This window comes from Ornithinimicrobium sp. F0845 (assembly GCF_023015765.1).
Classification (GTDB): domain Bacteria; phylum Actinomycetota; class Actinomycetes; order Actinomycetales; family Dermatophilaceae; genus Ornithinicoccus.
The window spans coordinates 57161-145481 of sequence record NZ_JALKAL010000009.1; the positions used below are offsets into that span (position 1 = coordinate 57161).

General features: G+C 71.1%; 90 protein-coding genes (1 of these 90 only partly in view). 36 read left to right on the forward strand and 54 right to left on the reverse strand.

Annotated features, from left to right (window positions below):
- Positions 1-547, forward strand: partial view of a glutaminase A gene (gene glsA, locus MWU75_RS13690; protein ID WP_247091712.1) — the 3' portion only. It extends 419 nt beyond the left edge of the window; 547 of the gene's 966 nt are visible here — the last part of the coding sequence; its start codon lies off the left edge, out of view; it ends in the stop codon at positions 545-547.
- 48 nt (positions 548-595) lie between these two features.
- Here the strand turns inward: glsA and MWU75_RS13695 are convergent, their stop codons facing one another.
- The gene (locus MWU75_RS13695; RefSeq protein WP_247091715.1) at positions 596-2404 is read right to left on the reverse strand and encodes an alpha/beta-hydrolase family protein; all 1809 of its coding nucleotides are present in this window, start codon (positions 2402-2404) and stop codon (positions 596-598) included.
- A 137-nt stretch (positions 2405-2541) separates the two neighbouring features.
- Here MWU75_RS13695 and MWU75_RS13700 point away from each other — a divergent pair, with 137 nt between their 5' ends.
- From MWU75_RS13700 to MWU75_RS13715, 4 genes are all read left to right on the forward strand, one after another.
- Positions 2542-3390: a hypothetical protein gene (locus MWU75_RS13700; protein WP_247091718.1), complete on the forward strand. Its 849-nt coding sequence runs from the start codon at positions 2542-2544 to the stop codon at positions 3388-3390.
- Positions 3387-4130: a CoA pyrophosphatase gene (locus tag MWU75_RS13705; RefSeq protein WP_247091721.1), complete on the forward strand. Its 744-nt coding sequence runs from the start codon at positions 3387-3389 to the stop codon at positions 4128-4130. The genes MWU75_RS13700 and MWU75_RS13705 overlap by 4 nt, the downstream gene beginning before the upstream one ends.
- A gap of 59 nt (positions 4131-4189) precedes the next feature.
- On the forward strand, positions 4190-4552 hold the full coding sequence (locus MWU75_RS13710) for a hypothetical protein (RefSeq protein ID WP_247091724.1): 363 nt from the start codon (positions 4190-4192) through the stop codon (positions 4550-4552).
- A gap of 87 nt (positions 4553-4639) precedes the next feature.
- Positions 4640-5503 (forward strand): alpha/beta fold hydrolase, encoded by an 864-nt coding sequence (locus MWU75_RS13715; RefSeq protein ID WP_247091727.1) that lies wholly within the window; start codon positions 4640-4642, stop codon positions 5501-5503.
- Positions 5504-5720: 217 nt separating this feature from the next.
- On the opposite strand, the gene MWU75_RS13720 is transcribed toward MWU75_RS13715, so the two are convergent.
- Positions 5721-6179, reverse strand: coding sequence for a hypothetical protein (locus MWU75_RS13720; RefSeq protein WP_247091729.1), 459 nt, complete (start codon positions 6177-6179; stop codon positions 5721-5723).
- Entirely contained in the window at positions 6176-6709 is a 534-nt protein-coding gene (locus tag MWU75_RS13725; protein ID WP_247091732.1) for a barstar family protein, read from the reverse strand. Before MWU75_RS13725 ends, MWU75_RS13720 begins: the two co-directional genes overlap by 4 nt.
- Before the next feature lie 139 nt (positions 6710-6848).
- Between MWU75_RS13725 and MWU75_RS13730 the strand changes: the two genes are divergently transcribed.
- A complete protein-coding gene (locus MWU75_RS13730; RefSeq protein ID WP_247091734.1) occupies positions 6849-7496 on the forward strand; it encodes a hemerythrin domain-containing protein in 648 nt (215 codons plus the stop codon).
- Positions 7497-7628: 132 nt separating this feature from the next.
- Positions 7629-8168 (forward strand): rhomboid family intramembrane serine protease, encoded by a 540-nt coding sequence (locus MWU75_RS13735; RefSeq protein ID WP_247091736.1) that lies wholly within the window; start codon positions 7629-7631, stop codon positions 8166-8168.
- A gap of 4 nt (positions 8169-8172) precedes the next feature.
- On the opposite strand, the gene MWU75_RS13740 is transcribed toward MWU75_RS13735, so the two are convergent.
- Complete coding sequence (locus MWU75_RS13740) at positions 8173-8688, reverse strand: putative immunity protein (RefSeq protein WP_247091738.1); 516 nt, start codon at positions 8686-8688, stop codon at positions 8173-8175.
- The gene (locus MWU75_RS13745) at positions 8685-9065 is read right to left on the reverse strand and encodes an MmcQ/YjbR family DNA-binding protein (protein WP_247091740.1); all 381 of its coding nucleotides are present in this window, start codon (positions 9063-9065) and stop codon (positions 8685-8687) included. The genes MWU75_RS13740 and MWU75_RS13745 overlap by 4 nt, the downstream gene beginning before the upstream one ends.
- Positions 9066-9191: 126 nt before the next feature.
- Between MWU75_RS13745 and MWU75_RS13750 the strand changes: the two genes are divergently transcribed.
- From MWU75_RS13750 to MWU75_RS13770, 5 genes are all read left to right on the forward strand, one after another.
- On the forward strand, positions 9192-11720 hold the full coding sequence (locus MWU75_RS13750; RefSeq protein ID WP_247091742.1) for a hybrid sensor histidine kinase/response regulator: 2529 nt from the start codon (positions 9192-9194) through the stop codon (positions 11718-11720).
- 13 nt (positions 11721-11733) lie between these two features.
- On the forward strand, positions 11734-13191 hold the full coding sequence (locus MWU75_RS13755; RefSeq protein ID WP_247091744.1) for an ATP-binding protein: 1458 nt from the start codon (positions 11734-11736) through the stop codon (positions 13189-13191).
- A gap of 22 nt (positions 13192-13213) precedes the next feature.
- Positions 13214-14698, forward strand: a complete 1485-nt coding sequence (locus MWU75_RS13760; RefSeq protein WP_348647774.1) for a DHA2 family efflux MFS transporter permease subunit — start codon at positions 13214-13216, stop codon at positions 14696-14698.
- 49 nt (positions 14699-14747) lie between these two features.
- Positions 14748-15638: a patatin family protein gene (locus MWU75_RS13765; RefSeq protein ID WP_348647775.1), complete on the forward strand. Its 891-nt coding sequence runs from the start codon at positions 14748-14750 to the stop codon at positions 15636-15638.
- Positions 15639-15731: 93 nt separating this feature from the next.
- Positions 15732-16988: a multidrug effflux MFS transporter gene (locus tag MWU75_RS13770; protein WP_247091746.1), complete on the forward strand. Its 1257-nt coding sequence runs from the start codon at positions 15732-15734 to the stop codon at positions 16986-16988.
- On the opposite strand, the gene MWU75_RS13775 is transcribed toward MWU75_RS13770, so the two are convergent.
- Positions 16960-17394 carry a hypothetical protein gene (locus tag MWU75_RS13775; protein WP_247091748.1) on the reverse strand — a complete coding sequence of 145 codons (435 nt, stop codon included), beginning with the start codon at positions 17392-17394 and terminating at the stop codon, positions 16960-16962. The genes MWU75_RS13770 and MWU75_RS13775 overlap by 29 nt on opposite strands.
- Before the next feature lie 3 nt (positions 17395-17397).
- Complete coding sequence (locus MWU75_RS13780; RefSeq protein ID WP_247091749.1) at positions 17398-18084, reverse strand: hypothetical protein; 687 nt, start codon at positions 18082-18084, stop codon at positions 17398-17400.
- 148 nt (positions 18085-18232) lie between these two features.
- On the opposite strand from MWU75_RS13780, the gene MWU75_RS13785 reads away from it, so the two are divergent.
- Positions 18233-19069: a D-hexose-6-phosphate mutarotase gene (locus tag MWU75_RS13785; RefSeq protein ID WP_247091751.1), complete on the forward strand. Its 837-nt coding sequence runs from the start codon at positions 18233-18235 to the stop codon at positions 19067-19069.
- Positions 19069-20436 (forward strand): AI-2E family transporter, encoded by a 1368-nt coding sequence (locus MWU75_RS13790; RefSeq protein WP_247091753.1) that lies wholly within the window; start codon positions 19069-19071, stop codon positions 20434-20436. The genes MWU75_RS13785 and MWU75_RS13790 overlap by 1 nt, the downstream gene beginning before the upstream one ends.
- A 164-nt stretch (positions 20437-20600) precedes the next feature.
- Here MWU75_RS13790 and MWU75_RS13795 read toward each other — a convergent pair whose 3' ends face one another.
- Complete coding sequence (locus MWU75_RS13795) at positions 20601-20786, reverse strand: CsbD family protein (protein WP_247091755.1); 186 nt, start codon at positions 20784-20786, stop codon at positions 20601-20603.
- A gap of 314 nt (positions 20787-21100) precedes the next feature.
- On the opposite strand from MWU75_RS13795, the gene MWU75_RS13800 reads away from it, so the two are divergent.
- Positions 21101-21460, forward strand: coding sequence for an RNA polymerase-binding protein RbpA (locus MWU75_RS13800; protein ID WP_247091757.1), 360 nt, complete (start codon positions 21101-21103; stop codon positions 21458-21460).
- 105 nt (positions 21461-21565) lie between these two features.
- On the opposite strand, the gene MWU75_RS13805 is transcribed toward MWU75_RS13800, so the two are convergent.
- From MWU75_RS13805 to MWU75_RS13825, 5 genes are all read right to left on the reverse strand, one after another.
- Positions 21566-22243, reverse strand: coding sequence for an FxsA family protein (locus tag MWU75_RS13805; RefSeq protein WP_247091759.1), 678 nt, complete (start codon positions 22241-22243; stop codon positions 21566-21568).
- On the reverse strand, positions 22222-23016 hold the full coding sequence (locus MWU75_RS13810; protein WP_247091761.1) for a polyprenol monophosphomannose synthase: 795 nt from the start codon (positions 23014-23016) through the stop codon (positions 22222-22224). Before MWU75_RS13810 ends, MWU75_RS13805 begins: the two co-directional genes overlap by 22 nt.
- A 65-nt stretch (positions 23017-23081) precedes the next feature.
- Positions 23082-24626 (reverse strand): apolipoprotein N-acyltransferase, encoded by a 1545-nt coding sequence (gene lnt / locus MWU75_RS13815; RefSeq protein ID WP_247091763.1) that lies wholly within the window; start codon positions 24624-24626, stop codon positions 23082-23084.
- 72 nt (positions 24627-24698) lie between these two features.
- Positions 24699-25784 carry a 3-deoxy-7-phosphoheptulonate synthase gene (locus MWU75_RS13820; RefSeq protein ID WP_247091765.1) on the reverse strand — a complete coding sequence of 362 codons (1086 nt, stop codon included), beginning with the start codon at positions 25782-25784 and terminating at the stop codon, positions 24699-24701.
- Positions 25785-26442: 658 nt separating this feature from the next.
- The gene (locus tag MWU75_RS13825; RefSeq protein ID WP_247091767.1) at positions 26443-28038 is read right to left on the reverse strand and encodes an amidohydrolase family protein; all 1596 of its coding nucleotides are present in this window, start codon (positions 28036-28038) and stop codon (positions 26443-26445) included.
- 163 nt (positions 28039-28201) lie between these two features.
- On the opposite strand from MWU75_RS13825, the gene MWU75_RS13830 reads away from it, so the two are divergent.
- From MWU75_RS13830 to MWU75_RS13840, 3 genes are all read left to right on the forward strand, one after another.
- Positions 28202-29656 carry a lysine 2,3-aminomutase gene (locus MWU75_RS13830; RefSeq protein WP_247091769.1) on the forward strand — a complete coding sequence of 485 codons (1455 nt, stop codon included), beginning with the start codon at positions 28202-28204 and terminating at the stop codon, positions 29654-29656.
- Between the two features lie 33 nt (positions 29657-29689).
- Positions 29690-30172 (forward strand): Cys-tRNA(Pro) deacylase, encoded by a 483-nt coding sequence (gene ybaK / locus MWU75_RS13835; RefSeq protein ID WP_247091771.1) that lies wholly within the window; start codon positions 29690-29692, stop codon positions 30170-30172.
- 130 nt (positions 30173-30302) lie between these two features.
- Positions 30303-30878, forward strand: coding sequence for an RDD family protein (locus MWU75_RS13840; protein ID WP_247091773.1), 576 nt, complete (start codon positions 30303-30305; stop codon positions 30876-30878).
- A gap of 61 nt (positions 30879-30939) precedes the next feature.
- Here the strand turns inward: MWU75_RS13840 and MWU75_RS13845 are convergent, their stop codons facing one another.
- Positions 30940-31392 (reverse strand): Lrp/AsnC family transcriptional regulator, encoded by a 453-nt coding sequence (locus tag MWU75_RS13845; protein WP_247091775.1) that lies wholly within the window; start codon positions 31390-31392, stop codon positions 30940-30942.
- A gap of 20 nt (positions 31393-31412) precedes the next feature.
- Here MWU75_RS13845 and MWU75_RS13850 point away from each other — a divergent pair, with 20 nt between their 5' ends.
- Positions 31413-32360 carry a 5'-3' exonuclease H3TH domain-containing protein gene (locus MWU75_RS13850; protein ID WP_247091777.1) on the forward strand — a complete coding sequence of 316 codons (948 nt, stop codon included), beginning with the start codon at positions 31413-31415 and terminating at the stop codon, positions 32358-32360.
- 1 nt (position 32361) lies between these two features.
- On the opposite strand, the gene MWU75_RS13855 is transcribed toward MWU75_RS13850, so the two are convergent.
- From MWU75_RS13855 to MWU75_RS13940, 18 genes are all read right to left on the reverse strand, one after another.
- Positions 32362-32910 (reverse strand): PH domain-containing protein, encoded by a 549-nt coding sequence (locus MWU75_RS13855; protein ID WP_247091779.1) that lies wholly within the window; start codon positions 32908-32910, stop codon positions 32362-32364.
- A gap of 44 nt (positions 32911-32954) precedes the next feature.
- Positions 32955-35864, reverse strand: coding sequence for a DEAD/DEAH box helicase (locus tag MWU75_RS13860; protein ID WP_247091781.1), 2910 nt, complete (start codon positions 35862-35864; stop codon positions 32955-32957).
- Positions 35865-35955: 91 nt separating this feature from the next.
- On the reverse strand, positions 35956-36837 hold the full coding sequence (locus MWU75_RS13865) for a diacylglycerol kinase family protein (protein WP_247091784.1): 882 nt from the start codon (positions 36835-36837) through the stop codon (positions 35956-35958).
- Positions 36838-36877: 40 nt separating this feature from the next.
- Entirely contained in the window at positions 36878-37657 is a 780-nt protein-coding gene (tatC, locus tag MWU75_RS13870; RefSeq protein ID WP_247091786.1) for a twin-arginine translocase subunit TatC, read from the reverse strand.
- A gap of 59 nt (positions 37658-37716) precedes the next feature.
- A complete protein-coding gene (locus MWU75_RS13875; RefSeq protein WP_247091788.1) occupies positions 37717-38073 on the reverse strand; it encodes a twin-arginine translocase TatA/TatE family subunit in 357 nt (118 codons plus the stop codon).
- Between the two features lie 59 nt (positions 38074-38132).
- The gene (locus MWU75_RS13880; RefSeq protein WP_247091790.1) at positions 38133-39098 is read right to left on the reverse strand and encodes a WYL domain-containing protein; all 966 of its coding nucleotides are present in this window, start codon (positions 39096-39098) and stop codon (positions 38133-38135) included.
- A complete protein-coding gene (locus tag MWU75_RS13885) occupies positions 39098-40147 on the reverse strand; it encodes a WYL domain-containing protein (protein ID WP_247091791.1) in 1050 nt (349 codons plus the stop codon). Before MWU75_RS13885 ends, MWU75_RS13880 begins: the two co-directional genes overlap by 1 nt.
- 49 nt (positions 40148-40196) lie before the next feature.
- Positions 40197-41378, reverse strand: a complete 1182-nt coding sequence (locus MWU75_RS13890) for a DUF3866 family protein (protein ID WP_247091793.1) — start codon at positions 41376-41378, stop codon at positions 40197-40199.
- 35 nt (positions 41379-41413) lie between these two features.
- Positions 41414-41911 (reverse strand): hypothetical protein, encoded by a 498-nt coding sequence (locus tag MWU75_RS13895; RefSeq protein ID WP_247091795.1) that lies wholly within the window; start codon positions 41909-41911, stop codon positions 41414-41416.
- A 137-nt stretch (positions 41912-42048) separates the two neighbouring features.
- Positions 42049-42426 (reverse strand): FKBP-type peptidyl-prolyl cis-trans isomerase, encoded by a 378-nt coding sequence (locus MWU75_RS13900; protein WP_247091797.1) that lies wholly within the window; start codon positions 42424-42426, stop codon positions 42049-42051.
- A gap of 74 nt (positions 42427-42500) precedes the next feature.
- On the reverse strand, positions 42501-43505 hold the full coding sequence (locus MWU75_RS13905; protein WP_247091799.1) for an FKBP-type peptidyl-prolyl cis-trans isomerase: 1005 nt from the start codon (positions 43503-43505) through the stop codon (positions 42501-42503).
- Between the two features lie 157 nt (positions 43506-43662).
- Positions 43663-45039 (reverse strand): Pup--protein ligase, encoded by a 1377-nt coding sequence (gene pafA / locus MWU75_RS13910; protein ID WP_247091800.1) that lies wholly within the window; start codon positions 45037-45039, stop codon positions 43663-43665.
- 2 nt (positions 45040-45041) lie between these two features.
- Positions 45042-45881 (reverse strand): proteasome subunit alpha, encoded by an 840-nt coding sequence (gene prcA, locus MWU75_RS13915; RefSeq protein ID WP_247091801.1) that lies wholly within the window; start codon positions 45879-45881, stop codon positions 45042-45044.
- A complete protein-coding gene (gene prcB, locus MWU75_RS13920; RefSeq protein WP_247091802.1) occupies positions 45878-46705 on the reverse strand; it encodes a proteasome subunit beta in 828 nt (275 codons plus the stop codon). Before prcB ends, prcA begins: the two co-directional genes overlap by 4 nt.
- The gene (locus MWU75_RS13925; RefSeq protein ID WP_247091803.1) at positions 46702-46896 is read right to left on the reverse strand and encodes a ubiquitin-like protein Pup; all 195 of its coding nucleotides are present in this window, start codon (positions 46894-46896) and stop codon (positions 46702-46704) included. The genes prcB and MWU75_RS13925 overlap by 4 nt, the downstream gene beginning before the upstream one ends.
- A gap of 41 nt (positions 46897-46937) precedes the next feature.
- The gene (gene dop, locus MWU75_RS13930; protein WP_281497245.1) at positions 46938-48452 is read right to left on the reverse strand and encodes a depupylase/deamidase Dop; all 1515 of its coding nucleotides are present in this window, start codon (positions 48450-48452) and stop codon (positions 46938-46940) included.
- Between the two features lie 9 nt (positions 48453-48461).
- Positions 48462-49043 carry a TetR/AcrR family transcriptional regulator gene (locus MWU75_RS13935; RefSeq protein ID WP_247091804.1) on the reverse strand — a complete coding sequence of 194 codons (582 nt, stop codon included), beginning with the start codon at positions 49041-49043 and terminating at the stop codon, positions 48462-48464.
- The gene (locus tag MWU75_RS13940; protein ID WP_247091805.1) at positions 49040-51082 is read right to left on the reverse strand and encodes an MFS transporter; all 2043 of its coding nucleotides are present in this window, start codon (positions 51080-51082) and stop codon (positions 49040-49042) included. The genes MWU75_RS13935 and MWU75_RS13940 overlap by 4 nt, the downstream gene beginning before the upstream one ends.
- A gap of 137 nt (positions 51083-51219) precedes the next feature.
- On the opposite strand from MWU75_RS13940, the gene MWU75_RS13945 reads away from it, so the two are divergent.
- From MWU75_RS13945 to MWU75_RS13980, 8 genes are all read left to right on the forward strand, one after another.
- A complete protein-coding gene (locus MWU75_RS13945; RefSeq protein WP_247091806.1) occupies positions 51220-51582 on the forward strand; it encodes a DUF3054 domain-containing protein in 363 nt (120 codons plus the stop codon).
- An 11-nt stretch (positions 51583-51593) separates the two neighbouring features.
- Complete coding sequence (locus MWU75_RS13950; RefSeq protein WP_247091807.1) at positions 51594-52775, forward strand: histidine kinase; 1182 nt, start codon at positions 51594-51596, stop codon at positions 52773-52775.
- Positions 52776-52827: 52 nt separating this feature from the next.
- Entirely contained in the window at positions 52828-53553 is a 726-nt protein-coding gene (locus tag MWU75_RS13955; RefSeq protein WP_247091808.1) for a LytTR family DNA-binding domain-containing protein, read from the forward strand.
- A complete protein-coding gene (locus MWU75_RS13960; RefSeq protein WP_247091809.1) occupies positions 53550-53933 on the forward strand; it encodes a hypothetical protein in 384 nt (127 codons plus the stop codon). Before MWU75_RS13955 ends, MWU75_RS13960 begins: the two co-directional genes overlap by 4 nt.
- Positions 53930-55687, forward strand: a complete 1758-nt coding sequence (locus MWU75_RS13965) for a cation acetate symporter (protein ID WP_247091811.1) — start codon at positions 53930-53932, stop codon at positions 55685-55687. The genes MWU75_RS13960 and MWU75_RS13965 overlap by 4 nt, the downstream gene beginning before the upstream one ends.
- A gap of 249 nt (positions 55688-55936) precedes the next feature.
- Positions 55937-56215 (forward strand): DUF4212 domain-containing protein, encoded by a 279-nt coding sequence (locus MWU75_RS13970; protein WP_247091813.1) that lies wholly within the window; start codon positions 55937-55939, stop codon positions 56213-56215.
- Positions 56212-57942, forward strand: coding sequence for a sodium:solute symporter family protein (locus MWU75_RS13975; RefSeq protein WP_247091815.1), 1731 nt, complete (start codon positions 56212-56214; stop codon positions 57940-57942). The genes MWU75_RS13970 and MWU75_RS13975 overlap by 4 nt, the downstream gene beginning before the upstream one ends.
- A gap of 5 nt (positions 57943-57947) precedes the next feature.
- Complete coding sequence (locus MWU75_RS13980) at positions 57948-58370, forward strand: hypothetical protein (protein WP_247091817.1); 423 nt, start codon at positions 57948-57950, stop codon at positions 58368-58370.
- A gap of 86 nt (positions 58371-58456) precedes the next feature.
- Here the strand turns inward: MWU75_RS13980 and arc are convergent, their stop codons facing one another.
- The 3 genes from arc to MWU75_RS13995 all read right to left on the reverse strand — a co-directional run bounded on the left by arc (position 58457) and on the right by MWU75_RS13995 (position 61764).
- Positions 58457-60073, reverse strand: a complete 1617-nt coding sequence (arc, locus tag MWU75_RS13985; RefSeq protein WP_247091899.1) for a proteasome ATPase — start codon at positions 60071-60073, stop codon at positions 58457-58459.
- Positions 60074-60157: 84 nt separating this feature from the next.
- Positions 60158-61228, reverse strand: coding sequence for a tRNA (adenine-N1)-methyltransferase (locus tag MWU75_RS13990; RefSeq protein WP_247091819.1), 1071 nt, complete (start codon positions 61226-61228; stop codon positions 60158-60160).
- A gap of 53 nt (positions 61229-61281) precedes the next feature.
- Positions 61282-61764 carry a hypothetical protein gene (locus tag MWU75_RS13995; RefSeq protein ID WP_247091821.1) on the reverse strand — a complete coding sequence of 161 codons (483 nt, stop codon included), beginning with the start codon at positions 61762-61764 and terminating at the stop codon, positions 61282-61284.
- 158 nt (positions 61765-61922) lie between these two features.
- Here MWU75_RS13995 and MWU75_RS14000 point away from each other — a divergent pair, with 158 nt between their 5' ends.
- On the forward strand, positions 61923-62693 hold the full coding sequence (locus tag MWU75_RS14000; protein ID WP_247091823.1) for a helix-turn-helix transcriptional regulator: 771 nt from the start codon (positions 61923-61925) through the stop codon (positions 62691-62693).
- A gap of 24 nt (positions 62694-62717) precedes the next feature.
- Here MWU75_RS14000 and MWU75_RS14005 read toward each other — a convergent pair whose 3' ends face one another.
- Positions 62718-63809: a site-2 protease family protein gene (locus MWU75_RS14005; RefSeq protein ID WP_247091825.1), complete on the reverse strand. Its 1092-nt coding sequence runs from the start codon at positions 63807-63809 to the stop codon at positions 62718-62720.
- Between the two features lie 94 nt (positions 63810-63903).
- On the opposite strand from MWU75_RS14005, the gene MWU75_RS14010 reads away from it, so the two are divergent.
- On the forward strand, positions 63904-64803 hold the full coding sequence (locus MWU75_RS14010) for a PD-(D/E)XK nuclease family protein (protein ID WP_247091827.1): 900 nt from the start codon (positions 63904-63906) through the stop codon (positions 64801-64803).
- A gap of 64 nt (positions 64804-64867) precedes the next feature.
- Here the strand turns inward: MWU75_RS14010 and MWU75_RS14015 are convergent, their stop codons facing one another.
- Complete coding sequence (locus MWU75_RS14015; protein ID WP_247091829.1) at positions 64868-65560, reverse strand: HAD family phosphatase; 693 nt, start codon at positions 65558-65560, stop codon at positions 64868-64870.
- 116 nt (positions 65561-65676) lie between these two features.
- Here MWU75_RS14015 and MWU75_RS14020 point away from each other — a divergent pair, with 116 nt between their 5' ends.
- Entirely contained in the window at positions 65677-66528 is an 852-nt protein-coding gene (locus MWU75_RS14020; RefSeq protein ID WP_247091831.1) for a PAC2 family protein, read from the forward strand.
- Positions 66529-66588: 60 nt separating this feature from the next.
- On the opposite strand, the gene MWU75_RS14025 is transcribed toward MWU75_RS14020, so the two are convergent.
- From MWU75_RS14025 to MWU75_RS14065, 9 genes are all read right to left on the reverse strand, one after another.
- Positions 66589-67131, reverse strand: a complete 543-nt coding sequence (locus tag MWU75_RS14025; protein WP_247091833.1) for a TetR family transcriptional regulator — start codon at positions 67129-67131, stop codon at positions 66589-66591.
- Positions 67132-67184: 53 nt separating this feature from the next.
- Positions 67185-68321 (reverse strand): glycosyltransferase family 4 protein, encoded by a 1137-nt coding sequence (locus MWU75_RS14030; RefSeq protein WP_247091835.1) that lies wholly within the window; start codon positions 68319-68321, stop codon positions 67185-67187.
- A 5-nt stretch (positions 68322-68326) separates the two neighbouring features.
- A complete protein-coding gene (gene mshC / locus MWU75_RS14035) occupies positions 68327-69586 on the reverse strand; it encodes a cysteine--1-D-myo-inosityl 2-amino-2-deoxy-alpha-D-glucopyranoside ligase (protein WP_247091837.1) in 1260 nt (419 codons plus the stop codon).
- Positions 69587-69661: 75 nt separating this feature from the next.
- Positions 69662-70240, reverse strand: a complete 579-nt coding sequence (locus MWU75_RS14040) for a hypothetical protein (protein WP_247091839.1) — start codon at positions 70238-70240, stop codon at positions 69662-69664.
- Between the two features lie 191 nt (positions 70241-70431).
- A complete protein-coding gene (locus tag MWU75_RS14045) occupies positions 70432-71286 on the reverse strand; it encodes an SCO1664 family protein (protein WP_247091840.1) in 855 nt (284 codons plus the stop codon).
- Complete coding sequence (locus MWU75_RS14050) at positions 71283-71825, reverse strand: DUF3090 domain-containing protein (protein WP_247091842.1); 543 nt, start codon at positions 71823-71825, stop codon at positions 71283-71285. Before MWU75_RS14050 ends, MWU75_RS14045 begins: the two co-directional genes overlap by 4 nt.
- 10 nt (positions 71826-71835) lie before the next feature.
- Positions 71836-72570 (reverse strand): MSMEG_4193 family putative phosphomutase, encoded by a 735-nt coding sequence (locus MWU75_RS14055; protein WP_247091844.1) that lies wholly within the window; start codon positions 72568-72570, stop codon positions 71836-71838.
- Positions 72570-73619, reverse strand: coding sequence for an LLM class F420-dependent oxidoreductase (locus tag MWU75_RS14060; protein ID WP_247091846.1), 1050 nt, complete (start codon positions 73617-73619; stop codon positions 72570-72572). Before MWU75_RS14060 ends, MWU75_RS14055 begins: the two co-directional genes overlap by 1 nt.
- 4 nt (positions 73620-73623) lie before the next feature.
- A complete protein-coding gene (locus MWU75_RS14065; protein ID WP_247091849.1) occupies positions 73624-74100 on the reverse strand; it encodes a hypothetical protein in 477 nt (158 codons plus the stop codon).
- Between the two features lie 111 nt (positions 74101-74211).
- Between MWU75_RS14065 and MWU75_RS14070 the strand changes: the two genes are divergently transcribed.
- A complete protein-coding gene (locus MWU75_RS14070) occupies positions 74212-74397 on the forward strand; it encodes a DUF5703 family protein (RefSeq protein WP_247091851.1) in 186 nt (61 codons plus the stop codon).
- A 266-nt stretch (positions 74398-74663) separates the two neighbouring features.
- On the opposite strand, the gene MWU75_RS14075 is transcribed toward MWU75_RS14070, so the two are convergent.
- From MWU75_RS14075 to MWU75_RS14095, 5 genes are all read right to left on the reverse strand, one after another.
- Entirely contained in the window at positions 74664-76001 is a 1338-nt protein-coding gene (locus MWU75_RS14075) for a M20/M25/M40 family metallo-hydrolase (protein WP_247091853.1), read from the reverse strand.
- Positions 76002-76030: 29 nt separating this feature from the next.
- Positions 76031-76927 (reverse strand): carboxylating nicotinate-nucleotide diphosphorylase, encoded by an 897-nt coding sequence (gene nadC, locus MWU75_RS14080; RefSeq protein ID WP_247091855.1) that lies wholly within the window; start codon positions 76925-76927, stop codon positions 76031-76033.
- On the reverse strand, positions 76924-78576 hold the full coding sequence (locus MWU75_RS14085; protein ID WP_247091857.1) for an L-aspartate oxidase: 1653 nt from the start codon (positions 78574-78576) through the stop codon (positions 76924-76926). The genes nadC and MWU75_RS14085 overlap by 4 nt, the downstream gene beginning before the upstream one ends.
- The gene (gene nadA / locus MWU75_RS14090) at positions 78573-79565 is read right to left on the reverse strand and encodes a quinolinate synthase NadA (RefSeq protein ID WP_247091859.1); all 993 of its coding nucleotides are present in this window, start codon (positions 79563-79565) and stop codon (positions 78573-78575) included. The genes MWU75_RS14085 and nadA overlap by 4 nt, the downstream gene beginning before the upstream one ends.
- A gap of 177 nt (positions 79566-79742) precedes the next feature.
- The gene (locus MWU75_RS14095; RefSeq protein ID WP_247091861.1) at positions 79743-80651 is read right to left on the reverse strand and encodes a hypothetical protein; all 909 of its coding nucleotides are present in this window, start codon (positions 80649-80651) and stop codon (positions 79743-79745) included.
- Between the two features lie 53 nt (positions 80652-80704).
- On the opposite strand from MWU75_RS14095, the gene MWU75_RS14100 reads away from it, so the two are divergent.
- Genes MWU75_RS14100 through MWU75_RS14110 form a run of 3 tightly spaced genes read left to right on the forward strand, consistent with a single transcriptional unit; the run spans position 80705 to position 84133 of the window.
- Positions 80705-81304, forward strand: a complete 600-nt coding sequence (locus MWU75_RS14100) for a TetR family transcriptional regulator (protein ID WP_247091863.1) — start codon at positions 80705-80707, stop codon at positions 81302-81304.
- Positions 81301-82887 (forward strand): MDR family MFS transporter, encoded by a 1587-nt coding sequence (locus MWU75_RS14105; RefSeq protein WP_247091865.1) that lies wholly within the window; start codon positions 81301-81303, stop codon positions 82885-82887. The genes MWU75_RS14100 and MWU75_RS14105 overlap by 4 nt, the downstream gene beginning before the upstream one ends.
- A 52-nt stretch (positions 82888-82939) precedes the next feature.
- On the forward strand, positions 82940-84133 hold the full coding sequence (locus MWU75_RS14110) for a cytochrome P450 (RefSeq protein WP_247091867.1): 1194 nt from the start codon (positions 82940-82942) through the stop codon (positions 84131-84133).
- Positions 84134-84318: 185 nt separating this feature from the next.
- Here the strand turns inward: MWU75_RS14110 and MWU75_RS14115 are convergent, their stop codons facing one another.
- Together MWU75_RS14115 and MWU75_RS14120 are read right to left on the reverse strand one after the other, a co-directional pair.
- A complete protein-coding gene (locus MWU75_RS14115; RefSeq protein ID WP_247091869.1) occupies positions 84319-85629 on the reverse strand; it encodes a ferredoxin reductase family protein in 1311 nt (436 codons plus the stop codon).
- Between the two features lie 19 nt (positions 85630-85648).
- Positions 85649-86089: an alpha/beta hydrolase gene (locus MWU75_RS14120; protein ID WP_247091871.1), complete on the reverse strand. Its 441-nt coding sequence runs from the start codon at positions 86087-86089 to the stop codon at positions 85649-85651.
- A gap of 170 nt (positions 86090-86259) precedes the next feature.
- On the opposite strand from MWU75_RS14120, the gene MWU75_RS14125 reads away from it, so the two are divergent.
- Positions 86260-86490, forward strand: a complete 231-nt coding sequence (locus tag MWU75_RS14125) for a DUF433 domain-containing protein (protein WP_247091873.1) — start codon at positions 86260-86262, stop codon at positions 86488-86490.
- 890 nt (positions 86491-87380) lie between these two features.
- Here MWU75_RS14125 and MWU75_RS14130 read toward each other — a convergent pair.
- Positions 87381-87575: a hypothetical protein gene (locus MWU75_RS14130; RefSeq protein WP_247091875.1), complete on the reverse strand. Its 195-nt coding sequence runs from the start codon at positions 87573-87575 to the stop codon at positions 87381-87383.
- A 132-nt stretch (positions 87576-87707) separates the two neighbouring features.
- Here MWU75_RS14130 and MWU75_RS14135 point away from each other — a divergent pair, with 132 nt between their 5' ends.
- Positions 87708-88079, forward strand: a complete 372-nt coding sequence (locus MWU75_RS14135) for a hypothetical protein (RefSeq protein WP_247091883.1) — start codon at positions 87708-87710, stop codon at positions 88077-88079.
- Positions 88080-88321 lie beyond the last annotated feature (242 nt).

The window sequence follows — 88321 nt, forward strand, 5'->3', positions numbered from 1 at the left end:
CTCGGCCCTGGCGTGCGCGCAGCTGGAGGTGAACGAGGAGGTGCTGCGAGCCGAGCAGGTGCGTGGAGACCGCAACTTCGCGCTGGCGCACATGCTGGCCTCCTCGGGCATGCTCACCCATGACCCGCACGAGGTGGTCCAGGGCTATCTGCGCCAGTGCTCGGTCGAGGTGACCACCACCCAGCTGGCCGTCATGGGCGCCACCTTCGCCGGTGGCGGGCGCAACCCGGTCACCGGCGAGCGCATCTTCGACGAGCGTGTCGTGCAGCAGACGCTGTCGGTCATGCTGACCTGCGGGATGTATGACGCGAGCGGGCGTTGGGTCGCCCAGGTCGGCATCCCCGCCAAGAGCGGGGTGTCCGGCGCCATGCTCGGCGTGGTCCCCGGGGCCCTGGGGCTGGCGAGCTGGTCACCGCGGCTGGACGGCCATGGCAACTCCATTCGCGGCGTCGAGATCTTCCGGCGGCTGAGCGACCGGTGGGACCTGCACGTGCTTCGACACCGGGACCCGCTGGGTCACCCGGGGGAGCCGAACGAGCCGGCCTGACCGGGCTTTGATTTCGCTGGCTCCCTGCCCCCCGGCGGTCCCCAACGTTCAGTCGAGCACGAAGGTGTCGATCGCGGCGATGATCTCGGAGTAGTCGTCCATCGGGTCCATGCCCAGCACCCCGGCCCACAGCGCGACCATCTCGTCCTTGTACTCATGGCCGTGGCCCGGTGGGACGTCGACCGACAAAGGCATGTCGCTGGCGATCTGCCAGAACGTCACGTAGGGCGTGTAGCTGAGGTCGGGGGAGACGTCCCGGCCGACCCGCTCCCGCAGCCAGTCGGGCTCGCGCCACAGCAGGTCCCAGGACCACCAGACCACCGGATCGGACGCGTGCTGGCCGTAGACGATGCGCGGCTCCTCCCACTCCACGAACGGGCCGCCGTAGAAGTCCTCGGTCAGCTCCAGTGGGCGGGTGGCGAACCGGATGTGACGACCGTTGTCGATCACGGGGGCGATCTCCGGGCTGCCCTGACGCCGGGACTCCGTCAGCGAGCTCCACAGCGGTGTGAAGCGTGGCGTGCCGGTCCACACGGCCCCGTCGACCCGCTCCAGCAGATCGTCGGCGTCGGCGAAGGCACCCTGGCTGCCGTAGGAGCCGAGCGACTCACCGCTGACGTAGAGCAGCGGCCGCTCATCCTCGGGGAGGGCCTCGATCCGCCGCTCGACCTCCTCGAAGAGCAGCCGCCCGGCCAGGGGCGGGGTCTCCAGGTCGGAGATGTAGGCCAGCCCGCTGGGGAAGAAGCTGTACTGCATCGAGACGGTCGCGACGTCGCCGCCGGTGAGGAACTCCAGGGCCTGCACGGACCACTGCTGCACCCACCCGGTGCCGGTCGTGGTCGTCACGAGCACCGCCGAGCGCTCGAGCCCACCGGCCCGGACCAGCTCGTCGACCGCGGCCCTGGCGGCATCCTCCACCTCGGCGTGCTCGGTCAGGCCCGCGTAGGTGCGGATCGGCTCCAGCGCCGGCACGCCGGTGACCCGTTCGATGTCCACGGCACGAGGGCCGTCGGAGACGAACTTCTGCCCCTCGTGGCCGAGGGTGTCCCAGGGCTCGTATGACGTGGGGCTGCCGGTGCGCTCCGGCTCGCTCGGTGCGACGCGCCCGTCCGGGGGTCGCTGGTTGAGCTGGGTGGCGTTGCCGAGCGCCCAGTTCATGCCGCGCTGGTAGAGCACCTGGTTGCTCACGAAGACCACGATCAGGACGACGATGATGGTGGCCGCGACGGGCGCCAGGTAGCGGGGGAGGACCGGCCGGACCATGCGTCCCACGCCGCGGCGCAACCGGGCCAGACCACGTCCCAGCAGCAGGAGCAGCCCGAAGAGGACAACCCCCGCCAGCACGCCGAAGAACTGGTTGAGGGCGCCGCCGCGGCTCACCCCGGCCATGAGCGAGATCTGCTCCTGCTGGTGCAGGCTCTGGATCCACACCACCCCGCTCACCACGACGAGCAGCACCACCCACAGGGTGCGGACCCCCCAGTCCGACCTGGCGCTGAGCTCGACGCGCAGCTCGGTGCGGCGGGCCAGCCAGGAGGCAAACCGTCCGAGCAGGTCACCGATGACGTAGCCGTAGGCCATGCTGACGCCCACGTTGACGGCGGTCATCCACCACGCGCGCGGGAGCAGGCTCGGGGACAGGGCGACCCACAGCAGCACGAGGGCGACCGTCAGCCCCGGGACCGACATGTGGCGCAGCACGCCCTCCGAGCGCTGCTCGGCCCGCACCGGATAGACCGAGTGCGGGGTCCCACGCGGCGGCATCCGCAGGATGTTGTGCGGTGAGGGTGCCCGCGTCGTCCGCGACGGACGTGGGTGCACGGCCGTGGCGCCCGCCCGCTGCCCCTGCTCCGTCACCTGCCGAGGATACCCTCCGTGCCTGACCGACCGACTGACCGACCTGAGAGGCTTGCGCCCATGAGCGATCGACGCCCGGCCACCCTGCGGGGGACCGTCGGACGATCCGTGCGGTCGCCGCGCTGGCGCTCGCGGAGGTGCAGCCCGTCGCGTCCCGGGACTGGCTCCTGCACCTGCACTGGCTGCTGCGGGACCGCCGGGCGGCCCTGCGCGAGCTGCGTCAGGCGGGACACGGCGCCCGGTCCCGTGACCTCGCGACCCGGGGTGAGCGCTACGGCCTGGCCGGGACCATCTGGTGGATCGGGATGTCCGTGACGCTGCTCCTGGTCATCGCCGGCGCAGCACTGCTCCTGCCGACCCGCCGGAGCTCCGCCCGCACCGTCGAGGACGGGATGTGGGAGGCGCCGCCGCTGCTCATCGCCGGAGCGGTGCTCCTCTGCCTCCTCGCCGTGCTGCCCGTGCCCGCGGTGGTGCGCGAGAGTCCCCTCGGCTTCGGGGCGGCGCTGATGGCGGGCGCCTTCGCCCTCGTGACGCTCGCCTACAACGCGACCAGGATCGAGGAGCTCCTGGCCACCGAGCACGGCGGGCGCACCGGAGCCTACTTCTCCGCGGCGGGCGTGGCCCTCCTGGCCTCGGCGGTCCTCGCCGTCCGGTCCCGCGAGAAGCCCCCGCACCACCGGGTCCACTGGCGGCAGACGGCGCGTGAGGTGCGCCGGCACGTCCGCTGGCTGCAGCGCTACACCCCGGTTCCTGAGGCGCCACCTCCCGGTGGCCCGGCCTGGGGCGATGCACTCTCCCGTCTCGGCCCGGAGGCCGACGCCACGGTCATCGCCCAGGCGCGGGCGCTCGGGCCCTGGCACTTCCTCGTCGCCGCGTGCTACGACGGCGAGAAGGAGGTCCCCACGATCCGCGTCCCGCCGGTGGAGGTCGACCGCCCGACGGCCGTACGCCATCCTGGGGAGGAGGAGACAGGAGCTGGCAGGTGACGCACCAGGAGCAGGAGGCGCCCGGCATACTGCCGCCGATCACGTATGACGAGGGGTTGCGCGAGCGGATCGCCGCCAACCTGGCGGCGCACCAGCCGCGGGCCGTGGACCTGGCCGGTCGGCGGCACGCCGCGGTCGCTCTGGTGCTGGTCGACTCCTCGCCACAGGATCCCGTGGTCCGTGCCCGGCTCGAGGACGGCACTGTCGTCCAGGATCCGCGGCGCCGACCCGAGGGCCTGCTGAGCGCGGCCGGGGGAGCGGCCTTCCTGCTGTGCCGTCGCCCCGTGACGATGCGGCGGCACGCCGGGCAGTTCGCGCTGCCCGGGGGGCGGCTCGAGCCGGGGGAGAGCGTGGTCGACGCGGCACTGCGGGAGACCCATGAGGAGGTGGGTGTCGATCTGGGACGGGAGCGCGTCCTCGGGCGGCTCGACGACTACGTGACCCGGTCCGGCTTCGTCATGTCGCCGGTCGTCGTCTGGGGCGGGGAGGCCCGACTGCGGCCGGACCCCGGAGAGGTGATGGCCGTCTACCGCGTCGGCCTGCACGAGCTGCAACGGGACGACTCGCCGCGCTTCGAGTCGATCCCGGAGAGCGACCGCCCGGTCGTGTCGGTGCCGCTGGGGTCGACCATCGTGCACGCCCCGACGGCTGCGGTCCTCGTGCAGCTCAACTGGCTGGGGCTGCTGGGGCGCTCTGACCCGGTGCACGACTTCGACCAGCCGGTGTTCGCATGGCGCTGACGCCCCGTGCATCCCGAGATGCTGGCGAGCGCGTTGTTCGTCGGGCTAGGGTCGACGTTATGTCAAGTCCGGTCCGCAGCAGACGAGCGCGGGGGAGCGGGGTGCTCGGCATCGCAGCCTGCGCGGCGCTGCTGGCCGGGTGCTTCGGCGACCCACCACCGGACCCGGCCACCGCACCCCTGGAAGTCGTGCTCGAGGGGTGTCTGCTGAACCGCGCGGAGGTCGGTGCCGGGCCGCACGACGTGGCGCTGGTCGGTGACGGTCGGCTGGTGGTGGAGGACGAGCGCGGTGCCGAGGTGCTGGCCCTGCCGGGCGGCTCCGCCACCCTGGTGACTTCCGCGGGCAGCTACACCGTCACCTGCACCGTGGGCTCCGACGAGTCCACCTCTGTGCTGACTTCGGTGCCATCGAGCGATGGTTAGCGGCCGCTGCACACGATCTCCGGCATGCCGGAGGCCGCAGTAGCCCCTCGGCTCGTCAGCCAGAGCGAGCCTCGATAGCGTCGCACCATGCACACGCTCGCCCATGACGGACTCGTCCTCGACGTCCTGGACGGTGGGCCGACCGACGGCGAGCTGGTGGTCCTGCTCCACGGCTTCCCGCAGGACGCCACCGCCTGGGGGAGAGTGGCCCCGCACCTGCACCGGGCCGGATTGCGGACCCTCGCCCTGCACCAGCGGGGGTACTCTCGCGGCGCGCGGCCCCGGCGAGTCTCGGCATACTCCCTGCGCGAGCTGGTCGGCGACGTGCTCGCCCTGCTCGACGCTGCCGGCGCGGAGCGAGCCCACATCGTCGGGCACGACTGGGGCGGCGCCGTCGCCTGGACGCTGGCACAGCGGCACCCCGAGCGCGTGTCGAGCCTCGTGGTCCTGTCGACGCCTCACCCGGCTGCCTTGTGGTGGGCCATCCGGCACTCCGACCAGCTGGGCCACAGCTGGTACATGCTCGTCTTCCAACTCCCGGTCGTGCCTGAGTTGCTCCTGGCACGGCTGCTGCGCTCCGGCGCCCTCCACCGGTGGGGGGTCCCGGGTGGTGACAGCCGCCGATATGCCCTCCGGCTGGGCCGGTCACGAGCGCTTCGCGGACCGATCAACTGGTATCGAGCAGCGCTGCGGCAGGCGCTTCGCCGACCCGCTGAGCTGGAGACCGCGGTGACGGTGCCGACGACGTATGTCTGGGGCGCCCGGGACCCGTTCCTCGGTCGTGTCGCGGCCGAGCGCACGGCACGGCACGTCGCCGGTGACTACCGCTTCGTCGAGGTCGACGCCGGCCACTGGTTGCCGGAGCGGGAGCCGGTGCTCGTGGCTCAGGAGGTCCTGGCGCGTATCGCCGCCGTGAGTCACGGGGTCGGCGCGCCAGGGCATGAGGACTGAGACGCACAGGGGAGTGGCTGAAGAACGCGCGCGTCACTGCAGGTCCGGAGGTCGTCCCTCTGCACGGCTACCGAGCCAGCCCGAGAAGCGCCATCAGGGCCCGCTCGACCTCCACGAGAGTCTCTGGGGACAGTCGGCCGACTCTGATGCAATACGCATAGCGTTACTTGACATAATGTGTCTTATCGGCGTTTACGAATGGTCGTCAACCCTGCGCTCACTGGTCAAGCATCTCGTCGAGCTCGGCGTCGGTGAACTCGAAGTCGTCTCCGATCCAGACTTCCCTCGCCAGCGAGCCGCGCGCCGCGAGGAACCGGCCACCTGACTTCACCTGTTCGAGTCTGTCGTGGTCGCTCGCGTGCCCTGCGGCACGGTGCAGCACGGCGTGCGTCGGAGTGAGCTCGAGCGCGCCGTCGTCGCGGATCCTCGCGTCACCGTCGATGATCAGCGTGTGGCCACCGGCGTCCTGCGGCGGGAGCATCACCGTGACCTCCGGCAGTTCGGGAACGGTCCGCCGCGCCGTGCGGCCCGGTTCGACGATCACCAGGACGTTGCCCACGAGCTGTGGGAACACCTGTGCGACATGCGGACGCCCGTTGCGTCCGGACAGCAGGTACGCCGTGTGGTGGCGACCGAGCGCCTCGCCGAGTTCCGCCAGGTTGACCGGGATGCTCATGCCCCCATCATGCCCGGATCGCTGTCGTCGCGCGGAGTGTCTAGCAAATTCCATAGAGGACGCTGACTGGGCTCGGGGCGGTCGAAGTCCGGGCCGTCGCCCACGGCGAAGACCACGAGCTCGATCCGGGTCCTGTTGGCCGGGTTCTGCGCGGGCATGTCGCCGATCTGCACCTCCAGCAGCCCCCAGCCGACCTCCGCCACCGTGGCCGGAGCGGCACGCGCCGCAACGTCCAGGTGACGCCAGATGACGGCCACCCGCTCGCCGTCGTGGTCCACGACATACTGCCCGATGCAGTCGTTGAAGGCGTCCCAGCCGGCGCCGTACCAGTCCGGGAAGCCGAAGACCTCCCCGAGGTGCCGGTGGGCGGCGGCCCGGGAGGTCATCCGCCGCCCGTCCAGCTCCACGCGCAGATAGCCCCAGCGGTCCAGGTGGGCGTCCAGCAGCGGCCACGCGTCCACGTGGACGTGGGACAACGGACCGGACCGCAGGAAGGGCAGGTCGCGCCGGGCGTTCGGCCGATCGCTCACCCCACGACCCTAACCTCGCAGAGTCGTGGCCGTGCCGGGCCAAATTTTCGTTGTGCGCGGTGGCGGTCCGGTTCTACCGTGACAGACGACCGTGATCAGCCAGTGTGGGACGGTTCGCCGCCCGCTTGAGGAGGTAGTGATGCCCTGTGACGCCAGCGGCATGGCCGAGATCCACCGCCTGTACAAGTCGGGGTTCGGCGAGGGCCCCAGCCTGGTCGAGGGGGTGCGCGACGGCGACACCGCGCACGCCTCCCTGGTCGCCGACCACCTGGCGACGCTCTCGGCCTCGCTGCACGCCCACCACGAGTTCGAGGACGGCAAGTTCTGGGACCCGCTGACCGAGCGGGCTCCCGGCTGCGCGCTGCACGTGGACCGGATGAAGCGCCAGCACGCCGAGATGCTGGTGCACCTGGAAGCCATGGACCAGGCGCTCACGGTCTGGCGCACGACCGGCCGGTCGGCCGACGCCGAGCCCATCAGGCAGGCGCTGGCCGGCATCAATGCGGCGCTCGCTGAGCACCTGCCGGACGAGGAGCAGAACATCGTGCCCGTCATGGAGTCGGTGCTGACCCAGAAGGAGGTCGACGCCGCGAGCGCGCACGGCCGCAAGGCGACCCCGAAGGGCCAGGCGTTCCCGATGCTCGGCGAGATCCTGGCCGCCCAGCCCGACGGTGGCACGGAGTGGTTGCACAAGCACCTGCCGCCCCCTGTGCGCCTCATCTGGAGAGTGCTCGGACAGAGGAAGTACGAAGCACACCGACGAGCACTCGTGCAGGGACCGAACTGAGTCAACCCCTCGCCGGCCCCCGGGCCGTGGCACGCTGTCGGGGTGGCCTCCCCCTCCCCACTCCCCCACGGGCTCTCTGGGTCGCGTGCTGCCGGTAGGAGGAGGCCTGTCTGGCTGGACCGCGTCCTGCCAGTGCTCGTCCTCGTCGGTCTGCTCTGGGTTCTTGAGCTGGTCGACCTGCTCACCTCGCTCGACCTGGACGCCTACGGCATCCGGCCTCGCGAGCTTGCCGGCCTGCCCGGCATCGTGCTCGCGCCGTTCCTGCACCTCGGCTTCGTCCATCTGATCGCCAACACCTCCGCCCTGCTGGTGCTCGGCGCGCTGCTGGCCTGGAGCACGCGTCACCTGTGGGTGGTGACTGTCGGCGTCGTCCTCCTGGGCGGCGTAGGCGTGTGGCTGTTCGGTGGCTCCCACACCGTGGTCGTCGGGGCCAGCGGCGTGGTCTACGGGTATGCCGCGTTCCTCACGGTCTACGGCTTCGCCGCGCGACGGTTCGGCCAGGTCCTGATCGGACTTCTGGTGGTCGCGCTCTACGGCGGGCTGTTGTGGGGAGTCCTGCCGTTGCGTCCTGGCGTGTCCTGGCAGGGGCACCTGTTCGGAGCGCTCGCCGGGGTGGTGCTGGCGCTCTGGCTCGGTCGCCGGGACCGCGCGACGCGGGCGGCCGCCCGCTGACTGCTCAGACGTCGAAGACCGACCAGCAGATCTCGTTGCGGCGCCGTTGGTCCTCCAGCACCAGCTGCCGGATCGCGTCCGGCAGCTGGTCGTGCTGCCAGCGACACTCCAGACGTCCCGCGACCTCGGCGTCCGCCTCGGCGACGCTGGCCCTGACCGCCTTGATCGCGTAGGCCGCCGCTCCCAGGTCGTGCTCGGCGACGTGGGCCACGCACGCTGCCTGACCAGCGGAGTATGCCGCGTGGCGGGCTGCGTCGGTCAGGTCCCGGGCCGCACCCATCGCGTGCCCGCCAGCAGCCCGGGCTGCCATCATCGGCAGGTCGCCCGCCACCCACGCCCGGGCCGCGGCGACCGCCTCCCGCGGCCGCGCGTCCTCGGCTCGGACGGCCTCGAACAGGGGCAGGACGTGCTCGGCGCAGGTGGCCGCCCAGAGCGCGAGACGGTGGTGGTCCTCGGTGGTCAGGGTGCCCCCACGCCGGATGGTGACCAACCGCGGGTCCCGGACGGCGGGCAGGATCACGGCGGCACCACCGGGAGGTCGGTCAGCTGGGCCACGAGCCTGGCCGGCGCCTGGGTGCAGTAGGAGTCGACGAGCATCTCGCGGAGGTCCTCCCAGTCGGTGTCGTCGCCGAGGATGGCGCCCACCACGTTGCGGCCCCAACCGGCCCGGAAGAACGACGGGCCGAGGTGCTCGAAGGCCATGACCTCCGAGTCGGGGGCACGGAAGACGATCCGGAACTGCTGGTCCTCCCCGCCGAAGACGTGCGCGACGGTGGCCTGGCCGACCCGCCACCGCTCCCCCACCCAGGCCGCCTCGCGGTCGCACTCCGGCAGCTCCGCGAACACACGGTCGAGCCGCTGGATCAGGGCGTCGGGCACCTCGGGACGTTCCACCACGGCAGCAAGTCTGCACCCCACCGCCGACACCGTCCGTTCAGGTCCTCCTCCTCAATGTCGATCACTGCTAACTTCGTTCCCGGAGAGGACTACCGTGCCACCGACCCACCGCGGCGACGAGGGTGGGTGCAGCGCGCCGTGACCTCGATCACCGGCGAGGCGCAGGGACCCGGGCGGTCGGGCTGGCGAGAGGGCGTCCGGTCGGACCTGATCGCCGCCATGGCCGTGGCCGGCGTGATCTGGGGCGCGCTCTACGCGGTGCAGGGCAACTGGCTCGCCGCCCTGTGGCCGTGGGGATACTCGTTCCTCTCCGCGGTGAACCTGGTGCTCTACCGTCGCTGGCACCTGACGCGCGCGCTCGACCTGCAGCTGGTCATCAGCCTGCTCATCCCGTTCGGGCTGATGATCCACCTCGGCGGGTTCCAGGCGTCCGGCGGCGTGATCCTCTGGTCGTTGCTGCCGTCCATTGCCGCGCTGCTCGGCTACGGCCTGCGGGCGGCGGTCGGTTGGTTCCTCGGGTATGCCGTCCTGCTCGCCACGGGCGTGTTCCTCGAGCCCTGGCTGGAGCCGTGGTCGGGCCGGATGCCGGAGCCGTGGGTCACCGGCTTCTACTTCGGCAACATGGTCGGGGTGACCCTGGCGGCCTGGCTGGTCATCGCGCGCTACACCCGGCAGAACGCCGAGCTGATCGAGACCGAGCGCGAGGCCCGCCTGACGGCCGAGGAGGCCACCCGCGCCAAGGGCGAGTTCCTGGCAAACATGAGCCACGAGCTGCGCACCCCGCTGAACTCGGTGATCGGCAACGGCCAGCTCATCGCCGGCACCGAGCTCGACCCCGAGCAGAGCGAGTACGTCGACGCGATCCGGAGCAGTGCGGAGCTGTTGCTGGCCACGATCAACGACGTGCTCGACTACTCCAAGATGGAGGCGGGTCAGTTCCGGATCGACCCGCAGCCGATGGACCTGCGGGCCGTGGTGGAGACCACGCTGGACGTCATCGCTCCCCTGGCCTCACAGAAGAGGATCGACCTGACGTATCAGCTCGCGGAGGACCTGCCGGGCACCATCGTCACCGACGGGCACCGGCTGCGCCAGGTCCTGGTGAACCTGATGACCAACGCGGTGAAGTTCACCGACGAGGGCGAGGTGTCCCTGAGGGTCAGCACGCAGGAGGCGGGAGCGGGGCTGACGGTAGTGTTCGCGGTCCGGGACACCGGCATCGGCATCCCGCAGGGCGCCCAGGAACGCCTCTTCGAGTCCTTCCAGCAGGGTGACGCCTCGACGAGCCGGCGCTACGGCGGCACCGGCCTCGGCCTGGCGATCACCCGCACCATCGTCACCCTGCTCGGCGGGACGGTGAGCGTCGAGAGTGAGGTCGGCGTGGGATCGACCTTCACCGTGCGGATCCCCGCCACCGACCACTCCCCCGCTCCCCCGACGGCTGGGTCGGAGGACCCGCTCACCGGCCGGTCCCTGCTCCTCGTCAACGACAACCCCACCGACCGAGCCCTCGTGGAGGGCTTCGGTCGCGGCTGGAGTATGACGGTGCGCACGGTGGCCACGATGCGCGAGGCCGTGGAGCTCACCGACTCCCACGAGATCGTCGACGTGGTCCTGATCGACCACCAGCACATGGGCGGGGACGCCACGGCCCTCGCCCGGCGCATCGCCTCCACACCGTGGACCGCGGCGGTGCCACTCGTCCTCATCTCCACCCTGGGCTCGCGCGCAGCGCTGGAGGGCACGCCCTTCGTCGATCTCATCACCCGCCCGCTCAAGCAGTCCTCGGTGCACGACGTGCTCGTCGGCCTGCTGGCGAAGGAGCCGGGGCCGGACAGGGCCCGCGCCAGGACCCCGGTCCTGGACACCGATCTCGGGCGACGACACCCGTTGCGGGTGCTGGTCGCCGAGGACAACGCCACGAACCAGCGCCTGATCCAACGACTGCTCCAACGACTCGGCTACGAGCCGACCGTGGTCGGGGACGGCGTGGAGGCCGTGGCTGCCGTGGCTGAGATCGACTACGACGTCGTCCTGATGGACCTCCAGATGCCGCGCATGGACGGGCTGGAGGCCACCAGCCGCATCCGGGCACAGGACGGGCACCAACCCTGGATCGTCGCGGTGACCGCCAACGCCTCCGAGCAGGACCGCCGCGACACCGTGGAGGCCGGGATGCAGGACTACGTCACCAAGCCCCTTCGGGTCGAGGAGCTCACCGCCGCTCTGGTGCGCGCGTGGGAGGGGACCACCCACCCGTCGACCGTGGCCACACCGGGACCGCCCGACGAGCGCCCGGCCTCCCCGGGCCCCACGACGACCATCGACCAGGCCGCCATCGACCAGCTGGTCGCCCTCACCGGTGACGCCGCCTTCCTGACCACCCTGCTGTCCGAGTTCCTCACGGAGAGCCGGACCCTGGTGGATGCCGTTCGCGGCGCCACGGGACCGCCCATCGACCCCGAGCCGCTGCGCCGGCACGCGCACAGCCTGAAGTCCAGCGCCGCGAGCGTGGGTGCCACGGAGCTGTCGGCGTGTGCGGCGCGGATCGAGGCTGCCGCGCTCGCCGGGGAGTATGCCGAGCTGCCGGCCCTGGTGGAGAAGCTCGCCCAGGTGCACGCGGCCACCGAGCAGGCGCTGCAGGAGCGGGTGTGAGGACGATCGACCCGTGAGCCAGGACGCCACCCCGCCCGGGTCCACCCGCCCCCGTGACGGGGCCGGGGACGGCCCCGCGTGCGTGCTCGTCGTCGAGGACACGCTCGTCAACCGGCTGGCGCTCGCCCAGGGGTTGAGCCACCTGGGGCACCGGGTGCTGCAGGCCGCCGAGGGAGAGGCAGCGCTGCGCACCCTCGGCGAACACCGGGTGGACATGGTCCTGCTCGACCTGCTCATGCCCGGCACGGACGGGTTCGCCGTCCTGGAGCGCATGTCTGTCGACCCGGAGCTGCGACCGATCCCGGTGCTCGTGATCTCCGCCGTGGAGCGCAGCGAGGACATCGCCCGGGCCATCGAGCTGGGAGCCATCGACGTCCTGCCCAAGCCCGTGGACCCGGTGCTCCTCCGGGTCCGGGTGCAGGTGGCCCTGGAGCAGTCCCGCCTGCGCCGGCTGGAGCAGCAGTACCTCCGCCAGGAGCTGGCGCTGCGCAGGCAGGAGCGACTGGCCACCCTCGGCAGGCTCAGCGCCGGCCTGGCCCACGAGCTCAACAACCCCGCCGCCGCGGCGCTCGGTGCGGCCCGCCAGCTGGCGTCGGCGCTGCGCGAGACGGAGGAGGCGCTGCCCGAGCTGATCGTCCGCGCGGACGGGACCGCCGTGATCGGCGCCGTGAACGAGCTCCTCGACACGGCCCGCGACCCCGCCCCCGACGCGGACCGCGCGATGGGGGATCTGGCGCTGGAGGAGGAGTTGGCGCTGGAGGAGGTCCTTGAGTCCGCGGGCATCGACGAGTTCTGGAACGTGGCCCCGGAGCTGGCTTCCCACGGGCTGACGGCCGACGTGCTCTCGGCGCACCTCGCGGCCCTCGGCGACGGGGGTGCCGCAGCGGTCTCCTGGTTCCGGTCACGGGCCGGCGTGCGCCGGCTTGTCGCCGAGATCGGCACCAGTGTCGGCCGCATGTCGGAGCTGATCGGCGTGCTGCGGGACTACAGCGCGGTGGACCGTGCCCCCACGCAGGATGTCGACGTGCGGGCTGGCCTCGACGAGACCCTGCAGATCCTGGACCACCGGATCCCGTCCGGGATCACCGTCGCGCGCGACTTCGCTCCAGACGTGCCGACCATCGTCGCCTACGGCGGCGAGCTCAACCAGGTGTGGACGAACCTGATCGACAACGCGACCCAGGCGATGGATGAGGCCGGACTCCTGCGGGTGCGCGCACACGCCAGCGGGACGGGCGTGCGGGTCGAGGTGGAGGATGACGGCCCCGGCATCCCAGCCTCCCTGCTGGGCCAGGTGTTCGACCCGTTCGTCACCAGCAAGCCACCGGGTCAGGGCATCGGCCTGGGGTTGAGCATCGCGCACCAGATCGTGGTCGAGCATCACGGCGGCAGCCTGACGGTCCGCTCCGCACCGGGTCGCACGGTCTTCACCGTCGAGCTCCCCGACCAGCCACCAGGAGCGCCCGCCTGACCCGGGCATAGAGTGTCACGCCGTGACCTCTCCCGGTGCCGCCGAGCAGCGCAGCCCCTGGCCGGCGCTGTGGGCGCTGGTCATCGGCTTCTTCATGATCCTGGTCGACTCGACCATCGTCTCCGTGGCGACGCCGACGCTGATGCAGGCCTTCGAGACCGACGTCAACGGGGTCCTGTGGGTCACCTCGGCCTACCTGCTGGCGTATGCCGTGCCGCTCCTGGTCACCGGCCGCCTGGGTGACCGGCTGGGCCCCCGACCCGTCTACCTCACCGGTCTGGCCGTGTTCACGGTCGCGTCCCTGTGGTGCGGTCTCTCCGGCGAGCTCGGCCTGGGCCTGGGCGGACTGGTCGCGGCGCGCGTCGTCCAGGGCCTCGGCGCGTCGATGATGACCCCACAGACGATGACGGTCATCACCCGCACTTTCCCGGCCACCCGGCGCGGCACCGCGATGGCGCTGTGGGGAGCCACGGCAGGCATCGCCACCCTGGCCGGTCCGCTGCTGGGTGGTCTGCTGCTGGACACCCTGGGCTGGGAGTGGATCTTCTTCGTGAATGTGCCCGTCGGCCTCATCGGCTGGCTGCTGGCCTGGCGGCTGGTCCCCCGCCTGGAGACGCACGCGCACCGCTTTGACGGGCTCGGCGTGGCGCTCAGCGCGGTGGGCCTGTTCTGCCTCGTCTTCGGCATCCAGGAGGGCCAGACCTACGACTGGGGCCGGATCTGGGGGTGGATCTCGGTGCCGTTGCTGATCGCCACGGGGCTGGTGATGCTCGCCGTGTTCGTCTGGTGGCAGGCCCGGCAGCGCGGTGAGCCCCTCGTGCCGCTGCGGCTGTTCGCCGACCGCAACTTCTCGCTCGCCAACGTCGGCATCACCACGATGGGGTTCACCATCACGGCGATGATCTTCCCGTTCTACATCTGGGCCCAGTCGGTCCGGGACCTCTCCCCCACCCAGGCGGCGCTGGTGATGGCGCCGTCGTCGGTGCTGTCCTTCCTGCTCGCCCGGCCGGCGGGTCAGCTCACCGACCGGGTCCACCCACGGGCCCTGATCACCACCGGCACCGTGCTCCTGGCGGTCGGGCTCTGGCTCCTGACGCAGGCCATGACGCCCACTGCCCCCTTGTGGCAGGCCCTCGTCGCCGCCGGGGTCCTCGGCGTCGCCAACCCCCTCATCTGGGGACCGCTGTCGACGACCGCCACCCGGAACCTGCCGATGGCCGATGCGGGCGCCGGAGCCGGGGTCTACAACACGACGCGCCAGCTGGGAGCCGTGCTGGGCAGCGCCGCGATCGCCGTGCTGATGCAGGCGCGCATCACCGCCCACCTGGGGGCCGCCGGGCCGGAGGCGGGCACGAGCATGACGGGAGGAGCCGCGCTGCCGCCCGCGGTGGCCGAGGGCCTGGCCCGCGCCATGGCCGAGGCGATCTACCTGCCGATGGGGGTCATCCTGCTCGGAGCCCTGGCCGCGCTCTTCTTCGAGCGACCGACCCACCTGCTGCGCCGCTGAGCCACCCCGGACCGGCGGGGTGTCCGCGCACCGGACTACCGTATGCCGCGTGGCTGACCTGACCTCCAACGTCACCGACACCGCCCTGCTCTTCGAGGGCGGCGGGATGCGTGCCAGCTATACCTCCGGGCTGGTGGTCGCCCTCCTGGAGGCCGGCATCCACCTGGACTGGGTGGGCGGGATCTCCGCGGGGTCCAGCAACGCGTGCAACTACCTGTCGCGTGACGCCGACAGGGCGCGCCGCTCGTTCACCGACTTCGCCGCCGACCCGAGGTTCGGCGACGTGCGCACCTTCGTGCGCGGTGACGGCCTCTTCAACGCCAAGTACATCTACCAGGAGGCCGGGCTGCCCGGCCAGGCGCTCGCCTTCGACTGGGACACCTTCGCCGCGAACCCGGCGCAGCTGCGCATCGGCGGTTTCAACGCCACCACGGGTGAGCAGGTGCACTGGGGACGGCCCGACTATGCCGACATCCACGACCTGATGATCCGGGTCCAGGCCTCCTCCACGATGCCCGTGCTGATGCCCCCGGTCACCATCGACGGTGAGGTCTTCGTCGACGGCGCCCTCGGGCCGGCAGGTGGCATCCCGCTGGACGCGGCTCGCGCCGACGGATACGACCGGTTCCTGGCCGTCCTGACCCGGGAACGCGGCTACGTCAAGCCCCCGCAGGGTGCCGAGTGGTTCTTCCGTCGCCACTTCCGCAAGCTCCCGGCCGTCGCGGACGCCCTGATGGCACGCGCCGAGCACTACAACGCCACACGCCAGGAGCTGTTCGAGCTGGAGCGGGCGGGACGGGCCTACCTCTTCGTGCCCGAGCAGATGCCGGTCGGCAACGGGGAGCGCAAGGTCGGCAAGCTGCACGCCAGTCATGCGGCCGGCCTGGCGCAGGCACGGCGTGAGATCCCCGCCATCCGGGAGTTCCTCGGGCTCGGCTGATCACAGCGGACGAGACGCGCGGGAGTGACACCGGACCCATGCCGTGAGGATGCCGGCCGTCCGGTCCCGAGGGGCGACGGCTAGCCTGCCCGGGTGACCACCGGCCCCACTCCCCCGTCCCCCCGCGAGGCGCGTGCCGGCATACTCCTGACGATCGTGCTCGCTGGCCTGGCGATGATCGGGCCGTTCACCATCGACACGGTCTTCCCCGGCTTTGAGGCGATGGGGCGCGACTTCGGCGCCAACGAGGCCGCGATGCAGCAGGTCACCAGCGTCTACCTGCTCGCGTTCGCGGTGATGAGCGTGTTCCACGGCCCCATCTCGGACACGCTGGGTCGCAAGCCGGTGATGCTGACGGGCCTGTCGTTCTACGTGCTGGCGACCATCGGGTGCGCCCTGGCACCAGACCTCACCATCATGCTCGTGTGCCGCGCGCTGCAGGGTGCCTCGGCGGGTGCCGCCACGATCGTGAGTCGGGCGGTGATCCGCGACCTCTACAGCGGGCCGGAGGCGCACCGGCTGATGAGCCAGGTGATGATGATCTTCAGCATCGCCCCGGCCGTCGCCCCCGTCGCGGGCGGACTGCTGCTGGCGTGGGGACCGTGGCCCGTCATCTTCTGGGCGATCGCGGGCTACGGCGTCGCGATCGCGCTCCTCACCGCGGGCGTGCTGCCCGAGACACTCCCGGCCGAGGACCGGCACCCCCTGCGTCTGGGGCCCGTCCTGGCGGGCCTGTTCGAGGTGGCCCGGCACGCCGGCTTCGCCCGGATGGCGATTGCCACCACGTTCATCTTCGCCGCGCAGTTCGTCTACATCGTCGCTGCACCGATCATCGTGGTCGACCTCCTGGGCAAGGGCGAGCAGGACTTCTGGATGCTGTTCGTGCCGATGATCGGCGGCATGGTGATCGGTGCCTGGTTGTCCGGGCGGCTGGCCGGGCGGGTCGACACCTCACGGTTGATCGACCGGGCGGTCGCCCTCGCCCTGGTGGCCGCCGGCCTCAACCTCACCCTGATGTCGACCGTGCCGCAGCTGCCGTATGCCGTGCTGGCCCCCGGCCTGATCGCCGTCGCGATCGCCATCGCGTTCCCGGTGCTGCAGCTGGCGATGCTCGACCTCTTCCCGCACCACCGGGGGTCCGCCGCGTCCCTGGCCAGCTTCGCCAGCCTGGTCTTCAACGCGCTCCTGGCGGGCGTCATCTCGCCGTTCGTGACCAGCTCACTGCTGGTCCTGGCCACCGCGAGCACGGTCTTCGCGGTGATTGGTGCCGGCTTCTGGATCGTGCACCGGCAGCTGGAAGTCAGGCAGCAGCAGCTGGAGGTCAGGCAGCAGCCGGCGGTCGCGGACTGAGCGCGGCATAGATCAGCAGCAGGGCGGCCGCGCACGCCGCGATCTGCCCACCCAGGGCCGTGAGTCCGGCGAGCAGGACGGCGACGGCCAGTCCCGCGCCGGCCAGGCCCAGCCACCGGTGCTCGCGGCGGACCCACGCGACGACGATCAGCACGAGGGCGCCCACGAGGAAGACCCGGGCCACGCTCCCTGCGCCGCTCAGCGCGGCGGAGCCGGTCATGAAGCCCGGTGAGAGGAAGCTGCCGCTGCACCAGATCGTGCCGTCCGCGGTCGGGATGCACATCGAGGGTGCCATCCAGCCCGGGACGTAGGTCTGCGACGACGTCGTCCACGGCAGTCCCAGCGACAGCACGACCAGCAGTCCGGCGACCACCACCGCGGCACGCTGGCGCGCCGTGGCGGGCACCACTCAGACCTTCCGGTCGGGGCTGAGCAGGACCGCGGCGACGGCGCACGCGGTGCCCAGCGTCACCAGGAAGGCCATGTTGGTGCTGATCATCGGCAGCATCAGCAGGGTCCAGAACAGGAGCAGACCTCCGGCACCGATCGCCCCGAGGGTCCAGCCGGCGCCGGACAGTGCGGTCCGGGGCAGCATGGCGCCTCCCTGGAGCACGGCCATCAGCGTGGCGAAGCCCGCCCAGGTCCACGTGTCGCCCCACAGCACGCTGCCCCGGTTGTCCAGGTCGAGGGAGATGCCGAGCACGACCAGCAGCAGCGCCGCGATGTGCAGCACCAGGCGCACCACGTCGGCCGTGCTCATCGCGCTGCTGCCGGACACCGGCGCGGCAGCCGTAGCCGCGGCGGCCGTGGCGGTGCCGGCCTGCGGTGGCCCGCCCTCCGGATGGCCGTAGCCACCCTGTGGTGGGTAGCCGCTCGGTTGTCCAGGTGCGCCCTGTGGTCCAGGTGCGCCGTGTGGTCCAGGGCCACCCTGGTCAGGTGCCCCCGCACCCTGGGGGTAACCGCCCTGCGGACCCCACGGACCGGGCTGCTGCCCCGGTGCGCCGGAGGGACGACCCTGTTGATCGGCATACTGCCCCGGCTGTTGCGGCCCCCACGGGTGCCCCTGCCCAGGCTGCGGTCCGGTCGGATTGCTCACGTTCTCCCCTTTGCTGTGCTGACGTCCCGGGCAGCCTATCGGCAGGCTCGGCCAGCCGGACCCTCGCGTCCCTCGCGCTGTCAACCGGTGTCGGGCACTAGGTTTGTCCCATGCACCCGACCGCGGCCACCCATCGACGGAGGCTGCGATGAGACGCGCCTACCGGACCACGGGCGGCTCACTCGTCGCTCACGACCAGGGAGCGCACCTGACCGAGTGGGTGGTCGGCGACACCGCGGTGATCTGGGCGAGCCAGGCCTCTGAGTATGCCGAGGGCCGGGCCATCCGTGGTGGTGTCCCGGTGTGCTGGCCCTGGTTCGCGGCCGGCCGGTCCGGGGACGTCTCCCCCGCGCACGGCTTTGCCCGGGTCGCCCCGTGGCGCCTCGTCGAGGAAGCTGTGGACCAGCACTCCGTGGTCTTGGCGTGGGAGCTCACCGGTCAGGATGTGAGGGGCCTGGACGGCAGCGACCTCTTCCCGCACGAGTTCCGGGCACGGCTGCAGGTGCAGGTCGCGGAGGCCGCCACCATCTCCCTCACGGTCCGCAACGAGGACCGGGCACCGTTCAGCTACGAGGCCGCGCTGCACACCTACCTGCACGTGGGCGACATCCGTGAGGCACGCGTGGTCGGCCTCGACGGGGCCGACTACTACGACAAGGTCGACCAGCAGGAGCGGACGCAGACCGGGGACATCCGGTTCGTCGGCGAGACGGACCGGGTCTACACCGCTGACGGGCCGGTCCGGGTGCAGGACCCGGTGCTGGAACGTACGCTGCTGATCGAGAAGTCCGGCTCTCCGAACACCGTGGTGTGGAACCCCTGGGTCGACAAGGGTGCGGCCATGTCGGACTTCGGTGACGACGAGTGGCCGCTGATGGTGTGTGTCGAGGCCGCCAGCGTCGGCGACCGGGCGGTGGTCCTGGAGCCGGGCGCCGAGCACACGCTGTCCACCCGTGTCCGAGTCCTTGACGAGAGTGGGTCCTGATGGCTGCTGACCGTGACGCCCCGGAGATCTCCGGCGAGGTGCCCCCTGGCGGGTTCGGCGCCGAGACGCCGGCCGAGAACGAGGGGCTGGACCGCGGCCAGGTCATCGGCGCCGCGATGCTGCAGTGCTCCCGCTGGGCGGGACGCTTCATCATCGTCGCGGTCGCCACGGCGATCGTCTTCTGGCTGCTCTCCAAGCTGTGGGTCGGCCTGCTGCCCGTGCTCCTGGCCCTCATCGTCTCGACCGTGCTTGCCCCCGCCGTGAGCTGGCTGCGCGGCAAGCGGTGGCCTCCCGCCCTGGCCGCGGCGGTCACCCTGGTGACGGCCGTCCTCCTCGTCCTCGGGCTGCTCGCGGCGATCGCCCCCTCGATCATCTCCCAGACCGGCGACGTGGTCAGCCAGGCCAGCAAGGGCATCGGCGAGGTGCGCACGTGGCTCGAGGGGCCGCCCATCAACCTCGACAACGAACAGTTCGACGCAGCCGTGCAGGAGGCGACGGCCTGGCTCCAGGACCGAGCCGCCGACATCGCCTCGGGCGTCTTCACGGGAGTGTCCGCGGTCACCTCCGTCCTGGTGACGATGGGTCTGGTCGCCGTGCTGACCTTCTTCTTCATCAAGGACGGGCCGGCCTTCCTGCCCTGGCTCCAGCGAGCCACCGGCCGGACCGCCGGCCGCCACCTCACCGAGATGCTGACCCGCGTCTGGCTGACCCTCGGCGGGTTCATCCGCACCCAGGCCATCGTCAGCGCGGTGGACGCCTTCTTCATCGGCCTCGGCCTGGTGCTCCTGGGCGTGCCGCTGGCGCCGGCGCTGGCCGTGCTGACGTTCATGGCCGGATTCATCCCGCTCGTCGGTGCCTTCGTCGCGGGTGCGCTCGCGGTGCTCGTGGCGCTGGTCTCCAACGGGTGGGTCACGGCGGTGTGGGTGCTGGTCATCGTGCTCGGCGTGCAGCAGGTCGAGGGCAACGTGCTCCAGCCTCTGCTGCAGAGCCGCAGCATGAAGATGCACCCGGGCATCATCCTGCTCGCCGTGGCCGCCGGTGGCACGCTGTTCGGCATCCCGGGGGCCTTCCTGGCCGTGCCCGTCGCGGCCTCGGTCGTGGTCGCCCTGCGCTACTTCTCTGAGCAGGTCGACCTGCGCACCGGCGACCTCAGACCGGAGGACCTGCAGCTGGCCACCCCGGAGGGTGCGATCACCGCCCGAGAGGCCGAGCTGGCCGGTGCGCGCACCCGCAGCGATCTGGCCCGCCGAAGCGCTGAGGAACTCGCGGCTGACACCTCTCAGCCGTCGGGCAGAGGTGCCGAGGCCGGCCGCCAGACCGGGTCCGCCCCACGGGGAGGACTCCGGCGCCGCCTGCGTCGACGGTGAACGGGTCGTCGGGCTGAACGAGTCGGTGCGGCTGAACGGGTCGTCGGACTGAACGGGGCGGTGCGGCTGAACGGGTAGGTAACCGCACACGGCGAGGGCCGCACCGGATGTGCTCCGGTGCGGCCCTCGGATCGTCTCGTGCGCGGGTCCTGGACCCGGGAGGCTCAGCCGTCCGTGGCGTCCTTCCAGGCGTCCTTGAGATCCTCCCCGGTCTTGCGGACGTCAGCCTCGGCCTGGTCCATCTTGCCCTCGGCCTGCTGACCCTCGTCGTCCCTCAGGTCGCCCATGGCCTCCTTGGCCTTGCCCTTGGCGTCAATCGCCTCGTTCTTGATCTTGTCGCCCATGCCCATCTCGCATCCTCCTCGTGTGATCGCTTCCGGACGCCTCCACCGTCTCCCCGGGTGGGCAGCACCGCAACTCGGACCGGCACCTACCCGTTTAGACTCGTCCTGACCAGCGGATTGGCCCTGCACGGCGCATGTTCGCTAACATGTAGGGCTATCCCCACCGAAGGTGTCCCTGCGAGGCCCGCACTGCCGGACCGCGCCGCACATTCGCGCGCTCGACCGGCACCCGCCGTGGGAACACAGCGCCCGCTCAGAGCGTTGTCACCAACAGTCCGTTTGCATGTAAGACCGTGTTCACAACACGATGGGAGTTCGACATGGCCGAGAGGTCCCTCCGAGGCACCAACCTGTCCTGGCTGTCCTTCGAGAGCGATGAGGGCGTCACCTTCTCCGAGCGCCAGATGGTGGCCTACACCTGCCCCGACGGGCACGTGACCGAGCTGCCGTTCTCCGTCGAGGCCGAGATCCCGCCGCTGTGGGAGTGCCGCTGCGGCAAGGACGGCAAGCTCAATGACGGCCCCGAGCCCGAGCTCAAGCCGACCAAGGCTCCGCGCACCCACTGGGACATGCTCCTGGAGCGGCGCACCGTCCCCGAGCTCGAGGAGCTCCTGGAGGAGCGCCTGGCGCTCCTGCGCGAGAAGCGCGGCGAGAAGCCGCGCCGTCAGCGCACCGCCTGAGACGTCACGCGTCCCATTGGGGCGCACAACAAAGGGGCCCACCCGGTTCGTCCGGGTGGGCCCCTAGCTGTGCGCCGGCGCTGCATCAGCCGGCGCATCGGTGGGTCAGCGGCCCGGCGGCGGGTCCTCGTCGATGATCTCCCCCTCGATGATGTCGCCCGAGGCATCGCCGGACGGTGACCTGGGGCTGGCGGGCCCCGGGCGTCGACCGGGGCTGAAGGCACCGGGTCCGAACGCGCCGGGTACGACTGCGACCCGGGCGCCGATGAGCGTCGCGAGCAGCTTGCGGCTCACCGACCGCGTGAACGGCAGGATGAGGAAGATCCCCAGCGCATCGCTGATGAACCCCGGCAGCAACAACAGCAGGCCGCCCACGAGCACGAGGCTGGCGTCAGCGAGCTCTCGGCCGGGCATCCGGCCCGTGTCGACCGCCCCGCGCATGGCCTTCCACGCCCGGCCGCTCTCCCGCTTGACCAGGAAGGCGCCGAGGACCGCCGTGGCGAGGAGGAGGAGCAGGACCCAGCCCGGGCCGATGGCCCGTCCGACGGTGATCAGGACCACGATCTCCAGCAGCAGGAGCAGCAGGACGCCGGCGAAGATCAGCCGGAGCCGGTAGGGCGCACGTCGTCGCGGGCCGGGTCGGCCACCCGTCCCGCCGCGGCCCCGGCCGTCAGCACCTTCGCGGCCCCGGCCGTCAGCACCTTCGCGGCCCCGGCCGTCAGCACCTCCGTGGCCCTGACCGTCCGGCTGGAGCGGCCCGCTCAGTCCGTCAGCTCGTGCCATGTCGCACCGGGATTCGCCGAGCGGACCGCCCTGCGGGTCAGGGACGCCACCTGGGCCGACCGCCGCTGGAGCCCCCAGAGGGTCACTCTGCCCAGGGCCTCACGGACGATGGTGCCGTCCATCTTGGACGAGCCGATCTCGCGCTCCACGAAGTCTATTGGCACCTCGACGACCCGCAGCCCGCGGTCGACGGCCCGGAGCGTGAGATCCACCTGGAAGCAGTAGCCCTGTGAGGCGACCCCGTCGAGGTCCATCGCCTGGAGGGCCGAGGTGCGGTAGACGCGGTAGCCGGCCGTCGCATCCCGCACAGGGACGCCCAGGGCGGCGCGGGCATAGAGGTTCGCGCCACGGCTGAGGGCATTGCGGGTGTGTGGCCAGTTGTGCGTGGCTCCGCCGGGCACCCACCGCGACCCGATCACCAGGTCGGCGTGCTCCGCCGCGGCGAGCAGCCCGCCGAGCTGCTCGGGTTGGTGGGAGCCGTCCGCATCCATCTCCACGACAGCGTCGTAGCCGCGCTCCTGCGCCCAGCCGAACCCGGCCAGGTAGGCCCGACCGAGGCCCTCCTTGTCCGCCCGGTGCAGCACGTGCACCTGCGGGTCGGTCGCGGACAGACGCTCGGCGATGACGCCGGTCCCATCCGGGCTGTTGTCATCGAGCACCAGGACATCGACCCGAGGCTGGCTCTGCCGAACCCGGGCGATGACGCCGGGCAGGGAGTCCTTCTCGTTGTAGGTCGGGATCAGCACGAGGACCCGTCCAAGGGTGTCGGTCATGGTGCGGTGGGCCTGCCTCTGGTCGTCCGGTCGGTGGGCTCCGTGGGCGCACCTTCCCCAGAAGACTAACCCCGTCGCCGCACGAGAACCGCACTCACCAGCGCCACCACGAGCCCGGCGACCGCGAGCCGCTCCGGCCACCAGCCGAGACGTGCCGCGAGGGTGAGGTCGGTGCGGCGGGGCACCTCCCCGGAGATGATGTCCCGGGTGAACAGCTCGGTCTTCTCGTGGACGCTGCCGTCGGGCATCACCAGACCGCTGACCCCCACCGTGCTCACGTGCACCACGGGGCGTCCCAGCTCGACGGCCTTCACCCGCGAGGCGGCCAGCTGCTGCTCGGACTCGTCGGTGAAGCCGAAGGTGGCGTTGTTGGTCGGCACGAAGAGCACCTCGGCACCGCGCAGCACGTTGTCCCGCATGAGGTCGTCCACCACGACCTCGAAGCAGATGGCGATGCCGAGCACGACCTCTCCCCCGTCGACGGGCACGCTCATCACGCCCGGCTCGTCCCCGGCCACGAAGTCCCGCGCGACCAGGTCGACCTTGTCGCTGAAGATGCGGAAGAAGTCACGGAACGGGATGTACTCGGCGAAGGGCACCGGCCGTTGCTTGACATAACGATCGACGAACCCCTCCCCCGGCAGGTAGAGCAGGCTGGCGTTCGTGGAGCGGTCCTCGGGCTCACGCAGCACCGCCCCGACCACGAGGGGCACCCCGACCGCGTCGGCGGCCCGGCTGATCACGGCCGCCGCGTCGGCGTTGCGCAGCGGGTCGATGTCGGAGGCGTTCTCCGGCCACAGCACGAGGTCTGGAGCAGGCAGGTCCCCGCTGCCGATGAGCTCGGCAGCCGCCAGCGTCGTGGCCACGTGGTTGTCCAGCACGGCGCGCCGCTGGGCGTTGAACTCCAGGGTCATCTCGGGGACGTTGCCCTGGACGCCGAGCACCTGGAGGGGCTCCCCGTCCACGGGACGCGGGATCAGGAGCGGCCCGAGCAGGAGGGCAGCAGCGCACAGGGCGGCCCCCGGAGCCACCCACCGACCGCGCCCCGGTGGTGCCGCGGTCGCCTCCGCTCCCGCGCCGCCCTGGCCTCTCACCGGGCGCACCAGTCGCTCCACCGCGAGGGCAGCGAGGGCGCCGACCAGCGCAGCGGTGAACGTCACGCCCGGAGTGCCGAGCCACGACGCGACACCGAGCAGGGGCGCATCTGCCTGGCTGAAGGCCACCCGTCCCCACGGGAACCCTCCGAAGGGTGTGGTCGCCCGGGCCAGTTCGGCGACCACCCAGCCCAGGGCGACCACCAGCGGCCGCACCCCGTCCCGCTGCAGGTAGCCGCAGAGCGCCCCGAGGCCGGCGACGTAGAGCGACTCCAGGACGGCCAGCGCGAGCCAGGGCAGGGACCCGACGAAGATCCCCGTCCACGACAACAGGGGCACGAAGTAGGCCAGGCCAGCGGCGAACCCCAGACCCAGTCCGCGCCTGGCGCCGGCTCCCGCCGTCGCCAGGGCGAGCGCCCCGATGCCGACATAGGCCATCCACCACAGGTCGTTCGTCGGGAACGCCAGCCAGAGGCAGAGGCCCGCGGCGACGGACAGAACCAGGCGGACGAGCACGGCCTCAGCCTAGGTGACCGAACCCCCAGTTCCTGACCGTCGCCTCAGGTGGTCCGCCGGCGCCGGACCGCCTCAGGTGGTCCGGCGCCGCCGGACCGCCCCGGCAAGGTCACGCAGGACGTCCGCAGTGGTCTCCCACGACATACAGGCGTCCGTGACCGACTGGCCGTAGGTGAGACCGGACGGAGCCGGCTCCTGACGACCGGCCACCAGGAAGCTCTCCAGCATCACCCCCACGACCGATCGGTTGCCGGACGCGACCAGCGCCCCGATCTCACCCGCCACCTGGGCCTGCCGGACGTGGTCCTTGCCGCTGTTGCCGTGGCTGGCGTCGACGACCAGGCGGTCATCGAGGCCTGCGCCGGACAGCAGCCGCCCGGCAGCGGCCACCGAGACCGCGTCGTAGTTGGGTCCGCCCCGGCCCCCGCGCAGGATGACATGGCCGTCGGGGTTGCCCTCGGTCTCCACGAGCGCGGCCCGCCCGTCCTCATCCACGCCGAGGAAGGTCTGCGGCGCCCCCGCCGCGACGCAGGCGTCGACCGCCACCTGCACGCTGCCGTCCGACCCGTTCTTCAGACCGACGGGCATGGACAGCCCGGAGACGAGCTGCCGGTGCACCTGGGACTCGACGGTGCGAGCCCCGATCGCGCCGTAGGTAACGGTGTCCGCGATGTACTGCGGCGTGGTGGTCTCCAGGTACTCGCACCCGGCCGGGACACCGGCGCGCAGGACGTCCAGCAGGACGCGGCGCGCGAGACGCAGTCCCCGCGGGATGTCGTAGGTGCCGTCCAGGTCCGGGTCGTTGATCAGTCCCTTCCACCCGGTCGTGGTGCGGGGCTTCTCGAAGTAGACCCGCATCACGACGGCCAGGTCGTCGGCCAGCTCCTCACGCAGGGCCGCCAGCCGGGTGGCGTAGTCGACCACTGCGACGGGGTCGTGGACACTGCACGGGCCGACGACGACGAGCAACCGGTCGTCCGTGCCGCGGAGCACGTCCTGGACCTCGGACCTGGACCGGGCGACCAGGTCGGCCAGGTCGGCGGGCAGGGGCTGCTCGGCCAGGACCTGCGTCGGCGCCGGCAGCGGCTCCATGCGCCGCACGCGCAGGTCGCCCGTTCGGGCGGTCTGCTGGGGGGTGGCGCTGTGTGTCGTGCTCATCGGGTGTTCCTCCTGCGTGGAGGCGGATCACCCTCGGCTCCCGGAGCGCCCGCCCTGTGAATGGGGAAGGGCGCGGACCATCTGGTCCACGCCCTGGTCGGCTCCGGTGTGCGCGTCAGCTGAGCTTCGCGCCGGCCGGAGCCGACCCAAAGAGCCAATACTGACGAGCGCAGGTCATGGTTGGAGGATACACGCACCCGTCCCCGGGCATGAGCCAGGGCCCGTGCGCCGTTGGTGCCGATCCCCCAGCGGCCGGGTGCCGCCGGTGGTCCCGTTGTCTACTGAGCGCGCGGGCCCTGGCTTGTCCACCGTCATGCAATGTCGACTGCTCACCCAGGCAGGGGTGGGCGTTGGCACGGCTCCGTGGAGCTGACGCCCCTCCTGCGCAGGTGGGCTGCCGCTGGTCCCGATCGTGCCGGAACCGGTAGCGGACCTGAGGGCTAACTTAGCCCTCCCGCTCGTCATGTCAAATGGCCGCTGACCTGCGCTTTTGCGCGTTTGTGCAGGTCAGGACAGCGCTGGGAACGCTCGACTTTCGATGAGCGGTCGCCCCGACCGGCGTGTCGCGCGCGACACGCCGGTGCTCGGCTCCCTGGGAGCCACCTCGGAGTCACCCGTGTGTCGCGGTGTCGTCGCGAGAGCGTCGCGGCCCGTCGTCTCAGCCGGTTTCGCGGTCGAACGCGAGATGTCCGTCGACGACGGTGAGCCTCGCGATCGGCAGGGGTAGGTCCGGCTCGGCGGCCAGGTCCGGCAGCCCGTCCGCCCCCGCGGGTGGACCGTCCGCGGGCAGGTCCCAGACGACGTATGACGCGGGGGCGCCGACCGTCAGGGTGCCCCCCGGGCGCTCGGCCAGCTCGTAGCCGCCCGCCGTGTGTGCCGACACCGCCTGGGCGACCGTCAGGCGCTCGTCCTCGTTGTGGTGCCACACGGCATACTGCACCGCCTGCCACGGGTCGATCGCGGTGACCGGGCTGTCCGAGCCCAGCGCGATCCGCACGCCGGCGTCGACCATGCTGCGCAGCGGGACCGTCGCCAGCGCCCGCGCCTCGCCCAGGCGCGCGGCGTACATCCCCTCGGTGCCGCCCCAGAGCCCGTCGAAGGCTGGCTGGACACTGGCCCAGATCCCGAGCTCCGCCATGGTGGCGAGCACCTCCGCGTCCGGCAGCTCCACGTGCTCCCAGCGGTGCCGCGAGGCGATCATCGTGTCCACGCCCACCTCCTGGGCGGCCCGTCGGAAGCCCTCGGCCATCGTGTGCAGCGCGGCGTCGCCGATCACGTGCCCACCGGCCTGGAGACCGGCCCTGGTGCACGCGATGACGTGGGCGGCGATCTCGTCCGCGGTCAGGTAGCTGTAGCCGTGGCCCGGCGCGTCGGCATACTCCTCGAGGAGGTGCGCGGTGCGGGACCCGAAGGAGCCGTCGGCGCACAGGTCACCGGCCAGGCCCATCACCCCGAGGAACTCACCCAGGTGCGCGGCCTCCGCGCGGTCGCCGACCAACTGCCCCCAGTAGGCGACGGTCGCGGGGACCCCCGGCCGCCGGCCCGCCTCGAGCACGTGCTGCACGTCCGCGAAGGCCGTGAGGTGCTCGCCCCCGGTCTCGTGGATGAGGCCGATTCCCCGCTCCGCGGCGGTCCGCAGGGCCAGGTCGAGGTAGTGCTGGCGGTCTGCGTCGGTCATGCCCGAGGTGAACGCGGTGGTGACTGCGGCGAAGGCGTCCCGGGACACGATGCCGTTGCCGTCCCACCCGTCCAGGCCGTGCACCCGCGCGACCGCCGCCATCGCCGAGGAGACGCTCGCCGAGTGGGCATCGACCCGCGGCATGTAGACGACGCCTCCGTAGGTGGCGCGGTCCAGCTCCGTCGCGGTGACCGGGCGCTTCTCGACCCACTTCGTCTCGTCCCACGAGTGGGCGTAGACGGGCCGACCGCGCAGGTGCCGTGCGGCGGTCTCGATCAGTCGGAGGGCCTCCCCCACCGAACGGGTGCCGGACAGGTCGATGCCGTCCAGTCCCTGGCCCGTCATGGTGAGGTGCACGTGGGCGTCGCAGAACGAGGCGGTCACCAGCGCGCCATCCAGCTCGACGACGCGGTCCACGTCGTCCGCCATGGTCTCCGCCGCCCGATCGTCGCCCACCCACTCGATGCGGCCGTTGCGCGAGAGCAGGGCCTGGGCGCCGGGGTGACCGTGCACCCGGCCGCCCCGCAGCAGGATCGTCGGTGGACCGGCAGTCTCCGGTGGCGTCTGGGTGATCACGGCCTCAGTCTGCTACCCGGCGCTGACGGGTCTCGCGCCGGGGTTCGTCGCAGTTCCTCACGGGACCGCTGGCACAGTGAATCATCCGTTGAAATCTCGGTCTGACAACACATCATCCGTGTGGTGGTCGCATTCACCGGAAGTTGTCCGTATCCTGCGGGGTATGAGCAGTCTTATCGAGCAGCCCTACCGCTACCAGCAGCGCGAACTGGTGGAACCGGACTGGACGCGTTTCCCCGGGTGGCGCGAGGTCACCGCGCAGGAGTGGGCCGACGTGCAGTGGCAGCGGGCGCACTGCGTCAAGAACATCAAGCAGCTGCGCGAGCTGATGGGCGACCTGCTGACCGAGGGCTTCTACGCCGATCTGGAGCGCGACCAGGCCGAGCGGGCCACCATGTCCATGCTGGTGCCGCCCCAGATGATGAACACGATGGTCTCGGAGATGACCTGGGTCGACGGCTCCATGCCGGCCGCGGGCGAGGAGTTCACCGCCGCGTTCTACGCCGACCCGGTGCGCCACTACATGCTGCCGGTCTTCTCCGACCGGCGCACCGACTGGCCGTCCCACCCCTACGCCTCGCGCGACTCGCTGCACGAGCACGACATGTGGGTGGCCGAGGGCCTGACGCACCGCTACCCCACCAAGGTGCTGGCCGAGCTGCTGCCCACCTGTCCGCAGTACTGCGGGCACTGCACCCGGATGGACCTGGTCGGCAACTCCACGCCGCAGGTCACCAAGCTCAAGCTCGCCGGCAAGCCGATGGACCGCCACGAGGCGATCCTGGACTACCTCAAGCGCACCGAGACCGTCCGCGACGTCGTCGTCTCCGGCGGTGACGTGGCCAACATGCCGTGGAAGAACCTGGAGTCCTTCATCGACCGGGTGCTGGACGTCGAGAACATTCGCGACATCCGGCTGGCCACCAAGGCGCTCATGGGCCTGCCCCAGCACTGGCTGGTCGGGGACACCGTCGAGGGTGTCGCCAGGGTTGCCGCCAAGGCCCGCAGCCGCGGTGTCGGGCTGGCGATCCACACCCACGTCAATGCGGCGCAGTCCGTCACCCCGCTGGTCGCCCAGGCCTCCCGGGCGATGCTGGACGCCGGCATCCGGGACGTACGCAACCAGGGCGTGCTGATGCGTGGGGTCAACGCCACCAGCGAGGACCTGCTCGACCTCTGCTTCGCGCTGGCCGACGGCGCCTCGATCACGCCCTACTACTTCTACATGTGCGACATGATCCCCTTCGCCGAGCACTGGCGGACCTCGCTGGCCGAGGCCCAGCACCTGCAGCACTCGATCATGGGCTACCTGCCCGGGTTCGCCACGCCCCGCATCGTGTGCGACGTCCCGTTCGTCGGGAAGCGATGGGTGCACCAGGTCGACTCCTACGACACCGAGCGCGGGATCTCCTACTGGCGCAAGAACTACCGCACCTCCATCGAGACCGAGGACGTCGACGTGACGAGCGCGGAGTACGTCTACTACGACCCGATCTACACCCTGTCCACCGAGGGCCAGGCCTGGTGGAACGAGCACGGCGACGCAGCGGCGACCCACGCGGCCAACGCCAGCGCCGCCGAGACCTCGCGCGCGGTCTCGGTCGCCCAGCTGGACTGACCGGGTCGGGCCACCCGGGGCTAAGGTGCTCGGGTGGCCAGATCCAAGGGAGGCACCCCGGCGACCGTGGCGCTGGAGCGTGCCGGGGTGAGTTTCACCGTCCGCACCTACGACCATGACCCGACCACGCACTCATACGGGCTGGAGGCGGCCGTCGCGCTCGGCGTGCCACCCGAACGCGTCTTCAAGACGCTGCTGGTGGAGACCGGGACCGGTCTCGGTGTCGGCATCGTCCCGGTCGACCGGCTCCTGGACCTGAAGGCCATCGCCAGCGCCCTGGGCGTCAAGAGGGCCACCATGGCGGACCCCGCGGTGGCCGAGCGGAGCACGGGCTACGTGGTCGGCGGCATCAGCCCCCTCGGGCAACGCAAGGCGTTGCCGACCGTGCTCGACGTCACGGCGCGAGACTTCGAGACCATCCTGGTCTCGGGCGGCAAGCGTGGCTTCGACATCGAGCTGGCACCTGCGGAGCTGGCGGCGCTGACCCGCGCCACCTTCGCCGAGATCGCTCGGTAGCGACACGATCTGCGTCAGATCTGCCTCAACTGCGACACAAGCCTGGTTCGCTAGTCCGTCCCGGGTCCCGGACCCGTGACCTTCCAGCAGAAGCAGACCCGCGGCGCCGCCGCGATCGAGGGAGTCCATCATGAACGACAACATGCCGCAGCAGCCTGCCGTCCCGACGGCCACGCCGCCCCACCAGGCCGCGCCCACCGCTCACCCCTCGGCGGGCTACGTCCCCGCACCGGAGTATGCCGGCGTCCCGGGTCCGGTCTCTGCCGCCCGTTACGCGGAGTGGCCGCACCGGGCGTGCGCCTCGCTGATCGACGGCGCGCTGGTGCTCGCCTTCTCCCTCGTGGGCGCGATCCTGGGACAGATCAGCTTCTTCTTCAGCATGATCTTCGGACTCGCAGGCCTGGTGGTCGCGCTGTACTTCGCCTACCTCAACGGCAGCCGCGGCCAGTCGCCCGGCAAGGCGCTGATGGGCCTGCGCGTCGTCCGGGAGGACGGCACGTTGCTGGGCGGCCCCATGGGGGTCCTGCGCACCCTGACGCTCGGTGCCATGGGGGTCGTCACCCTCGGGTTCGGCACCCTCGTGGCCGTCCTGTGGCCGCTGTGGGACGAGCCGAAGCGCCAGGCGCTGCACGACAAGGTCTTCGGCACGGTGGTGCTCAGTGGACAGCCCCGCAAGGCGCTGGGGCAAGAGCTCTTCCTGCCCTAGCCGCAGGAACTCTTCCTGCCCGACGCCGGCACACCCCGGACTGCCAGGGCGGCGACCTGTCTCAGGCCTCGGCGGGCAGGGCGACCGGTCGCCCCTCCCAGGGGGTGGAGAGCACCACCGTGGTGCTGCTGGCGCAGTTGGCCGCCGCCCGGATGTCGGCCAGCAGCTGCTCCAGGTCCGAGGGCTTGGCGAGCCGGACCTGGATGACGTAGTTCTCGCGGCCGGCGACCGACCAGCAGGAGTCGATCTGCGGCAGGTGCTCCAGCCGCTCCGGGATGTCGTCCGGCGCGGCGGGGTCGAACGGCGACAGCGCGATGAGCGCGGTCAGCGGCAGGCCCACCTTCTCGAAGTCGATCTCCGCGCGGTAGCCGGTGATCACCCCCCGCTCCTCCAGCCGCTTGACGCGCTGGTGCACCGCGGAGGTGGACAGTCCCACGGCTCGACCCAGCTCGGCGAAACTGATCCGTCCGTCGGCGGCGAGCAGCCCGACGATCTGGCGGTCAACGGCTTCCATAGGCCCTAGCCTAGTGAGCCATGAGCGCAGACCTGAGTGCCGGCCAACGACTACTGCTCCTGGACACCGCGAGCCTCTACTTCCGGGCGTTCTTCGGTGTGAAGGACACCTCCCCCGCACCGGATGGCACACCCACCAACGCGCTGCGCGGGATGCTCGACATGACGGCCACCCTCATCACCCGGTTCCGCCCGTCGCACCTCGTCGCGTGCTGGGACGACGACTGGCGGCCGGCCTTCCGCACAGCCGCGATCCCGTCATACAAGGCCCATCGTCTCGTGGAGGGGGCGACGGACAACACCGAGGAGGTGCCGCCGGACCTGCTGGTCCAGGTGCCGCTCATCCGCGCCGCTCTCGAGGCCTTCGGGTTCCCGGTGCTCGGCTCCCCCGGCTACGAGGCGGACGACGTCATCGGGACGCTCGTCGAGCGGCACACCGGGGTCATGCCGGTGACGGTCGTGACCGGCGACCGCGACCTGTTCCAGCTGATCGACGACGAGCACGACATCACCGTCGCCTACACCGCGCGGGCCGGGGTGCGGGACGCTGAGGTGATCGACCAGGCGGGGCTGCAGGAGCGGTATGCCGTGGGGTCGGGTCCGGCGTACGCCGACATGTCGATCATGCGCGGGGACACCAGCGACGGGCTGCCCGGCGTTGTTGGCATCGGGGAGAAGACGGCGGCGGCGCTCATCGCCACCTACGGGTCGCTGGCCGGTGTCCGGCAGGCGCTCGCGGACGGCGACCCGGCGATCAAGGGGGCGCGCCGCAAGAACCTGGAGGCGGCCTCGGCCTATCTGGACGTCGCGCCGGGCGTGGTCCTGGTGGCACGGGACGCTGCGCTCCAGGAACGTCCCCTGACGCTACCCCGAGAGCTGGCCGACCCCGGCACCCTCCAGCAGTTCGTCGAGACCTACGCCATCGGCAACCCGGTCAGCCGCCTGATGAAGGCTCTCGGGCTGAGCTGACTCAGCGCCCGCCGCGGGCCCGCGGCGGCTCATTCGGGGGCCACTCGCCGTCGTCCGAGCCGTCGTCCCGGGCGTAGAGCAGGTTCTGCAGCTGCACGTGGACCGACTCCACCCCGGGCACGTCGTGCAGCCGCATCCCCGCCTTGTCGGTCGCGTCGGAGACGATGAGGGAGCCGCAGCCGAGCATCCGGTCCAGCAGGTTCTTCTCGATGCCGATGTCGTTGATGCGGTGCAGCGGGATGTCCCTGCCGACCTTGGTGAGGATGCCGGTGCGGTGGCTGATCCTGCGGGTGGTGATCACGTAGCGCTCGGTGAACCACCGCAGCACCGGGATCGCCACGAAGAACAGCAGGATCCCCGCGACCATCACGGCGACACCGATCGTCAGCCAGGACCCGAAGGACTGGTCGCGCGTGAACCACCAGACGGCCCACAACAGCGCCAGCAGGAACAGGCCGAGTGCCACCGGCTCAGCCAGGGCCTTCCAGTGCGTGCGGATGCTCAGCACGATCTCTTCGCCGTCAGCGAGCTGCTTCTCCTTGAGTGCCATGGGTGAATCCTGCCACCTGCGAGACCGGTTGTGCCTCAGCCAGCTCAGTCGAGGCGGTCCGCGGCGACGACTCCGCGCAACATCGCCTCGGAAGCACGCCGCGCGGTCGCGGCGACCGAGCCGTCGGCCGCCTGCGAGATCTGCCCGAGCAGATCGACGACCTGCTTGCTGCGGCGCACGAAGTCACCCGCGGAGAGCTCGCCGTCGCGCAGGACCTCCTCCAGGGCACGGCCCGAGGCCCAGCGGTGCACCATCCAGGCGATGCCGGGGTCCAACTCGCCGGTCAGCGGGAGGGTGTGCTCCGCCTCGCGGTCGGTGAGCTGGGACCAGATGGCGACCATCTCGTGGAAGGCCTCCTCCACCTCGACCGTCGGCCACCGTGGGGGGCCGGAGTCGTCGCCGCCCCGCGGCTCGTGGATCAGGCTCGACACGACCGCGGCCAGCGCGGGGGCGTCGAGTCGGTCCCAGGTGCCCTGCGTGATCGCCTGGGCCGCCACCAGGTCCTTCTCGGTGTAGATCCGGCGCAGCCGCGCCCCCGCCGGGGTGACCTCCGTGCCGTCCTCGGTCAGGTAGCCCAGCTCGCCGAGCAGGGTGCAGATCCGGTCGAAGGTCCGCGCGACCGTGTTGGTCCGGCCGCTCACCCGCCGCTGCAGGTCGTCGGTCTCCCGCCGCAGCTGCCACCAGCGCTCCGCCCACCGGGCGTGCTCCTCGCGGTCGGGGCAGCGGTGGCAGGGGTGGTCCCGCAGCTGCTGGCGCAGGGTGTCCGGGTCAGTATGCCGTCCGCCGCCACTGCCCTGCCGCCCGCCTCCGTCGCGGGCCGGCCGTGCCGGGGTCCGGTCGCCGTCCGTCCGGTCGGGGCGCTGGGAGGGTGGCGGCTCGAACGGGACCTTGGCCCGCAGCGTGGCGGCGAGGTCCTTGCGGGCCCGGACGTTGCGCGGGTTGAAGCCCCGGGGGATGTGGAGGCGGGCCACCGGCTCGACCGGCTCCCGCAGGTCGGTCGCGGTGACCCGGCGCAGCTGACCGTCGGAGGTGAGCACGCCCGGCTCGGGCGAGCGGCCGGCCTTGGTCGGCACGCTCAGCACCAGCGCCATCCCCCTGCGCCGACCCTCGGGCAGGCTGATCACGTCCCCGGGCGTGAGCTCCTCGAGACTGACCGCGATCTCGGCGCGCCGGGAGGCGCTGCGACGCCGCGCCTCGTCCTTCTCGGCGTCGCTGAGCTGCCGCCGCAGCCGGGCGTACTCCCGGAAGTCCCCCAGCTCGCAGTGCATCGACTCGGCGTAGCCGGTGAGCGCCTCCTCGTTGCGCCGGACCTGACTGGCCAGGCCGACCACCGCCCGGTCCGCCTGGAACTGGGCGAAGGAGGACTGGAGCAGCTCGTGGGCCACCGAGCGCCCGAACTGGGCCACCAGGTTGACGGCCATGTTGTAGGTCGGGCGGAAGGACGAGCGCAGCGGGTAGGTGCGGGTCGAGGCCAGTCCCGCCACGTCCACCGGGTCCAGCCCGCGTCGGTAGAGCACGACCGCATGCCCCTCCACGTCGATGCCGCGGCGGCCGGCGCGACCGGTGAGCTGGGTGTACTCCGCCGGGGTGACCGGGGCGTGCTCCTCGCCGTTGAACTTGACCAGCTTCTCCAGCACCACGGTGCGGGCTGGCATGTTGATGCCTAGGGCGAGCGTCTCGGTGGCGAAGACCGCCTTGATCCGGCCGGCCGTGAACAGCTCCTCCACGACCTCCCGGAACAGCGGCAGCATGCCCGCGTGGTGGGCCGCGAACCCGCGGCTGAGGCCCTCGACGAAGTCGTGGTAGCCCAGCACCGGCAGGTCCCGCTCGTCGACCTCCGCGACCCGCTCCTCGATGAGCCGCCGGATCCGCTGGCCCTCCTCCGGCGGCACCAGCCGGGTGCCGCGGGCCAGGAGCTGGGTGACGGCACCCTCGCACCCGGCGCGGCTGAAGATGAAGGTGATCGCTGGCAGCAGCCCCTCCCGGTCCAGCCGGTCGATGACCTCCGACCGGCTCGCGGTGCCCCCCGGCAGACTCCCCGGTCCCCCGCCGCCGCGAGCCTCCCGGTCACCGCCGCGCCCGGCATACTCCTGCCGGCGGCCCCGCCCACGGTCGTCCCGGCCGTGCGGCCGGCCACGACGGCCCCGGGGCCCGCCCGCGTCCTCCCGGCGCCAGCGCGACTCCCGGTCGTTGACGGAGATCCGGTCCAGCAGCTCGGGGTTGACCCTGGCCTGCTGGCCCGTCGGTGCCGGCTGGGCGACCAGGCCGTCGCCCGCGTGCACGAACAGGTCGTAGAGGTCCTTGCCGACCATCATGTGCTGCCACAGCGGCACCGGCCGGTGCTCGGTGACGATCACCGCGGTGTTGCCGCGCACCTCACGCAGCCAGTCGCCGAACTCCTCGGCGTTGCTGACCGTGGCCGACAACGAGATGACCTGCACCGACTCGGGCAGGTGGATGATCACCTCCTCCCACACGGCGCCCCGGAACCGGTCGGCGAGGTAGTGCACCTCGTCCATGACCACGAAGCCCAGGCCGTCGAGCGTCCGGGACGAGGAGTACATCATGTTGCGCAGCACCTCGGTGGTCATCACGACGACCGGTGCCTCACCGTTGACCGACGCGTCCCCCGTCAGCAGACCGACGTTGGCGGATCCGTGCCGGGCGACCAGGTCGTGGTACTTCTGGTTGCTCAGCGCCTTGATCGGCGTGGTGTAGAAGGCCTTGCGGCCGGTCTCCAGGGCCAGGGCGACCGCGAACTCGCCGACCACCGTCTTGCCGGCGCCGGTCGGCGCGGCGACCAGGACACCCTGGCCGTCGTCGACCGCGCCGATCGCCTCCAGCTGGAAGTCGTCGAGGGGGAAGTCGAAGCCGGCCGCGAAGCGACCGACCGCCCCGCTGTCCTGCCGGGTCCGCTTGCGGGCAGCGGCATACCGCTCGGCGGGAGTGGACATGTCATCAGGCTACGCGCACCCCAATTCTTGGGGAGCGTTTGACCGCCCCCCGCGCATTCTTGGGGAAGATCTGCACGCCGGACCGCCGGGCTCAGGATGCGGGCACAACCACCTGGAGCGCTCCGGGCACGACCTCGCACGTCACCGGCAGGGGGCACAGCGCGTCCCCGTCACCGTGCGCGGTCAGCTCCGGTCCGGCGACCCCCACCCGGGCGGCTCGCTCGACGCGCACCGCGGGGTGGCTGGTGTGCCGTCCCGAGAAGACGCCCCGGAGCAGACCCAGGGCCGCCCTGGGACCGACCGGTTCGATGATGAGCACGTCGAGCAGCCCGTCGCCCGGGTCGGCGTCCGGCGCGATCCGCATCCCGCCGCCGTAGATGGGCATGTTGCAGACCGCGACCACCAGGGCCTGGGTCTCCAGCACCCGGTCGTTGAGCTCGAGGCGGTAGTCCATGGGCCGGAGCCGCACGACCTCGGGGAGGGTCGCCACGGTGTAGCTCTGGGCGCCCAGCCACCGCGGGTAGGTCGCAGCCCGGGCGGCGATGAGCGCGTCCAGCCCGCACGGCACCGAGCCCACGACGTGCCGGTCCAACGGGTCTACGTGGATCAGGTCGATGCTCCGTGGGCGGCCGTGCAGGAGGGTCTGGAGCGCCTCCTCGGTCCGCAGCGGGATGCCGAGGGAGCGGGCGTTGTCGTTGCCGGTGCCGGCCGGCACGATCCCCAGGGCCGTGCGGGTGCCGACCAGGCTGTTGGCCGCTAGCTGGACCACCCCGTCCCCGCCGACGGCGACGAGGACCTCCGCGCCCTCGGCCACGGCCGTGCGACAGGCCTCCCGGGCGCCCTCGACCGAGCCCGTCTCCAGCTCCAGGACCTCCTGGCCGGCGCGCCGCAGCTGCTCCGAGATCTGCACCCCCACCGCACCGGCGCCCCGGCGACCGGAGCGCGGTCCGTGCACCACGGCATACTGCGTCATGGGGTGATTGTGCCGCACGCCGGCGCCGGGAGTGCCCGACTCACAACGAACTCGCCTCGTCGGGCGAGAGGTCCTCCCAGGCCCTCGTCGGGTCCTTCCTGGCCCGACGCCGCTCCATGATGGCCGCGACCCCGATGGCGCCCCAGTAGAGCAGGAAGACGGGTGCTGCCAGGGCGAGCATCGTCCAGGCGCTGGGGTCCGGTGTGACGAACGCCGCGAAGACGAGGATCAGCATCAGGGCCACCCGCCAGCCGCGGACCATCACGCGCACGGAGAGGATCCGCAGCTGGTTGAGGCCGACGAGGGCGACCGGCATGAGGAAGGCCAGGCCGAACGCGAGGATGAAGTAGAGGACGAAGTTGAGATAGGTCATCGCGTCCTGCAGGTTCGCCGCGTCGTCCGGGGTGAACGAGAGCAGGATCGCGACGGTCCGCGGGATCGCCCAGGCCGCCAGCGCCGCCCCGGCCAGGAAGAGCGGGACGCCGGCCAGGAAGTAGGCCAGCGCGATACGCCGCTCCTGCTTGGTCAGGCCCGGCAGCAGGAACGCCCAGATCTGCCAGATCCACACCGGGCTGGACAGCACGATCCCGACGAAGATCGCGACCTTCAGCTGCACGGAGAACGGTTGGGTGATGCTGGCGCCGAAGTTGATGTTGACGATCTCGCGGCCCTCGGAGTCGCGGACGTCACGCAGTGGCTGGATCAGGAGGTTGATGAGCTCCTCGTAGAAGTACCAGCCGACGATGCTGGCGATGAGGACGCCGAGGACGGCCAGCAGCACCCGGTTGCGCAGCTCCCGGAAGTGGTCCGCGAGGGACATCCGTCCCTCGGGGTCACGGGGACGGCGACGAAGTGCCACTGCTGACGCTGCGGGTCGGCTCAGCCGCGGGTGTCGTCACGGCGCGAGTCGTCCGCCGGCACGTCCTCACCGCGCAACCCGTCACGGAACTCGTCGCGCACCGACGCGCCGTGGTCCTTGACCCCCTCGGCGGTGTCGCGCGCCCGGTCGCCCAGGTCGGCCGCGCGGTCCCGGAGGCCGCCGCTCTCGCCGTCGGCGCGCTCGCCCCGGACGGTGTCCTGGCTGGCGGCGCTCGGCCCCTTCATCTGGTCGACCTCGGACTTGAAAATCCGCATCGACTGCCCGAGGCTGCGCGCCATGTTGGGCAGGCTCTTCCACCCGAACAGGATGATGAGCGCAATCACCAGGACGATGATGTGCCAGGGCTGTGGCCGCATGCGGAACCTCTCTCACGGGACGCTGACCACACGACCGTGCGGCCCGCTTGAACGTGGCGTCAGTGTACTCCGTAAGCCTGAAGCGCCCGGTCCGCTCCGGAGCGGATCTCCTCGGCGAGCTCTGGCGGGCTGACCACCGTGGCACCGCCCCCCAGGCGCCACACCAGACGCCGCACCCACGTGGGGTCAGCGGCACGGAGCGTGACGCGCTGGGAGCCGTCCTCACCTCGCTCCACGCCCTCGACCGGGAAGTTCTCCGAGACCCAGGTCGCCCCGGGTGCCAGCTCCAGCTCGACGAGCACGTCCCCCGGCGAGGCGCTGAAGGCGCTGGCACCGGTGTCCCGCGGTCGGGCGCCGGCCGGAGGTGTGCCGTCCACGTCAAGGATCGTGAGGTCCTCGATCCGGTCGAGCCGGAAGCGCCGCACGTCCACGGCCCGGTGGCACCACCCCTCCAGGTACCAGCGGCCCTCCAGGGAGACGACGCGCATCGGGTCCACGTCGCGCTCAGTGGTCTCGTCACGGGTTGGGTTGTAGTGCCGGAGGTGGAGGCGGTTGGGCCCGGCCAGGGCCTCGCGGATCTGCTCCAGCCGCTGCTGCTCGACCTCGCCGACCTCGAGGCTCACGCTCACCTGCGCGGCCCGCCGGCTCTCGGCACCCGCGGCGTCCTCGAGCTTGGCCAGGGCCCGCTCGATGGCGTCCTTGGCGCCGACCCCCGGGGTTGCGGCCAGGGCCCGCAGCGCCACGATGAGCGCGAGTGCCTCGTCGCGCCCGAGTCGCAGGGGCCGGGCGATCTCATCGGCGTTGCCGACGTGCACCCGTCCGCCCTCCCAGCTGGCCTCGATGAGGTCACCCGGGTAGTGCCCCGGCGTGCCGCAGACGAAGAGCAGCTGCAGGTCCTCCACGAACTGCTCCTGGTTCACGCCGAGCTCCCGGGCGGCCTCGGCGATGTCGATGCCCTGGCGGTTCATCAGCCACGGCACCATCGTCAGCAGCCGGCCGAGCCGCTGCGTCGCAGTCTCCGCCATCACGCCCCACCCCCAATTTTTGTAGTGGTTTTGCTGGCGTCTCCCGCATTTTCGTAGTGGTTTTGCTGGCCGTGGCCGTCCCGGACCTCGGTGAGCGCGCGCACCACGGCTGACACCAGACCCTCGGGCTCCAGCGCCACGGCGTCCGGACCCAGGCTGGCGACCTCCTCGGCCAGCGCCCACAGGGAGCCGACGCGCACCTCGATGACGTCCCACCCGTTCGGTCCGCGCTCCTTCTGGAGGTCGCCCCGACGCCGGATCTGCTGCCCGCTGCCCATCCGCAGGGCCACCCGGGCGACGTGCTCTCCACCCTCGCCGGTGGCGGTGGCGGTGATCATCGCCCGCGGCTCGTGCTCCTCGGGCACCTCGTAGGCACCCGGCTTCCCGGTCGCGCGGACCTCACCCTCGACACGGTCCAGCCGGAACACCCGGGGGGCGTCCCGGTCCAGGTCGTAACCGGTGAGGTACCACCGGCCGTGCCAGGCGGTCAGCGCCCACGGCTGCAGGTGCCGCTCGGCCGGCCCGTCCGGCGCACCCCCGCGGTAGCGGAAGGCCACCTCGCGCCGGGCCAGGACCGCGTCACGGGCCGCGTCGAACGCCGGTTCTGTGGTGTGCAGCAAGGGCTCCACCCCGGCGACCGACCCCACGTCCCGCGTCAGCCCGGACGCCTCGAGCTTGCGCAGGGCCTGAGCCGCCGGGCCGGCCAGGCTCGCCTGCGACCAGGCACGGGACGCCACGCCGATGACCGCCAGCTCGTCCGGCTCGAAGGAGATCTCCGGGAGGGCGTACTCACGCCGGTCGATGCGATAGCCGGTCTCGTCGTCGAAGAGCGGGTCGACGACCTCGGTGCGCAACGGGATCCCCAGGTCACGCAGCTCATCCTTGTCCCGTTCGAACATGCGGTCGAAGGCCTCGTCCGAGCTCGCGGCATACTGCGGCACCGCGGTGCGGATGCGGCTCTTGCTCATCGGCTGCCGGGTGTAGAGCAGGGCGATCACCAGGTTGAGCAGCCGCTCGGTCTTGGCTGCGGCGGGACTGGGACGGACCATGGGGGCGACGCTACCTGACCGCCAGGGCCGCTCGTGCGCGGCGCGACCGTCAGAGCAGGCTCGCCGCGTGCCGTCCGGCGGCGGCCGCGGCGAGGAAGGCCGCAGGGTCCTGGGCTAGACCCCGCCCCATGGTGGACAACCGCACCGGAGCGTGGTCCAGCACCTCGTCGAGCCCCTCCAGATCGATGTCGTGCCGCACCAGGTGAGGCCCCGCCGCGCACAGTTCCTCGGCCTGCCGCGCCACCTGGTGCGCCAGCGCGGGGTCGATGCCCGGGTGCCCCTCGAGCACGGGGACAGGCAGGTCGGCGGGGCGGCTCAGGACCCGGGAGTATGCCGTGCGGCTGTGGTGGGAGATCCCGCGGTGCCTCTCCCTGGGGTCGGCTCCCGAGACGCGCAGGGCGGCGACGCCGACGCCGCCCAGCACCGCCGCTGCGTTGAGGGCCTCACCCGCCGAGACCCCGGAGAAGCCCCACGTGGTGCCGGTGCCCAGGTTGCCCGGGCCCTGCGTGACCACCACGACGTCCGCGTTCACCACGTGGCGCGCCGCAAGCAGCCCCGAGTAGGTGTTGACCGCCTCGAGGTCACCGCCGTAGGCCTGGCCACAGCTCACCACGGCCGTCAGCCACTCGCTCTCCCGCAGCAGGGCACAGGTGCGGGAGAAGGTCGCGGGCAGCGCCCCACCGTCGGTCATCAGGTAGGCCGCACGCGCTCGCGGGGCGCGCTCCCGCAGACCCGCGAGGACAGCGGGCAGACTGGAGTGCAGATCCGCCACGACGACCGGCGTGCCGGCCAGCTCCCCCGCCTCGGCCAGGAGCGCGTGGTGCGGGCTGTCCTGCTCGTCCACGCCGAAGACCATGGTCTGCAGGGGGGTGTAGCGCGCCTTGACCAGGTGGCCCACTCCGGCGGGGTCAGCCGCGTCCAGGCGGTCGGCGGGCAACCGGTCGGGCAGCGCCACGACCATGGCCACTCCCCCGGTGCCCAGCTCGTTGTCCAGCGCGTTGGTGTTGAGCAGCACCCGGTCCCCGACCCGCGGCTCACCGGTCACCGAGACATAGGCCAGGGCCCGGACAATGGGGCGCGGCGGCACCTCACCGACGCCGCCGGGTGTCCCGATCTCGCCCAGTCCTGAACGGTGGGGGCTAGCCGGTGGTCCGAGCCGCACCTCGACCTCGACGGCGTCGCCCCAGCGGGCGCGCTCGCCCACGACCTCACCCTCGCGCCACCGAATCACGCCACGACCTTAGTGGTCGGGTCGGATGCAACCCCTCAGAATGGCCGACTCGGGGCCAGGGGAGGCTCGCTGCTCTGCCGCTGCAGGGTGGACCGGGGGTTGATGACGAGTCCGGTCAGCCACACCCCGATCAGTGCCGCGCCCACCAACCGGACCAGGTGCACGACCTGGATCATCAGCGCGATCAGACTCTCCGGCGCACGGTCCGGCACGGCAGACAGGACTGGCCCGGACATCGTGACGATCTCGAGCAACGTCATCAGCACCACGAGGCCGATCCCCGACCACAGGAAGACCGACCGGTTGTCGCGCAGCGGCGGACGGCCGGTCACCGCCTGGATCACGCCGAGAACGATCATCGTCACGCCCGTCGTGACGCAGGCGGTGCCGACCACCGGCACGAGGGCGACGAGGTAGACGAGCACGCGCAGCTGGTCGGCCTGCATCTCGAGCAACTGGCGGAAGGCCCACATCTCCAGCAGGAGGCCCCCGACCGCCAGCGCGGCCCCCGCGATCGCAACTCGGCGTCCCATGAACGGACCATAGCGAGGATCCCTCCCGGGTGCGACCAACTGAGGGGCCAGCATGCTCGGCGGGAGGGAGAGAAAGAGGCCCCGGGCCGGTGCGGTCGCACCGACCCGGGGCCTCCCGGGACATCAGTGGGGGCGCCTCAGCGCACGCCCTCGAGGTCGACGACGAAGATCAGGGTCTCGCCGCCCTTGATGGCGCCGCCGGCGCCGCGGTCGCCGTAGCCCAGGTGCGGCGGGATAGTGATCTTGCGACGACCACCGACCTTCATACCGAGCAGACCCTGGTCCCAGCCCTGGATGACCTGGCCGACACCGACCTGGAAGTCCAGCGGGGCGCCGCGGTTCCACGAGGCGTCGAACTCCTCGCCGGTGGACCAGGCCACGCCGACGTAGTGGGCGGAGACGATCTTGCCGGGGGTGGCCTCGGCGCCGTCACCGATCTCGAGGTCCTCGATGACCAGGTCGGCCGGCGGCGTGTCGCCGGGGAACTCGATCTCGGGCTTGGTCTTGTCGCTCATCAGGTGCCTTCCTGTGGATGGAGTATGCGGGTGGGTCAGGTCAGGTGCGGGACCAGGCCCCTGCTGGACCGGGCCTACTGCGCGGCCAGGATGTCGACGACGAAGACGAGGGTCTCCTCCTGCAGCTCGTGACCCTCGCTGGCGCCGTAGCCCATGTCCGGCGGGATGACGAGGAGGACGCGGCTGCCGACGGTCTGGCCCACCAGGCCCTCGTCCCAACCGGCGATGACCTGGCCCGCGCCGATCACGGTCTCGAAGGCGCCACGGCCCTCCTGCAGCGAGGTGTCGAACTGTGTGCCGTCCGACCACTTCACACCGGTGTACTGCATGCGGACCTGCTGGCCGGACTGGATCTCCTTGCCCTCACCCTTGATGAGCGGCTGGGCGACCAGCTCGGCGGGGGGCTCCTCCCCCTCGGGGATGGTGATCGTGGCCGGCGAGGTGCCGTCGGCCTCGACGGTCGGCAGGCCCTCGACGGGCTCCACCGCCTCGCCCTCGGCCTGGGTCAGCGGGGTGGTGGCGCCGACGACCTCGACGTAGAAGATGACGGTGTCGTTCGGGCCGATGCCGAGTTGGGCGTTGCCCTGCGCGCCGAAGCCGTCCTCGGGGGACATCGCGATGATGAACGACTGACCGGGCTTGGTGCCCTCCAGGCTGTTCAGGAAGCCAGGCAGCAGGTTGGGGTTCGCCAGCGACATGCTGACGGTCTCGTCGGTCGGGAACGTGGAGAGGATCTCCTCCCCGGTCGTGCCGTTGACCGCGAGGTAGCGGAGCTCGACGTCCTGCTCGGCCGTGGCCGCCTCGCCCTCACCGGGCTCGATCTCCTGGATGGAGGTCTCCGCCACCACGAGCGGGGTGGTCCCCAGCTCGAGTGCGGGCACCGTGGTGCCGTCGACGTCGGCCTCGGTGAGGGTCACGTCCTCGGCGCTCCCGGTCGGGGCCATCGAGGTGGCCGCCGCGTCATCACCCGGGCTGGTCGTCGAGTTCGCCTCGTCGGAGCCGGAGTCGTCGCCGCAGGCGGAGAGGAGGATCAGGGGTGCCACGGCAAGGCCGAGCAGCCGGAACTTGGGAGAGCGCACGCGCCATCCTTGTCTGGGAGAGGTGTAGGACTGGCCAAGGGTAACCCGCTGACCCTGGGTCTTCGCTGAGTGCCGCCGGAGGATCTGCCCTGAGCCTGCCGATCGTGCCGATGTCGGACGTCTCGGTCTATGTCGGGTGCCGTCCTCGGAGGGTGACCTAGCGTCCCCGCTCCATCGAGGCGATCAGCTCGTCGATGCGGGTGTCCTGGCTGACGAACGGGTCCTTGCACAGCACCGTCCGCTGCGTGGAGTCGTTGAGCTTGAGGTGGACCCAGTCGACGCTGAAGTCACGGTGGTGCTCCTGGGCGACCCGCACGAAGTCACCGCGCAGCTTGGCGCGCGTCGTCTGCGGTGGTGTGTGGCCCGCCGCGGCGATCCGCTCCGGCGTCACGACCTCGGTGGCTCCGCCCCGGCGCGACACGATGTTGAACAGGCCGCGCGTCGGGTGGATGTCGTGCCAGGCGAGGTCGAGCTGCTGCAGCCGGGGGTCGGCCATCGACAGACCGGACCGGTCGGCGTACCGCTGCAGGGTGCGCCACTTGAGCACCCAGTCGATCTCGTTCTCGACCAGCGACAGGTCCCGCCCCTCGAACGCCTTGAGCGTGCGCTCCCACAGGTCCAGCACCTGGCGGTAGGGCTCCTGCTGCGCCAAGCCGGTCGTCTCGGCGTGCAGCCGCGCGCGGTGGAGATACTCCGCCTGCATCTGGGTGGCGGTGATCCGCCGCCCGTCCGCCAGGGAGATCGTATGCCGTGAGGTCAGGTCACGACTCACCTCACGGATGGCGCTGATCGGGCTGAGCAGGGTGAAGTCCGGGAACCGCACCCCGGCCTCGATCGCCTTGAGCACCAGGTCGGTCGCGGCGACCTTCAGCAGCGTCGTCGTCTGGGACATCGTCGAGTCGCCCACGATGACGTGTAGTCGCCGGAACCGCTCGGCGTCGGCGTGCGGCTCGTCGCGGGTGTTGATGATGGGCCGGGAGCGCGTCGTGGCCGAGCTCAGCCCGTCCCAGATGTGGTCGGCGCGTTGACTGATCTGGTAGGTCGCCTGACCCCCGGAGACGTTGAGCCGACCGGCGCCGCTGATCACCTGGCGGGTGATGAGGAAGGGGATCAGGGTGTCGGTGATCCGGCTGAGCTCGCCCCGTCGTCCGATCAGGTAGTTCTCGTGGCAGCCGTAGGAGTTGCCGCGCGAGTCGACGTTGTTCTTGAGCACGTAGACCCTGGCCTCGATCCCCTCCTCGGCCATCCTCGCCTCGGCGTCCAGCGCCAAGTCGTGCAGGATCGCCTCGCCGGACTTGTCGTGGGCGACGAGGTCGAGGAGGTCGTCGCACTCGGCCGTGGCGTACTCCGGGTGGGAGCCGACGTCGAGGTAGAGCCGGGCACCGTTGCGCAGGAAGACGTTGCTCGACCGCCCCCAGCTGACGACCTTGCGGAACAGGTAGCGGGCGACCTCGTCGGGCGCCAGGCGCCGCTCCCCCGGGAAGGCACAGGTCACCCCGAACTCGGTCTCGATCCCGAAGATCCGCCGGTCCACGGCTAGTCCTCGCGCTGGGTCTGGGGGTTGCTGGACGCGGCGGGGTCGCCCGGGCCGTCCGCTGTGGTCGCCCCGTCGGGATCGTGCTCGGTCAGGGTGTCGTGCAGACCGGGTCGGGAGTCGTCGCGGGTCGGCACGTCCTGCGTCGCGCCCCGCCCGTCGAGCAGGGCATCGAGCAGCGGGCCCCCGACGCGCCGGAAGGTGCGGCGTTGCCGTCGGCGGTCGAGCACGGCCACCTCGAGGTCTCCCGCCGCGAGCTCCCGATGCTCCTCGCCGTTGCCCCCCAGGAGCTCGACGGCCAGGCGCAGCACGTCGGCCAGCGGGAGCGCCGGCGTCCACCGCTCGCGCAGCGCGGTGGCGATCGGCTCGCTGGCGCCGCCCATCACGACGAACCCGCGCTCCTCGGTGACGGAGCCGTCGTAGGTCAGCCGGTAGATCTGGTCGTCGTCCTGCCCGCCGCCCACCTGGGCCACGGCGATCTCGACCTCGTAGGGCTTGGACTCCTGGGTGAAGATCGCGCCCAGGGTCTGGGTGTAGGCGTTGGCCAGTCCGCGCGCCGTGACGTCGCTGCGGTCGTAGGAGTAGCCGCGCATGTCGGCGTAACGGATGCCGGCAACACGGAGGTTCTCGAACTCGTTGTACTTCCCCGCGCCGGCGAAGCCGATCCGGTCATAGAGCTCGGACACCTTGTGCAGGGTGCGGGACGGGTTCTCCGCGACGAAGGCGATGCCGGTGGCATAGCTGGCGACGATGACCGAGCGCCCCCGGGCGATCCCCTTGCGTGCGAAGTCCGCCCGGTCCTTCATCAGCTGCTCGGGCGAGACATACATCGGCATCGTCATCGGGCACCTCCGGGGTTGCCGCGGCGGGACTGGACGACCTCGGTGGCCAGGGCCTCGAGCTGCTCGTCGTCGACGAAGCGCACCCCGTCGACGCTCACCACGGCACAGGTGGGCCAGATGCTGCGGCTCAGGTCAGGCCCGCCGGTGGCGGAGTCGTCGTCCGCGGCGTCGTAGAGCGCCTCGACGGCCACGTGGAGGGCCCGGTCCTCGGTCAGGTCCTCCTGCCACAGCTTCTTGAGCGCGCCGCGCGCGAAGAGCGACCCCGAGCCGACGCTGTGGTGCCGCTGCTCCTCGTAGCACCCGCCGGTGACGTCGTAGGAGAAAATGCGCCCGACCCGCTGGTCCAGGTCGTAGCCGGCGAACACGGGGAGCACCGAGAGACCGCGCATCGCGTTGGGCAGGTTGCCCCGGATCATCGCGCCCAACCGGTTGGCCTTGCCCTCCAGGGAGAGCAGCGTGCCCTCGATCTTCTCGTAGTGCTCGAGCTCGACCTGGAAGAGCTTGACGATCTCGATGGCCGTGCCGGCCGTGCCGGCGATCCCGACCGCCGAGTAGTCGTCGGCGGCGAAGACCTTCTCGATGTCACGGTTGGCGATGAAGGTGCCCATCGTGGCCCGGCGGTCGCCCGCGACGAGGACGCCACCGCGGAAGGTCAGCGTGACGATCGTCGTGCCGTGCGGTGCGTCCACCTGCCCGTCCGAGCCGCGTCCGGCGCCGCTCCCGGGCAGCAGCTCGGGAGCCCGCATACGGAGGAACTCGGTGAACGAGCTGCCGCGCGGGGCCAGGAACTCCGGCGGGAGAGCCCGCCCGTGCTCTGCGTTCACTGGCCGCCCTTCTGCACGAAGCCGTGCACAAACTCCTCGGCGTTGGTCTCCAGCACGCCGTCGATCTCATCGAGGAGGTCATCCACCTCGGCGGTGCGCGCGGCATCCTGGCGCTGTGCCACCGGCGCCGCCGGCGTCGGCGTGTCCTCGTCGTCCCGCCGTGGCGGGCGCTTCTGCTCCTGACCGGCCATGGTTGCCTCCTGGTGACCGTCGACGTCTGCTAGGTCTGACCCTAACTGCCGCGGCTGACAAGGTGTGCCAGCAGGTCGTCCACGCCGGTCACCGCGTCGAGCAGCGACTCGATGTCCTCCCGTGAGCCCCGCAGCGGCTCCGGCAGCTGGACGCGACGCAGCTCCCGGCCGCCCGCCGCCGGCTCGAAGACCACCGAGTCCCACGACGCGGCCCGCACCTGCCCAGCAAAGCGGCTGACGCACTGCCCGCGGAACCAGGCCCTGGTCTCCTCGGGCGGCTCCACCATCGCCGCGCGCACCTCCTCGTCACTGACCAGGGTCTCCAGCCGTCCGGAGGCCCGCATCCGGGCCGCCAGGCCGCGCGACGGCTCGAGGTCGGACCACTGGATGTCGATGGCGGACAGGCGTGGGTCGCCCCACTCCAGGCCGTCCCGGCGGCGATACCCGTCCAGCAGGGCCAGCTTGGTGACCCAGTCGACCCGCCCGACGCAGCGCATCGGGTCCTCCCCCAGGTCCGCGGCCACGGCGTCCCAGTGCCCCAGCACCTCGCGGGTGTCGTCGTCGACGTCCGCGCCGAGGTGCTCCTCGACCGCCTCGCGGTAGACGGCCAGGATCTCCAGGGCGGTCAGCTCCCTCCCGTCGACCAGCTCGACCCGCCGGGTCAGGCCGGGGTCGTGGGAGATCGCACGGATAGCGGCCACCGGGTCGGCGAGCTCCAGCGACGGGGCCCGGCCCGCCTCGATCAGGCCCAGGACCAGGCTCGTGGTCCCCACCTTGAGCAGGGTGGCGACGTCGCACAGGGTCGCGTCACCGACGATCACGTGCAGGCGGCGGTACTTCTCCCCGAACGCGTGCGGCTCGTCCCGGGTGTTGACGATCGGGCGCTTCAGGGTGGTCTCCAGGCCGATCTCGGCCTCCATGTAGTCGGCCCGCTGACTGATCTGGAAGCCCGGCTGCTCGGAGAACTGGCCCAGGCCCACGCGCCCAGCCCCCACGAGCACCTGCCGGGCCACGAAGAAGGGCAGCAGCCCGGCGGCGATCGTCAGGAACGGCACCTCGCGGGGCACGAGGTAGTTCTCATGGGTCCCGTAGGACGCGCCCTTGCCGTCGACGTTGTTCTTGTAGAGGCGGACCGGGTCACCCTTCTCCGCCAGGGCCGCGGCGGCCGTGAGCATCACCTCGTCGCCCGCGCGGTCCCAGCGGACGACGTCCCGTGGGGTGAGCACCTCCGGGGAGGAGTACTCCGGATGCGCGTGGTCGACATAGAGGCGGGCACCGTTGGACAGCACCGAGTTGGCCGTCGCCGGGTCGTCGACATCGGTGAGCTGGCTGATGTCGGCCAGGGCCCGCGCGACCTCGAACCCCCGGGCATCGCGCAGCGGGGTCTCGTCGGCGTAATCCCAGCCCGAGCCGGTCGGCAGCGCGCGGCGCGGACCGGCCGACGTGGCGTAGGCGCGCACCACCAGCCCGGACAGGGCCACCGGGTTGGCCCGAGGGTCCCCCGGGCGGGTGATGCCGTACTCCGTCTCGGTCCCCATCACCCGGCGCACACCCATAGGGCAACCCTAGGTTGCCGCCGCCTGCGACGATGAGCCGGTGGTCGCGATCCGGTCCACCACCTGCTGGACGAGCGCGCCATACTCCTGCGCGACCGCCTCGAGGTCCGTGTCACCGGGGTCGAAGAGGTGCAGGGTCCGCGTGCCGGCGGCCAGGCCCACCATCAGGCAGGCCAGCTGGTCGGAGTGGCGACGAAGCAGCAGGGCGTCCTTCCCCTGGACTCCGTCTGCCTCGAACCGGCTGAGGAAGCGCTGACGGAACTCGGCCCGTGCCGCCGCCGGGTCCGGGGCATCCGCGATCAGGTAGAGGGCGCGCAGCCAGGGCTCGGCGTCCGCATCCTCGCGGCGGGCCAGGACGCGACGGACGAGCAGCTCACCGAGGCCCTCGAGCGGCACATCCGGCGCGAGCGGCTGCGGCTCCAGCGGGGTGGCGTCGGCATGGAGCTGCTCCTTGGAGCCGCCGACCTTCATCACCATCGCCGGCGACACCCCGGCGGCCGAGGCGATCTCCCGGATGGTGACCGCGGCATAACCACGCTCCCCGAAGAGCCGGCGTGCCGCCTGGAGGACCTGCTCCCGGGTGCCGCTCACCGGATCGCCGGCTCGCTCGGGCGCGGACGGGAGCGGGGGATCCCGGTGACGATGTCGACGTCCAGCGTGCTGGAGGTGGATCCGATCTGGACGGCGCGGGAGCGGGTGCGTCCCGTGTCGTGGTCCACGACCGTGAGCACGTAGCGGCCCGGGGGTGGCAGCCCGATCTCGTAGGCGCCGTCCGCGTCGGCGTGCCGGGTGGCGACGTACTCCCCCGAGTGCCGGATCAGGGACAGCATCACGTCGCCGAGCGGCTCCCCGTCGTCGGTGATGTGCCCGGTGAGGAGCAACCGGCGGTTCATCCGGATCTGGTCCAGGTCGGCGTCGCCGAGGTGCTCCAGGCCGGACATCGGGCCCCACCCGTCGGCGCTGACCACGACGAGGTAGCGGCCGGCCCTGGGCAGCGCGAGGGTGTAACGGCCCGCGTTGTCGGTGCGACCCCAGTCGACGTGGCGGCCGTCGGGGTGCAGCACCGTGACCACGGCCTGCTTGATCGGGCGGTCCTGCTCGTCGGTGATGACACCGCCCACCACCACCTCGTTCTCGGCCTCGGGCTGCTTCACCTCGTGCCGCTCGGCGGCCAGCACCTCGCCGGGCACCTGGCGGCGGTCACCCACCGGCTGCGGCCGCGCGATGAAGGCGGCGATGAGGGCGCCCCCGAGTGCGGCAGCCGTCCCGATCCAGAAGACCAGCTGGTAGGCCTCGAAGCGGGGCACGGTCGGCATGCCCTCCATGGCCATCGCGGCGAACAGCGCCGCCACGAGCGCGCTCGCGCTCGACGTGCCGAGCGCCCGGAGGAGGGTATTCAGACCGTTGGCCGAGGCGGTCTCGGTGATCGGCACCGACCGCATGATCAGGGTCGGCATGGCGGCGAAGGCGAGGGCGGTGCCCAGCGAGGAGATCCCCGCGGCGATCACGACCTCCAGGACCGACCCGTGCAGGAAGGCGCGCAGGACGAACCCGACCGCGATGACGATGGCACCGTTGATCAGCATGGCCCGCGGCCCGTAGACCCGGATCAGCCACGCGGCGACCGGCGACATGAGCACCATGAGGATGCCCTGAGGAAGGAGCACCAGGCCGGTCTCGATGACCGACAGGCCGAAGCCGTAGCCGGTCTCGACCGGCATCTGCACCTGCTGCGCGCTGGTCAGGAAGTTGGCGAACATCGCCAGGCCGATGAGGATGGAGGCGGCGTTGGTCAGCAGCACCGTCCGGCGCATCGAGGTGCGGATGTCCACCAGGGGCTGGCCCTGCCGCAGCTCCCACGGCACCCAGGCGGCCAGCACCAGCCCGGAGACGATCAGCAGGGACACGGTGAGCCGGTCGAACCACCCCCACGACCCGGCCTTGGAGACGGCGAGCAGGAAGCACGTCAGGGCGATCGAGAGCAGGACGGCGCCGACGTAGTCGAAGCGGCCCCGGGTGCGCACGGTGGACTCCGGCACCACCAGCAGCACCAGGACGAACATGAGCACCGCGAAGCCGCCGGAGACCACGAACAGCATCTGCCAGTCGAAGTTCTCGTAGATGACCCCCGCGAGCGGCATCCCCACCGCGCCGCCGATGCCCAGCGTGGCGCTCATCAGCGCGACTCCGGAGCCGACCTTCTCGCTCGGCAGGTGGTCGCGCATGATGCTGATGCCGACCGGGACCAGGCTCGTGCCGATGCCGGTGAGCCCGCGCGCGATGATCACCGGGGCGAGCGTCTCGCTCAGGGCACCCAGCGCCGAGCCGATGATGACCGAGCCGAGGCAGACCAGGAGCATCAGCCGCTTGCCGAACATGTCGGCCAGACGGGACACGATCGGGGTCCCCACGGCTCCGGTCAGCAGCGTGATGGTGATCAACCAGGACGCGTTGTCGGTCGTGGTGTCGAGGATGTCCGGGAAGTCCGGCAGGAGCGGCAGCACCAGGGTCTGCTGCAGCGACACCAACGTGCCGCACAGACCGAGGACGGTGATGATGAGCCCGGTCGCGATCCCCTTGACGGCCTCGGGCGCTGGGTCGGGGCGAGTGGTGGTGGCGGACGTGGACACGCTGCTCCTGCGGAAAGTATGACGTGGGGTGGCGACGGTGGTGACCAGCGGGCGCCATCGACCAACGGACCACGACGGTGAACAAGCGTTCACCGGCAGAAGGCAGTGTAGCTGCCACGCTGTGACACGCTGAGTCCGTGCGCTACGCCCTGGACCTGATCGTGGTCGCCGTCTTCGTCCTGATCGGTCGCGCCACGCACGAGGAGGGCTTCGCCTGGTCCGGCACCCTCCAGGCGCTGTGGCCGTTCGTCGTCGCGCTCCTGGCGGGCTGGCTGGCTGCCCGGGCGCTGCGCCTCCCCCTGACAACCCCGCGGGCGGGCGGTGTGGTCTGGCCAGTCACCCTCGTCCTCGGTATGGGTCTGCGAGCCCTGTCGGGCCAGGGCACCGCCCTTCCCTTCATGATCGTGGCGACCCTCGTTCTGGGCGCGGGGCTCCTGGGGTGGCGACTGATCGGCACCCTCCTGGGCCGCGGCGCGATTCCCTCGGACCCCGAGTCCTAGGCTGACCCGCTATGGACACGGTGCTCACGGTCGCCATCGGCGTGCTCATCGTGGCGACCGGCGCGGTCCTGCTCACCTGGTTCGTCCGGTCCCGGCTCGTCCTCGGCACCCCGGAGGACCAGGCCACCTACCAGGTCCTGCACGTCACCGGCCTGGCCACTCCCGAGCTGCGAGCGGGCCTGGAGGCGGGCGCCGAGAAGGCCGTCCGCCACCTCCGTGACCTCCTCGGCACCCCCGCAGTGGCACTCACCGATGGCACGCGCCTCCTCGCCTGGGACGGCGTCGGGGCCGACGTGCACGCCCAGCACGCGGTGAGCCACGCCGTCAACGCCGTGCGGGACGGGTCCACGGTCGTCCTCGGGCCCGCGACCGTCGCGTGCCCGGACCCCGAGTGCCGGATCCGCCACGCCATCACGGCCGCGCTGACGACCGAGGATCACCTGGTAGGGGCCCTGACGGCCTACACGGGCAACCGCCCGTCGGCGCGCCTGGTGCGGGCGGTCGAGGAGGTGGCACGCTTCGTCTCCGGCCAGCTGGAGCTCGCCGAGCTGGACCGCTCCCGCGCCAAGCTCGCCGAGGCCGAGATCCGGGCCCTGCGCGCCCAGATCTCGCCGCACTTCATCTACAACAGCCTCGGGGCCATCGCCTCCTACGTGCGCACCGACCCCGAGCACGCGCGAGAACTGCTCCTGGAGTTCGCCGACTTCACCCGCTACTCCTTCCGGCGGCACGGGGAGTTCACCACCCTCGCCGAGGAGCTGCGCTCGGTCGAGCGCTACCTCGCCCTCGAGCAGGCCCGCTTCGGTGGCCGGCTGGAGGTCACGCTCCGGGTGTCTCCGGAGGTGCTCCCGGTCGCCGTCCCCTTCCTCTGCCTGCAGCCGCTGGTCGAGAACGCCGTGCGCCACGGGCTCGAGGGCGACGAGGGCCGGGGGCGGATCATCATCATCGCCGAGGACGCCGGCAACGAGGCGAGCATCAGCATCGAGGACAACGGGGTCGGGATGGAGCCCGAGCGAGCCCTGGAGAACCTCACCGGCGAGGGTGGTGACCACGTGGGGCTGGGCAACGTCGACCAACGTCTGCGCAGCGTCTTCGGCGACGAGCACGGGCTGGTCGTCGAGACCGCACCGGGGGCGGGGACCAAGGTCAGTATGCGGGTCCCCAAGTACTCCCCCGGCGTGCACGTCCACTGACCTCCTCGGCGTGCCCTGACACTCACTTGACGCGCGGACTAGTGTGCTCTCCATGCCGTGCGTCCTCGCCGTCGATGACGAACCGCCCGCCCTGCGCGAGCTCGCGCACCTGCTCTCGCAGGACCGGCGCGTGGGCAGTGTGCTCACTGCGTCCGACGGCGCCGAGGCGCTCCGGCTGCTCGAGCAGGAGGACGTCGACATCGTCTTCCTCGACATCCGGATGCCGGGTCTCTCCGGGCTCGACCTCGCCCGGGTGCTCGCCCGGTTCCGGACGCCGCCGGCCGTCGTCTTCGTGACGGCCTACGAGAACCACGCGGTCGACGCGTTCGACGTCCAGGCGGTGGACTACGTGATGAAGCCCTACCGGCCCGAGCGGCTGGCCGCGGCCCTCGCGCGGGCCCTGGAGCACGTCGTCGGCAGTGCCTCCCCGGGCCCGGACCTGCAGGACGAGTCGATCCCGGTGGAGCTGGGCGGCGTCACCCGCTTCGTGCGGCGCAGCGAGGTCATCTACGTCACCGCCCAGGGCGACTACGCACGCCTGCACACGCACCAGGGAAGCCACCTGCTGCGCACGCCCCTGACCACCCTGGAGGAACGGTGGGCCGACGCCGGGTTCGTCCGGATCCACCGCAGCCACCTCGTGGCCCTGCAGCACGTCGAGGAGATCCGCGTGGACAGCGGCCGATACACCGTGTCGGTCGGCGGCCGGGAGCTGACGGTGAGCCGACGACATACTCGTGAGCTCAGGGACCTGCTCGTCAAGCGAGCGGGCGGGTGAGCGAGCCCGACGGGCCGGCAGGCGGCCGGGTCACCGTCACCCACCCGAGCCGCCAGCGCCCCCGGATGCGTCCGGCCCCGCTGACGCGTGAGATCGACGAACAGACAGGTCTGGGCGAGGTCTACATCTCCTCACTGATCCGCTCGCAGCTGCGGCTGGCCCTGGCGGTGCTGACGGTGTCCCTGGGCGTCCTGGCGACGCTCCCGTTGGTCTTCCACCTCTTCCCGGAGGTTGCTGCGGTCGAAGTTCTGGGCATCACCCTGCCCTGGCTCGTCCTGGGTGTCGTGGTCTATCCGGCCATCCTGGGCGCGGCCTGGTTCTACGCCCACAACGCCGAACGGGTCGAGCGCGACTTCGTGGACCTGCTCGACGACCGATGAGCCCGACGCTCGGCCTGGTCGCGATCCTGGCGACCGCGGTGGTCACCGTCCTGGTCGGGATCGTGGGCGTCCGCGCGGCCCGCACCACCAGCGACTTCTACGTCGCCTCACGCAGCGTGACCCCGTGGTGGAACGCCTCCGCCATCGGCGGGGAGTATCTCTCGGCCGCCTCCTTCCTCGGCGTCGCGGGCCTGATCCTGGCCTACGGCGCCGACATGCTGTGGTTCCCCGTCGGCTACACCGCGGGCTACCTGGTGCTCCTGGTGCTGGTGGCCGCCCCGCTCCGACGCTCCGGTGCCTACACCCTGCCGGACTTCGCGGAGGCCCGTCTGGAGTCCCTGCCCGCCCGCCGCACGGCCAGCGTCCTGGTGGTCACGATCGGCTGGCTCTACCTGCTCCCCCAGTTCCAGGCGGCCGGACTGACCGTCCGCACGGTGACCGGTGCGCCCCGGTGGGTCGGGCCGGTCCTGGTCTGCGTGGTCGTCCTGATCGGGGTGCTGTCCGGCGGCATGCGCAGCATCACCTTCGTCCAGGCCTTCCAGTACTGGCTGAAGCTGACCGCGCTGGCCGTGCCCGCCGTCTTCATCCTCCTGGTGTGGCAGTCCCAGGGCTCCCCCACCGTCGACCAGGAGGCCCCGCCGGCCTTCGCCGCGGCCACGACCGTGCAGATCAGCACCGGCGTCTCGGTCGAGGTGTCCGAGCCGGTCCGGGTCCACGCGGAGGGTGTCGTCAACGGCGCGGTGGTGGACGGGCCCGTCGACCTCACCCCCGGGACGCACGACCTGCGCCAGGGCACCGAGATCACCTTTCCGGCGGGCGCGCAGATCCCGCACGCCGACTCGCTCAGACCGTTGGGCGGGGCAGACTGGCTGCTTCCGTTGAGGTCCGACAGCGACTACCCCCTCTACTCCACCTACTCCCTGATCCTGGCCCTGTTCTTCGGCACGATGGGGCTGCCGCACGTGCTCGTGCGCTTCTACACCAACCCCGACGGCCGGGCCGCCCGCCGCACCACGGTGGCGGTGCTCGGCCTCCTCGGGATCTTCTACCTCCTCCCGACCGTCTACGGAGTCCTCGGTCGGCTCTACACCCCCGACCTGCTGCTGACCGGGCGCACCGACGCGGTGGTGCTCCTCCTGCCCGGCCGGTTGATCGACGGTATGCCGGGTGACGCCTTGTCGGCACTGGTCACCGCGGGTGCGTTCGCCGCGTTCCTGTCCACCTCCTCCGGACTGACCATCTCGGTCGCCGGAGTCCTCTCCCAGGACCTGATCGGTCGCCGGGTGCGCAACCCGGTCCGGGCGTTCCGGCTGGGCGCCAGCCTGGCGCTGATCGTCCCGATCGCCCTGGCGCTGATCAGTCCCTCCCTCGGGATCGCCGACGTGGTGGGTCTGGCGTTCGCCGTGGCCGCCTCCTCGTTCTGTCCCCTCCTGCTCCTGGGCATCTGGTGGCCCCGGCTCACCGACGTGGGTGCCATCGCGGGACTGGTCACCGGGGGCGGTCTGTCCACCCTGGCCGTCCTCACCACCCTGGTCTGGGCGCCGGCCGGCGGCTGGTGGACACCGGCGCTGGCGCAGCCGGCCGCCTGGACGATGCCGATCGCCTTCCTGGTCATGGTGCTCGTCTCCCTCGCGACTCCGCGACGGGTCGCGACCGGCGTGAGCCGCACGATGATCCGGTTGCACACCCCCGAGAGCGTCGACCTCGACCGCGGCGACTGGGACCCCGAGGATCGCTGGCGCAGCCGGACCTGACCGCTGGCGCAGCCGGGCCCGGTCGCTGGCGTACCTGGGCCCGACCGCTCGTCCCGCCTCGGGCGCCGTTCGTCGCACCGCTGGGCACCGACGGGCGATCCCTTGCACCGTTGACCGCGCCATCCGACCGACCTCCTGCCGCCGCGCGCTCGCTCTCCCTAGCGTGTCGGGCGTCACAACGTCGTGGCCCCGACAGTGGAGGAGAGAACCCGTGTCCGACATCGCCCCACCCCCCACCGAGGAGTGCTGATGGATGCCCAAGCACGCCAGTCCTACTGGAAACGCAACCTGCGCCTCATGGCCGTCCTGCTCACGGTCTGGGCCCTCGTCTCCTACGGCGCGGGCATCCTCTTCGTGGAGCAGCTGAACCAGGTGTCGATCATGCAGATCCCGCTCGGGTTCTGGTTCGCCCAGCAGGGCTCGATCATCACCTTCCTGATCCTCATCGCGATCTACGTCTGGCGGATGGACAAGCTGGACAAGGAGTACGGGATCACCGAGTACGAGGAAGGGGTCCACCACTCATGAGCTCTGTCCAGCTGTGGACCCTCATCTTCGTGGGGCTGTCCTTCGGCTTCTACATCTACATCGCCTACGCCAGCCGGGTGAACACCACCTCCGGCTTCTACGTCGCCGGCGGCGGAATCCCCGCCCCGGCCAACGGCGCGGCCATCGCGGCCGACTGGATGAGTGCCGCCTCGTTCATCTCGATGGCTGGCATCATCGCGCTCTCCGGCAACGGCTACGGCGCGTCGGTCTACCTCATGGGCTGGACCGGTGGCTATGTGCTCCTGGCCATGCTCCTGGCGCCCTACCTGCGCAAGTTCGGCAAGTACACGGTCCCGGACTTCGTCGGCGACCGCTACTCCGAGACGGCCCGCCTGATCGCGGTGATCTGTGCGATCGTCGTCTCGTTCGTCTACGTCGCCGGCCAGATGTCCGGTGTCGGTGTGGTCTTCCAGCGCTTCCTCGGTGTCGACACCACGGTCGGCGTCATCATCGGCATGGTCATCGTCTTCCTGTATGCCGTGCTCGGCGGCATGAAGGGCATCACCTGGACCCAGGTGGCGCAGTACTCCGTGCTGATCGTCGCCTACCTGATCCCGGCGATCGCCATCTCCCAGAAGCTCACCGGCATCCCGATCCCGCAGATCGGCTTCGGCCAGATCATGGACGAGCTCAACGCCCTGCAGCGTGACTTCGGCCTGGCGGAGTACACAGAGGCGTTCGCCACCACGAACATGCTCAACATGTTCCTGATCACGGCCGCCCTGATGTTCGGCACCGCCGGCCTGCCGCACGTGATCGTGCGGTTCTACACCGCCAAGAGCGTGCGGGCGGCACGCTTCTCGGCCCTGTGGGCGCTGTTCTTCATCTCGCTGCTCTACCTGACCGCGCCCGCCATCGGCGCGTTCAGCAAGTTCAACATCCTCAACGACATCCCAGGCACCGCGATCGGGTCCGAGCCAGCCTGGTTCCAGTCCTGGCAGGAGGTTGGGCTGATCACCGTGGACGACCTCAACGGCAACGGCATCATCGACGTCCAGGGTGGCCTCGGCGCGGGCTTCGAGCTGGCGATCAATAACGACATCGTGGTGCTGGCCACGCCGGAGATCGCCGGGCTGCCCGCCCCGATCGTCGGTCTGGTGGCCGCCGGTGGTCTGGCCGCGGCACTGTCCACGGCGTCCGGCCTGCTGCTGGTCATCTCCTCGTCCGTGGCCAACGACGTCTACTACAAGAAGATCAACCCGCAGGCCTCCGAAGCTCGTCAGCTGTTGGTCGGCCGCATCGCGATGGGCGCCGCGATCGTGGTCGCCGGCTACCTCGGCATCAACCCGCCCGGGTTCGTGGCGCAGGTGGTCGCGCTGGCCTTCGGACTCGGGGCGGCGAGCTTCTTCCCGATCCTTGTGCTCGGGATCTTCTGGAAGAAGTGCACCGCCGCGGGCGCGATAGCAGGCATGATCGCCGGTCTGGGCACGACCATCGCCTATCAGCTGTGGACGATCGATATCTACGGCAACAGCGACGGCATCTTCGGCATCAACGAGGTCGCCTTCGGTGCGGTCGGCATGGTGATCAACTTCGTCGTCACGATCGTCGTCTCGCAGTTCACCACCAAGCCGACCGAGGCCATGCAGCAGCTGGTCGAGGACATCCGTTACCCGGGTCGCAGCGAGCTGGTCGCGGCCCACGCAGCGGGGACGCTCGACGACGAGCTGCTCCACGGTGAGCACCACGATAAGGACGAGTCGTGACGGCCGTGGCGGAGCGTAAGGGCTCGCGCCCCGCGTCGGCGCAGCGGGCGCGTCGGCGCTTGATGCCCGGACAGAAGCGGATGCTGGCCGCCAGCGTCATGATGCTCATCGGTGCCTTCGTCCCCTGGCTGTACACCCAGCTGGGAACGTTCACCGGGATGGCCGGCCCCGGCCTCTGGACGGCCACCGTCGCGATGCTCGCACTGGCTGGTGCGTTGGTCCCGATCCGGATGCTGGCCGTCGTTCAGGGCGCCATCGCGGCGGGCGTCGCCATGGTGATCCCCGTGTGGCAGTTCTGGCACGTCTTCAGCCAGGTCGGCATGGCCGGCTGGATCCCCGGTCCCGGCCTCCTGCTGACCTTTGTTGGTGGCCTGCTGTGCGGCATCGCGGCCTGGCAGCTGCTGCACCTGGAGGTCGCCGAGGGCTGACCCAGCCAGCCCACGCCAGACGGGACGGGGTATGCCAACGCGAGAGTCGGCATACCCCGTTCCGTCGCGTTGCCCGGCGGTGCTGGTTAGAGGTACTGACCGGTGTTGCCGCGCTCGAGGCTGCGCCCGGGCGACGTGCCGTCCTTTCCGGAGATGAGCGTGCGGATGTAGACGATCCGCTCGCCCTTCTTGCCCGAGATGCGCGCCCAGTCGTCCGGGTTGGTCGTGTTGGGCAGGTCCTCGTTCTCCTTGAACTCATCGACGCAGGACTGCAGCAGGTGGTCGACCCGCAGACCGTGCGACCCCGAGACCAGCAGGTCCTTGATCGCCATCTTCTTGGCACGGTCGACGATGTTGTGGATCATCGCCCCGGAGTTGAAGTCCTTGAAGTACAGAACCTCCTTGTCGCCCCCGGCGTAGGTGACCTCAAGGAACTTGTTCTCGTCGATCTGGGAGTACATCCGCTCCACGACCGCCGCGATCATCGCCTCGACGGTGGCGTCGCGGTCGCCGCCGTGCTCCGCCAGGTCATCCGGGTGCAGCGGGATCGCGGGGGTGAGGTACTTGCTGAAGATGTCCTTGGCACCCTCGGCGTCCGGTCGCTCGATCTTGATCTTGACGTCGAGCCGGCCCGGGCGCAGGATCGCCGGGTCGATCATGTCCTCACGGTTGGAGGCGCCGATGACGATGACGTTCTCCAGCCGCTCGACCCCGTCGATCTCGGCCAGCAGCTGGGGCACGATCGTGGTCTCGACGTCACTGGAGACCCCGGACCCGCGCGTGCGGAACAGCGACTCCATCTCATCGAAGAAGACCACCACGGGCGTGCCGTCGCTGGACTTCTCCCGGGCCCGCTGGAAGATCGTGCGGATGTGCCGCTCGGTCTCGCCGACATACTTGTTGAGCAGCTCGGGGCCCTTGATGTTCAGGAAGTAGCTGCTGGCGTCGTCGCGCCCCGCGCGCTCGGCGGAGTGCCGGGCCAGCGACGCGGCGACGGCCTTGGCGATGAGCGTCTTGCCGCAGCCCGGCGGGCCGTAGAGCAGGACGCCCTTGGGCGGGCGCAGCTGGTGCTCCTCGTAGAGCTCGGTGTGCAGGAACGGCAGCTCGACCGAGTCCTTGATCATCTCGATCTGCCGGGCCAGCCCGCCGATGTCCTCGTAGGAGATGTCCGGCACCTCCTCGAGCACCAGGTCGCTGACCTCGGACATGGCGATCCGCTCGTAGACGAAGCCGGCCCGGGCGTCCATGAGCAGCCCGTCACCCACCCGGAAGGGCGGCTGCAGGGAGCCGGCCGCACGGCATACTCGCTCCTCGTCCCCGCGGACCAGGACCAGGATCCGTCCGTCGTCCAGCAGCTCCTTGACCGTCACGACCTCACCGGTGCGCTCGAAGTCAGCCACGCCCACGATGGTCTGCGCCTCGTTGAGCAGCACCTCACGACCGGGCTTGAGCTCCTCGACCGGCACGTCCGAGACGGCACGCACCTGGATCTTGCGACCCGCGAAGGAAATCTCCACGCGGTTGTCGTCGTGCCGCTGCAGCACGGTGGCGTAGCTGAGCGGGGGCTCGCCCATCGAGTCCAGGTCCTCGCGGAGCCGGACGATCTGGGCACGGGCCTGGCGCAGGGTGTCAGTGAGCTTCTCGTTCTGCCCGGAGACACTGCCCAGCCGGGTCTCGAGGTGGAGGACGCGCTGCTCGAGCAGACGGACGCGGGCGTGCCCGGCGACGGCGGGACGATCCTGGGGCTCCTCGGTCACGGTGACTCCTCTGCATGGGGTCACTCCAGCCTAATCGCCGGGGCGCAGATCTCCGCGTTCATCCCCAGCCCGTGCGTCGGAGGTCCGCTCGGCGTCGCGGTTGAGGTCGCGCAGCGTCCGGCGGACCCGCTTGTCGGAGATGACGCGCTCCCCCACGTCCTCGGGGGTCCACTCCTCGACGGGCGGGGTGTAGTCCTCGCCGTAGGCCCCGTGAGCGGGGCGGGTGCGGCGCGCCGGAGCCGTGGCGCCGGGAGCCAGCCGCCGCGTGGTGAGCAGGAAGCCCGTGTGCCCGTGCATCCGATGCTCCGGGCGCACCGAGAGCCCCTCCAGGTGCCAGCCGCGGACCATCGACTCCCACGCCTGCGGCTCGGTCCAGCCGCCCGCGTCACGCGCCGCCTCGGCCACGCGGGAGAGCTGCGTCGCGGTGGCGACGTAGCAGATCAGCACGCCGCCCGGCGCGAGCGCATCCCCGACCACGTGCAGGCAGTCCCAGGGGGCGAGCATGTCGAGGACCACCCGGTCGATGCTGCCCGGCTCGACGGTCTGCGGCAGCATCTCCACCAGGTCGCCGACGGTGACGCTCCACGCCGGGTGGTCCGCCCCGAAGAAGATCCGGGCGTTGCCCCGTGCGATGTCGGCGAAGTCCTCGCGACGCTCGAAGCTGTAGAGCCGCCCGCCGTCGCCGACCGCGCGGAGCAGCGACAGGCTCAGCGCGCCGGACCCCACACCAGCCTCGACCACCCGGGCACCGGGGAAGATGTCGGCCATCGTGACGATCTGCCCCGCGTCCTTGGGATAGACCACCTGCGCGCCGCGCGGCATGGACAGCACATAGTCGGACAGGAGGGGCCGCAGGGCGAGGTACTCCTGACCCGAGCTGTGCGTGACGACGGTGCCGTCCGGCGCACCGATGAGGTCGTCATGCCGGATGTGCCCACGGTGGGTGTGGAACTGCTTGCCGGCCTCCAGCGCGATGGTGTGCAGGCGGCCCCGCGGGTCGGTGAGCTGGACGCGGTCGCCCTCCCGGAAGGGACCACGACGCAGTATGGCGCCAGTCGGGTCCTGCGGGGTCGGCTGCGGGGCGGGCGGTGCGTCGGTCACGCCGAGGAGTCTAGGTGGCCTAGCCTCCTCGACACGATGCGCTCGCCGCAGGGTCACTCCGCCAGGCCGCACCTCCGGTCGAGGTTGGCGTCGAGCCGGGACTTGGCCATGATCGTCGGCTTGTTCCCGCGGAAGACGAAGGTCGCCACCCCGACGACGTGCAGGTCGGAGACGTTGCGGGCCGTGTGCCAGCTGAGCGGCGGGTTGAAGCTGTCGCCCGCGGTGTAGTCGGTCGCCGTGCAGTTGGTCGACATGAGCGTGAACGTGCCGTCCCCCTCGACCGTGACACTGGTCATCCCCGGGTGGCGGTGCCAGTCGACATAGCCGCCGGGCGGGATGTTGATCCGGGCGACGAGCACCGTGCGGTTGGGGGCGACCTCGGTCGGTCCTGCCACCGGCGGCATCTCGATCCAGAACGGAGGGTCGGGCGCCTCCTGCGCCGTCGAGACCCCGATGGAAGCGCTGGTCATCAGCGCGACCGAGGCGAGGACGGCACCCAGGCGAGCGAGCCTGCGGCTGGGCTGTGAACTGTTCATGATCTTCCCTCTCACGGGGTGTGATTGACCCGTGACAGCCTGCCGAACCCGGTGCGCTGGTCGCCATACGCAGATCTGCGTAGGCCGTGGGGCGGGGAAAGCACTGGCGCGTCAGTGTGATGTGGGCCACACTAGGGAGGCTGGGAAGGGAGGTTCCCATGTCCGTGACCGCACGCGCCGCCTCCGTCGACGCCCTCTGGGAGCTCCACGATGTGCTCCACGCCGAGGGCCCTGGGGTGGGCCTGCCGCTCGTCCTGCTCGAGCGTTTACGCACCGCGCTGGGGTGTGAAGCACTGGCGTTCAACGCGATGGACAGTCGGCGCGAGAGGCACCGCTTCATGCAGGTTGCCACTGCCGACGAGAGCGACGAAGTGCTGAATCCAGAGAACGACGAGATTGACGCCGTGTTCTGGCAGCGCTACTGGGGAGCCGACTGCTCCTGGCCGGACCAGACCACCGACCTCACCCAGGTTCTGCGGCAGTCCGACGTGACGACCCGCCGCGACTGGCTGGCCAACCCGATGTCCGAGCTGTTCGGGGACGGCCAGGAGCACGAGGTCATGGTCGCCTGGCCCGACGGCGGTCCCGGCCAGACGCTGCGGCTGCTCGCCTGGCGCGGACAGGGTCGCGACTTCGACGAGAACGACGTGCTGCTCCTCGAGCTGCTCCAACCGCACCTGCACGCGGCCTATCTGAAGGCCGAGGCCGGGCGTCAGCGACTCGCTGGCAGCGGCGTCGGCCGGCTGACGGAGCGGCAGCACGCCGTGCTCGGGCTCGTGCGCGAGGGCCACACGAACTACTCCATCGGCCGGGCCCTCGGCATCTCCGAGGGGACCGTGCGCACCCACCTGCAGAACATCTACTGCCTGCTCGGGGTGTCCTCACGCACTGCGGCCGTCATGGAGCTGGAGCAGTCGCTGCCCCGGTGAGGGCCGTCCGCTCGTGCGCCGATCTCAGAGGTCGGCGGCGCGCACGACCCCGTGGACCTGCCCGTCGACGCCCCGCACCGCGATCATCGACAGGCTGTCGGTCTGCATCGCGATGACGACGTCGGTCATGTCGTCCTCGGGGGTGGCGCGGACCACCCATGCTGCCGGGAGGTGCTGCAGCACGGCGCTGACCGAGGTGGCTCCCCAGACGTCTGGTGGGACGCTCCGCAGTGCCGTCGGGTCGAGCACGCCCACCGGCTGGCCGGCGGCATCCGTGCCGAGAACGAGCTGGCCGGTCGGCGGCGGCAGGTCGGTCAGCGGTGCCGCCGCGGGGACGACGGACACCGGCGTGAGGTACTGAGAGACCCGCACCCGCTCCAGCCGCTGCCGCGCGCGACCCACCTTGATCGCCTCGCTCGCTCCGAACCACAGGAAGCCGCCGAGGACCAACAGCCACAACAGGCTGGTCGTGCTCAGTTGCTCGCCCGCGAGGAGGGGCCGGCCGATCAGCCACCAGGCCGCCAGGAGCACCATCAGGCGTCCGCTCCAGCCAGCCACGATCATCCCCGCCCCGCGGCTCCCGGTGATCTTCCAGACCAGGGAGTCCACGAGGTAACCACCGTCGAGGGGCAGACCCGGGAGCAGGTTGAAGGCGGCCACGAAGCCGTTGGCGTAGGTGAAGCCGGCCGCCAGCAGGAAGGCGATCCCGTTGTCGGTCTGCTGCAGCCAGAGCCAGCCGAGGCCGGCCAACGCTGCGTTGGCCAGCGGTCCGGCGATGGCCACCAGGGCGCTGCGGCCCGCCGTGCTGTCGCGGCTGTCGTAGGCCGTGTGGCCGCCCCAGAAGTCCGCCACGACGCGGTTGACTGAGTAGCCGCAGGCCTGACCCACGAGGGCGTGCGCGGCCTCGTGCACGAGCACAGAGACCAGCAGGAGCAGCGCGAACGCGCCAGCGACGACGTAGGCCCAGACGCCCAGCTCGGGCAGGGTGCGTTGCACCACTGGTCCGAACAGCAGCACGATCACGCCGGCCACGAGGAACCAGCTGCGACCGATGTAGACGGGCGCACCGGCGAGACGGCCGATTCGCCACCCGGGCGCCTTGGGGGGCGCGGTCATGGAGCAACACTAACCGCGCCGAGGCACACCCCGTGCCGCTGAGCACACTGGTCGGTGGCGGAGCACTGTCGGTGGCGTTGCCTAGGCTGCAGGCATGTCTCCAGCCCTGTCCCCCAGCCGGGCCTCGGACTTCATGCAGTGCCCGTTGCTGTATCGCTTCCGGGTGATCGACCGCCTGCCGGAGCCTCCGAGTGCCGCCGCCGCTCGGGGCACCCTGGTCCACGCGGCCCTCGAGCGGGTCTTCGACCTGCCGGCGCCGCAGCGCACGCCGGAGGCGACCATCGCACTGCTCCCGGGCGAGTGGGCCCGCCTGGTGGAGGAGGAGCCCGAGCTGGCCTCGCTGCTGGCCGCGCCCGGCGAGGAGGTCACGCCTCTGGACGACACCGCGCCGCAGGTCACCGAGGCCGACCGGGAGCGGGCCTGGTTCGAGGAGGCAGCCGGGTTCGTCCGCACCTGGTTCACCCTGGAGGACCCGACGCGGTTGGAGCCCGCCGAGCGGGAGCTGTATGTCGAGGCGGAGGTCGACGGCCTGGTCATGCGCGGCTACGTGGACCGTTTGGACGTGGCCCCCGACGGGCGGCTGCGCGTCGTCGACTACAAGACAGGTCGATCGCCCTCGGAGCAGTGGGAGGGCAAGGCCCTCTTCCAGATGAAGTTCTACGCCCTGGTCCTTTGGCGCACCAGGGGCGTGGTCCCCACCCTGCTGCAGCTGGTCTACCTGCGCGACGGTCAGGTGCTGCGGTATGCCCCGGAGGAGCGCGAGCTGCTGGCGACCGAGCGCAAGGTCAAGGCGCTGTGGGCCGCCATCGAGGTGGCGGCCACGACCGGGGACTGGAGACCGCGGACCGGTCGCCTGTGCTCCTGGTGCCACCACAAACCGATCTGTCCGGCCTTCGGCGGCACTCCCCCGCCGCTACCCGAGGATGCGAAGAGCCGGGCGCTCGACCCGCGCGCGACCGGGCAGACCGCCCCGGCCGACGACGCGGACGAGTAGTCCGGGGCGCGCCGACCGGGCCAGCGCCGACCCGACCCCGCGCTTCCCGCGCGCCCGGGCAGTGTCAGCGGACGGTGGCGGCCAGCTCAGCCAGGTCCTGCAGGCTCAGTCCCTCCAGACCGGGGACCGTCACCATGCCCGTGACCTCCGGGATGGGCACGACGTGGGGTATGCCGATCGTCGGCACCTGGGCCGCGGTGGCCGAGTGCACACCGGTGGGTGAGTCCTCCAGGGCGAGGCAGTCCCGGGCGTCGACGCCGAGACGTTCGACCGCCAGCAGGTAAGGGTCCGGGGACGGCTTTCCGTGGGTGACCTGATCACCGGTGACGACGGTGGCGAAGGTGCCCGGCGGCAGGTGTTCCAGCAGCACGTCCGCCAGCGGGGTCCACGACATCGTCACCAGGGCGCAGGGCACGCCGAGCTCTGCGCACTCGACCAGCAGCTCCCGGGCACCGGGGCGCCACGGTAGGTGGGCCCGGGTCCGGGCCACCACGCCGCTCAGCAGCGTGTCGACGACCTGCTCCGGGGTGCCGGTGACGGGGGTGCGGGCCAGGATGATTTCGGCAGACCGCAGGAGACTGTTGCCGACCAGCTCGACGGCGTCCTCCTGGGTCCACGTGCCGCCGGCGCGCGCGATCAGCTCGCCCTCCTCGGCCATCCAGTAGGGCTCGGTGTCGATCAGGGTGCCGTCCATGTCCCACAGCACCGCTGCGGGCAGCGGCGCCGGGTCGGCGCGAAGCTCGGGGAGGTCGGTCACCGGTCGATCCTAGCGACGGCCCCCAGGCGTCTCCCACGCCCTCTGGCACCCGGGTGCGCGGGATTCGGGCCCGGGACTCGTAGGCTGACGCCTATCCGTCAGACCGGAGGCTGATCATGATTGATGTGGGGCACGTGGGCGAGGTGAACGACCCGATCGTCATCGCGGCCTTCGAGGGCTGGAATGACGCCGGTGAGAGCGCGACGCGGGCTGTTGAGCACCTGGTGCAGGCGTGGGACGCCGAGCTGATGGCGGTGATGGACCCGGAGGACTACTACGACTTCCAGGTGAACCGTCCCCGGGTGGCGCTGGTGAACGGCCAGCGCCAGCTGACCTGGCCCACGACCCGGGTCCTGCTGGCACGCGACACGCCGCTCGGGCGCGACGTCATACTCGTCCTCGGCATCGAGCCCTCGATCCGGTGGCGCACCTACGTCAACGAGCTCCTCACCCTCGCCATGGACCACGGGAGCACACTCTGGGTGTCGATGGGCGCGCTGCTGGCGGACGTGCCGCACAGCCGGCCGATCCCGGTCTCGGTGACCTCCGAGGACGCCGAGCTCCGCGAGGTGCATGACGTGGAGCGCAGCACCTACGAGGGCCCCAGCGGCATCGTCGGGGTGCTCATGGACCAGGCGCACCAGAGGGACCTGCCCGGCCTCTCTGTGTGGGCGGCGGTGCCGCACTATGCCGGTGGTCCTCCCTCGCCCAAGGCGACGCTGGCGCTCGTGAGCCGGCTGGAGGAGCTCCTCGGCTGCGTCATCGACGACGGTGACCTCACGGAGCAGGCCCGGGCCTGGGAGCGCGGCGTCGACGAGCTGGCCGCCTCCGACGACGAGGTCGCGGAGTATGTCGAGGCGCTGGAGGACGCGCAGGACACCGCCGACCTGCCCGAGGCCAGCGGGGACGCCATCGCGCGGGAGTTCGAGAAGTACCTCAGGCGCCGGGGCGGCCACGAGGCGGGGTAGGTGTGCTGACCCCAGGAAGTCGGGGCGGCCCCACCGACCCGCAGGCCGGCCCACGGACGCTCACGCGAGCGCGCCTCGCAGGACCACGCCGAGGGTCGGCCGCACGTCGGAGTCGTCGTGGCGACCGATGCGGTGCAGGATCAGCCCCTCCGCGCAGGCCATGATGGCCCCGGCGGACGCGCCGGGGTCCTGGGCTCCGAGGGCGCGCAGCACTGGCTCCAGGGCGGTTTCGATCTCGGCCCGGCCACGCCCCAGCGCCTCGCGCAGCACAGGGTCGTGGCTCGCCTCCATGAACAGCACGAGACGGGCCGTGGTCAGGACGCGCTGATCGCGGGTGGTGCGGTCCAGGAGGGCCACCAGCGCGTCGAGGAGCTCGTCGGCGGACGCGGGGGTGAGTGCGGGGCCGACGCTCGCGAGATCCTTCTCGAGGATGGCGTCAGCCACGCCGGTCAGCAGGGCGTCGCGCGTGCGGAAGTAGTTCGACGTCGACCCCGGCGGCAGCTCGGCCCGTGCATCGATCCGGCGGTGCGTCAGGGCGCTGAGCCCCTGGGTCCCGAGCAGCTCGATGGCGGCAGCGAGCGCCCGCTCACGTCGTGTCGTCATGACCGCCACTATATGAGTAGTGACTGGAGCGTCACGAGCCTCAGGGGCGTGCGTTAGGCGGTGCCGTCGATGAGGGTGCGCAGTCGCGCGCCGAGGTGTTCCCAGCCCCAGGCGTCCTGCACCCACTCCCGCCCGGCGGCGCCCATCCGGGCGGCCCGGCCGGGGTCGCCCAGGACGCTGATCACGGCCTCGGCGAGCCGGGGCACGTCCCGCCCGTCCACCACGAGCCCGGTGCGTCCGTCCAGCACCGTCTCGGGGGCCCCGCCGGAGGTCCCCGCGATGACGGGCACCCCGGCAGCGGCGGCCTCCAGGTAGACGACGCCCAGGCCTTCGACGTCGAGGCCGCCCCCGCGGGTGCGGCAGGGCATCGCGAAGAGGTCGGGCATCGCGTAGTGCGCCGCGATCTCCTCGGAGGGGACGCGGCCGGTGAACAGCACGTCGTCGTCGACCCCGTGCTGGCTCACCAGGGTGCGCAGCTTCTTCTCGTAGGAGCCTTCGCCCGCGATCACCAGGGCGGCCCCCGGCACCGCTTGCCGGATCTGGGGCATCGCGCGGATCAGCGAGTCCGCCCCCTTGCGCGGCACCAGCCGGGACAGGCACAGCACGACGGGTCGGTCACCGAGGCCGTATCGCTCACGCAGCTCCGCCCTGGCGGCCGGGTCGGGCCGGAACTCCTCGGCCTCGACGCCGGAGGGCAGGTGGGCCGTGGACCCGGCCCTGCTGAAGGCCCCGTCGAGGCGGCGCCGGGTGTAGCGGCTGACGTAGGTCATCACGTCCGAGGCTCCGGCGATGCGACGCAGTGCCTGGCGTGTCCCGGGCGACATCCACCACCCGACCTCGTGGCCGTGCGTCGAGGCGATCACCCGCTGCACGCCGGCCTTCCTCAGCGCGGGAGCCATCAGGCCGAGCGGGGCTGCGGCGCCGAACCACACCGTCTCGATCTGGTGGGCGCGCACGAGCTCGGCCGCCTGGCGGACGACGTCGGGTGTCGGCACCATCATCGTGTGCCTGGACCGGACGACCTCGTAGGGCTGCGCGGCGTCGAAGGCCGCCATGTCGGCCTGGTGATAGTTCGAGGCGAAGACCGTCAGATCCTCCGCGGGGAGCTGCGCCGCGAAGTTGTGCAGATAGCTCTGGATGCCGCCGTGGCGCGGGGGGAAGTCGTTCGTGACCAGGAGCGTGCGTCGCACCCGCGTCACAGCCTGACGCCAAGCAGCGCGTCGACCGCGGCCCCGACGGCTGCACGGTCGCCGGGCGCCCCCGCACCGACCCACTCGTCCACCACGCGCAGCGCCGTCGGGGAGTCCAGGTCGTCGGCCAGGGCGGCCCGCACGGTCCCGATCACCGAGGCCTCGGGGCCCACGCCCGTCGTTCCGTCCGCGGTACTCACCGTCCCGCCGGCAACAGCGCGCCAGGCCGCGAGCCGGTCCACCGCGTCCTGGAGGATCTGCGGTGTCCAGTCCCACGGCTGACGGTAGTGCTGCCCCAGCAGCGCCAGCCGGATGGCCATCGGGTCAACCCCGTCGCGGCGCAGCGCGGAGACGATCACCAGGTTGCCCTTGGACTTGCTCATCTTCTCGCCGTCCAGCCCCACCATCGCCTGGTGCACGTAGGCGCTGGCGAAGGCCTGGCCGGTCAGCGCCCGGGACTGGACGGCACTCATCTCGTGGTGCGGGAAGATCAGGTCGGTCCCCCCGCCCTGGATGTCGAAGGTCTCGCCGAGGTAGCGCAGCGCGATCGTGGTGCACTCGATGTGCCACCCCGGCCGCCCCTCCCCCAGGGACTCACCGGGCCAGTGCGGCTCACCCTCGCGGTGGGCACGCCACAGCAACGGGTCCAGCCGGTCCCGCTTGCCGGGACGATCCGGGTCGCCGCCACGCTCGGCGAAGACCTCCAGCATCTGGTCGCGGGTCCAGCCGGAGACGTCCCCGAAGGTGGGCTGGGTGGACAGGTCGAGATAGACGTCCTCGCCGGTCCCGTCCTCCGAGGGGAGGGAGTATGCCGTGCCCGCCGCGAGCAGTCGCTGCACCGCCGTCACGTCGTCGGGGATCCCCTCAATCGCCCCGACGTAGTGCTGCGGCGCCAGCACGTTGAGAGCCTCCATGTCCTCGTGGAACAGGGCGATCTGACCCGTCGCCAGGTCCTGCCACTCGACACCGTCCCGCTCGGCGCGCTCCAGCAGGGGCTCGTCGACGTCGGTCACGTTCTGCACGTAGGTGACCTCCAGCCCGGCGTCGAGCCAGGCCCGGATCAGCAGGTCGAAGGTGACATAGGTCGCCGCGTGGCCCATGTGCGTGGCGTCGTAGGGCGTGATGCCGCAGACATAGAGCCGGGCGTGGCCGCTCTCGGGATGGACCGGGCGCACCGAGCGGGTCGCCGTGTCATAGACGTGGAGGGGGCCTCGCTCCCCGGGTCCGGCGATCTCGGGCACAGCTGCACTCGTCCACGTCCTCACGGGTGGGAGCCTAATCTCCGCTCACACCCGCGCCCACCACCGGGCGTCTCGACAGGTGTCGTTCGGGGGCAGTGGTCAGGTGGAGTTGGGGGCCAGGACGCGTGGGCGCACTCCATGCCGATCCCGAGCCAGGAGGTAGACCCCCGTGCCGGCCCAGGCCAGACCGAAGGGGACCGCCAGGAGCACGAGCGAGGTCTGCTCGTTGGCCAGCGGCAACAACAGTGCGGTGACCAGGATGGCCACTGAGACCTGGTGGGGTAGCACACGTGCGCGCCAGACGATGGTGGCGACCATCAGTAGGCCGAGGACCAGGAACACGATCCCGGGCGCCACGAGCAGAGGCATCCCGGACCAGTCGGCGTCGACGAACCCCGACACGACTCCGGCGGCCAGGAAGCACGCCACTCCCACGCCAAGGCTGGTCACCGCGGTCCAGACCAGCGGCCCGCGCTGGCTGGCCCGTCTGGTCATCAGGAGCAGCCCGCTGACGGACACCACGAGCATCAGGCCCGCGACGGCCAGGAGCATCCCTGTCAGCGCGGTCGAACCCCGCATCACGCTCGACGCGCAGCCCTCGGCCACGCAGCCCTGCGGCTGCAGGTTGTGCGACACCGCCGCGGCACTCCACGACACGCCGCTCACCACGGCACTCACGCCCGTCACCTGGGACAACCGATCCACTGGGCACCCTTCCATCACGGTCGGCACAAGTCTCCGACGCACCAATCGCGCGCCTGGTCGCGACACCGGCGCGGGCGCGTCACCGTCGGGCCCGAAGGCCCGCAGGGTGTCGCACTTCCGATGTGCTTATAGGAGATCTGGGCGCGTTGTTTCAGCGGGCCTGGTCACCACAGGGGCCACGGCAGCGGATAGCGGCCGGGGGGCAGCTCGGGGAAGACCGGGTGCGCCAGCACCCCGTTGAGCCTGCGCAGCAGTGCGGCGTGCTCCTCGGGTGCGATGAGCTGGGCGATGGTATGCCGTGACTCCAGGCGGCCACGGAGCCTCTCGAGCCGCTGGATGTCATCATCGGGAATGGGTTGCCCGGCCCAGCCCCAGAGCACCGTGCGCAGCTTGGCCTCCGCGTGCAGGGTGAGCCCGTGGTCGACACCCCACAGGCGTCCCGCGCCGTCGCGGATCAGGTGGCCTCCCTTGCGGTCGGCGTTGTTCAGCACCAGGTCCAGCACCGCCAGGGAGGCCAGGTCGGGGGTGTCGCGGTGGGCGACGGTCACCGGTGCGCCGTCGCCGTCCTCGCCCCGGACCACGGCGAGCCAGCCCTCCGGCACCTCCCCGCCGCCGAACACGTCGAGCAGGCCGTCGCCCGGTGCCCGACCGGCCGCCTCCCAGTCCACCCAGTGCTGCACCGAGCCCGGCCCCAGCGGGCCGTCCCGCCAGACCGTGCGCGGGATCAGGTCCCAGCCCCCGGCGGCGCTGATCTCGTAGGCGGCGACCTCGCGGTGACCGAGCGTGCCGGTGGGGAAGTCCCGGAGCGGGGCCTCGCCGCGGAGCGGTTTGTAGATGGCGCGCTCCCCGGTGGGCACGCCAGCCTCATCCGTGAGCAGCACGCGCGCGGTGAGGTTGGAGGCGTCGGGCAACACGCCCTCGACCTCGATCGCGGCGGTGCTCAGACGCTCGCCGACCGCCGCACGGTCCTGAGTCCGGCCGTCGTGGGACCGCGCACCCGAGCCGGTCGGGCCGGTCACCGCCGGAAGCCGTTGGCCCTGGGGCAGATGTGGCCCCCTGGGTCGAGCGGCTGACCGCAGAACGGGCAGTTGGGACGGCCACCCTCGAGGGCCGTCGCGCACCGCTGCGCGAAGGCCCGAGCCATGGGCGGTGGCAGGACGACCCGGATGTGACCGGCCAGCACCACCTCCTCCGGCGACAGCTCCGCCTCTGTCTCGTCCTCGGGAGGGGGGACCTCATGCGCCTCGATCACGACCCGCCGGGTGCCCGGGTCCCAGGCCAGGCTCAGGCTCTGGACCCGGAAGTCGTCCTCGATCGGCGTGTCCAACGGTGCGTTGTCGGCGAGGCCCTCCGCCGCTTCCGGCGCGCCCTCGAAGCCGGCGACCTGGTCGAGCAGGTCGGCCAGCCGCTCGCCCAGGATCTTGACCTGCTCCTTCTCCAGCGACACGGTTATCCGCCGTCCGCCGCCGCTCACCTGGAGGAAGAATGTGCGCTGACCGGGTGGGCCCACGGCCGCGGTGATGAACCGCTCCGGTGGGTCGAACTCGTGCAGAGGCATAGGAGCGACCCTAATCGCTGCCCGCGCCGCCGCCGACTGCCGCGTCGTCGCGACGACCGTCGGGGGTCTCCTTGGTCAGGGCGGTCGACAGTGCCCTGAGGTCCACCGGGTCGGTGCCGGTGTCGTTGACCCGCAGCACGAAGGGCTGGCGCGAGGACTGGCGCACGATGCTGACCGAGGCCGGGTCCACGACGATCCGCTGGAACCGGTCGAGCGGGCTGCCGAGGAACCAGCTGAGCAACGCCTTGATCACGTCGCCGTGGCTGACGGCCGCCCAGACCGCCCCCGGGCCGTGCTCGGCCTCGATCCGCTCGTCCCAGGCCCTGACTGCGCGCACCGCGCGGTCCCGCATCTGCGTCATCGACTCGCTCTCGTAGCGCTCGTGCGGGGGGAACAGCACGGTGCTGGGTCGCTCCTGGACCTCACGCCACAGCGGTTCGTCCGCCAGGTCCTTGAGCCGGCCCCCGGTCCACGCGCCGTAGCGGCACTCCCCGATGTCGTCCTCGAGGTGGCGCGCGGGCCGGGCCCCCGGTTGCGCCCCCTGGATCGCCTCGGCTGTCTGCCGGCACCGCTCGAGCGGGCTGCTCACCACAGCGACCAGTGGCGTCGGCGCCAACCGCTGCCCCAGGCGCTCAGCCTGCTCCCTGCCCTTCTCGTCCAGGTGCACGCCCGGCGTCCACCCGGCAAGGATGCCGTCGGCGTTAGCGGCGGTGCGGCCGTGCCGGACGAGGAGAGCGACGGCCATCAGGTCAGCAGGCCGGCCTGCTCCGCGGCGGCCACACCGGTCTCGAGCGCCGCGATGCGCTCCTCGATCGTCCGGCCGTAGGGCGCCAGCGTCACCGTGGACATCCCGGCCTCCGCATAGCGCGTCAGGCGCTCGGCGATCCGGTCCCGGGGGCCCAACAGGCTGGTGTCGTCGATGAACTGCTGGGGCACCGCCGCGGCCGCTTCGCGGTAGCTCCCGGCCAGGTAGAGGTCCTGCACCTGCGCGGCCGCCTCGTCATACCCCATTCGGACGGCGAGGGCGTTGTAGAAGTTCTGTCGGCGCGAGCCCATCCCGCCGACGTAGAGCGCGGCGTAGGCACGGACGGCGTCGGCAGCCGTCGCCACGTCGTCCTGCACCGAGAGGGGCACCGTGGCATCGAGGTCGAACGGCCGGTCCGGGTCGGAGGACCGCGCCAGTCCCGCGCGGATCGAGGCCACCTGCTCAGCGGTGAACTCCGGGCTGAGGAAGATGCCGAGCCAGCCGTCGGCGATTTCCCCGGCGAGCTCCAGGTTCTTCGGCCCCACGGCGGCGAGATAGATCGGGACGCTGTGGGCGGAGGGCGCGGCCGTGGTGCGCAGGGCCTTGCCCGCGCCGCCGGGCAGCGGGAGCTCGAAGTGCCTGCCGTGGAACTCCACCCGCTGGCGACCCAGGGCCAACCGGACGATCTCGACATACTCCCTGGTCCGCTCCAGCGGCTTGGCGAAGGGCACCCCGTGCCAACCCTCCGAGACCTGCGGTCCGCTGACCCCCAGGCCGAGGTCGAAGCGCCCGTCGGACAGCGAGTTGAGACCCGCGGCGGTCATCGCGGTCATCGCCGGAGTGCGTCCGGGGATCTGAAGGACACCCGCACCGAGGCGGATCCGGGAGGTGCGGGCGCCGACCCACGAGAGCACCGTCACGGCGTCGACGCCGTAGGCCTCGGAGGCCCAGACGACATGCACCCCCAGTTCCTCGGCGCGGTGCACCAGAGCCAGGTGCTCATCGTCGTTGCCGGTCCCCCACCAGCCGCAGTTCAGCCCGAGACGCACGCCCCTAGGCCCTGTCCCGCTCGGCGTCGTCGTCCTGCTCGGCGTCGTCGTCCTGCTCGGCGTCGTCGTCCTGCTCGGCGTCGTCGCCGTCGAGGTCATACTCCTCATCGTCCAGCCCGACGTAGCCGCGACCGCCCTGCCCTTCTTCGGCGATGTCGTCGTCCAGGTCGTCGTCGTCCTCGTCGTCGTCCTCGAGGTCATCGTCGAACTCCTCGAAGTCGTCCTGCTCGACGTCGGACTCCTCGATGATGCTGGCCTCGTCGACGTCGTCCTCGTCCTCGTCGGAGTAGACGTCCAGGGGCGTTACCTCACCGAAGGCGTCGAGCAGCGCGTCGTCGTAGGCCACGAACGCGTCGGCGACCTTGTTGTAGGCCGTGACGACGGCGGGGTCGTTCTCCCCTCGGCGCACGGCGGAGAGCTCCAGGTGGGTCTCGAGGGCGGCCACGAAAGTGGACAGCGCGGCCCGCGGGTCAGACGTCATGGCATGACGGTAGCGAATTTCCCCCTCCGGCGCGCTGGCTAATCCTCAGCCTGACCGGCGCGCCGGGCCAGCAGTTGATTTCTGGGCCGGGCCTGCGCAGTATCTGTCTCGATGGGTGAGTACGAGTACCGCATGCTGACGTTCGGTCGCGACGAGTCCCGTGCTGCCGTGCGGCAGTCCCTGGCCGAGCACGCCGAGTACGGCCACTGGGAGCTGTGGCGGATCAGCCTCTACCTCGGCGGGGTCCGCAAGGCGGTGCTGCGCCGCCGCATCATCCGGGTCCAGCGCACGGCCTGAGGCACGAGGGCTCCGTCAATCCCCCAGCACCACCCGGTGGCCCTCACAGCGCCCGTCCCGCCGCCGCTGACCACCGTCTTCGAGCGCCGTCCGTATCTCACGGCCGACTGCAGTCGGCTCGAAGAACGCCTTCCGGCTCGAAGACGTCCCGCAGCGCTGTCCATCGGCGGTGCCTCGACGTACGGGGGGATCAGCAGTGGACTCCCGTCGACTCCCCACCCGTCACCGGCCTTGAGCAGGTGTTCTTGGCGTTCTTGTCGTCGCGCTCAGCAGTCCTCGATGAGCCGCTGCAGCACCCGGGTGCCGAAGGTGAGGGCGTCAACCGGGACCCGCTCGTCGATGCCGTGGAACATGCCGACGAAGTCCAGGTCGGGCGGCAGCATCAGCGGGGCGAAGCCGTAGCCCTCGATGCCCAGGCGGGACAGGTGCTTGTTGTCGGTGCCACCGGAGAGGCAGTAGGGCAGGACGTGGGCGCCCGGGTCCTCCTTGAGCAGGGCACGCTTCATCGACTCGACCAGCTCACCGCTGGTGGAGGACTCCAGCGCGACGTCCTTGTGGACGATCTCGACCTCGACGTGCTCGCCGGCGAGCTCCCGGACGGTGTCCATCAGCTCGTCCTCGTGACCGGGCAGGAAGCGGCAGTCCAGGGAGGCCGAGGCGGTCTGCGGGATGACGTTGTGCTTGTAGCCCGAGTCCAGCATCGTGAAGTTGGCCGTGTCGCGCAGGGTGCCCTCGACGAAGCCGCGGGCGCCGCCGATGCGCGACAGCATCCCCTCGACATCGTCCTCGTCCCACGAGACCCCGGTGATCCCCGAGATGCCGTCGAAGAGCTCGCGGACCGAGGCGATGTAGGTGCGGGGCCACGGGTGGGCGCTGATCCGGTTGATGGCACAGGCGAGCCGGACCAGGGCGTTGTCCGGGTTGGGGACCGAGCCGTGCCCGGCCCGCCCGTGGGCGTGCAGCCGCAGCCAGGCGATGCCCTTCTCGGCGGTCTGCAGGAGGTAGGCGCGCTCTGGCGCGCCGGTGGCCTTGCCGTCCAGGGTGATCGAGAACCCGCCGACCTCGCTGATCGCCTCGGTGCAGCCCTCGAACCACTCCGGGTGCTGCTCGACGACGTGCCCGGCGCCCTTGACGCCACCGGCCTCCTCGTCGGCGAAGAAGGCCCACACGATGTCACGCGGCGGCTGCTGGCCGGTGCGTGCCAGGTGGCGGAGGTTGGCCAGGAGCATGGCGTCCATGTCCTTCATGTCGACGGCGCCCCGACCCCAGATGCAGCCGTCCTTCTCGACGGCCGCGAACGGGTCGACCTGCCAGTCCTCGGCGGCGGCCGGCACGACGTCGGTGTGCCCGTGGAGCACCAGACCCGGACGGCCGGAGTCCCGGCCCGGGGTGCGGACGACGACGCTGGCCCGGCCCGGGTCGGACTCCGTCAGTTGCGGGTCGAGGCCCACCTCGGTCAGCAGCCCCATGATGTACTCGGCCGCGGCTCGCTCCCCCGGCCCGGTCCCGTCCCCGTAGTTGCTGGTGTCGATCCGGATGAGGTCCTTGCAGATCTGGACGACCTCGTCCTGCGGTGAGGGCACGGTGGTGGCGTCGATGGTCATCCCCCGAGGCTATCCCGCCCCCCGGGGTCTCAGTGGTCCAGGCCGAGGTCCAGCACGGGTGCGCTGTGCGTGATCCAGCCCGCCGACAGCAGGTCCACGCCGGTCTCGGCCAGGGCGGGAGCCGTCTCGGCCGTGATGCGGCCGGACGCCTCGGTCACCATGCGGCCGGCCACGAGGCGGACCGCCTCAGCGGTTGTCTCGGGCGACATATTGTCCAGCAGCACGGCGTCCACCGGGTGCTCCAACAGCTCCTCGAGCTGGTCCAGGCTGTCCACCTCGACCTCGACCGCCACCAGGTGCGGAAGGCTCGCGCGCACCCGGCGGACCGCCTCGGTGACCGAGCCGGCAACCGCGATGTGGTTGTCCTTGACGAGGACCGCGTCGTCCAGCCCGAACCGGTGGTTGATGCCACCACCGGCGCGGACGGCATACTTCTCGACGGTCCGCAGCCCCGGGGTGGTCTTGCGGGTGCAGCAGACCCGCGCCTGGGTGTGGGCGATCGCGGTGGCGATGGTCGCGGTCGCGGTCGCGATGCCCGAGAGGTGGCCGAGGAGGTTCAGGGCCACCCGCTCCGCTGACAGCAGGGAGCGGGCGCTGCCCTCGACACGCGCGACGGCCTCCCCGGGGGCGACCCGGGCGCCGTCGTCGACGAGCGGAGTGAACCGGATCCCGGGGTCGAGCAGGGTGAAGCTCAGGCGGGCGAGGTCGAGGCCGGCAACGGTCCCCTGGTCCCGCGCCGTGATCCGGAAGGCCGCCGTGTCGTCGGCCGGGATCACCGCCGCGGAGGTCAGGTCGCCGGCCCGGCCCAGGTCCTCCTGCAGCGCGGCGCGCACGAGGGGCTCGAGCAGCAGGTCGGGCAGCGCCGTCAGTGTCGCGGGAGGCGCGATGGTGGAGGCACGCCGCGTCCTCGTGGTGCTCAGGCTCATGCGCCAGCTCCGATCAGAGAGGTTTCGGACAGGGAGGACTCGGGCGGGCAGGATTCGGGTGGCAACGCTGTGGAGCGGGCGTCACCACCGGCGAGGGCGGACCACAGCGTCGTCGCAGTATGCCGTGGGGCCGTGTCCTGCGGCGGGTGATCGGTGCGCAGGTGGCCGCCTCTGCTCTCGCACCGCTGGAGCGCGCTCTGGGTGACCAGGAACGCCACGAGCGCCGCGTCGTCGGCTCCGTCGGGATCCTGCGCCACGACGTCATGCAGCAGCCCAGTGAGCCGCGCCAGGTCGGTGCCGGAGCGGATCAGTCCGACCGCGTCGGACATCCGGGCCCGGAGGGCGGGCAGGTCCGGCGCGTCGGCCGGGTGTGCGGCGGCAGGTCCGCCCCGTGGCGCACGGGAGAGCCCGCCCGGCACACGGCTGAGCCGGGGCGCCGGGTCCCTCATGGCCCGGGGTCGTTGACCCAGGTCCTCCGCGACGAGACCACCGAAGACGACTGCCTCAAGCAGGGAGTTGCTGGCCAGCCGGTTGGCACCGTGCAGACCTGTGCTCGACACCTCGCCGACGGCCCACAGGCCGGGCACGGTCGTCCGGCCGCGGGGGTCGACCACGACGCCGCCGCAGTGGTAGTGGGCAGCGGGCCGCACCGGGATCAGCCCGCTCGCAGGGTCGATCCCGGCTCGGTGACAGGCCGCGGCCACGGCGGGGAACCGCTCGCCGAAGCGGGCACCGATCGCCCGGCGGGCGTCGAGGTAGGCCTGACCGTGCCGCGAGGCCTGCCACACCGCCCTGGACACGACGTCGCGTGCCCCGAGCGGATCGTCGGTGAGCGGGCGTCCGGCAGCGTCGACCAAGAGGGCACCCGCCCCCCGGACGGCCTCGCTGACCAGCGGCATCGGATCGAGCCCAACGTCGAGGGCGGTCGGATGGAACTGCACCATCTCCAGGTCGCGCAGCTCGGCGCCCGCGCGGGCGGCCATGGCCAACCCCTGCCCGCGCGACCCGAGGGGGTTGGTCGTGTGCTGCCAGAGTGCTCCGACGCCGCCTGTGGCGAGCACGACCGCGTCGGTCTCGAAGCACACCGGCCGGCCGTCGACGCGGACGTCGACGCCCACGACCTGCTCATCCTCGACGCGCAGCCGCCCGGCCCGGGCACGCTCGACGACGTGGACCGCGGGATGGGACCGGACCGCGGCGACGACGGCGCGCATCACCTCGGCGCCGGTGCCGTCACCCCGGGCGTGGACGATGCGGTGCCGTGCGTGGGCCCCCTCCAGGCCCAGGCGCAGCGTCCCGTCCGGGTGCCGGTCGAACCGCACGCCCAGCGCCGTCAGCCCGTCGATGGCTCCGGGGGCGGCCGCGGTCACCCGGTCCACAGCTTCCGGGTCGCACAGGCCGGCGCCCGCCGCGATGGTGTCCGCCGCGTGCCGGCCGGGGTGGTCGTCGGCACCGACGGCGGCAGCGATGCCACCCTGCGCCCACCCGCTGGCGGTCCCGGCGCCGAGCGGCCCGGCACAGAGCACGGTGACGGGCAGCCCCAGCTCTGCGCACCGCAGCGCGGTGACCAAGCCGGCCAGGCCACCGCCGACGATGACGGGAGTGGTGGGCATGACGGGAGTGGTCGTCACAGCGGGAGTGGTCGTCATACTGCGAGCATCCGCTCCACAGCGGCCCGGGCGCGGTCCGCGACGGTCGGGTCGATCGTCACCTCGTGGGTCATCGTCTCCAGGCTGCGGCGGATCTTGGCCAGGGAGTTGCGCTTCATGTGCGGGCACAGGTTGCACGGTCGGACGAACTCCACCTCCGGGTGCTGGGCCGCGATGTTGTCGCTCATCGAGCACTCCGTGATGAGAGCGACCTGACGGGGCCGCCGGGTGACCACGAAGTCCAGCATCTGCGCCGTGGAGCCGGACAGGTCGGACTCCGCCACCACGTCCGGAGGGCACTCGGGGTGCGCGAGGACCACGGCACCGGGGTGGTCGGCGCGCACGCTGCGGATGTCCTCGGCGGTGAAGCGCTCGTGCACCTCGCAGCGCCCGGGCCAGGTGATGACCTCGACGCCGGTCTGGGCCGCGATGTTCCGCGCCAGGAACTCGTCGGGGATCATGATGACGCGGTCGACGCCCAGCGACTCGATGACCTTCACGGCGTTGCCGGAGGTGCAGCAGATGTCGCTCTCGGCCTTGACGTCGGCGGAGGTGTTGACGTAGGTGACCACCGGCACGCCGGGGTTGGCGGCGCGCAGGGACCGGACGTCCGCCGCGGTGATCGACTCGGCCAGGGAGCAGCCGGCGAGCGGGTCCGGGATGAGGACCGTCTTGGCCGGGTTGAGCAGCTTGGCGGTCTCCGCCATGAAGTGCACACCGGCCAGCACGATGACGTCGGCCTCCACGTTCTGCGCCTCGCGCGCCAGGGCCAGGGAGTCCCCCACGATGTCGGACACGCAGTGGAAGATCTCCGGCGTCTGGTAGTTGTGCGCCAGGACGACGGCGTTGCGCTCCTGCTTGAGTCGCACGATGGCCTCGGCGTTGTCGGCGAAGAACGGCCACTCGACCTCGGGGATGACGTGGCGGACCCGGTCGTAGAGGTGCGCGGTGCGCTCCACCGCCGGGCTGTGCGGCGTGAGTGTGGTCATGGTCGCCTCCGTCTCGATCCTTATGCTTGTGTTGAGCATAGATACGGTCCGAAGGATATATCTCTATCCTGAGCATAACCAAATGTGCAGGTGAGAGGGTCGGCTAAGGCCGTTGGGGTCACTCAGGCCGGTCGCTCGAGCCGGTCCCCGGGCCGGGCCGGCACGTGGGCCGCACGGTCAGCGGGTGCGCGGCAGCTTGGTGCCGGCGACCTGACGCTCGTCCAGCACCGCGCGACGGAAGCGGTACATCCGGGCGGGACGTCCACCGGTCTCGCCGTGCGTCTCGCCTGTGGGCTCCACGAGCTCCTGCTGGGTCACCAGGCGCCGGAAGTTCTGCTTGTGCAGAGCCTGCCCCGCCAGCGCCTCCACGGTCGCCTGCAGCTGTCCCAGCGTGAACGACTCGGGCATGAGCTCGAAGACGACCGGGTGGTACTGGATCTTCGCCCGGAGGCGTGCCAGCCCCGTCGAGAGGATGCGGCGGTGGTCCCCGGCCATCGCCTCCCCCGGCACCACGAGGTCCGCGCTGGCCATCGGAGACTCGGGGATGAGGCCGGCCTCGTACAGCAGCTCGTAGCGCTGGAGCACGAGCTCCGGCGACCAGGCTCGCTCGCCCAGGCCGAAGCAGACGTCTGCGCGCAGGCGCCGCGCCTCGCGCTCAGCGGTGCCGTCACCCTGCCCCACCCATGCACCGAGCCGGGGCTCGATGGCCTCACGGACCAGGCCCTCCCCCGGGCGGTCGTGACGCTGGTCCTCCCAGGGGAAGAAGGAGTACCAGTCCCGCCACGCTTTGCCCGGCCGGTCACCGACAGCGTTGGTCAACCCCAGGTACGAGATCGACACCACGCGACCGCCGGTCGTGGCACGGGCGGGGTCGGCGAAGGTGTAGAGCTGCTCCACATAGCCAAGCCGGTGCCCCGTCTGGTGCTCGACCCAGGCATGGAGCCCGGCCTGCATCGAGTGATGCTCGGTGCGGAGCGGTCCGAACGGCAGGTGCCGTCCCTCGTCCGCCGTCAGCACGACGGGTCGACCCGCCGCGACCGCTGTCACGACCGCCACGAGCTCGGCCCCGACACGTTCGACAGTCACGCGCCCATCATGCCCGATTTGACCAAACGTGCAGTTCTGCATATTATGCAGTTGTGCAAACTTCCGTCTCCCTCCGCGAGCGCAAGCGCACCGACACCTTCCGATCGATCCACGAGGCCGCGGCAGAGCTGGTCCTGGACCGGGGACTGATCACTGTCACCGTCGACGAGATCGTCGAGCGTGCCGGCGTGTCCCAGCGCACCTTCTTCAACTACTTCCCCACCAAGGAAGACGCTGTCGTCGGGTTGCGCACCCCGGAGCTCACCGAGGAGATGCTGGAGTCCTTCCGCACCCAGGTGGGCACCGACCTGCTGAGCAGTGCGGTCCAGCTGCTCGCCGCAGTGATCCGGACCGCGCTGGTCCCCGGGGACGATCCCCTGCGGCGCAAGCAGCTCACCACCGACTATCCAGAGTTGCGCAAGCGATTCATGCTCCGCATCTCAGACGCCGAGCGGCTCGCGCTCCAGGTCATCGAGGACCAGCCCGAGTCGCTCCCCAACAGCCCCGAGTCGGCCCGGGTGCTCATCGCCCTGGCCGGCGCGGTCATCCGCTTCAGCTACCAGTCGCAGCCCGGGTCAGTCACCGCAGACGACCAGTCGACCCTGATCCAGGGCATCGAAACCTTCCGAGAGGTCCTACGTAACACGCTATGACGAACACTGAAACTCCCGCCACGCTGCACCGGGGTCACGAGAAGCGCGACATCCAGCTGCTATTCGCCGGCCTGATGGTCACCATGCTGCTAGCCTCGCTCAACCAGACCGTGCTGTCCACGGCGCTGCCCACCATCGTGGGCGAGCTGCACGGCGTGGACCAGATGCTCTGGGTGATCACCGGCTTCATCCTCGCCTCGACGATCATGATGCCGATCTACGGCAAGGTCAGCGACATGCTCGGCCGCAAGCCGCTGCTGCTGTTCGCCATCACCGTCTTCGTGGCGGGGTCCGTGATGGGCGCCCTGGCCGGTGACATGAACGCGTTGATCGTGGCCCGCGTCGTCCAGGGCATCGGCGGTGGTGGCCTGATGATCCTGAGCCAGGCCGCCATCGCCGACGTCATCCCGGCCCGCGAGCGCGGCAAGTACATGGGGATCATGGGCGGCGTCTTCGCCTTCTCCTCCGTCGCCGGCCCGCTGCTCGGCGGCTGGTTCACCGAGGGCCCCGGCTGGAGGTGGGTCTTCTGGATCGCCGTGCCCCTCGGCATACTGGCGGCCCTGGCGACCATCTTCTTCCTGCCCACCCGTCTGCGGAGCCAGGAGAAGCGGCCCCGGATGGACTACCTCGGCATGATGCTGATGGCCATCGCCACGGCCTCGCTGGTGCTCGTCGGCACCTGGGGCGGGAGCGAGTACGCGTGGACCTCCCCGATGATCCTGGGCCTGGGCGGCACCGCCCTCGTCGCGAGCATCCTGTTCGTGCTCGCCGAGTCCCGCGCCGAGGCCCCGATCATCCCGCTCTACCTCTTCCAGGACCGCAACTTCAACCTGACCACCATCGCGGCGCTCTTCACCGGGGTGGCGATGTTCGGGGCCATCAGCTACCTGCCGACCTACCTGCAGATGTCCACCGGACTCTCCGCCACGATCGTGGGGCTGCTCATGGTGCCGATGATGGGGTCGATGCTGGTCAGCTCCACCGTGTCGGGCCAGCTGGTCACCCGCACGGGCCGCTACAAGCGCTACCCGATCATGGGCTCGAGCCTGCTGGCCCTCGCCCTGGTCCTGCTGTCCACCCTGGAGTGGGACTCCCCCACCTGGCTGGTCTGCGCCTACATGGCGATCATGGGCACCGGCCTCGGCATGAGTATGCAGATCCTCACCCTGATCGTCCAGAACTCCTTCCCGGTGCGTGAGGTGGGCACGGCCACGGCCTCGACCAACTACTTCCGCCAGGTCGGCGCGACGCTGGGCACCGCGGTCGTCGGCAGCATCTTCACCAGCCGCCTGGTGCAGCTGGTGGCCGACAAGGTGCCCACCGGGACCGGGCCGCAGGACGGTGCGCACTCCCTGACGCCGGAGCTGGTCAACCAGATGCCGGATGCCCTGCGGGAGACCATCATCCAGTCCTACAACGAGGCCCTCATCCCGATCTTCCTCTACATGACCCCGCTGGCGATCTGCGCGGCGATCGTGCTGGCGTTCGTCAAGGAGAAGGACCTCTCCACCTCCGTCGAGGACGACATCCCCGCCGAGTCGCTGGCCGAGGGGCAGCTGGCGGTGGGCGCGGCCGCGCGCTGACCCGGCGGACCCTGGCTCGCGGGCCGGTGTCGAGCCTGGGATCGTGGGGCCTGTGAGTGAAGCGCACCCGAGCCCCGAAGCCACCGCTCTCCCACCCCACGCCGGACTGGAGACGACTCCGGGAGAGTGCCCGGTCGTCATACTGGATGACGGCACCTGGGCCGTGCGGGGCCACGCCGACGTGCTGCACGTGGCGACGACGCCCGAGGTCTATTCCAGCGCGGCCCGGCGGCACCTGCACGTGCCTAACGGGATGGACGGGGAGGAGCACCGGCGCTTCCGGGACGTGGTGGACCGCCACCTGGACGACACCCGGATCCTGCCGCTGGCCTCGATGATCACCCAGGTCTGCGACCAGGCGGTGGCCGACCTGCTCGAGCCGGGGACCGTCGTCGAGGTGCTGCACGACTACGGTCGGCAGGTCGCGGTGCGGGTGCAGTGCCGGTGGCTCGGCTGGCCGGAGTCCCTGGAGGGCGAGCTGCTGGACTGGATCGAGGCCAACTTCGCCGCCACCCGCTCCGGGGAGGCCGCGCGCAACGCCGAGGTCGCCGCGTGGTTCGACCGCATCGTCACCGACCTGGTCGACGACCGGCGCCGGCGCCTGGCAGCCGGTGAGGACCTGCCGGAGGACCCGACGACGGGGCTGCTGCACGACACGGTGGCCGACACCGCTGCGCCCGGCGGCCAGCGGCCCCTCACAGACCCCGAGCTGGTCTCGATCCTGCGCAACTGGACCGCGGGCGACCTGGGCTCCATCGCCGCGTGCATCGGCGTCGTGGTCCACCACGTGGCCACCCACCTCGAGGAGCAGGCCCGACTGCGAACCCTGTCCGGTGACGAGGAGCACCACACCGAGGAGCTCGACGCGGCGGTGGACGAGATGCTCCGACTCAACGACCCCTTCCCGTTCAACAAGCGCCGCACGCTGCAGGATGCCGAGCTCGCCGGCTACCGGGTGCCGGCGGGCACCGCCGTGGTCGTGAACTGGACCGCGGCCAACCGGGACGAGCGGGTCTTCCCCGAGCCTGACGCCTACCGACCGGCGGAGCACCGGGCCGACAACATCGTGTATGGCGCAGGGCCGCACATCTGCCCAGGCCGGGTGCTGTCCACCCTCCAGATCCGCGGGGCGCTCGCGGCGCTGCTGCGTGCGACGACCTCCGTCGAGCTCGACCCGGACCGGCCGCCGGAGCGCTATCCGTTCCCGTCGCGGGGCTTCGACACCGTGCCGGTGGTCCTGCGCTAGCCGGACAGATCGGTCGGCCGGATGTCGGCGGTCACCGCTGGGTCCGCCCGGGAGGTCAGTTCTGCACGGCGGCGAAGGCCAGGCAGGCCAGCAGCAGGAAGATGCTCGCCGCCAGGGCGATGCGGGTCAGATACGTATGACGCATGGTTCCTCCTCCCGGTGCCTGCGCGAGTGCCGTGGCCCGGTCACACCCAGTCGAATCGTTCGGTGTGGACACGGTCGCCGGGGACGCCCAGCCCGACGAGCGACTCCTCCACGGCCTTGAGCATCGGCACGGGCCCGCACGCGAAGTATTGGAACCGACGGTAGCCGTCGGGCAGGTGCCGGGCCATGATCTGCGCGTCGAGGTAGCCAACCTCCCCCTCCCATCCCGGCGGGGGGTTCTCCAGCACGTAGACGACGCGGAGGTCGAGGCGTTCCCGGAGCGCCTCGATCCGCTCGTGCAGGATGATGCTGTCCTGGTCGCGGGCGCCGACGAACAGCACGACGGGACGGGCGTCGGACCGGTCGGCGAGGGTCTCCACCATGCTCAGCGCCGGGGCGACCCCGACGCCACCGGCCACCAGGCCGTAGCCCGCTCCCTCGGCGTGGTCGATGCTGAAGACGCCGTGCGGGCCGTCCAGGTGGACGACGGTCCCCGGCTGCGCCTCCGCCACGCTCGAGGTGAAGTCCCCGATCGCCTTGATGGCCATCGACACCTCATCGGACCGTTCGGCGCTGGAACTGAAGGAGAAGGGGTGCGAGGTGATCAGGAATGGCGAGCGGCCGATCGAGATCCACGCGAACTGACCGGGGGCGAACTGCATCCCGTCGTGGCCCTGGGGCCGCAGGGTGATCACCGTCGTCCGGTCCGCCTCGGGCCGCGCCTCGTGGATCACCCACGGCCGGCGACGCAGCCGCAGCGGACGGATGACGCGGACCCACAGCAGCACCCAGACGAAGGCCGCCGCCATCACGACCCAGAGAGCACGCTTCCACGCCGTGTCGACGTAGTGGTCAACGAGCAGCACGTGCACCACCGCCGCCACCACGGCGACGACGGCGAGGACAGCGTGCAGCACCTGCCACCACTCGTAGCTCAGGCGCAGCCGGCGCCGCCACACCGAGGTCACGATGAGCAGGAGCAAGGCCGCCACCGCGACACCACCGACCACCACCAGGGGCGGCGTGTCGCTCGGGGTGAAGGGGTTGGCCTGGCTCCAGTCCGCCGACAGCGCCACGTGGACGAGGACGAAGATGAGGCCCGTCGTCCCGATGTAGCGGTGGAAGTCGATCACCGCATCGGTCCCGAACGGCTCTGCGATCTGCCGGACCCGGGCGACCAGTGCGAACTCGACCCCCATCAGCGCCAGCCCGACGAAGCCGAGAGCGACCGAGAAGTCGGTCCAGAAGCCCTGCCCGGGCTGGCTCGCACCCACCAGCGCGAAGACGAGCGGGGCCACGCAGACGCCGATGAAGATCGCAATCCACGACATGCCTCGGACGACGCTGGTCATCGTGCTCCCTTCGGCCCGGTCACCGTGTTCGACGCGGGGCGACGTGGGCAAGCACTCGTGACCACATCGGGACGATGAGATCGTGCCCCCCGTCGGGAACCATCTCCAGGCGTGCGTCCGGTAGCGCGCGTTGCCACTGGCGACCGGTCCGTGACCCGGTCTGTGGATCCCGGGCGCCGAAGAGAAGAAGCGTCTTGGCTGCCACCATGGTGAGGTCGAGGCTATCGGAGTCCTCCACGTAGGGAACCGAAGCGAGGACGAGCCTCGGGATCTGAGGGTTGTCTGCGGCCATCTCGAGCGCCTCGAGCCCGGCAGTAGACCACCCGACGATGCCGATGGTCGAGTCATCGGGAACGTCCACGAGCCGGACCCGCCGCCGCTCCGTCTCCTCCGGGTCGGGGTCGAGGAAGAGGCCCCCACCTGGCACGCGAACGACGACGGTGGCAGGGCTGTCCGACATGACCGAAGGGTCCCAGCGGTGGGTGCCGCTGTCAACGAAGTGGACCTGATTCGTCAGTCACCTTCCCAGCGGTCTGCTGCGTACCCACCATCCGTGTCGACGGTCGGGAACCGGTCACCTTTCAGGCCAGATTGGGGCAGCGTTCTCGGGTGCGGGACGACACTGAACTCATGTCCAAGACTCGTGTCGTCGCGGACCATCGCATCATGGGCGGCGTGCCCTGCGTGCGCGGCACCCGGATACCGGTCGCCACCATCGTCGGGCTCTTGGCACAAGGCCGCACTGTGGAACAGATCCTCTCCGACTACCCCCAGCTCGTCGCCGACGACGTGCAGGCCAGCCTGGAGTTCGCCGCCCTCGCCGTCAGCGAACGGCAGGTCCCTCTGCGCACCACAGCGTGAGATTTCTGCTGGACGAGTGCCTCAGCACCCGCCTGACCGGCAGCACCCCAGCCCTGTGCATGCTGTACCGACCGGCCTAACCCCTCCCGGAAGCGTGCTGGAGTCAGACGAGGCAGACGCACCGAGCCCGCGCAGCCACGCTGCTACTGATGTGAGCCGAGGGACCTGTTCACAGGAGTGTTCGGAGGGTACGGTCACGGCTATATGGATGTCAGTGCACCCGACCTAGCGAGGAGGAATCGAGCCCATGCCAGAGCATGAGAAGACGTCAGAGGCACCACGGCCTGACGACGCCGGAACTCACTCTCCGTCTGATCCAGGCGTGGTGAGTCCGACTGACCCGAACCCTGTCGACGGGCAGAGTCTGGGCTTGCCGTTCAACCGGGAAACATGGCTGGGAGTCGACGACGTGAGCACCCCCATCCCGTTCGAGGAGGTCGTCGGCCAAACGCATGCCTACAGCGGCGAGGCAACGCCCCCACCGCACGAGGCGTTCTATCTCGACTCCGATTAGGTATCCCGCGTCCACAGTATCTGGCGGCCCCAACGTTGGCCGGGGGCGATGAACTCCAGACAGGCGCGCTCCTCGAAACCATTCACGGCGGGGCGAATTCAATCGGACTGACGCGCCCATCTAAAACCCGGCAGGCGTGCGAGCTGGCCGCGGCAAAGTCGGACGTGGACTGCCGGACGCTTAGAGAGTGTCGGTGTCCCCCACTACCCTCTTGCTCATGGACTGGGCGACGGTGTTGTCACTAGCTTCCGCGGGGCTCGGGGTCGCGGCACTTGCGGTGGGAGTCCCCGCACTTGTGTGGGCTCGGCGAGCAGAGCAACGGGCTAGGGAACGGCACAACGTTCAGTGGACCGTGTGGTGGTGCGATTCAGGGCAGCTACACGTGAAGAACGTGGGTAAGCACGCGGCGCGACACGTCGTGATGCAGGTGGAACCAAGTCACGGCCAGGCCGAGGATCAGAGCGCCGAAATCGTCGACGCTGGCCATATGCTCACGTTCGAGATTCCTGAGCTTACAGACCCGCTGGCAGACGGATTCGCGCACGTAAACATCGACTGGGAAACGGATCACGGCACAGTCCGTTCGACGTGTCAGACACTCGAGCGCGTAGATACACGGGTGTAGCTCGTGGAGGCGTTCGCCCAGAAGACGGAGATTCAGCACTCTTGGTGGTCGCCATCAGGGCTGAGACAGGAGAACTGAATGCCCTACGACGACGCCCCCGAGACTCCCATCTCACGGGAGGACGCCGTAGCTGGTGTACGCGCGTACATCGCCGAACGACGGTCTGCGGGCGTGATGATGGCGGAAGCGTTCACCAGCATCGAACTGATCGAAGGAGTCCTTACTACCACCTGGAACGAGGACGCAGTAGGCAAGGAGAAGAGCGAAGTGCTGCTGGAGCTCAACCCCTTCGAGAACCTAGCCACGTTCATCGGTACCCCGTTGGCCTTCGAGAATGAACAGGGACGTCAGATCCGACAGCACGTCCACGCGGTATCCGTCGTCGGGCCCTTCGGCGTCGGCACCTTGACAACTCAGGAGATCTACCAACGCGCGACAGGGCTTCCCTAGACAGCCTCGGGGACCTCCGCAACGCCGTTGATGCAGCAGACATCCCAGGTTTTGAGCGTGCGGCCACGCTCAGCGGCAAGACCGGACGAGCGTAGCCGTCCTCCACGCGGCAAATCCGGTCGTGGCGATCGGGCGGACCGGCGGCCGTCCGTGCAAAGATCCGGCTGTGAGGAACACCAGGGTGCGAGCCACCGTAGTGATGACCCTCGTAGTCGTTACGGGCTCTGTGGCCCTGTTCGTCG

Excerpts from the sequence above, each read along its gene's own strand:
- MWU75_RS13710 (WP_247091724.1), top strand. The coding sequence starts at position 4,190 with ATGTCAAGTCCGGTCCGCAGCAGACGAGCGCGGGGGAGCGGGGTGCTC.
- MWU75_RS13715 (WP_247091727.1), top strand. The coding sequence starts at position 4,640 with ATGCACACGCTCGCCCATGACGGACTCGTCCTCGACGTCCTGGACGGT.
- MWU75_RS13720 (WP_247091729.1), bottom strand. The coding sequence starts at position 6,179 with ATGAGCATCCCGGTCAACCTGGCGGAACTCGGCGAGGCGCTCGGTCGC.
- MWU75_RS13730 (WP_247091734.1), top strand. The coding sequence starts at position 6,849 with ATGCCCTGTGACGCCAGCGGCATGGCCGAGATCCACCGCCTGTACAAG.
- MWU75_RS13785 (WP_247091751.1), top strand. The coding sequence starts at position 18,233 with ATGAGACGCGCCTACCGGACCACGGGCGGCTCACTCGTCGCTCACGAC.
- MWU75_RS13790 (WP_247091753.1), top strand. The coding sequence starts at position 19,069 with ATGGCTGCTGACCGTGACGCCCCGGAGATCTCCGGCGAGGTGCCCCCT.
- MWU75_RS13795 (WP_247091755.1), bottom strand. The coding sequence starts at position 20,786 with ATGGGCATGGGCGACAAGATCAAGAACGAGGCGATTGACGCCAAGGGC.
- MWU75_RS13800 (WP_247091757.1), top strand. The coding sequence starts at position 21,101 with ATGGCCGAGAGGTCCCTCCGAGGCACCAACCTGTCCTGGCTGTCCTTC.
- MWU75_RS13805 (WP_247091759.1), bottom strand. The coding sequence starts at position 22,243 with ATGGCACGAGCTGACGGACTGAGCGGGCCGCTCCAGCCGGACGGTCAG.
- MWU75_RS13810 (WP_247091761.1), bottom strand. The coding sequence starts at position 23,016 with ATGACCGACACCCTTGGACGGGTCCTCGTGCTGATCCCGACCTACAAC.
- MWU75_RS13820 (WP_247091765.1), bottom strand. The coding sequence starts at position 25,784 with ATGAGCACGACACACAGCGCCACCCCCCAGCAGACCGCCCGAACGGGC.
- MWU75_RS13830 (WP_247091769.1), top strand. The coding sequence starts at position 28,202 with ATGAGCAGTCTTATCGAGCAGCCCTACCGCTACCAGCAGCGCGAACTG.
- MWU75_RS13840 (WP_247091773.1), top strand. The coding sequence starts at position 30,303 with ATGAACGACAACATGCCGCAGCAGCCTGCCGTCCCGACGGCCACGCCG.
- MWU75_RS13845 (WP_247091775.1), bottom strand. The coding sequence starts at position 31,392 with ATGGAAGCCGTTGACCGCCAGATCGTCGGGCTGCTCGCCGCCGACGGA.
- MWU75_RS13850 (WP_247091777.1), top strand. The coding sequence starts at position 31,413 with ATGAGCGCAGACCTGAGTGCCGGCCAACGACTACTGCTCCTGGACACC.
- MWU75_RS13855 (WP_247091779.1), bottom strand. The coding sequence starts at position 32,910 with ATGGCACTCAAGGAGAAGCAGCTCGCTGACGGCGAAGAGATCGTGCTG.
- MWU75_RS13860 (WP_247091781.1), bottom strand. The coding sequence starts at position 35,864 with ATGTCCACTCCCGCCGAGCGGTATGCCGCTGCCCGCAAGCGGACCCGG.
- MWU75_RS13865 (WP_247091784.1), bottom strand. The coding sequence starts at position 36,837 with ATGACGCAGTATGCCGTGGTGCACGGACCGCGCTCCGGTCGCCGGGGC.
- tatC (WP_247091786.1), bottom strand. The coding sequence starts at position 37,657 with ATGTCCCTCGCGGACCACTTCCGGGAGCTGCGCAACCGGGTGCTGCTG.
- MWU75_RS13875 (WP_247091788.1), bottom strand. The coding sequence starts at position 38,073 with ATGCGGCCACAGCCCTGGCACATCATCGTCCTGGTGATTGCGCTCATC.
- MWU75_RS13880 (WP_247091790.1), bottom strand. The coding sequence starts at position 39,098 with ATGGCGGAGACTGCGACGCAGCGGCTCGGCCGGCTGCTGACGATGGTG.
- MWU75_RS13885 (WP_247091791.1), bottom strand. The coding sequence starts at position 40,147 with ATGGTCCGTCCCAGTCCCGCCGCAGCCAAGACCGAGCGGCTGCTCAAC.
- MWU75_RS13895 (WP_247091795.1), bottom strand. The coding sequence starts at position 41,911 with ATGGGACGCCGAGTTGCGATCGCGGGGGCCGCGCTGGCGGTCGGGGGC.
- MWU75_RS13900 (WP_247091797.1), bottom strand. The coding sequence starts at position 42,426 with ATGAGCGACAAGACCAAGCCCGAGATCGAGTTCCCCGGCGACACGCCG.
- prcA (WP_247091801.1), bottom strand. The coding sequence starts at position 45,881 with ATGACGATGCCGATGTATGTCTCGCCCGAGCAGCTGATGAAGGACCGG.
- MWU75_RS13925 (WP_247091803.1), bottom strand. The coding sequence starts at position 46,896 with ATGGCCGGTCAGGAGCAGAAGCGCCCGCCACGGCGGGACGACGAGGAC.
- dop (WP_281497245.1), bottom strand. The coding sequence starts at position 48,452 with ATGGGTGTGCGCCGGGTGATGGGGACCGAGACGGAGTACGGCATCACC.
- MWU75_RS13950 (WP_247091807.1), top strand. The coding sequence starts at position 51,594 with ATGGACACGGTGCTCACGGTCGCCATCGGCGTGCTCATCGTGGCGACC.
- MWU75_RS13955 (WP_247091808.1), top strand. The coding sequence starts at position 52,828 with ATGCCGTGCGTCCTCGCCGTCGATGACGAACCGCCCGCCCTGCGCGAG.
- MWU75_RS13965 (WP_247091811.1), top strand. The coding sequence starts at position 53,930 with ATGAGCCCGACGCTCGGCCTGGTCGCGATCCTGGCGACCGCGGTGGTC.
- MWU75_RS13970 (WP_247091813.1), top strand. The coding sequence starts at position 55,937 with ATGGATGCCCAAGCACGCCAGTCCTACTGGAAACGCAACCTGCGCCTC.
- MWU75_RS13975 (WP_247091815.1), top strand. The coding sequence starts at position 56,212 with ATGAGCTCTGTCCAGCTGTGGACCCTCATCTTCGTGGGGCTGTCCTTC.
- MWU75_RS13995 (WP_247091821.1), bottom strand. The coding sequence starts at position 61,764 with ATGAACAGTTCACAGCCCAGCCGCAGGCTCGCTCGCCTGGGTGCCGTC.
- MWU75_RS14000 (WP_247091823.1), top strand. The coding sequence starts at position 61,923 with ATGTCCGTGACCGCACGCGCCGCCTCCGTCGACGCCCTCTGGGAGCTC.
- MWU75_RS14005 (WP_247091825.1), bottom strand. The coding sequence starts at position 63,809 with ATGACCGCGCCCCCCAAGGCGCCCGGGTGGCGAATCGGCCGTCTCGCC.
- MWU75_RS14010 (WP_247091827.1), top strand. The coding sequence starts at position 63,904 with ATGTCTCCAGCCCTGTCCCCCAGCCGGGCCTCGGACTTCATGCAGTGC.
- MWU75_RS14020 (WP_247091831.1), top strand. The coding sequence starts at position 65,677 with ATGATTGATGTGGGGCACGTGGGCGAGGTGAACGACCCGATCGTCATC.
- MWU75_RS14025 (WP_247091833.1), bottom strand. The coding sequence starts at position 67,131 with ATGACGACACGACGTGAGCGGGCGCTCGCTGCCGCCATCGAGCTGCTC.
- MWU75_RS14050 (WP_247091842.1), bottom strand. The coding sequence starts at position 71,825 with ATGCCTCTGCACGAGTTCGACCCACCGGAGCGGTTCATCACCGCGGCC.
- MWU75_RS14055 (WP_247091844.1), bottom strand. The coding sequence starts at position 72,570 with ATGGCCGTCGCTCTCCTCGTCCGGCACGGCCGCACCGCCGCTAACGCC.
- MWU75_RS14065 (WP_247091849.1), bottom strand. The coding sequence starts at position 74,100 with ATGACGTCTGACCCGCGGGCCGCGCTGTCCACTTTCGTGGCCGCCCTC.
- MWU75_RS14070 (WP_247091851.1), top strand. The coding sequence starts at position 74,212 with ATGGGTGAGTACGAGTACCGCATGCTGACGTTCGGTCGCGACGAGTCC.
- MWU75_RS14075 (WP_247091853.1), bottom strand. The coding sequence starts at position 76,001 with ATGACCATCGACGCCACCACCGTGCCCTCACCGCAGGACGAGGTCGTC.
- nadC (WP_247091855.1), bottom strand. The coding sequence starts at position 76,927 with ATGAGCCTGAGCACCACGAGGACGCGGCGTGCCTCCACCATCGCGCCT.
- MWU75_RS14085 (WP_247091857.1), bottom strand. The coding sequence starts at position 78,576 with ATGACGACCACTCCCGCTGTGACGACCACTCCCGTCATGCCCACCACT.
- nadA (WP_247091859.1), bottom strand. The coding sequence starts at position 79,565 with ATGACCACACTCACGCCGCACAGCCCGGCGGTGGAGCGCACCGCGCAC.
- MWU75_RS14105 (WP_247091865.1), top strand. The coding sequence starts at position 81,301 with ATGACGAACACTGAAACTCCCGCCACGCTGCACCGGGGTCACGAGAAG.
- MWU75_RS14115 (WP_247091869.1), bottom strand. The coding sequence starts at position 85,629 with ATGACCAGCGTCGTCCGAGGCATGTCGTGGATTGCGATCTTCATCGGC.
- MWU75_RS14120 (WP_247091871.1), bottom strand. The coding sequence starts at position 86,089 with ATGTCGGACAGCCCTGCCACCGTCGTCGTTCGCGTGCCAGGTGGGGGC.
- MWU75_RS14125 (WP_247091873.1), top strand. The coding sequence starts at position 86,260 with ATGTCCAAGACTCGTGTCGTCGCGGACCATCGCATCATGGGCGGCGTG.
- MWU75_RS14135 (WP_247091883.1), top strand. The coding sequence starts at position 87,708 with ATGCCCTACGACGACGCCCCCGAGACTCCCATCTCACGGGAGGACGCC.